The 115,343-nt window shown below is 71.8% G+C and carries 101 protein-coding genes (2 of these 101 only partly in view); 36 read left to right on the top strand and 65 right to left on the bottom strand.

Features of this window, described 5'->3' with window-relative positions; genetic code table 11:
• On the top strand, positions 1-2,015 hold the 3' portion of the coding sequence (locus tag ACN263_RS16110; protein ID WP_422735113.1) for a ricin-type beta-trefoil lectin domain protein. It extends 391 nt beyond the left edge of the window; the window shows 2,015 of its 2,406 coding nt (coding positions 392-2,406); the start codon falls outside the window, past its left edge; the stop codon is at positions 2,013-2,015.
• Between the two features lie 53 nt (positions 2,016-2,068).
• On the opposite strand, the gene ACN263_RS16115 is transcribed toward ACN263_RS16110, so the two are convergent.
• Positions 2,069-2,455, bottom strand: a complete 387-nt coding sequence (locus tag ACN263_RS16115; protein ID WP_422735114.1) for a DUF2267 domain-containing protein — start codon at positions 2,453-2,455, stop codon at positions 2,069-2,071.
• 181 nt (positions 2,456-2,636) lie between these two features.
• On the opposite strand from ACN263_RS16115, the gene ACN263_RS16120 reads away from it, so the two are divergent.
• The 4 genes from ACN263_RS16120 (at position 2,637) to ACN263_RS16135 (ending at position 4,725) form a co-directional block, all read left to right on the top strand.
• The gene (locus ACN263_RS16120) at positions 2,637-2,969 is read left to right on the top strand and encodes a nuclear transport factor 2 family protein (protein ID WP_422735115.1); all 333 of its coding nucleotides are present in this window, start codon (positions 2,637-2,639) and stop codon (positions 2,967-2,969) included.
• A gap of 33 nt (positions 2,970-3,002) precedes the next feature.
• Positions 3,003-3,839: an oxidoreductase gene (locus ACN263_RS16125; RefSeq protein ID WP_422735116.1), complete on the top strand. Its 837-nt coding sequence runs from the start codon at positions 3,003-3,005 to the stop codon at positions 3,837-3,839.
• 128 nt (positions 3,840-3,967) lie between these two features.
• The gene (locus tag ACN263_RS16130; RefSeq protein ID WP_422735117.1) at positions 3,968-4,300 is read left to right on the top strand and encodes an STAS domain-containing protein; all 333 of its coding nucleotides are present in this window, start codon (positions 3,968-3,970) and stop codon (positions 4,298-4,300) included.
• Positions 4,300-4,725, top strand: coding sequence for an ATP-binding protein (locus ACN263_RS16135; RefSeq protein ID WP_422735118.1), 426 nt, complete (start codon positions 4,300-4,302; stop codon positions 4,723-4,725). The genes ACN263_RS16130 and ACN263_RS16135 overlap by 1 nt, the downstream gene beginning before the upstream one ends.
• 12 nt (positions 4,726-4,737) lie before the next feature.
• On the opposite strand, the gene ACN263_RS16140 is transcribed toward ACN263_RS16135, so the two are convergent.
• Positions 4,738-6,282, bottom strand: coding sequence for a PP2C family protein-serine/threonine phosphatase (locus ACN263_RS16140; RefSeq protein ID WP_422735119.1), 1,545 nt, complete (start codon positions 6,280-6,282; stop codon positions 4,738-4,740).
• A gap of 29 nt (positions 6,283-6,311) precedes the next feature.
• The gene (locus ACN263_RS16145; protein ID WP_422735120.1) at positions 6,312-7,058 is read right to left on the bottom strand and encodes an alpha/beta fold hydrolase; all 747 of its coding nucleotides are present in this window, start codon (positions 7,056-7,058) and stop codon (positions 6,312-6,314) included.
• Positions 7,059-7,184: 126 nt separating this feature from the next.
• On the opposite strand from ACN263_RS16145, the gene ACN263_RS16150 reads away from it, so the two are divergent.
• Positions 7,185-7,616, top strand: coding sequence for a nuclear transport factor 2 family protein (locus ACN263_RS16150; RefSeq protein WP_422735121.1), 432 nt, complete (start codon positions 7,185-7,187; stop codon positions 7,614-7,616).
• A 7-nt stretch (positions 7,617-7,623) separates the two neighbouring features.
• Here the strand turns inward: ACN263_RS16150 and ACN263_RS16155 are convergent, their stop codons facing one another.
• The 3 genes from ACN263_RS16155 to ACN263_RS16165 form a co-directional block, all read right to left on the bottom strand.
• A complete protein-coding gene (locus ACN263_RS16155; RefSeq protein ID WP_422735122.1) occupies positions 7,624-8,094 on the bottom strand; it encodes a molybdenum cofactor biosysynthesis protein in 471 nt (156 codons plus the stop codon).
• 115 nt (positions 8,095-8,209) lie between these two features.
• Positions 8,210-10,294: a PQQ-dependent sugar dehydrogenase gene (locus ACN263_RS16160; RefSeq protein ID WP_422735123.1), complete on the bottom strand. Its 2,085-nt coding sequence runs from the start codon at positions 10,292-10,294 to the stop codon at positions 8,210-8,212.
• 37 nt (positions 10,295-10,331) lie between these two features.
• Positions 10,332-11,279: a LamG-like jellyroll fold domain-containing protein gene (locus ACN263_RS16165; RefSeq protein WP_422735124.1), complete on the bottom strand. Its 948-nt coding sequence runs from the start codon at positions 11,277-11,279 to the stop codon at positions 10,332-10,334.
• A 120-nt stretch (positions 11,280-11,399) separates the two neighbouring features.
• Between ACN263_RS16165 and ACN263_RS16170 the strand changes: the two genes are divergently transcribed.
• Positions 11,400-12,434: a LacI family DNA-binding transcriptional regulator gene (locus tag ACN263_RS16170; protein ID WP_422735125.1), complete on the top strand. Its 1,035-nt coding sequence runs from the start codon at positions 11,400-11,402 to the stop codon at positions 12,432-12,434.
• Positions 12,435-12,442: 8 nt separating this feature from the next.
• Here ACN263_RS16170 and urtE read toward each other — a convergent pair whose 3' ends face one another.
• The 6 genes from urtE to ACN263_RS16200 all read right to left on the bottom strand — a co-directional run bounded on the left by urtE (position 12,443) and on the right by ACN263_RS16200 (position 18,791).
• On the bottom strand, positions 12,443-13,138 hold the full coding sequence (gene urtE, locus ACN263_RS16175; RefSeq protein WP_422735126.1) for an urea ABC transporter ATP-binding subunit UrtE: 696 nt from the start codon (positions 13,136-13,138) through the stop codon (positions 12,443-12,445).
• Complete coding sequence (gene urtD / locus ACN263_RS16180; RefSeq protein WP_422735127.1) at positions 13,135-13,911, bottom strand: urea ABC transporter ATP-binding protein UrtD; 777 nt, start codon at positions 13,909-13,911, stop codon at positions 13,135-13,137. Before urtD ends, urtE begins: the two co-directional genes overlap by 4 nt.
• Positions 13,908-15,095, bottom strand: a complete 1,188-nt coding sequence (gene urtC, locus ACN263_RS16185; RefSeq protein WP_422735128.1) for an urea ABC transporter permease subunit UrtC — start codon at positions 15,093-15,095, stop codon at positions 13,908-13,910. Before urtC ends, urtD begins: the two co-directional genes overlap by 4 nt.
• Positions 15,092-16,078: an urea ABC transporter permease subunit UrtB gene (gene urtB, locus ACN263_RS16190; protein ID WP_422735129.1), complete on the bottom strand. Its 987-nt coding sequence runs from the start codon at positions 16,076-16,078 to the stop codon at positions 15,092-15,094. The genes urtC and urtB overlap by 4 nt, the downstream gene beginning before the upstream one ends.
• Positions 16,057-17,301, bottom strand: a complete 1,245-nt coding sequence (gene urtA, locus ACN263_RS16195) for an urea ABC transporter substrate-binding protein (RefSeq protein ID WP_422735130.1) — start codon at positions 17,299-17,301, stop codon at positions 16,057-16,059. The genes urtB and urtA overlap by 22 nt, the downstream gene beginning before the upstream one ends.
• Before the next feature lie 407 nt (positions 17,302-17,708).
• On the bottom strand, positions 17,709-18,791 hold the full coding sequence (locus ACN263_RS16200) for a substrate-binding domain-containing protein (protein ID WP_422735131.1): 1,083 nt from the start codon (positions 18,789-18,791) through the stop codon (positions 17,709-17,711).
• 96 nt (positions 18,792-18,887) lie between these two features.
• On the opposite strand from ACN263_RS16200, the gene ACN263_RS16205 reads away from it, so the two are divergent.
• The gene (locus ACN263_RS16205; RefSeq protein WP_422735132.1) at positions 18,888-19,352 is read left to right on the top strand and encodes a MarR family winged helix-turn-helix transcriptional regulator; all 465 of its coding nucleotides are present in this window, start codon (positions 18,888-18,890) and stop codon (positions 19,350-19,352) included.
• A 6-nt stretch (positions 19,353-19,358) separates the two neighbouring features.
• Here ACN263_RS16205 and ACN263_RS16210 read toward each other — a convergent pair whose 3' ends face one another.
• The 7 genes from ACN263_RS16210 to ACN263_RS16240 form a co-directional block, all read right to left on the bottom strand.
• Complete coding sequence (locus tag ACN263_RS16210; RefSeq protein WP_422735133.1) at positions 19,359-19,733, bottom strand: cupin domain-containing protein; 375 nt, start codon at positions 19,731-19,733, stop codon at positions 19,359-19,361.
• Positions 19,734-19,835: 102 nt separating this feature from the next.
• Entirely contained in the window at positions 19,836-20,564 is a 729-nt protein-coding gene (locus tag ACN263_RS16215; RefSeq protein ID WP_422735134.1) for an urease accessory protein UreD, read from the bottom strand.
• The gene (ureG, locus tag ACN263_RS16220) at positions 20,564-21,322 is read right to left on the bottom strand and encodes an urease accessory protein UreG (RefSeq protein WP_422735135.1); all 759 of its coding nucleotides are present in this window, start codon (positions 21,320-21,322) and stop codon (positions 20,564-20,566) included. The genes ACN263_RS16215 and ureG overlap by 1 nt, the downstream gene beginning before the upstream one ends.
• Entirely contained in the window at positions 21,312-22,097 is a 786-nt protein-coding gene (locus ACN263_RS16225) for an urease accessory protein UreF (protein ID WP_422735136.1), read from the bottom strand. The genes ureG and ACN263_RS16225 overlap by 11 nt, the downstream gene beginning before the upstream one ends.
• Positions 22,097-23,800 carry an urease subunit alpha gene (locus tag ACN263_RS16230; RefSeq protein ID WP_422735137.1) on the bottom strand — a complete coding sequence of 568 codons (1,704 nt, stop codon included), beginning with the start codon at positions 23,798-23,800 and terminating at the stop codon, positions 22,097-22,099. Before ACN263_RS16230 ends, ACN263_RS16225 begins: the two co-directional genes overlap by 1 nt.
• A complete protein-coding gene (locus tag ACN263_RS16235; protein ID WP_422735138.1) occupies positions 23,797-24,177 on the bottom strand; it encodes an urease subunit beta in 381 nt (126 codons plus the stop codon). The genes ACN263_RS16230 and ACN263_RS16235 overlap by 4 nt, the downstream gene beginning before the upstream one ends.
• Positions 24,174-24,476, bottom strand: a complete 303-nt coding sequence (locus ACN263_RS16240) for an urease subunit gamma (RefSeq protein ID WP_222957358.1) — start codon at positions 24,474-24,476, stop codon at positions 24,174-24,176. Before ACN263_RS16240 ends, ACN263_RS16235 begins: the two co-directional genes overlap by 4 nt.
• Positions 24,477-24,891: 415 nt before the next feature.
• Here ACN263_RS16240 and ACN263_RS16245 point away from each other — a divergent pair, with 415 nt between their 5' ends.
• Entirely contained in the window at positions 24,892-25,704 is an 813-nt protein-coding gene (locus tag ACN263_RS16245; protein WP_422735139.1) for a hypothetical protein, read from the top strand.
• 111 nt (positions 25,705-25,815) lie between these two features.
• On the opposite strand, the gene ACN263_RS16250 is transcribed toward ACN263_RS16245, so the two are convergent.
• Together ACN263_RS16250 and ACN263_RS16255 are read right to left on the bottom strand one after the other, a co-directional pair.
• The gene (locus ACN263_RS16250) at positions 25,816-27,213 is read right to left on the bottom strand and encodes a hypothetical protein (RefSeq protein WP_422735140.1); all 1,398 of its coding nucleotides are present in this window, start codon (positions 27,211-27,213) and stop codon (positions 25,816-25,818) included.
• Between the two features lie 185 nt (positions 27,214-27,398).
• Positions 27,399-28,586: an LLM class flavin-dependent oxidoreductase gene (locus ACN263_RS16255; RefSeq protein ID WP_422735141.1), complete on the bottom strand. Its 1,188-nt coding sequence runs from the start codon at positions 28,584-28,586 to the stop codon at positions 27,399-27,401.
• A gap of 156 nt (positions 28,587-28,742) precedes the next feature.
• On the opposite strand from ACN263_RS16255, the gene ACN263_RS16260 reads away from it, so the two are divergent.
• The 5 genes from ACN263_RS16260 (at position 28,743) to ACN263_RS16280 (ending at position 33,375) form a co-directional block, all read left to right on the top strand.
• Positions 28,743-29,720 (top strand): aliphatic sulfonate ABC transporter substrate-binding protein, encoded by a 978-nt coding sequence (locus ACN263_RS16260; protein ID WP_422735142.1) that lies wholly within the window; start codon positions 28,743-28,745, stop codon positions 29,718-29,720.
• 92 nt (positions 29,721-29,812) lie between these two features.
• On the top strand, positions 29,813-30,550 hold the full coding sequence (locus tag ACN263_RS16265) for an ABC transporter permease (RefSeq protein ID WP_422735143.1): 738 nt from the start codon (positions 29,813-29,815) through the stop codon (positions 30,548-30,550).
• On the top strand, positions 30,523-31,254 hold the full coding sequence (locus ACN263_RS16270; protein WP_422735144.1) for an ABC transporter ATP-binding protein: 732 nt from the start codon (positions 30,523-30,525) through the stop codon (positions 31,252-31,254). The genes ACN263_RS16265 and ACN263_RS16270 overlap by 28 nt, the downstream gene beginning before the upstream one ends.
• Before the next feature lie 88 nt (positions 31,255-31,342).
• Complete coding sequence (locus ACN263_RS16275; protein WP_422735145.1) at positions 31,343-32,749, top strand: selenium-binding family protein; 1,407 nt, start codon at positions 31,343-31,345, stop codon at positions 32,747-32,749.
• Entirely contained in the window at positions 32,746-33,375 is a 630-nt protein-coding gene (locus ACN263_RS16280) for a hypothetical protein (RefSeq protein WP_422735146.1), read from the top strand. The genes ACN263_RS16275 and ACN263_RS16280 overlap by 4 nt, the downstream gene beginning before the upstream one ends.
• 97 nt (positions 33,376-33,472) lie before the next feature.
• Here ACN263_RS16280 and ACN263_RS16285 read toward each other — a convergent pair whose 3' ends face one another.
• A complete protein-coding gene (locus ACN263_RS16285; protein ID WP_422735148.1) occupies positions 33,473-34,324 on the bottom strand; it encodes an alpha/beta fold hydrolase in 852 nt (283 codons plus the stop codon).
• Between the two features lie 167 nt (positions 34,325-34,491).
• On the opposite strand from ACN263_RS16285, the gene ACN263_RS16290 reads away from it, so the two are divergent.
• Positions 34,492-35,358 carry a metallophosphoesterase family protein gene (locus tag ACN263_RS16290; protein ID WP_422735149.1) on the top strand — a complete coding sequence of 289 codons (867 nt, stop codon included), beginning with the start codon at positions 34,492-34,494 and terminating at the stop codon, positions 35,356-35,358.
• On the opposite strand, the gene ACN263_RS16295 is transcribed toward ACN263_RS16290, so the two are convergent.
• A complete protein-coding gene (locus tag ACN263_RS16295) occupies positions 35,348-36,592 on the bottom strand; it encodes a helix-turn-helix domain-containing protein (RefSeq protein ID WP_422735150.1) in 1,245 nt (414 codons plus the stop codon). The genes ACN263_RS16290 and ACN263_RS16295 overlap by 11 nt on opposite strands.
• On the bottom strand, positions 36,579-36,740 hold the full coding sequence (locus ACN263_RS16300; protein WP_422735151.1) for a hypothetical protein: 162 nt from the start codon (positions 36,738-36,740) through the stop codon (positions 36,579-36,581). The genes ACN263_RS16295 and ACN263_RS16300 overlap by 14 nt, the downstream gene beginning before the upstream one ends.
• 194 nt (positions 36,741-36,934) lie before the next feature.
• Between ACN263_RS16300 and ACN263_RS16305 the strand changes: the two genes are divergently transcribed.
• Both ACN263_RS16305 and ACN263_RS16310 read left to right on the top strand, forming a co-directional pair.
• The gene (locus ACN263_RS16305) at positions 36,935-37,684 is read left to right on the top strand and encodes a helix-turn-helix domain-containing protein (RefSeq protein WP_422735152.1); all 750 of its coding nucleotides are present in this window, start codon (positions 36,935-36,937) and stop codon (positions 37,682-37,684) included.
• Positions 37,685-37,696: 12 nt separating this feature from the next.
• Positions 37,697-38,173: an NUDIX hydrolase gene (locus ACN263_RS16310; protein ID WP_422735153.1), complete on the top strand. Its 477-nt coding sequence runs from the start codon at positions 37,697-37,699 to the stop codon at positions 38,171-38,173.
• Here ACN263_RS16310 and ACN263_RS16315 read toward each other — a convergent pair.
• Both ACN263_RS16315 and ACN263_RS16320 read right to left on the bottom strand, forming a co-directional pair.
• Positions 38,161-38,718 (bottom strand): HD domain-containing protein, encoded by a 558-nt coding sequence (locus ACN263_RS16315; protein WP_422735154.1) that lies wholly within the window; start codon positions 38,716-38,718, stop codon positions 38,161-38,163. The genes ACN263_RS16310 and ACN263_RS16315 overlap by 13 nt on opposite strands.
• A 222-nt stretch (positions 38,719-38,940) precedes the next feature.
• Positions 38,941-40,026 carry a GTP pyrophosphokinase gene (locus ACN263_RS16320; protein WP_422735155.1) on the bottom strand — a complete coding sequence of 362 codons (1,086 nt, stop codon included), beginning with the start codon at positions 40,024-40,026 and terminating at the stop codon, positions 38,941-38,943.
• Positions 40,027-40,461: 435 nt separating this feature from the next.
• Between ACN263_RS16320 and ACN263_RS16325 the strand changes: the two genes are divergently transcribed.
• On the top strand, positions 40,462-40,965 hold the full coding sequence (locus ACN263_RS16325) for a hypothetical protein (RefSeq protein WP_422735156.1): 504 nt from the start codon (positions 40,462-40,464) through the stop codon (positions 40,963-40,965).
• A gap of 251 nt (positions 40,966-41,216) precedes the next feature.
• On the opposite strand, the gene ACN263_RS16330 is transcribed toward ACN263_RS16325, so the two are convergent.
• From ACN263_RS16330 to ACN263_RS16345, 4 genes are all read right to left on the bottom strand, one after another.
• Entirely contained in the window at positions 41,217-43,595 is a 2,379-nt protein-coding gene (locus ACN263_RS16330) for a discoidin domain-containing protein (protein WP_422735157.1), read from the bottom strand.
• 170 nt (positions 43,596-43,765) lie between these two features.
• Entirely contained in the window at positions 43,766-45,619 is a 1,854-nt protein-coding gene (locus ACN263_RS16335; protein WP_422735158.1) for an adenylyl cyclase, read from the bottom strand.
• 203 nt (positions 45,620-45,822) lie between these two features.
• The gene (locus ACN263_RS16340; protein ID WP_422735159.1) at positions 45,823-46,497 is read right to left on the bottom strand and encodes a maleylpyruvate isomerase N-terminal domain-containing protein; all 675 of its coding nucleotides are present in this window, start codon (positions 46,495-46,497) and stop codon (positions 45,823-45,825) included.
• Between the two features lie 73 nt (positions 46,498-46,570).
• Positions 46,571-47,368: an alpha/beta fold hydrolase gene (locus tag ACN263_RS16345; protein ID WP_422735160.1), complete on the bottom strand. Its 798-nt coding sequence runs from the start codon at positions 47,366-47,368 to the stop codon at positions 46,571-46,573.
• 110 nt (positions 47,369-47,478) lie between these two features.
• Between ACN263_RS16345 and ACN263_RS16350 the strand changes: the two genes are divergently transcribed.
• Positions 47,479-50,511, top strand: coding sequence for a BTAD domain-containing putative transcriptional regulator (locus ACN263_RS16350; protein ID WP_422740727.1), 3,033 nt, complete (start codon positions 47,479-47,481; stop codon positions 50,509-50,511).
• 11 nt (positions 50,512-50,522) lie between these two features.
• On the opposite strand, the gene ACN263_RS16355 is transcribed toward ACN263_RS16350, so the two are convergent.
• From ACN263_RS16355 to ACN263_RS16405, 11 genes are all read right to left on the bottom strand, one after another.
• Entirely contained in the window at positions 50,523-51,134 is a 612-nt protein-coding gene (locus tag ACN263_RS16355) for a dihydrofolate reductase family protein (protein WP_422735161.1), read from the bottom strand.
• A gap of 16 nt (positions 51,135-51,150) precedes the next feature.
• On the bottom strand, positions 51,151-53,019 hold the full coding sequence (locus ACN263_RS16360; RefSeq protein ID WP_422735162.1) for a S9 family peptidase: 1,869 nt from the start codon (positions 53,017-53,019) through the stop codon (positions 51,151-51,153).
• Entirely contained in the window at positions 53,020-54,798 is a 1,779-nt protein-coding gene (locus tag ACN263_RS16365; protein ID WP_422735163.1) for an N-acetylglutaminylglutamine amidotransferase, read from the bottom strand.
• A 98-nt stretch (positions 54,799-54,896) separates the two neighbouring features.
• Complete coding sequence (locus tag ACN263_RS16370) at positions 54,897-57,566, bottom strand: glutamate--cysteine ligase (protein WP_422735164.1); 2,670 nt, start codon at positions 57,564-57,566, stop codon at positions 54,897-54,899.
• A 117-nt stretch (positions 57,567-57,683) separates the two neighbouring features.
• Positions 57,684-58,730, bottom strand: coding sequence for a phosphotransferase (locus ACN263_RS16375; RefSeq protein ID WP_422735165.1), 1,047 nt, complete (start codon positions 58,728-58,730; stop codon positions 57,684-57,686).
• Positions 58,731-58,927: 197 nt separating this feature from the next.
• Positions 58,928-60,313, bottom strand: a complete 1,386-nt coding sequence (locus tag ACN263_RS16380; RefSeq protein ID WP_422735167.1) for a cellulase family glycosylhydrolase — start codon at positions 60,311-60,313, stop codon at positions 58,928-58,930.
• A 96-nt stretch (positions 60,314-60,409) separates the two neighbouring features.
• Positions 60,410-61,261, bottom strand: a complete 852-nt coding sequence (locus ACN263_RS16385; protein WP_422735168.1) for a hypothetical protein — start codon at positions 61,259-61,261, stop codon at positions 60,410-60,412.
• A 65-nt stretch (positions 61,262-61,326) separates the two neighbouring features.
• On the bottom strand, positions 61,327-62,583 hold the full coding sequence (locus tag ACN263_RS16390) for a DUF2201 family putative metallopeptidase (RefSeq protein ID WP_422735169.1): 1,257 nt from the start codon (positions 62,581-62,583) through the stop codon (positions 61,327-61,329).
• A complete protein-coding gene (locus ACN263_RS16395) occupies positions 62,580-63,797 on the bottom strand; it encodes an AAA family ATPase (protein ID WP_422735170.1) in 1,218 nt (405 codons plus the stop codon). Before ACN263_RS16395 ends, ACN263_RS16390 begins: the two co-directional genes overlap by 4 nt.
• A 71-nt stretch (positions 63,798-63,868) precedes the next feature.
• Complete coding sequence (locus ACN263_RS16400) at positions 63,869-65,236, bottom strand: hypothetical protein (protein ID WP_422735171.1); 1,368 nt, start codon at positions 65,234-65,236, stop codon at positions 63,869-63,871.
• Between the two features lie 226 nt (positions 65,237-65,462).
• Entirely contained in the window at positions 65,463-66,065 is a 603-nt protein-coding gene (locus ACN263_RS16405) for a dihydrofolate reductase family protein (RefSeq protein WP_422735172.1), read from the bottom strand.
• Positions 66,066-66,265: 200 nt separating this feature from the next.
• On the opposite strand from ACN263_RS16405, the gene ACN263_RS16410 reads away from it, so the two are divergent.
• Positions 66,266-67,243, top strand: a complete 978-nt coding sequence (locus tag ACN263_RS16410; protein ID WP_422735173.1) for an aldo/keto reductase — start codon at positions 66,266-66,268, stop codon at positions 67,241-67,243.
• Between the two features lie 18 nt (positions 67,244-67,261).
• On the opposite strand, the gene ACN263_RS16415 is transcribed toward ACN263_RS16410, so the two are convergent.
• Positions 67,262-68,008 (bottom strand): YqjF family protein, encoded by a 747-nt coding sequence (locus tag ACN263_RS16415; protein ID WP_422735174.1) that lies wholly within the window; start codon positions 68,006-68,008, stop codon positions 67,262-67,264.
• 170 nt (positions 68,009-68,178) lie between these two features.
• On the opposite strand from ACN263_RS16415, the gene ACN263_RS16420 reads away from it, so the two are divergent.
• The 3 genes from ACN263_RS16420 (at position 68,179) to ACN263_RS16430 (ending at position 70,703) form a co-directional block, all read left to right on the top strand.
• Positions 68,179-69,102, top strand: coding sequence for an RNA polymerase sigma factor (locus ACN263_RS16420; RefSeq protein WP_422735175.1), 924 nt, complete (start codon positions 68,179-68,181; stop codon positions 69,100-69,102).
• Between the two features lie 113 nt (positions 69,103-69,215).
• Positions 69,216-70,100 (top strand): alpha/beta fold hydrolase, encoded by an 885-nt coding sequence (locus tag ACN263_RS16425; RefSeq protein ID WP_422735176.1) that lies wholly within the window; start codon positions 69,216-69,218, stop codon positions 70,098-70,100.
• A gap of 150 nt (positions 70,101-70,250) precedes the next feature.
• Positions 70,251-70,703 (top strand): DUF5709 domain-containing protein, encoded by a 453-nt coding sequence (locus ACN263_RS16430; RefSeq protein WP_422735178.1) that lies wholly within the window; start codon positions 70,251-70,253, stop codon positions 70,701-70,703.
• Between the two features lie 57 nt (positions 70,704-70,760).
• On the opposite strand, the gene ACN263_RS16435 is transcribed toward ACN263_RS16430, so the two are convergent.
• The gene (locus ACN263_RS16435; protein WP_422735179.1) at positions 70,761-72,341 is read right to left on the bottom strand and encodes a DHA2 family efflux MFS transporter permease subunit; all 1,581 of its coding nucleotides are present in this window, start codon (positions 72,339-72,341) and stop codon (positions 70,761-70,763) included.
• A 297-nt stretch (positions 72,342-72,638) separates the two neighbouring features.
• Between ACN263_RS16435 and ACN263_RS16440 the strand changes: the two genes are divergently transcribed.
• Both ACN263_RS16440 and ACN263_RS16445 read left to right on the top strand, forming a co-directional pair.
• Positions 72,639-74,063 (top strand): aldehyde dehydrogenase family protein, encoded by a 1,425-nt coding sequence (locus tag ACN263_RS16440; protein WP_422735180.1) that lies wholly within the window; start codon positions 72,639-72,641, stop codon positions 74,061-74,063.
• A gap of 115 nt (positions 74,064-74,178) precedes the next feature.
• Entirely contained in the window at positions 74,179-75,012 is an 834-nt protein-coding gene (locus tag ACN263_RS16445; RefSeq protein ID WP_422735181.1) for a helix-turn-helix transcriptional regulator, read from the top strand.
• Here the strand turns inward: ACN263_RS16445 and ACN263_RS16450 are convergent.
• Positions 74,990-75,817, bottom strand: a complete 828-nt coding sequence (locus tag ACN263_RS16450; protein WP_422735182.1) for an AraC family transcriptional regulator — start codon at positions 75,815-75,817, stop codon at positions 74,990-74,992. The two genes, ACN263_RS16445 and ACN263_RS16450, sit on opposite strands and share 23 nt — an antisense overlap.
• Before the next feature lie 50 nt (positions 75,818-75,867).
• Between ACN263_RS16450 and ACN263_RS16455 the strand changes: the two genes are divergently transcribed.
• Complete coding sequence (locus ACN263_RS16455; protein WP_422735183.1) at positions 75,868-76,290, top strand: DUF2000 family protein; 423 nt, start codon at positions 75,868-75,870, stop codon at positions 76,288-76,290.
• Between the two features lie 47 nt (positions 76,291-76,337).
• On the opposite strand, the gene ACN263_RS16460 is transcribed toward ACN263_RS16455, so the two are convergent.
• A complete protein-coding gene (locus ACN263_RS16460; RefSeq protein WP_422735184.1) occupies positions 76,338-78,872 on the bottom strand; it encodes an FtsX-like permease family protein in 2,535 nt (844 codons plus the stop codon).
• Positions 78,869-79,627, bottom strand: coding sequence for an ABC transporter ATP-binding protein (locus tag ACN263_RS16465; protein ID WP_422735185.1), 759 nt, complete (start codon positions 79,625-79,627; stop codon positions 78,869-78,871). The genes ACN263_RS16460 and ACN263_RS16465 overlap by 4 nt, the downstream gene beginning before the upstream one ends.
• Positions 79,628-79,773: 146 nt before the next feature.
• On the opposite strand from ACN263_RS16465, the gene ACN263_RS16470 reads away from it, so the two are divergent.
• The 4 genes from ACN263_RS16470 to sthA all read left to right on the top strand — a co-directional run bounded on the left by ACN263_RS16470 (position 79,774) and on the right by sthA (position 84,892).
• Positions 79,774-80,976 (top strand): sensor histidine kinase, encoded by a 1,203-nt coding sequence (locus tag ACN263_RS16470; RefSeq protein ID WP_422735186.1) that lies wholly within the window; start codon positions 79,774-79,776, stop codon positions 80,974-80,976.
• Positions 80,973-81,611: a response regulator gene (locus ACN263_RS16475; protein WP_422735187.1), complete on the top strand. Its 639-nt coding sequence runs from the start codon at positions 80,973-80,975 to the stop codon at positions 81,609-81,611. The genes ACN263_RS16470 and ACN263_RS16475 overlap by 4 nt, the downstream gene beginning before the upstream one ends.
• A 798-nt stretch (positions 81,612-82,409) precedes the next feature.
• The gene (locus ACN263_RS16480) at positions 82,410-83,435 is read left to right on the top strand and encodes a fibronectin type III domain-containing protein (RefSeq protein ID WP_422735188.1); all 1,026 of its coding nucleotides are present in this window, start codon (positions 82,410-82,412) and stop codon (positions 83,433-83,435) included.
• 53 nt (positions 83,436-83,488) lie between these two features.
• The gene (gene sthA, locus ACN263_RS16485) at positions 83,489-84,892 is read left to right on the top strand and encodes a Si-specific NAD(P)(+) transhydrogenase (RefSeq protein ID WP_422735189.1); all 1,404 of its coding nucleotides are present in this window, start codon (positions 83,489-83,491) and stop codon (positions 84,890-84,892) included.
• A gap of 115 nt (positions 84,893-85,007) precedes the next feature.
• Here the strand turns inward: sthA and ACN263_RS16490 are convergent, their stop codons facing one another.
• Together ACN263_RS16490 and ACN263_RS16495 are read right to left on the bottom strand one after the other, a co-directional pair.
• Positions 85,008-86,396, bottom strand: coding sequence for an endo-1,4-beta-xylanase (locus ACN263_RS16490; RefSeq protein WP_422735190.1), 1,389 nt, complete (start codon positions 86,394-86,396; stop codon positions 85,008-85,010).
• Between the two features lie 40 nt (positions 86,397-86,436).
• Positions 86,437-87,804: a PHB depolymerase family esterase gene (locus ACN263_RS16495; RefSeq protein WP_422735191.1), complete on the bottom strand. Its 1,368-nt coding sequence runs from the start codon at positions 87,802-87,804 to the stop codon at positions 86,437-86,439.
• 308 nt (positions 87,805-88,112) lie between these two features.
• Here ACN263_RS16495 and manD point away from each other — a divergent pair, with 308 nt between their 5' ends.
• Positions 88,113-89,321, top strand: a complete 1,209-nt coding sequence (gene manD, locus ACN263_RS16500) for a D-mannonate dehydratase ManD (RefSeq protein ID WP_422735192.1) — start codon at positions 88,113-88,115, stop codon at positions 89,319-89,321.
• Between the two features lie 10 nt (positions 89,322-89,331).
• Here manD and ACN263_RS16505 read toward each other — a convergent pair whose 3' ends face one another.
• The 6 genes from ACN263_RS16505 to ACN263_RS16530 form a co-directional block, all read right to left on the bottom strand.
• The gene (locus ACN263_RS16505) at positions 89,332-91,470 is read right to left on the bottom strand and encodes an alpha-glucuronidase (RefSeq protein ID WP_422735193.1); all 2,139 of its coding nucleotides are present in this window, start codon (positions 91,468-91,470) and stop codon (positions 89,332-89,334) included.
• Positions 91,467-92,156, bottom strand: a complete 690-nt coding sequence (locus ACN263_RS16510) for a hypothetical protein (protein WP_422735194.1) — start codon at positions 92,154-92,156, stop codon at positions 91,467-91,469. Before ACN263_RS16510 ends, ACN263_RS16505 begins: the two co-directional genes overlap by 4 nt.
• A 96-nt stretch (positions 92,157-92,252) precedes the next feature.
• Positions 92,253-93,893, bottom strand: coding sequence for an extracellular solute-binding protein (locus ACN263_RS16515; RefSeq protein ID WP_422735195.1), 1,641 nt, complete (start codon positions 93,891-93,893; stop codon positions 92,253-92,255).
• 47 nt (positions 93,894-93,940) lie between these two features.
• Positions 93,941-94,879 (bottom strand): carbohydrate ABC transporter permease, encoded by a 939-nt coding sequence (locus ACN263_RS16520; protein WP_422735196.1) that lies wholly within the window; start codon positions 94,877-94,879, stop codon positions 93,941-93,943.
• Positions 94,876-95,868, bottom strand: a complete 993-nt coding sequence (locus tag ACN263_RS16525; protein WP_422735197.1) for an ABC transporter permease — start codon at positions 95,866-95,868, stop codon at positions 94,876-94,878. The genes ACN263_RS16520 and ACN263_RS16525 overlap by 4 nt, the downstream gene beginning before the upstream one ends.
• 9 nt (positions 95,869-95,877) lie before the next feature.
• The gene (locus ACN263_RS16530; RefSeq protein WP_422735198.1) at positions 95,878-98,259 is read right to left on the bottom strand and encodes a glycoside hydrolase family 3 N-terminal domain-containing protein; all 2,382 of its coding nucleotides are present in this window, start codon (positions 98,257-98,259) and stop codon (positions 95,878-95,880) included.
• A 246-nt stretch (positions 98,260-98,505) separates the two neighbouring features.
• On the opposite strand from ACN263_RS16530, the gene ACN263_RS16535 reads away from it, so the two are divergent.
• The 4 genes from ACN263_RS16535 to ACN263_RS16550 all read left to right on the top strand — a co-directional run bounded on the left by ACN263_RS16535 (position 98,506) and on the right by ACN263_RS16550 (position 102,925).
• Positions 98,506-99,546 carry a LacI family DNA-binding transcriptional regulator gene (locus tag ACN263_RS16535; protein ID WP_422735199.1) on the top strand — a complete coding sequence of 347 codons (1,041 nt, stop codon included), beginning with the start codon at positions 98,506-98,508 and terminating at the stop codon, positions 99,544-99,546.
• A 15-nt stretch (positions 99,547-99,561) separates the two neighbouring features.
• Positions 99,562-100,551 carry an acetylxylan esterase gene (locus ACN263_RS16540; protein ID WP_422735200.1) on the top strand — a complete coding sequence of 330 codons (990 nt, stop codon included), beginning with the start codon at positions 99,562-99,564 and terminating at the stop codon, positions 100,549-100,551.
• Between the two features lie 131 nt (positions 100,552-100,682).
• Positions 100,683-101,870, top strand: a complete 1,188-nt coding sequence (locus tag ACN263_RS16545) for a cellulose binding domain-containing protein (protein WP_422735201.1) — start codon at positions 100,683-100,685, stop codon at positions 101,868-101,870.
• A gap of 224 nt (positions 101,871-102,094) precedes the next feature.
• Positions 102,095-102,925: a hypothetical protein gene (locus tag ACN263_RS16550; RefSeq protein WP_422735203.1), complete on the top strand. Its 831-nt coding sequence runs from the start codon at positions 102,095-102,097 to the stop codon at positions 102,923-102,925.
• A 168-nt stretch (positions 102,926-103,093) separates the two neighbouring features.
• Here ACN263_RS16550 and ACN263_RS16555 read toward each other — a convergent pair whose 3' ends face one another.
• Positions 103,094-103,837 carry an SDR family NAD(P)-dependent oxidoreductase gene (locus tag ACN263_RS16555; RefSeq protein ID WP_422735204.1) on the bottom strand — a complete coding sequence of 248 codons (744 nt, stop codon included), beginning with the start codon at positions 103,835-103,837 and terminating at the stop codon, positions 103,094-103,096.
• A 136-nt stretch (positions 103,838-103,973) separates the two neighbouring features.
• Here ACN263_RS16555 and ACN263_RS16560 point away from each other — a divergent pair, with 136 nt between their 5' ends.
• Positions 103,974-104,756 carry a hypothetical protein gene (locus tag ACN263_RS16560; protein WP_422735205.1) on the top strand — a complete coding sequence of 261 codons (783 nt, stop codon included), beginning with the start codon at positions 103,974-103,976 and terminating at the stop codon, positions 104,754-104,756.
• Here ACN263_RS16560 and ACN263_RS16565 read toward each other — a convergent pair.
• From ACN263_RS16565 to ACN263_RS16610, 10 genes are all read right to left on the bottom strand, one after another.
• Entirely contained in the window at positions 104,725-105,570 is an 846-nt protein-coding gene (locus ACN263_RS16565; protein ID WP_422735207.1) for a MarR family winged helix-turn-helix transcriptional regulator, read from the bottom strand. The two genes, ACN263_RS16560 and ACN263_RS16565, sit on opposite strands and share 32 nt — an antisense overlap.
• 301 nt (positions 105,571-105,871) lie before the next feature.
• A complete protein-coding gene (locus tag ACN263_RS16570; protein WP_422735208.1) occupies positions 105,872-106,336 on the bottom strand; it encodes a MaoC family dehydratase in 465 nt (154 codons plus the stop codon).
• Between the two features lie 79 nt (positions 106,337-106,415).
• Positions 106,416-109,202, bottom strand: coding sequence for an AAA family ATPase (locus tag ACN263_RS16575; protein WP_422735210.1), 2,787 nt, complete (start codon positions 109,200-109,202; stop codon positions 106,416-106,418).
• Between the two features lie 51 nt (positions 109,203-109,253).
• Positions 109,254-109,865, bottom strand: coding sequence for a TetR/AcrR family transcriptional regulator (locus ACN263_RS16580; protein WP_422735211.1), 612 nt, complete (start codon positions 109,863-109,865; stop codon positions 109,254-109,256).
• Positions 109,866-110,084: 219 nt separating this feature from the next.
• On the bottom strand, positions 110,085-111,371 hold the full coding sequence (locus ACN263_RS16585; RefSeq protein WP_422735212.1) for an ABC transporter substrate-binding protein: 1,287 nt from the start codon (positions 111,369-111,371) through the stop codon (positions 110,085-110,087).
• A gap of 80 nt (positions 111,372-111,451) precedes the next feature.
• The gene (locus ACN263_RS16590) at positions 111,452-112,564 is read right to left on the bottom strand and encodes a branched-chain amino acid ABC transporter permease (RefSeq protein ID WP_422735213.1); all 1,113 of its coding nucleotides are present in this window, start codon (positions 112,562-112,564) and stop codon (positions 111,452-111,454) included.
• Positions 112,561-113,439: a branched-chain amino acid ABC transporter permease gene (locus tag ACN263_RS16595; RefSeq protein ID WP_422735214.1), complete on the bottom strand. Its 879-nt coding sequence runs from the start codon at positions 113,437-113,439 to the stop codon at positions 112,561-112,563. The genes ACN263_RS16590 and ACN263_RS16595 overlap by 4 nt, the downstream gene beginning before the upstream one ends.
• 32 nt (positions 113,440-113,471) lie before the next feature.
• Positions 113,472-114,179: an ABC transporter ATP-binding protein gene (locus ACN263_RS16600; RefSeq protein ID WP_422740728.1), complete on the bottom strand. Its 708-nt coding sequence runs from the start codon at positions 114,177-114,179 to the stop codon at positions 113,472-113,474.
• 71 nt (positions 114,180-114,250) lie between these two features.
• Positions 114,251-115,033 carry an ABC transporter ATP-binding protein gene (locus ACN263_RS16605; RefSeq protein WP_422735215.1) on the bottom strand — a complete coding sequence of 261 codons (783 nt, stop codon included), beginning with the start codon at positions 115,031-115,033 and terminating at the stop codon, positions 114,251-114,253.
• A 135-nt stretch (positions 115,034-115,168) separates the two neighbouring features.
• Positions 115,169-115,343: the final stretch of an alpha/beta hydrolase family protein gene (locus ACN263_RS16610; RefSeq protein WP_422735216.1), read on the bottom strand. The gene runs 725 nt beyond the window's last position; the window shows 175 of its 900 coding nt (coding positions 726-900); the start codon falls outside the window, past its right edge; the stop codon is at positions 115,169-115,171.

The following is a 115,343-nucleotide window of genomic DNA, read 5'->3' on the forward strand; positions in this document are numbered from 1 at the left end:
CCCCGCCCAAGGAGGGCACGGTCACCCTCGCCGCCGGCCTGCACCCGCTGCGCATCGACCACTTCGAGCGCGGTGGCGACCAGCAGATCACCCTCGAGTGGCGTACGCCCGGCTCGTCGTCCTTCGTGGTCGTACCGAACTCGGCGTTGAGCACCGACGCCGGTGTCGTACGGGTCACCGCGCCGGGGCGCAAGGAGTGCGAGGGCGTCAGCGACACGCCCGGCGACGGCCTGCCGCTGACCGGCGTGCACCCCGGTTACACGCTCACGAACCTGCGACCCGGCAGCTTCCAACCGAAGGTCACCGGGATGGACTGGCTGCCCGACGGGCGGCTCGTCATCTGCACCTGGGGTGGCAGCGACCAGTCCGGCACGTCCCAGGACGGCGAGGTGTACGTCATGGGCGGCACCGGCGGCACGACCGGCCCGGGCTCGGTGACCACCAAGAAGATCGCCGGCGGCCTCAAGGAGCCGATGGGGCTCAAGGTCGTCGACGGCGTGGTCTACGTGTCGGAGAAGCAGCGGTTGACCCGGCTCGTGGACACCAACGGCGACGAGGTGGCCGACCGTCTCGACACCGTCGCCACCTGGCCGTACGGCGGCAAGTTCCACGAGTTCGCGTTCGGCCTGCTCTACCGGGACGGGTTCTTCTACCTGAACCTGTCGGTGTCGATCGACTACGGTGGCGCGACCACCGTGCCGCAGCCGGCCGCCAACCGGGGCACCACCATCAAGGTCAACAAGGACACCGGCGCGGTCAGCTACGTCGCGGGCGGCCTGCGCACCCCGCACGGCATCGGCTGGGGCCCGGAGGGCGGCATCTTCGTCACCGACAACCAGGGCGGCTGGCTGCCCTCGTCCAAGCTGGTGCACATCAAGCAGGGCCGGTTCTTCAACCACTACACGACCCCGGTCGGCCCGTTCGACAGGGCCCTGGTCACCCCGCCGGTGCTGTGGATGCCGCAGAACGAGATCGCCAACTCCCCCAGCACGCCGCTCTACCTGACCAGCGGCCGCTACGCCGGCCAGTTCGTCATCGGCGACGTGACGTACGGCGGCCTGCAACGGGCCAGTGTGGAGAAGGTCAACGGCGAGTACCAGGGCGCGTTGTTCCGGCTCACCCAGGGCCTGGAGGCGGGCGTCTCCGAGGTCAACCTCGGCCCGGACGGCGCGATCTACGTTGGTGGGCTCGGCGCGGGCGGCAACTGGGGCCAGACCGGCAAGCTGACGTACGGGTTGCAGAAGCTCACCCCGAACAGCGCCAGCACCTTCGAGATGCTCGCGATGCGCGCCACCACGACCGGCTTCGAGGTGGAGTACACCCAGCCCGTCTCGGCGACGACCGCCGCCAACCTCGCGTCCCACTACAAGCTCAAGCAATGGCGGTACCAGCCGACGTCGGCCTACGGCGGGCCGAAGGTCGACGAGGAGACGTTGACCGTCACCTCGGCCACCCTGTCGGCGGACGGGAAGACGGTCAGCCTCGTGGTGGCGGGTCGTAAGGCCGGTCGGGTGGTGCACCTGCGCTCGCCGCGCCCGTTCACCTCCACCAGCGGCCAGTCACTGTGGAGCACCGAGGCGTGGTACACGCTCAACTCCATCCCGGGCAGCCCGCCACCGTCCGTCGGCGGCACCATCACCGGCGTCGGCGGCAAGTGCCTGGACGTCGACAACTCCGGTTTCGCCGACGGCACGAAGATCCAGCTCTGGACCTGCAACGGCACCGCCGCCCAGTCCTGGACCCGGGTCGGCGACACGTACCGGGTGCTGGGCAAGTGCCTCGACGTGGACAACGCCGGTACCGCGAACGGCACGAAGATCCAGCTCTGGACCTGCAACGGCACCGGCGCGCAGATCTGGCAGCCGCAGAGCGACGGGTCGATCCGCAACCCGCAGTCCGGCAAGATCATGGAGGCCGCCGGCGGTAACACCGGCGACGGCACCCAGATCCAGCTCGGCACGTACGCGGGCGGCGCCCACCAGAAGTGGGTGGTCAGTAGCGGGGTAACCGGCTGACCTCGGACGAGGGGGCGTGGCCTGACCGGCGGGTCGGGCCACGCCCCGGGTGGTCAGGGGCCGTGCGGCAGCGGCTGCGCCAGCGCCCGCAGGTCCGCCGGGAGCTGGGACAGGGCATCGGAGAACTCCCGGTGTCCGACCACCCGGTGCATCGTCTCCAGGACCGCTCGTACGCCCCGCTCGGCCCCGGCCCGGTCCGTGCCGGCGCGGTCGGCGACGCGGCGCAGGAACTCGTCGTACCCGAATGTCTCGGGCGGTTCGGCGGCCTTGACCAGCAGCGGGCTCAGCTCGTCGGCCACGTGCGGGGCCAGCGCGGTGGCCTCTCCCCCGCTGAGGCGCTCGGTGAGCGTCCGCAGCACGGCCTCGGTCAGCGGGCGTGCCTCGGCCGGCGCGATGCCCGCCCGTGCCGCCACCTTGTCGACGAACGCCAGTTCGGCCATGGACCCGCCCCTTCCGTCGCCGGGACGCGTGGCTACCCGGGGCGGGCGGCGGCAAACCCGCGGGCGCCGGAACGGCGGTTCTGCCGGTTGCGCCGCGCCCCACCCGCCGTGTCTCGTACCGTGAGGTCGGACCGGGACCACGGGGGCCGCCCGACGGCGGCCCGTGCCGCAGGAGGAGCAGATGGCGGTCGACCTGCCCGACGTGATCGACAGGTACTTCCGGGCCGTCGGCGACGGGGACGTGGATGCCTTCGTCGCCTGCTTCGCGGACACGGCGAGCGTGGCCGACGAGGACCGGCTGTACGACGGTCGGCCCTCCATCCGCTCCTGGCGGGAGCGGACGATGGCGGAGTACTCGTACACCGCCGAACCGGTCGGGGTCACGCCCCAGGCCGGCGACTCGTACCTGGTCCGCACGCGGGTGTCGGGCGACTTCCCCGGCAGTCCGGTCGAGCTGCGCTACCGGTTCACCCTGCGCGACGGCCTGATCGGCGCCCTGGACATCCGCCCGTAGCGACCGCGCCACCTGACAGGAGGAGGTACCGTCGTGCCGCGAGTCTGGCTCGTCACCGGCTGCTCGCGAGGGCTCGGCCGGGCGCTCGCCGAGGCCGTACTGGCCGACGGCGATCAGCTCGTCGCCACCGCCCGCAACCCCGCGCAGCTCGCCGACCTCACCGACCGGTACGGCGACCAGGTCCGGGCGATCGCGCTCGACGTCACCGATCCGGCCGCCGCCCGGGCGGCCGTAGCTGCGGCGGTGGACGCGTTCGGCGCCCTGGACGTCCTGGTCAACAATGCCGGGTACGCCGACGTCGGTGCGATCGAGGACATGTCCGAGGACGCCTTCCGGGCGCAGATCGACGCCAACTTCTTCGGCGTGGTCCACCTGACCCGCGCCGCCCTGCCGGTGTTGCGGGAGCAGGGGCGCGGGCACATCGTCCAGATCTCCAGCGTCGGCGACCGGGTCGCCAGCACCGGCCTGGGCGCGTACCAGTCCGCCAAGTGGGCGGTCGCCGGCTTCTCGGCGGTACTCGCCACCGAGGTCTCCTCGTTCGGGATCCGGATCACCACGGTCGAACCCGGCGCGCTGCGCACCGACTGGGCGGGCGCCTCGATGAGCATGTTGCCGACCACCGAGCCGTACCGGCCGGTGATCGAGCCGGTCGTCGAGCGGATGCGCCGCACCAGCGGAACCCAGCCGGGCGATCCCGCCCGGGCGGCGCGGGCGATCATCGAGATCACCCTCGTCGACGACCCACCCGCACGGTTGCTCCTGGGCGCCGACGCCGTGGCGGCCGCCGCGACGGTCGCCCACACGCTCGCCGCGTCGGACGCGCGGTGGCGCGAGCTGAGCGAGTCCGTCGCGTTCGACGCGGGTTCCTGACCCGTCGCCGCCGCACAGGGGCCGCGTCTTCTTGATCAACCGCCGAACGGAGGACGTGGCCTACCGGCCATCGGATGACATGATGTCCCGACAACGGCTGACGCGACGAGGAAGGGTGCTGCTGTCCGATGGCGCACTTCGAGGCCCGCACGTCCACGGAACCCGGGCGGATCGTGGTCACGTTGACCGGTGAGTGCGACCTGGCGGCCCAGCCTGAGCTGACGACCGTGCTGTCCGCGGCGGTACGCGCCGCCGCGGTGGTGGTGGTCGACGTCGGCGGGCTCCGGTTCCTCGACTCCACGGGCCTGCACGGCCTGGTGACCGCCCATCAGGCGGCGCGCGCGAGCGGCCGGCACCTGTACGCGGTGAACGCCTCCGGTCCGGTCGCGGCCGTCCTCGACATCACCGGCGTGGGCAGCCTGCTGCGTCCGCCCGCCGACGACCCGCGGCTGGCGGGCTGATGGCGGCCGACCGACGCGAGACCCACGCCGTGGCCGAGGAGCCTCCGTCCGCCCCGGGCACCGACACCATGGCGTACGAGGCAGCGGCCGACCTGCGTACGCTGCGCGCGTTCGTCTGCGACGGCGCCACGGCGCGGGGCCTGTCGGCCGAGCGGGCCGAGCTGCTGGTGCTCGCGGTCAGCGAGCTGGCGACCAACACGTTGCAGCACACCACCGGGGGCGGCCGGGTCCGGCTGTGGGCCGAGGGTGACCAGGTGTTCTGCGACGTCGTCGACCAGGGCCCGGGGCGGGCGCTCGGCCGGGACATGCCCGCCGCGAACGCGGTACGCGGTCGTGGGCTGGCCATCGTCGAGCAGGTCTGCGACGAGGTACGGGTGCTCACCACCGGTGCGGGCACGGTGGTCCGGATCCGGCTCTCGCGGTGAGCGGGCTGCGGCTCAGGGCAGCACGCGCACGGCCAGGGTGCACGTGTCGTCGTCCGGGCTGGGCTGGTGCAGCAGATTCCGCAGCCGGGTGAGGGTTTGCTCCCCCGGCGTCGCGCTGAGCGCGGACAGCGTGGCGCGTACCTGTCCTGACCGGTCCTGCTCGGGTTCCCGACGTTCCACCAGGCCGTCGGTGTAGAACAGCACCAGGTCGTCGGGGCGCAGTCGCGGGGTGAGCACCGGGTACGTCGAGTCGGCGACGGCGCCCAGCAGCAGACCCGGAGGGCATTCGAGCGGTTCGGTCCGGCCGGCGCGGGACAGCAGCGGCGCGAGGTGCCCGGCGCGGCCCCAGCAGAGCGTCCGGGTCGCCGGGTCGTACAGGGCGACCACGGCGGTGGCGGTGATCGAGAGCTGGCCGCAGAGCCGGTTGAGGTGCCCGAGCAGCACCGACGGGTCCCCGATGCCGATCGACAGCCAGGACACCAGGGCGAAGCGCAGGTGCGCCATCCCGCTCGCCGCGTCCAGGCCGTGACCGGCGACGTCGCCGACGGCGAGCACGACGGTGCCGTCGGGCAGGGCCTGCGCGTGGTACCAGTCACCGCCGACCTGCGCGGTGCTCTCGGCGGGCAGGTAGTTGACCACCGCCTCGATGCCGGGCAGGGCGAACTTCTCCCGGGGCACCGGCTGGATGAGGTTCTGCAACTGCCCGGCGAGCCGGTGCTCGGCCAGCGCGGTCAGCTCCCGCGTCCGCAACTGGTCGCTGAGCCGTTCGATGGCGGTACGCGAGTCGACCCGGGCGGTCACGTCCTGCACCACGGCGTGGATCTTCAGCGGTACGCCGTTCGCGTCCCGGGAGATGTCGGAGAGGATCCGCAGGTGCCGCAGCCCGGCGGTCGTCTGAAACCGGACCGTCACGTCGGAGGACTCCCCGCTGTCCAGCGTCTGCCACGCCGCCTCGCGCAGCAGGTAGTCGTCGGGGAGCAGGGCGGCGGCCTGCTCGGCGCGGGACATCGGCCCGAGGGCGGGATCCCGCTCGAAGATGCGGTACATCCCCGGTGACCACTGGCTCACCCCACTGGCCAGGTCGTACTCGGCCCAGCCGAGGCTGCCCAGGCGCTCGGTGCGGTCCAGGCGGCGACGGTCCTCGTCGAGCCGCTGCCAGGACACCAGCAGACCACCGAGGACGCGGTGCACCTCGACGTCGAACAGCGAGTCGGCGACGACGCCGGTCCGTCGCTCCACGTACCGGAAGTCGGCCAGGCGGCCGGATGCCCCGGTGCCGAAGACCTGGTCGTAGAGCTGCCAGAGCGGCCCACCGACCATGCTGGGGTACAACTCGCTGAGGCAGGCGCCCACCCGGTCGATGCCCCGACCGTAGATGTCCTGGCTCTGCCCACTGGTCGCCGCGATCCGCCAGTCGGCGACCGCCCGCTGGTCGTCGGGCACCGGCACCAGCCAGGTGCACCCGGCCGGGACCACCGCGAGGATCTCCCGGACGACCGCTTCGACCGGTCGCGTCACGTCGACGGCGTGCGTGCCCGGACGGTCCTGGTCCGCCATGGCACGAAGCCTAGTAGCAGCGCCTGCGGCTAGCCCATGGTGGCGCGGGCGGCGGTGTCGATGAGGTCGGCGACCGGGCCGGGTTGCGAGACCGCCACGGCGTGCGACGCGTCGACCTCGACCACGGTGGACCCGGCCCGCTGGGCCATGAACCGTTGCAGCTCCGGCGGGATGCCCTGGTCCTGGGTGCTGATCAGGGTCCACGACGGGATGCTCTTCCAGGCCGTTCTGGTCACGGACCCGGTCTGGGCCCGCTCGGATGCCGGTCGCTGGGTGACCGCCATCAGTTCGGCGAGGTCGGGGTCGACGTCGGCGGCGAACACGGCCGGGAACCTGTCCTGCTTGATGTACTGATCCATCGCCGTCCCACCGTCGGGTAGCGGGAAGGGCACCATCTTGACCGCGCTGACGAGTTGACTGCCGGGATACTTCATGACCAGGTCGACCACGCTCTCGCCGACGTCCGGGCTGATGCTGGCGACGTACACCAGGGCCTTGACGTTCGCGGCACCGTCCGCGGCCTCGGTCATCACCGCTCCGCCGTACGAGTGCGCGACCATGACGACCGGACCGTCGACGCTGTCCACGACGGAGCGGGCGTAGGCGGCGTCCTCCTGCACCCCGCGCAGCGGGTTGGCGACCGCGATGGCCGGATAGCCCCGACGCTTGAGGTGGGCGATCACCCCGTTCCAGCTCGACGAGTCGGCGAAAGCCCCGTGCACGAGCACCACGGTGGGCAGCCCGGCCTGCTGGCCGGAGGGATCAGGAGCATTCATTCGGCACTACCTCCCGTGACATGAGGCCAGTATTCGGGATGAAAAGGTCTACTGCCGGCGATTCCGAGACGGACGCGCGTGCCGCCACGCCGATGCGCCCTCGTCCGGGTGGCGGGGACTGCCACAATGCGGTCAGTCCGGACGGGTGACGCCGGCGCGGAAGACCAGGAGGACGGCACCATGCCGGACAGCGCACGCGAGGCGGAACTGCTCGACGCCGAACGCACCCTGCAGGCCGCCCAGCGGGCCGGTGACGTCGCGGCCCTGGACCAGTTGCTGATCGACCAACTGATCGCGATCGGCCCGGACGACCGCCGGTACACCAAGGCGGAGGACCTCGCCACGCACCGGGATCGGACCTCGGTCGTCGAGGACCTCGTCGAGGAGGAGTTGAACCTGCTCGTCCTCGGGTCGACCGGCGTGACGTTCTGTCTGGCCCGGGTGGCCGGGACCTTCGACGGTGCCCCGTTCGCCGCGCGCCTGCGCTACACCCGCACCTGGGTACACGACGACCCGCACGGTTGGCGCGTCCTCGCCGCGCACATCAGCCCGGCCTGAACGCCGGTCAGCTCACCGTGGCGTCGACCGGGCCGACGCGCAGCACGCCGTCGTGCAGGGGCGTGCACCGGACGCCGCCCGTGGCCCGCAGCGCCTTCCAGGCGCCCGGGCCCACCGTGACGTCCATCCAGGCGCACGGGCGGGCCGCCCGGTTCACCCGCAGGCCAACCGGACCGTCGCCGGAGTCGAGGACCAGCACCCGGCCGATCAGCTCGTCCACGGCCAGGCCGGTGGTGAGGATGTTGCGCCGGACCTGCGCCAGGCCGATGCCCGCCGGCAGCGATTCCTGGGCGATCACCGTGATGCTGGCGTCGCGGTGCGCCGGCTTGCCGAAGTAGCGGTCGCCGACGATGCCGAGGCCGGCCCGGATCTCGACGGTGTCGACCAACTCGCCCGGTGGGGCGGGCGCCGGACCGTCACTGGGGCGACCCAGGAAGCGGTGCACGGGCGAGGCCAGCAACTCGACGATCTGCGCCATGGCACGGATTCTACGAACCGGACCGCGCCCGGCGGGCCGGCTCGGCCGGCCCAGCCGTGGGGGACGGTTCGGCCGGCCCAGCCGTGGGGGACGGCGACCACCGTCCCCACGAGCCTCAGGCCGGCGTACCCGTGACGGTGAGGTGGCGCAGTCGGCCCACGTTGTCGAACGAGCCGAAGCCGACCCGACCCGAGCCGAAGGTGGTGTCCTTCGCGGTCAGCAGCGGGTCCCGGTGTCCGTCGACGTAGACGGCGATCTCGCCGGTCGCCGGCAGGTGCACGACGCGCACCCGGTGCCAGGCGGCGTCGGTGATCGCCGGGTTCGCGCCCCGGGAGCGGCCGTTCCACTGGTGGTCGATGCGCTCGCGGTCGGCGTTGTTCACCTTGAAGATGCCGTTGTGCGGATAGATCGTGTTGTCGGTGGAGAGGTGGGCGTAGTAGAACTCGGTGTCCGAGCGCCAGCCGAACACGATGATCACGTCCCGGTTGCTGACGTCGACCGGGGTGTCGAGGCGTACCCGGGCGTCGACCTGCACCGACGACCAGGCCGGGCCGGCGGTCAGCATCGCGTACTCGAAGGGCCGACGCGGGCCCGGCCGGCTCTCGCCGGCCTCGGCGAGGATGATCTCGTCACGGGTGAACTGCCACTTCGCGGGCGTCACCGGCGCCCAGTTCGCGGCGCCGGCGGTGTGCCGCAGGGTGGTGCGGCCGACGTCGCCGCCGGCGAACTCCCGGGTGCCGGTCACCTTCCAGATCGTGCCGTTGGCCTTGGCGACCAGGTACAGCTCGCCGGCCGCGTCGGTGCCGAAGCGCAGGTCGACCCGGTTGGGGTCGCCGGGCGCACCCGGCCCGGAGAGGTCCCGCATCCGCACCGGGGAGCCGGCGGCGTCGAAGAGCGCGAGCTGGTGGATCGGGGCGAGACCGTGGCCCCGGCGCATCTCGCTCGCCTCGGTGTAGAGCACCCGGCCGTCGACCAGATCACCGAAGACGTACTTGCCGCGCAGCGCCGGGACCGCGCGCCCGCGGTAGACGAAACCGCCGGCCACCGCGACGCCGACGTCCGCGGTGCAGTTCCAGTCCGCGGCCGGATCATGGTCGTACGCGGCGACCGGGTAGGTGTAGCCGAAGCGCTCGTCGTCGGCCGGCAGGGGGAACAGCCGGTCGCACGGGTTGGTGGCCGCCTTGTCGAACACGAACGAGCCCTCGCGCTCGCTCCAGCCGAAGTTGTCGCCCGCGCGGACCTCGTAGATCGCCTCGACGGCGTGTTCACCGATGTGCCCGAGGTACATCCGGCCGGTCGCCCGGTCCCAACTGAACCGGTGCGGGTCGCGGAAGCCCACGGCGTAGATCTCGCCGAGCGCCCCGTCCCGGTCGACGAACGGGTTGTCGACGGGGATGCCGTACCGGCCGTTGGCGGAGGTGGTGCCCCGGGGGTCGATGCGCAGCAGCTTGCCGTGCGGCAGGCCCAGGTTCTGCGGGTCGGTGTTGCGCACGCCCAGGCCACCGTCGCCGACGGCGAGGTAGAGCAGGCCGTAGTCACGGTCGTGGCGCTTCGCCGTGGGATTGAAGTTGATCTCCTGGATGCCGTGCACCTGTCCACCGAAGCCGATGCGCAGCACCTCACGTCGAGTGCCGGCGAAGGTGTCGGCGGCCGGGTCGGCGGCCGTCCACTCGGTGATGACGCCGTGGTAGATCGTGCCGGCCTGGGCGTAGTCGGGTGGGGTGGTCGCCGCCGACGCCAGCTCGGTGTGGATGGTGTAGAACCGGCCGTTGACGCCGAACTCGGGGTGGAAGGCGACGTAGCCGAAGCCCTGGCCGAGCCCCCGACCGGAGAAGAACTGCGGCGCGAACGTCGCGGCCATGTCCAGGTAGACGTGCGGCACGCCGTTCTCGACCAGGTAGAGGTTGCCGTTCAGGTCGGGTACCGCGCGCCGGCCGGAGCCGTCCGGCAGCTCCATGATGGTGTTGATCCGGGCGGTCCGCATGAGCCGCTGGTCGGTCGGCGCGGGGGTCGGGTACGACTGCGGGAAGGTCGCGTACCGGTCGAGAACCAGCCCGAGGCGGGACTGGCTCGGCATCGCGGGGATCGGGTCGTAGACCGCGCCGTCGGCCCGGGCGGGCGCGGCGACGAGTGTGGACAGCACCAGGACGAGGGCGGTGAGGGCGGCCCGCAGAGTGGGTCGGTGGTGGAGGGTGCGCACGCGTGTCTCCTTCTCGGTGGGACGGTGCCGAGGGTGGTCAGCGGGCCAGGTGCCGGTACTGCCGGCGCACGTCGGACGCGGAGACGACGCTGTCGAGGAACAGCAGGCCGTCCATCCGGCAGTCGCAGGGGTTACGTTCCAGCGTGTTCTGCGGGAAGCTCCCGCCGATCTTGATGCCCCGGGGATCGGAGGCGGTGGTCAGGTGCGGGCCGGGCCCCGCCACCAGCCACGGGTCGTCGGCACGCGTGTAGAAGCCCTCGACGGGTTCGCCGTTGCGGTAGAGGGCCAGCGCGCCGGTGCCGAAGTCGAAGGTGGCGGCGAGGTGCACCCACTCCCCCGCCGGCAGCAGCTCGCGCCAGTCCTGCCGGGCCGCGAACGTCTGCGAGTTTCCCCCGTCGAGGCGGCGGCCGAGCGCGACGAGGCGCAGTTCGCCGTCGACGTCGATCAGCTCCAGCAGGGCCCGGACGCCGTGCCCGTCGGAGTCGCCGGTGAGCAGGCCGGCGAGGCCGATCGCGTTGTACCGGTCGGTCGGATCGGCGGTGGTGGAGTTGAGCGCCGGGAGGTCCATGTCCAGCTTGAACCAGCCCATGATGGTGGTGCCACCGGTGGCGCTGAACGCGCGCAGCGTCCGTACCCCGCTGGCCGACCAGGTGCCGGCCTTCCAGTCGTCGTTGCCGGCGACGGTCGGGGCGACCTGCCGGGTCTGCACGGCGTTGCCGCTGCCCCGGTACGCGTGGTCGGGCACCCGCATCGGCGCGCCGCCGTTGACCAGCTCGATCTCGGTGCCGGAGCGGCCCTGGTCACGTTCGAGCGCCGGGTCACCCGGCACCGGATGGTCGAAGTCGTACGCGGCGACCAGGTGCGCCCGCAGCGCCGGGTGCACGTCGTGCGCGATGCCCCGGTCCGCCTGCGCGGGCGGTACGCCGAGGCCGGTCAGCACGCCGACCACCAGGAGCGAGACGGCGACGATTCGGGCTCTGGACATCGTTCACCTCGTTTCGCGGCACGCGCCGGTGACGGCTACGTAAGCGCTTACGTACCCTAGGCTTCGACGATCGTCACTGGCAATAGATCGGGTCCCATGGATGCCCCCAGGGAGGTGCGCATGCCCAGAGCCGGCCAGCGGCCGCGCCTCGTGGAGGTGGCCGAACGCGCAGGCGTCTCACTGGCCACCGCCTCCCGGGCCCTGGCCGGCCGCGACGGGGTCAGCACCGAGGTGGCCGACCGGATCCGGCTGATCGCCCAGGAACTGGGCTACGTCGCCAACCCGTACGCCCGCACCTTGGCCGGGGGCGCCCGGTCCACCGTCGGACTCGTCGTCCACCAGGTCGACGACCCGTACTTCGCCGAGATCGCCGCCGGGGTGATCCAGCTCGCCGCCGAAGAGGGGCTGCTGGTACAGATCTGCCAGTCCGGCCGGGACCCGGCCTACGAGCTGCGGCAACTGCGCCACCTGATCGCCCAGCGGGTCGGCGTCATCCTGATCAGCGGCTCGGGGTTCGACGACCCGAAGGTGGAGGCCGAGGCCCGCGCCGAGCTGGCCGCCTTCCAGGAGCACGGTGGCCGGGTCGCCGCCATCGGCCGGCACGCGCTCGGCGTCGACGCCGTCCTGCCGGACAACGAGGCCGGTGGCCGCGCGCTCGCCGCGCACCTGCTGGACCTCGGTCACCGGCACATCGCGGTCGCCGCCGGCAGCGCCGGCCTCACCACGGTCGCCGACCGGCTCGCCGGCGTGCGGTCCGCGCTGCGCGAGCGCGGACTGCCCCCCGCCGACCTGGCGGTCGTGCACGGTGATTTCACCCGGGATGGCGGGCGGGCCGCCACCGAACGGATCCTCAACGAACACCCGCGGACCACGGCGATCGTCGCGCTGAACGACGCCATGGCGATGGGCGTGCTGTCCACGCTGCGCTCGCGCCGGGTGCCGGTACCGGCGCGGATCTCCGTGGTCGGCTTCGACGACGTCTCCGTCGCCGCCGACCTCGCGCCCAGCCTCACCACCATCCGGCTGCCGCTGACCGAGATGGGCCGCACCGCGCTCGTGCTGGCCCTCAGGCCCCGCGCGGCGCGACCCCGCCGCCGCGCCACCGGCCACCTGCTGGTGGTGCGCGACTCGACCGGTCCCGCGCCGACGACCTGACCGGTGGCTCAGACCGCCAGGGCCGCCCGGACCTCCCGCTCCGCCGTGACTCCCCCGTCGCCGTGCGACGTGACCCGGCCGGATTCCAGGACGTGGTAACGGTTCGCCACCCGCAGCGCGAATCCGAGGTGCTGTTCGACGAGCAGCACGCTGAAGCCGGACTGCCGGGTCAGCTCGACGATCCGCTCCTGGATCTCGGCGACCACCGACGGCTGGATGCCCTCGGTCGGCTCATCCAGCATGAGCAGCCGCGGCCGGGTGATCAACGCGCGCGCGAGGGCGAGTTGCTGGCGCTGCCCACCGGAGAGCAACCCGGCCCGCCGCCGCAGCAGCGGGCGCAGCGCTGGGAACAGGTCCAGCACCTCCGCGGTGGCCACCGCGCCGTCGCGCCGCCCGTCGGCGACCAGGCGCAGGTTCTCCGCCGCCGTGAGGTGCGGGAAGCACTGCTGGCCCTGCGGCACGTACGCCATCCCGCGCGCCACGCGCTCGTGCGGCGCGAGCCGGGTGACGTCCTCGCCGTCCAACTCGACCGTGCCGGCGCTCGGGCGCAACAGGCCCGCCGCGACCCGCAGCAGGGTGCTCTTGCCGGCGCCGTTGTGCCCGAGCACCGCGGCCACCCCGTCGGGCGGGACGGCGAGGTCCACCCCGTGCAGCACCCGGGACCGCCCGTAACCGGCGTGCACCCCACGCAGGGTCAGCATCATGCCTCCAGAGAACTGGGGACCGACCCGGCGTCGACCGGGTGGCCAAGGTAGACCTCCTGTACGCGCGGGTCAGCCTGGACCTGCGCCACGGTGCCCTCGCTGAGCACCTTCCCCGCGTGCAGCACGGTGACGCTGCGCGCGAAGCGGCGCAGGAAGTCCATGTCGTGCTCGATCACCACGACCGTGCGGTCGCGGCTCACCGTCTCCAACAGGGCGCCCGTGGCGTCGCGTTCCTCGTGGCTCATCCCGGCGACCGGCTCGTCGAGCAGCAGCAGTCGCGCGTCCTGCACCAGCAGCATGCCGATCTCCAACCACTGCTTCTGCCCGTGCGCGAGCGTGCCGGCGAGCTGGTCGGCCCGGTCGGTCAACCCGATGGTCTCCAGCGCGGCGGCCACCTCGTCGGGGATGCCCCGCCGACGCCGGGCCAGGGTGGCCCAGCTTCGCCGGGCGCCCGCCGCGATGTCGAGGTTCTGCACCACCGACAGCTCTTCGAAGATCGTCGACGTCTGGAACGTCCGCCCGACGCCGAGGCGGCTGATCCGGTGCACCGGTCGACCCAGCAGCTCCTGGTCACCGAAGCAGACCGAACCGGTGGCCCGCACCAGGCCGGTGATCGCGTCCACCAGGGTGGTCTTGCCCGCGCCGTTCGGCCCGATCAGGAACCGGATGTCCCCGGCGGGCACCTCCAGCGAGACGCCGTCGACCGCGGTGAACCCGTCGAAGCTGACCCGCACGTCCCGGACGGACAGCCCGTCCAGTCGGTCGCCGCTCATGGAGCCGCCACCTCCGCCCGCTCGGCGCGTCGTCGGGCCAGCGCCGACCACCAGCGCCGCTGCGACGCGGGGTCCGCGTCGCGGCGGCGGGCCAGCGCCCACAGCGACGCCAGGCCGCCGGGAAGGAACGCCACCACCACCACGAAGAGCAACCCCTGGAGGTACGTCCAGGTGCCCGGGAACCGTTCGGAGAGGGCGGTACGCGCCCAGGCCACCGCGACCGCGCCGAGCACCGGCCCGAGCAGTGTGGCCCGACCACCCACCGCGACCCCGATGACGAACTCGATCGACGGGACGATGCCGATGAGGGCGGGCGAGATGATGCCCACCGCCGGCACGAACAGCGCACCGGCCAGGCCCGCCATCCCGGCCGCCACCACGTACGCGACGAGCTTGACCGACGCCGGGTCGTAGCCGAGGAAGCGGACCCGCTCCTCGCTGTCGCGCACCGCCACCAGCAGCTCGCCGTAGCGGCTGTGGATGAGTTGGCGGGCCAGGGCGAGCAGCGCCAGCAGCACACCGGCGATGATGAAGTAGACCATCCGCTGGTTGACCGGGTCGTCGAGGTCGTACCCGAAGAAGCCCTGGATGTCGGTGAGCCCGTTGGTGCCGCCCGTGGTCCCCTGCTGGCCGACCAGCAGGATCACCATGGCGGCGGCGAGGGCCTGGCTGAGGATGGCGAAGTACGCGCCCCGCACGCGGCGGCGGAACACCAGCGAGCCGAGCCCGAAGGCGACGGCCATCGGCAGCAGCACGGTGGCCGGCAGCGCGAACCACGGGCTGGCGAACGGCCGCCACCACAGGGGCAGTTCGTCGAGCTGCCCGTACAGCTGCATGAAGTCGGGCATCCCACCGGGACCCGCGTCGGCGAGCTTGAGATGCATGGCCATCGCGTAGCCGCCGAGGCCGAAGAAGACGCCCTGACCGAGGGTGAGCATGCCGCCGCGCCCCCAGGCGATGCCGATGCCGACCGCCACCATGGCGACGCAGAGGTACTTGGCGAGCAGGGCCAGCCGGAAGTCCGACAACGCCAGCGGTGCGACGGCGAACAGCAGCGCCGCGCCGAACGCGAAGCCGGCCGCCGCGCGCAGCCGCGAACGGCCGCCGGGCCGCTTCGGTGGCGGGGCGTCGGCCGGGGCCGGTGGTACGGCGGTGCTGGGCGGCGCGGGTGTCACGGCGGTCATGCGAGGCTCCTGGTCCGCAGGGTGAACAGGCCCTGTGGCCGCCACTGGAGGAACGCGACGATCGCCACGAACACGATCACCTTGGCGACGCTGAGGGTGGTGAGGTACTCCCCGGTGGCCTGGAGCACGCCGAGGGCGAAGGCGACGATCACGCTGCCCTTGAGCTGGCCGATCCCGCCGACCACGACGACCAGGAAGGCGTCGATGATCAGGTTGGTGCCCATGGTCGGGCCGATCGGGCCGAGCAGGGTGAGCGCCACCCCGGCGAGCCCGGCCAGGCCGGAGCCGATGAAGAACGTCGTCCGGTCGACCCGGGCGGTGGGGATGCCGGACACCGCGGCGAGGTCGCGGTTCTGCACCACCGCGCGGACCCGCCGCCCCAGCGGGGTGAGCCGCAGCGCCAGGGTGAGCGCGGCGACGGCGGCCAGCGCCAGGGCCAGGATGAACAGCCGGTTGTTGGCGACGGTCAGCCCGCCGGGCAACGCCACGTTGCCGGTGAGCAGGTCCGGCGCGCGGGTCTGCACGTTCGGGCTGCCGAAGACGTCCCGGGCGAGCTGCTGCAGCATCAGGGACACGCCCCAGGTGACCAGCAGGGTGTCCAGCGGGCGGGCGTAGAGCCGGCGGATCAGCAGGACCTCCAGCAGCACACCCATCGTGCCGGCGACCACGAACGCCACCGGCAACGCCACCAGCAGGGACACACCGGCCCCGGTGATGCTCTGTTGCAGCACGTACGTGGTGTAGGCGCCGGCCATGATGAACTCGCCGTGGGCCATGTTGATGACGTTCATCTGGCCGAAGGTCAGCGCCAGCCCGAGCGCGATGAGCAGCAGCACCGCGCCGATGCTGATGCCGGTGAAGAGTTGACCGAAGAGGACTGTCACGGTGGGTACTCCGTACTGCTGGTCGGGAGGCCCGGGCGGGGCGGGCGTCGTCGCGCCGCCCGCCCGGGCCGGCGTCGTCAGCTCAGGCCGCTCGCCCACGGGTAGGTCTTCAGGTACGGGTCCGGCGCGACCGGCTTGCCGGAGTTCCACACCTCGGTGATCAGACCGTCCGCGCCGATCTTCCCGATCCGGGCGGTCTTGGCGATGTGCTGGGTCTTGCCGTCGACGGTGACCAGGCCCTCCGGCGCGTCGAAGGTGATCCCGTCGGAGGCGGACCGGACCTTCTCGACGTCGAACGCGCCGGCCTTCTCGACCATCGCCTTCCACAGGTAGACGCTGACGTAGGCGGCCTCCATCGGGTCGCTCGTCGGCTTGTCCGCGCCGTACTTCGCCTTGTACGCGGCCACGAACTTGCTGTTCGCCGCGCCGGGCGTGGTCTGGTAGTAGTTCCAGGCGGTGAGCTGACCCTCCAGGTACTGGGTGCCGATGCCCTTGACCTCCTCCTCGGCGATGGACACCGACACCACCGGCATGGCGGCGGCGGTCAGTCCGGCCGACTTGTATTCCTTGAAGAAGGCCACGTTGCTGTCACCGTTGAGGGTGTTGAAGACGGCCTTCGCGCCGGAGGACTTGACCTTGTTGACGATCGTGCCGAATTCGGTGGAACCGAGCGGCGCGTAATCCTCGCCGACCACGGTCATACCGTTCGCCGCCGCGTACGCCTTGATGATTTTGTTGGCCGTCCGGGGGAACACGTAGTCGCTGCCGACCAGGTAGACCGACTTCGTTCCCTGGGCCTTGAGGTAGTCGAGCCCCGGGACGATCTGCTGGTTGGTCGTCGCACCCGTGTAGAAGATGTAGGGCGACTGCTCCAGACCCTCGTACTGCACCGGATAGAACAGCAGCGCCTTGTTCTTCTCGAACACCGGCTTGACCGCCTTGCGGCTGGCCGACGTCCAGCAGCCGAAGACGGCGGCGACCCGGTCCTCGGAGATGAGCTTCTCGGCCTTCTCGGCGAAGGTGGGCCAGTCCGAGGCGCCGTCCTCCCCGACCGGTTGGATCTTCTTACCGAGGACGCCGCCGGCCGCGTTGATCTCCTCGACGGCGAGCATGATCGAGTCGCGGACGGTGACCTCGCTGATCGCCATGGTGCCGGAGAGCGAGTTGAGCAGGCCCACCTTGACGGTGTCGCCGGAGACGTCGGCGGTGACGCCGGCCGCGCCGCCCTCGTCACTGGTCTTGCTGCCGCACGCGGTCATGGCGGCCGCGGCGACCAGGGTCATGGCACCCGCCAGGATGCGGCGGCCCCAAAGAAGTGACATCTAATCTCCCTGCGGTGCACTCAGGTTGCGAAAGGACGGTCGGTGCGGTCCGGTGGAGCTGACGTTGGCGATGTCGGGTGTCGACGGGTGGACGCCGACTGCCGTCATCGCATCGGGTACGGGCACGCAAAGCGTCGACCGGCATGATTGCGTGAGTGTTTCCCAGTCCTTAATTGACTGTTTCCCCGGCACCTGGAGAGCGGGCACACCACAATGGCCGACATCGTCTTCGCACGACGATGCCGGCAGTGATTAATGCGCTGAAGAAATGGTCACCACAATGGTCGGCGGACAGATTTCCGCCGACGGGGGACACAATCGTGGCATCCGGCCCCGAGCCAGATACTTCACGCAGGAAGTATCTTAGGACCGGGCCCGGTGGACCTGTCAAGGGTCCGGACGGCCGGTCAGAGCTGGGCGAGCACGCTGAAGTCGAGACCGTCCGCCTCGGCGAGGTAGATCCGCTGGCGGACGTGCCGCCGACGCAGCCGCAGCCGACCGCGCGGCCCGTGGTACGCCACCGTGTCGGCGGCCGTCTCGATCGCCCGTACGTCGAGGGTGCGGGCCTGCGCGATCAGGGCGGCGAGCAGCATGACACCCTCGTAGCAGGACTCCCCCAGACTGCCCAGCGGCGGCGCCTCCACCCCGAACCGGCGGGCGAACTCACCGTGGAAGTCGAGATTCTCCTGGGTCACCAGGCCGGCGAAGAAGCCCGCGGTGCTGTACAGCCGCCGCGTCGCGCCCGCACCGCTGGCCAGCAGCATGTTCTCGTCCATCAGGGTGCTCAACCGCAGGCAACGCTGGTCCATCCCGGCCCGGGCGAACGCCCGGTTGAAGCGCACCGCGTCCGCGCCGACGAGCAGCATCACCACCGCGTCGGCCTCGCTGCGCTCGATCTGGCGCAGCACGTCGTCGAAGTCGTGCGTCTCCAACGGCAGGAACGCCTGCCCCACCACCCGGCCGCCGCCGCGCACCGCGTACCGCTGGGTCGCCCGCGCGGTGCGCCGGGGCCACACGTAGTCGTTGCCGACCACGAACCAGCGCCGGACACCCAGCTCACCCGCGAGCAGCCGGATCGCCGGCCACAACTGGGCGTCCGGCGTCTCACTGGTCAGGTAGACCCCCTCGGTACGCTCACCGCCCTCGTACAGGGCGGTGTAGACGTACGGCACGCGATGGGCGACCCGGGGCGCGAGCGCCTGCCGCACCGAGGAGATGTGCCAACCGGTCACGCCCTGCACCGCGCCCACCGACACCAGCGCCTCGACCTCGGCGGCCACCTCGGCCGGCGGGGCGCCCCCGTCGACCGGCACCAGCCGCACCTCGCGGCCCAACACCCCGCCCTCGGCGTTGATCTCCTCGACCGCGAGCTGGGCGCAGAGTTCGCAGGTCGGGCCGAACATTCCCGCCGGCCCGCGCATCGGGTACACCAGCGCGATGCTGACCACGGCCCGATCGACGGTGAGCCACGGCGGTGCCGGCGCGGACATGAGCACATGATTGCCCGGACAACGACGCAAAACCAGACCTCACCACGGACCGGGACGACTCGCTACGATGACAGGGCCACCGGCCCAGGGAGTTTCATGTCAGACGTGCCCGGGGCGCCAGCCGACCTGCTGCGCTCGCTCACCCGCGCCGAACGGCTGCTCTCGCGCCGGATGGCCGCCGTACTGGCCGACGACGAGCTGACCACCGAGGCGTGGCGGGTGCTCTGCCTGCTCGCCGACGGTCAGGGTCACCCGATGAGCGAGGTGTCGGCCGAGGCGTCGCTGCCGCCGGGCACCCTCACCAAGCTGGTCGACCAGCTCGTCGACCGTAACCTGGTGTTCCGGCGGATCGACGTGCTGGACCGTCGACGGATCCGGGCACACCTGACGACCCGGGGCCGCCGCGAGCACGCCCGCATCGACGAGCGGGTCCGGGCCAGCCTCGCCGAGGCGGGCGTACCGGCCGACACCGCCCTGCTCGACCACCTCGCCGAACTGATCGCCCGCCTCGACCCGGCCGCCCGCCGCGACCACGTCGCGGCGGCCGGCCCACGCCGCTGACCCGGCTCACTCCACCTTGGTGAGCAGCGGCTTGCCCTTCTCGACGACGTACGTGGCCAGCTCGACGGCCACCCCGTCGCCCACGTTGCGGGCCTGGTGGTGGACCCCGTACGGCACGGTCAGGGCGTCACCGACGTGGCACACCACCGGCGGCTGACCGTCGAGGGTGTACTCCAGCGACCCCTGGAGCACGCAGATGATCTCCTCGCCGGGGTGGAAGTGCTTGAACGGTGGCGAGTCCGGCGTGAACTCGACCCGACTCTGGATGACCTCCCGGCCCTCGATGCTGAGGTCGTGCCGCTGCAGGTCGACCCGCCACAGCCCGGGAGCGCCCTCCACGGCTGTCGGACTGATGCCCTCGGGTCGGTCCTTGCCACTCATCACGGCCTCCTGTGAGCCATCCGGCGACCGGCGATCGCACGTTTTCCGAGGATAGGAGCCAAGCGAGCGCCGGGGCGCAGATTCCGCACAACGGTCCACGGCTCAGGCGACGACCTCTTCGCACAGGTGGGCGCGCAGCGTGTGCGCGTCGGGCGCGGTGGCGCTGAACAGCGTCGCCGGAGCACCGGCCAGGGGCAGCCGCGCGAGCGTGCCCTCGACCATCGCCGGCTCGGCGGGGCGCGACGGGTCCACCACCAGCAGCGACCCGGTGGCCGGCGCGCCGCCGAGCACCGCCGGGCCGGCCCAGCCGGGCGCACCCGGGCCGACCGCCAGCGACTGGCGCAGCAGCGGCCGGCCGTCGTAGTCGACCCGGGTGTGTACGACGGCGGCCCCGGGCGTCTCGCCGTACCGGCCGCATATCACCTCGTCCCGCCAGGTCAGCCGCGCCCCCGCGGCCAGCTCGACCCGGGACTCGGCGAGGTGCGCGCAGCCGGCCGCCGCGACCAGTTGCTCGGGCAGCCAGTGCAGGACGCCACCGTCGTGCACCACGGCGCGTACGGCCATCCGCGACACCGCGCCGGGCCGCCCGGGCAGGGCGACCGAGGCGGCGACGCTGTGCACCCGCACCGCCGCACCCGGCGCCACGTCGACCTCCAGGCGCAGGTCGTCACCGGCGAGCGGGCCGGCCGCCCCGCCCACCACGTACACGGTCGCCATCCGGCCGTTCCCGGGCGTCTGGCGCAGCAGCAGCGGCGTCTCGCCGCGCAACTCGGCGAGGACCGTGCCGCCCCGGCCGTCGGCCCGGGCCACCACCCGGGCGACCGCGCGCATCAGGCCGAGCCAGCCGGTGCGGCGATCGGGTGCAGCGCGGCGTGGTGGGCCAGCTCGTGGCGGATCCAGTCGGCGACCCGGCCCGCCGTCGGGTCCCCGACGATCGACAGGAACACGGTCGGCAGGTCGCCGCGCCGGGCCCGCGCGTCCCGGTCCATCACGGCCAGGTCCGCGCCCACCATGGGCGCCAGATCGGTCTTGTTGATCACGAGCAGGTCGGCGGAGGTGACCCCGGGGCCGCCCTTGCGGGGCACCTTGTCCCCACCGGCCACGTCGACCACGAAGATCTGCCGGTCCACCAGTCCCCGGCTGAACGTGGCGGTCAGGTTGTCACCGCCGCTCTCGACCAGGACCAGGTCCAACGGGCCGACCGTCTCGGCAAGCTCGTCCACGGCGTCGAGGTTGGCCCCGATGTCGTCGCGGATGGCGGTGTGCGGGCAGCAGCCGGTCTCCACGGCACGGATCCGGGTGGGGTCCAGCACGCCGGCCCGCTTGAGGAAGTCGGCGTCCTCGGTGGTGTAGATGTCGTTGGTGACCACGCCGAGTCGCAGCTCCCCGGCGAACGCCCGGCACAGCGCCGCCACCAGGGCGGTCTTGCCGGACCCGACCGGCCCGCCGATGCCGACGCGCAGCGCCCGGCCGGCCCGCGCCAGTGGCGGATGCGGGTCCACCCCCGGCTCGGGGTGGGTGTGCGGAACGGTCTCGTCGTGCGGTTCGGCAGTGGGCACAGCGGTCGGCGAAACGGTGTCAGGACGCAAAGAGACGCACCTCCCAGGTGGCATGAGCTTCGGCGTAGATGTCGGCAAGGGGCGCGGCGGCCGCGGGCAGCCGCTCGGGTGGATCGTCGGCGGCCCGGGCCGCGTCGGCGGCGGTGCCGTCGCACAGCTCGGCGAGACCGACCAGCAGGGCCTGCACCTGGTACGGGTCGAGGCCGAGCAGGCGTACGCCGGCACTGGCCGCGCCGGTCACCGTCCCGTAGGCGGCGACCGTGGCGGTCTCGGCGCGGCTCAGGCCGGCGGCGGCGCAGAGCAGGCCGAGCACCAACGGCTGGTGTGTTCCCTGCGGTGTCGCGGGCAGGTCGTCGAACGGCGCGTCCGGCCAGATGGCCCGGCCGGCGCGCAGCAGGGCCCGGCCCTGTCGGCGGGACACCCCCCGCAGCGCCGGCGACGCGGTCCGCGCGTCCAGTTCCGCGTCGAGCCGCGCCAGCACGCACCGGCGCACCGCGGAGTCGGTCGGCACCTCCCCGCGTACCCCCGGATCTGTCGGCGTGGTCGCCCGCCGCGCCGGATGGCCGAGGCCGACCGGGCGCCCGACGGGCGCGGCGGCCGGCGTCACCGTCCGGTGCGCCGCCGCCGCGAACGCCGCGCCCACCAGACCGGCGGTGGCCAGCCGGCCGACGAGGAACGCCTCCAACGAGGCCAGGTCGGTGACCCGGCCGGCGGCGACGGCGGCCTCCAGGCCGCCGGAGTGCGCGTGCGCGCCGGCCGGGAAGCGACCGTCGGCGAGCAGCAGGAGCAGGCTCGACGTCGGCATCAGAACAGGAAGTACCGCTGGGCCATCGGCAGGCGGGGCACCGGGTCCGGTTCCACCACCTCCCCGTCGATCCGCACCGTGAAGGTGTCCGGGTCCACCTCGATCCGGGGCATCGCGTTGTTCTCCGGCAGGTCGGCCTTGCCCCGCGAGCGCACGTCGGCGACCGGCACCACCCGTCGCCGCACGTCCAGGCGCAGCCCGGCGTCGAGGGCGGCCGGCGCGACGAACGCCAGGCTGGTGGCCGCCGCCGCGACGCCGTACGCCCCGAACATCGGCCGCGGCAGCATCGGCTGCGGTGTCGGGATGGAGGCGTTGGCGTCCCCCATCTGGGCGTACGCGATCATCCCGCCCTTGAGCACCAGGTGCGGTCGTACGCCGAAGAACGCCGGGTCCCACAGCACCAGGTCGGCGAGCTTGCCCGGCTCGACCGAGCCGATCTCGCCGTCCAGCCCGTTCGCCATCGCCGCGCAGATGGTGTACTTCGCCACGTACCGCCGGGCCCGGCGGTTGTCGGCCGCGCCGTCGCCGGGCAGCGCGCCCACCCGCTCCTTCATGACGTGCGCGCTCTGCCAGGTGCGCAGGATGACCTCGCCCACCCGGCCCATGGCCTGCGCGTCGGAGCCGATGATGGAGATCGCGCCGAGGTCGTGCAGCAGGTCCTCGGCGGCCATGGTGGACGGACGGATGCGGCTCTCGGCGAAGGCCAGGTCCTCCGGCACGGACGGGTTGAGATGGTGGCAGACCATCAGCATGTCCAGGTGCTCGGCGAGGGTGTTGGCCGTGTACGGCCGGGTCGGGTTCGTCGACGACGGCAGCACGTTCGGCTCGCTGGCCACCGTGATGATGTCCGGCGCGTGCCCGCCGCCCGCACCCTCGGTGTGGTACGAGTGGATGGCCCGGCCGCCGATCGCCCGCAGCGTGTCGGCCACGAAACCGGCCTCGTTGAGGGTGTCGGTGTGGATCGACACCTGTACGCCGGAGGCGTCCGCGACCCGCAGGCAGGCGTCGATGGCCGCCGGGGTGGTGCCCCAGTCCTCGTGCAGCTTGAACCCGCCCGCCCCGGCCCGCAACTGCTCCCACAGCGCCTCTTCCGAGACGGTGTTGCCCTTGCCGAGCAGCAGGACGTTGACCGGCAGCGTGTCCAGCGCCTCGTGCATGCGGGCCAGGTGCCAGGCGTTCGGGGTGACGGTGGTGGCCCGGGTGCCCTCGGCGGGGCCGGTGCCGCCGCCGACGAGCGTGGTGACACCGCTGGCGAGCGCCTCGGTGACGATCTCCGGGCAGATGAAGTGCACGTGGGTGTCGACGGCGCCTGCGGTGAGGATCCGACCGTTGCCGGCGATCACCTCGGTGGCCGGTCCGATGACCAGGTCGGGGTGGACACCGGGCATGGTGTCCGGGTTACCGGCCCGGCCCAGCGCCACGATCCGCCCGTCCCGCAGGCCCACGTCGGCCTTGACGACGCCCCAGTGGTCGAGCACCACCGCGCCGGTGATGACGGTGTCGAGGGCGCCTTCGGCGCGGGTGGCCCGGGACTGGCCCATCGACTCGCGGATGACCTTCCCACCGCCGAAGACCGCCTCGTCGCCGCCCACGCAGTGGTCGGTCTCCACCTCGATCAGCAGGCTGGTGTCGGCCAGCCGGATGCGGTCGCCGGTGGTGGGCCCGTACAGGTCGATGTAGCGGTCCCGCCGCACGGCGCTCACCGCGCCGGCCCGTCGGTCGTCGGCGCGTCGGTCGTCGGCGCGTCGGTCGTCGGCGCGGTCGGTGACGCGGCGTCCAGCGGCCCGGCACACTCGCCGCGCAGGCCCGGTACGACGCGCGCGCCGCCGAGCGGCACCAGGTCGACGCTGCGGCTCACGCCCGGTTCGAACCGGACCGAGGTACCCGCCGGGACGGCGAGACGCTGCCCCCAGGCGACGTCCCGGTCGAAGGCCAGGGCCGGGTTGGCTTCGGCGAAGTGGTAGTGCGAGCCGACCTGCACCGGACGGTCGGCGGTGTTGACCACGACCAGCGTGGTCACCGGCCGGCCCACGTTGATCTCCACCGGGCTGTCCGCCGGCAGGATCTCCCCGGGGATCACGGGATCGGGTGGTGCACCGTCACGAGCTTGGTGCCATCCGGGAACGTCGCCTCCACCTGCACCTCCCTCAGCAGCTCGGGGATGCCGTCCTGGACGTCGTCGCGGCCGAGCACGGTCCGGCCGGCCGACATGAGGTCGACCACCGACCGCCCGTCCCGGGCCCCTTCGAGCAGGAAGGCGGTGATGATCGCGACGGCTTCGGGATAGTTGAGTCGCAGGCCGCGCTCGCGGCGGCGGCGGGCGACATCGGCCGCGACGTGGACGAGCAGGCGGTCCTGCTCGTGCGGGCTGAGGAACACGGGATTCTCCGGTGGGGATCGGCGTGGCCGGCTCGCCGTCGGCTCCGCGCGGAGCCACCCCGGGCAGCACCACCCGGACGAACGAGCTGGGATCACACGACCGCCGTGACGACCGTCGACGAGGTGGCCCGGGACTCCACCATCCCGGCCCGCACGACGGGCACCCGGCGGTGTCGGTCGGATGCGGACCGCACCGCCCACCGCTTGAGCAGACCGTAGAGGATCGTTCCCGGCGGGGGCAACAGGGTGCCCGGGATGAGAGATCACGCCGGGCCGGCGTCGGGTCGGATAGCCGACTCGCCCACGGGCCGCCGCACGGTTCGCGGCGGGCGCGCGCACGAGCGCGTCGATGGGATCATGCGGGTGGATCCCTCCGTCCCGCGCCGTCGCGCGATATCCATAATGGAGGTACGTGGTGGGTGAGTCCCCGGCGACCGGTGGCGACGACGACCGCCGACTGCGGACCCTCTTCGTGATCGGTGTGGCGGCCAACGTCATCGGTGTGGTGACCGCGGTGGAGAGCTGGCTCAAACGGGACGTGCTGTTGTTCGCCCTCACTCTGACGGCGGTCCTGCTGCTCGGTGGATTCTGGCTGTGGCGTCGGCAGACCCGCGTCGCGATCGCCCTGCTGGCGCTGGGCTGCCTGCTGCTCGGCGGTGTCCTGGCGACCCAACTCCACCACCCGTCGACGCCGGCACCCACCGCCGGCGCACCGTCGACGTCGCCGTCCACCGCCGGGGCGCCGACGGGCACGCCATCGGCCGCCGCGCCCTCGCCGACCACCGACCCCGCCGCGCCGCCCGCGAGTCAGGCCGCCCCTGGTTCGAACCCGGACGCGCCCCGCACCCTCGTCGACCGGACCGTGGTGCTGCCCCGCGAGGCCGCCGTCGACGTCGACCGGCCGGGCCAGCAGGTCGTCCCGAAGCACTCCGACGGGGCCACGGACGGGCTGGACCTCTACCACGACTGGGGCGATATCCGTTCGGACAACGTCCAGGTCGCCAACGCCCCCAACGTGTACCCGTACTCCGGCGGCAATCCCGCTCAGGCGTACGCGGACTGCGTCGCGTCGGCCACCGGCACGGCACGGGACTCGTTCACGCCCGGCGCGAACTGGTGCTTCCGCACCTCCGAGGGCCGCCTCGGGTTCGCCACCATCACCAACGACAGCCGCACGGACAAGGCGTTCGTGGTCCACGTCATCGTCTGGGACGCCACGGGCGCGTAGCCGGCGGTGACCCTCGGTCACCACGGTGGGGGCGGGTGCGATCGTAAGCGGTATACCGCAGAGTCATATTCATACCGCTGAGGTATGCCACTCAGCAGCACATCGGCTCGGTTAACGCCGATGGGTGAAGGCACGCCCGGCGACGGCGAACAGCGACAGGCTGATCGTCGCGACGAACACACGCATCGTCGGGTCGAAGGTCAGCGCCGAACCGAGGTCACGGGAGACGTGCGTGCCGATGAAGGTCGGCACCGCGCTCCACACCGTGACGGCGAGCAACAGCAGGGCGGCGCTGGCGAGGACGGCGGCGAGCAGGCACTGGCGCACGTAACGCCCGGACTGCTTGCCGCGTGCCCACAGCCGGGCGATCGCCGATGTCGGCGGTCGACGCCAGCTGCCGTGCCGCACCCAGCGGTCCTCGTTCTCGTCGAGGGTATGACGGTTGACGATCGCCTGTATCAGCAGGTACGTACGCAGCAGCAGGTGGAGCTTCGACGGAGCGTGGAACGCGAGCCCGCGTTGTAATTCCCGCGTCTCCGCCCGGATTCTGCCGGTCCACGCGCGCAACTGCCGATCGGTGACGTCGACACCGGTCCGGTTCACGCGAGGCCACGCGAACTCGAACCTGGTCGCGGCGCGGTCGAGGGCCTGCACGGCGCGGCGTCGGGACGATGGCGCGGCATCCGCCTCGACGCACTCGCCGAACTCCAGGAGCGCGGCGACCAGCGCCAGGTGCGGACGCGTCCAGAGATCCCGTCTGATGCGCCACTCGGACGCGAGCGGCCACAAAGCGACGACGACCAGGCCGGCACCCGCGAACGCGAGCCCCACCAGGACGTCGTACCAACGGGTCAGGTGAATCGCGGGAGTGGCCGACACCGCGACGCTCACCACGGCGACGGCGGCACCCCCGCTCGCCGTCACTCGGGACGGAATGGCGAAGCGCACCACGACAAGCGCCGCCACGACCCCGAGGAGGAGGCTCGTGGCGGTGGCCGCCAGCCGGTGGGTTGGTGACCCGCCGACGATGCCGAACGCCGCGACGGCGGCCACACCCACGCCGACCAGGAGCGGTGGGAGCTGCGGCGTGCGTAACGGTTGCAGCGCGCGGTCCAGCCAGTCCAGCGTGCGTATGGCGTCCCGTACGGTGGGCACTACCGATACGGGGTCATCCTCGACGTGGCCCCAGAACGTGTCGTAGCCCGCGGGAAGACCTCTCTGCCGAAGCTCTTCGCGCTCGTTCTTGCGGTTGGCCAGCGCGGTCGCGTTGATCTTTTCACCGTGAATGATCCACCAGGGCAGCGGGTCAGCGCCATCGGCGTCCTCGCCCTCGTCCACCGGGCCGCTGTCGGGGCGCGGGCTGTCGGGCTCTTCGTCGACGAACGGCACGTCGTCGATGAACACGTCGTCGTCAACGAACAACACGTCGTCGTCCAACAACGGGTCGTTGTTCAGCCGGACGTCGTCGCCCAGCAGGACCACGTCCAGCGGGACGTCGTCGTCGAACACGTCCCTCGGTGGCGCGCCGAACCGGGAGCGTGGAGGCGGCAGCGGCCGGCCGCCAGGTCGGGGCGGGTCGGCTGCCCGTTCGTCGTCCACGAGATCACCACCAGGTCGCGGATGTGCCTCCGTGGTAGCACGCCAGGACAAGTCGCAGGGCACCCGCCCGGGCATCCGCTACAACGGGCGGTCGCTCACCGGGCCGCGACCGGCTGCGGTGCCGGGCGAAGGGTCGACGTCCCGGCGAACGGGACGTCGACCTGGTCCGCCGCCGCGAGCTGCGCGTCGGGGTGTCGCCACAGGCCGCGCTCGCGCAGGATCGGCAGGACGCCCTCGCCGAACCAGTACGCCTCCTCCAGGTGCGGATAGCCGGAGAGGATGAACTCGTCGATGCCCAGCGCGTGGTACTCGGCGATCCGGTCGGCGATCTCGCGGTGGCTGCCCACGAGGGCGGTGCCGGCCCCACCGCGTACCAGGCCGACGCCGGCCCACAGGTTGGGCGAGACCTCCAGGCTGTCGCGGGAGCCGCCGTGCAGGTCGAGCATTCGGCGTTGCCCCTCCGACTCGCTGCGGCGCAGACCCTCCTGCACCGCCCGGATGTCGGCCTCGGCGATGCCGTCGAGCAGGCGGCGTGCCTGTGCCCACGCCTCGTCGGCGGTGTCCCGGGCGATGACGTGCAGCCGGATGCCGAAGCGCAGCTCCCGACCGGCGTCGGCGGCGAGGGCCCGGACCCGGTTGAGCTTCTCGGCGACCTGGGCCGGCGGCTCACCCCAGGTGAGGTAGACGTCGCTGTGCCGTACGGCCACCGGCAGGGCTGCGGCCGACGAGCCACCGAAGTAGACCGGCGGCGTGGGATCGGGCAGCCGGTGCAGTCGCGCCTGCTCGACGCGTACGTGCGTGCCGGCGTGGTCGACGGTCTCGCCCCGCCACAGCGCCCGTACGACGTGCAGGAACTCGTCGCACCGGGCGTACCGGGCGTCCTTGTCCAGGAAGTCGCCGTACGCGCGCTGCTCGCTGGACTCGCCGCCGGTGACCACGTTGAGCAGCAGCCGACCCCGGGACAGCCGCTGGAAGGTGGAGGCCATCTGGGCGGCCAGGGTGGGTGAGGTCAGGCCGGGGCGGAACGCCACCAGGAACTTGAGGCGTTCGGTGACCTCGCTGAGCATCGCGGTGGTGAGCCAGGCGTCCTCGCACCACGCGCCGGTCGGGGTGAGCGCGCCGACGAAGCCGAGCTGCTCGGCGGTGCGGGCGATCTGCCCCAGGTAGGCCACGCTCGGCGGGCGGGCGCCCCCGGCCGCGCCGGTGGGTACACCGTGTCCACCGCCGACGACGTCCCGGCTGTCGCCGTTGGTGGGCAGGAACCAGTGGAAGGTGAGGGTCATCGCGGCTCTTTCCGTGTGTGCGCGGGGCGCTCCTGAGGGGTGGGACGAACCCACCGACAGCCTACCCATAAAACCTATCGGGTTAGTAGGCTACCGCCCACGCCATTCCCCGCCGGTCGACGCGGCCCGGCCCACCCGCTCAGCCAAGGAGCCGTCATGCGTACCCCCTCACCCGCTCATCCCCCGCGTCGCCGCCTGCTCACCGCGGCGTTCACCGCCCTCGTGCTGCTCGCCGCGGGCGGCGTGAGCGCCTGCGGCGGTTCCGCCGACGCCGGCGACGACCGGGGCAAGCTGCGGATCGGCTACCAGCGCTTCGGCGGGCTCAGCCTGGTCAAGGCACGCGGCGCGGCCCCGGACGTCGAGTGGTCGCTGTTCGAGAGCGGGCCGGCGCTCACCGAGGCGCTCAAGGCCGGGTCGATCGACATCGGACAGGTGGGCGAGGCCCCGCCGGTCTTCGCCGCCGCCGGCAAGATCCCGTTCTCCATCATCGGCACCTCCGAGCCGATCCCGCAGGGCGAGGCCGTACTCGTCAAGGCGGACAGCGGCTACCGCAGCTTCGCCGACCTCAAGGGCAGGACGGTCGCCCTCAACAAGGGCTCCAACGTGCACTGGCTGCTGGTCCGACTGCTGGAGGCCAACAAGATGACGCTGCGCGACATCAACGTCAAGTACCTCAAGCCGGCCGAGGGACGCCCCGCCTTCGACAGCGGCCAGGTCGACGCCTGGGTGATCTGGGACCCGTACTTCGCCCTGGCCGAGCAGCCCGGCGTACGGGTGCTCGCCGACGCGACCGGCCTGGCCAGCAACCGTGAGTACGTGCTGGCCGCACCGGACGCGGTCACCAGACGCACGGACGACGTCCGGGCGTTCCTCGCGACGTACCGCGAGGTGACCGACTGGGGTATCGCCAACCCGCAGGAGCGGGCCCGGACGCTCGCGCCGGAGTTGAAGATCCCGGAGGACGTCACCAGCCGCGCCCTGGACCGCAGCGCCAAGCCCCTCGCGCCGGTCAGCCCGGCCATCGGCGACGAACTCCAGGCGATCACCGACAGCTTCATCGCGCTGGACCTGATCCCGGGCCCGGTCGACATCAGGAGCCGGGTGGACGACCGTTTCAGCGCGGTGTTCCAGTGAGTCGTACCCCGCTGCTCGAAACGCCGCCGCGGGTCGCGGCGGAACCGACGCCCGCAGCCCGCCGCCCACGGCGGACGCTGCGGTGGCGAAGGATGGTCAGCCCGGTCGCGTTGGTGCTGGGCTGGGAACTGGCGGCCCGGACCGGCCTGCTGGCGCCGGAGAAGCTGCCGGCGCCCAGCGACGTCCTCGCGACCGGTTGGCGGCTGTCCCGCGACGGCACGCTCGCCGTGCACCTGGTGGACTCGCTCACCCGGGCCGGCGCGGGGCTGCTCATCGGTGGCGTGCTGGCGCTGGTCCTGGGCGCGGTGGCCGGGTTGTTGCGCCTCGGCGACGACCTGGTCGACCCGCCGGTGCAGATGGCCCGCATGCTGCCGCACCTGGGCCTGGTGCCGCTGCTGATCATCTGGGTCGGCATCGGCGAGTCACTGAAGATCAGCCTGGTGGCGCTGGGCGCGTTCTTCCCGGTCTACTTCAACACCTATGCCGGCATCCGGGACATCGACGAACGGCTGGTGGAGGCGGCCCGGGCCTGCGGGCTCGGGCCGGCCGCCCGGCTGCGTCACGTGGTGCTGCCCGGGGCGCTGCCGTCGCTGTTTCTCGGCCTGCGCCTCGCGATCGGCGCGGCCTGGCTCAGTCTCGTCGTCGGCGAGCAGGTCAATGCCCAGACCGGCATCGGCTTCCTGATGATGGAGGCGCGGGAGTTCAGCCAGACCGACGTGGTGGTGCTCGGCCTGCTCGTCTACGCGCTGCTCGGGCTGATATCCGACCTTGCCCTACGCGTGGCGGAGAGGAGGATGTTGACATGGCGACGCGGACTGCGAGCCACCTGATCGGCGCGACCCCGGTGCTGACCGCCCACGCGATCCGCCGGTCCTTCGGGCCGACGGTCGTGCTGGCCGGCGTCGACCTGAGCATCGCCCGGGGCGAGGTCGTGGCCCTGCTCGGCGGCAGCGGTTCGGGCAAGAGCACCCTCCTGCGCATCCTCGCCGGCCTGGACGGCGAGGCGACCGGCGAGACCGTCGTGCACGGCACCGCCGCCGTGGTCTTCCAGGAGCACCGGCTGCTGCCCTGGAAGCGGGTGGCCGCCAACGTCGGGCTCGGCCTGTCCGGACCGGACACCGCCGGCCGGATCGAGCGGGCGTTGACCGAGGTCGGGTTGGCCGAGCGGCACCGGGCCTGGCCGGCCGAGCTGTCCGGCGGGCAGGCGCAGCGGGTGGCCGTCGCGCGGGCGTTGGTGCGCGAACCGGACCTGCTGCTGCTCGACGAGCCGTTCGGCGCGCTGGACGCGCTCACCCGGTTGCGGATGCAGGTGCTGCTGCGTCGGCTGCACGCCGAGCACGGCTTCGCCGCCCTGCTCGTCACCCACGACGTGGAGGAGGCGCTGCTGCTCGCCGACCGGATCCTGCTGCTCGACGACTGCCGCATCGCCGCGGACCTGCCCGTCGACCTGGGCCCCACCGGTACGCCGGACGACCCGGGTTTCGGCGCGCTGCGCCGGCACCTGCTCGACCGCCTCGGCGTCCCCACCACCTGAGGAAGCGTCCCCACCACCTGAGGAAGCGTTCCCACCACCTGAGGAAGCGTCCCCACCACCTGATGCCACCTGACGAAGCGGAGATGCGATGACCCGCTGGACGCCCGACCCCACCTTCTACCCGTCACCCCGCGAGGCGGCGACCGCGCCGGCGGAGAAGCTCGCCTACGTGGCGGCCTTCGACCGTACGGCCACCCGCCCGGACGCCATCGTGGTGCTCGACACCGACCCGGACTCCCCCGACTACGGCCGGGTCGTCGGCTGGACCGACCTGCCGCACCTCGGCGACGAGTTGCACCACTTCGGCTGGAACGCGTGCAGCAGCGCGCTCTGCCCGACCGCTCCGCACCCGCACGTCGAGCGGCGCTACCTGATCGTGCCGGGCCTGCGTTCCTCGCGCATCCACGTCGTCGACACCCAGCCCGATCCACGCCAGCCGCAGGTCGTCAAGGTGATCGGCCCGGAGGAGCTGGCGAAGCGGGCCGGCTACTCCCGGCCGCACACCGTGCACTGTGGCCCGGACGGCATCTACCTGTCCGCGCTGGGCGGCGCGGACGGCGAGGAGGGTCCGGGTGGCGTCGCGATCCTCGACCACACCACCTTCGAGGTCCGTGGGGCGTGGGAGGCCGACCGGGGGCCGCAGTTCCTCGCGTACGACGTGTGGTGGCACCTCAACCAGGACGTGCTGGTCACCAGCGAGTGGGGCACCCCGTCGATGATCGAGGACGGCATCATCGGGGAGCTGCTGCTGGGTCGCCGCTACGGTCACGCCATCCACTTCTGGGATCTCGCCAAGCGCCGGCACGTGCAGCGGGTCGACCTGGGCGATCAGTACCAGATGCCGCTGGAGCTGCGCCCGGCGCACGATCCGACCAAGTCGTACGGGTTCGTCGGGGTGGTGATCAGCGTCGAGGACCTGTCCGCCTCGGTCTGGCTGTGGCATCGCGACGGGGACGCCTGGGCGGTCACCAAGGTGCTCGACATCCCGGCCGAACCGGCCGACCCGGAGAAGCTGCCCGACCTGCTCAAGCCGTTCGGGGCGGTGCCCCCACTGGTGACCGACATCGACCTGTCCGTCGACGACCGCTTCCTGTACGTGTCGTGCTGGGGCACCGGGGAGCTGCGCCAGTACGACGTGAGCGACCCGCTGCACCCGGTGCAGACCGGCTCGGTGCACCTGGGCGGGATCGTCCGCCGTACGGCCCACCCGTCCGCGCCCGACGAGGCCCTGGCCGGCGGTCCGCAGATGGTGGAGGTGAGCCGGGACGGCCGGCGGGTCTACGTCAGCAACTCCCTCTACGGCGCGTGGGACGACCAGTTCTACCCCGACGGGGTGGGCGCGTGGCTGGCCAAGCTCGACGTGGACGTCGAGGCCGGCGGGCTCACCCCCGACGAGCGGTTCTTCCCGCACGGGGACGAGTTCCGGGGGCTGCGCGTGCACCAGACGCGCCTCCAGGGCGGGGACGCGTCCTCCGACTCGTACTGCTTCCCGTGACCGTCGGAACCCTGGCGACGCTCGCCGCGCTCGGCGCGTTCCACGGTCTGAACCCGGCGATGGGCTGGCTGTTCGCGGTCGCCCGGGGCCTTCAGGAACGCAGTCGTTCGGCGCTGCTGAAGGCTCTGCCGCCGATCGCGGCGGGGCACCTGGCCTCGGTGGGGATCGTCGCCGCGCTGGTCACGGCGACCCGTTCGGTGACGGCGAGCACGGTCCTGGCGGTGGTCGGCGGGGTGCTGCTGGTCGGCTTCGGACTGTGGCGGCTGCTCTCCGAGCGGCACTTCCGCTGGGCGGGCATGCGACTGTCGGCGGCACAGCTCGCCGGCTGGTCGTTCCTCATGTCGTCGGCGCACGGCGCGGGGCTGATGCTGCTGCCGGTGCTGGTGGCCGAACCGGTCTCCGGGGGCCATTCGGGGCACCTGGCGGCGGCACCGGTGGGCGCGCTGCCCGGGTTGGCGGCCGCCGGGGTGCACACCGTGGCGATGTTCGGCACCGCCCTGGCCGTCGCGGTGCTGGTCTACGAGGTGCTCGGGGTGGGGGTGCTGCGCCGGGCCTGGTTCAACGTCGACCGACTGTGGGCCGGCGTGCTGGTCGCGGCGGGGCTGGTGACGCTGATCCGGGCGTGACCGCGCGGACGCCGACACCCGGCCCCGGTGCGAAACGCTGGGGCCGGGTGCCGGAGCGCCGTCATGGCGCTGGCGTCCGATCGGCTACCGGTGCGGGTCAGGCGCGCGCCTTGGCCGGCTGCTTCATGAAGTCCATGATCGCCTTGTTGACCTCGTCGGCGTGCGTCCACGGGATACCGTGCGGCGCGCCCTTGAGCGTGACGAGTGTGCCGGTCGGCATCATCGGGCCGAGCCGCTGACCGGTCACCGGGTACGGCAGCACCCGGTCCTGGTCACCCTGCACGATCAACACCGGAATGTCGATCTTCGGCAGGTCCGGCCGGAAGTCCTCCTGCCAGGCGTCCACACTGTCGTGGGTGGCCTTGGCGGAGGCCATCGCACCGATCTGCCAGTGCGCCCGGTACGCCTCTTCGCTGACCCGCTTGCCCATGTTCTGGTCCGGGTTGAAGAAGGCGTCGCAGAACGACGTCAGGTAGGCGAACCGGTCCTTGATGATGGCGTCCTGGAAGCCCTTGAACATGCTCCGCTCGACGCCCTCGGGGTTGTCGTCGGCCTTGGCCAGCATCGGCTCGAGCGGGCTGAGCAGCACCGCCCGGCTGACCCGCTGGGACCCGTAGTTGCCCAGGTAGCGTACGACCTCACCGGTGCCCATCGAGTGGCCCACGAGCGTGACGTCACTGAGGTCCAGTTCGGTCATCAACACGTCCAGGTCGGCCGCGAACGTGTTGTAGTCGTACCCGAACGCCGGCTGCGCCGAGTTACCGTAACCGCGCCGATCGTAGGTGATCGTCCGGTATCCGGCATTCAGCAGCGCCCTGGTCTCCTTCTCCCAGGTCGCGCCGTTGAACGGGAAGCCGTGGATCAGCACCACCGGCTTACCGGACCCGTGGTCCTCGTAGTACAGGTCGATGGGCGCGGAGTTTTCCGTTCCCACGGTGATGAAAGGCATGTTTCGTCTCCTGCTCCGGTTTCGGGCTCTCGGACGCCCCGCGCTTTCCCGCCGGGCCTGCGGATATGCCGGCCGGCGGGCACGTCCCGTGGTAGCCACGGCAAGCGGAGCAGGACACGACCGAATCGGAGTATGCCGATCGGCCTGCCGACGCCTAGCCTCGATCCGTGAGCGTTTCGCCCCGGCTGCGGGCCGTCAGCGACCTGCACATCAGTTACGCGGAGAACCGCGCCTTCGTCCAGGAGCTGCACCCGGACCACCCCGGCGACTGGTTGCTGGTGGCCGGTGACGTGGCCGAGAAGTTCGCCGACATCGAGTGGGCGCTCACGCTGCTGAGCAGCCGCTTCGCCACCGTCGTGTGGGCGCCCGGCAACCACGAGCTGTGGACGCCACCGGGCGACCCGGAGCACCTGCGCGGCGAGACCCGCTACCGCGAGCTGGTGGCGATGTGCCGCCGGCTGGGCGTCGTCACCCCCGAGGACCCGTACCCGGTATGGGACGGCGAGGGCGGCCCCGCCACCATCGCCCCGCTCTTCGTGCTCTACGACTACACGTTCCGGGTGCCCCAGGCCCGTACCAAAGAGGAGTCGCTGGCCCTGGCCCACGCGGCCGGCGTGGTCTGCACGGACGAGGCGCTGCTGCACCCCGACCCGTACCCGAGCCGCGAGGCCTGGTGCGACGCCCGCGTCACCGAGACCGAACGCCGCCTCACCGAACGCGACCCGGACCTGCCAACCGTGCTGGTCAACCACTACCCCCTCGTACGCGAACCCACCGACATCCTCTGGTTCCCGGAATTCGCCCAGTGGTGCGGCACCCTGCGCACCCGCGACTGGCACCTGCGCTTCGGCGCGTCCACGATGGTCTACGGGCACCTGCACATCCCCCGCACGACCTTCTACGACGGCGTCCGCTTCGAGGAGGTCTCCCTCGGCTACCCCCGCGAGTGGAAACGCCGCAACCCGGTCCCGAACCCGGTCCGCACCATCAACCCCGCCGACGACGTACGCCACCGCGAGTCCGTCACCGGGTAAGCCCGACCAGCGTCGCCAGCCGCGCCACGCCGGCCGCCGCCGGCTTGGCACGGGCAACATCGGCGATGAGGGTACGCGCCAGAGCCCGCCCCCGAACCTCACCCGGCGCGACACTGTCCGCGTCGACCAACGCACGCGCCGCCCCGCGCACGTCACCGGCGTGCAGGTAGATCCGCGCGGCGTCGAGCAGGTAGGCGCCGCGATACTCGGCCGGCAATCGCCGCCACACCTCCCGCCGCACGACGCTCACATGCCGTGTCAGTGCGCCGTCGGTGTCACCCCGCTGCGCGGCGAGGAGCACGCGCGCCATGTCCACGGTGACCGGCCCGAAGCTGGTGCCGTGCGGTTCGTCGTACCCCCGCAGGTTCGCGGCGACGCCCGCTGCCCGGTCGATCAGCTCGGTGGCGCGGCGGTGCTCGCCGCAGCCGGCGGCAGCGAGGGCTGCCTGAACCAGCAACGTCCCGCCCACCGCCCACGCTCGACGGTCACCCCGGCGCGCGTGTTCGCCCCGGCCCTGGTGATCAAGAGGTTGGCGTCGACTTTGATCTCCAAAAGTGCCGCAGACCTCTTGATCACCTTCGTCGGCTGACGGGGGAAGGACACGGTGTGCAGCGGTGAGGGTCGCCGACAGGGCCAGCCGTTCCCGGACCGACGCGCGTAGCGCCTGGGCGACCGCGATTGCCGCTGTCGCCGTGAGGTGCGCATCGTCGGCGGCGGCACCCATGGCGCGGTCGGCGGCCAGCCAGGCGAGGTCGGCCTCACCGAGCTTGACCAGCAACAGCGCCGCGATCCGGTACGCCTGCACCAGCACCTCCGGCGACCGGGCGCCTTGGGCGGCGTCGAGCAGACCCGGCACCACGCGCAGCAGCTCCGCGTAGTGCGCGTGCTGGTACGTCAACCAGGCGTGCCCGACCTGCCGCCTCAGCTCGCGCATGTGTGGCCGGCTCGGCGGGGTGTCGTAGCGGGCGAGGGCGGCCCGGATGTCGTCCACTCCGGCCGGGGTGCTGCTCGGAGGGCTGGGCGGCTGGCCGAGTAGCACCTCCGGGTCGACCCGCAGGACGCGGGAGAGTTCCTGGATGACCGAGTACCGGTCCAGGGGGCGAACGCCGCGTTCGATTTTGTCCACCCAGCTCTTCGACCTGCGCAGGCGGTCGGCAAGCATCTGCTGGGTCATCGACCGTCGCACCCGCCAGCCGGCGACCCGGCGTCCGATGGGGAGGTCATCGCTGCTCACGTCGCCACCGCCGGTCCGGGACCGCACGGGTCGTGTCGTTCACGGGTACGCGTTCCGCCTCGGCCTGAGCAAGGATGCGCTGCTTGGCAGCCTCCCGCTCGGCCGCCTCAGCCTGTTCACCCTTGCTCGCCGTCTCGTCGCCGCGCATAGCCACCTCCATCGGGCCATCGGCGCGACGTTTTCGATGGCTCGTCGCGTCCTATCTGGATGGCATGTGTTGTGGATTCAGGCTCTGCGAATTCGTGATGACGACTTCACCGCGAGTAATGGACGATTAGGGACGTCCTTGCTAGGGTGAGTCGTCCCCAATGCCGTCCCCAGGCCCAGTGAGCAGGAGACGCGATGCCGAACGATCGTCTTCGCAACGGGATGCTCAAGAAGGGCCTGACGGCATCGGCGTTGGCCGAGAGAGTCGGCGTCGATCCCAAGACTGTCGAGCGATGGGTGACCCAGGCTCGCATCCCGTATCCGCGCTATCGCCACTCCATCGCCGAACTGCTGGACGAGAGCGAGTCGTACCTCTGGCCGGATGCGCTACCGACCCAGCGAGCCGTGCAGATCAGCCAGTCAGAGCTGGTCCACATCTACCCGCGCCGCGGAGCCGTCCCCACTGACCTCTGGCAGCGACTCCTGGAGCAGGCCACCCGGCAGGTCGGCGTCCTGGTCTACGGAGGACTGTTCCTGCCCGAGTTCAACCACCGGTGGATCGGGACCCTCCGCGAGAAGGCGATGGCCGGAGCGCAGGTAGAGCTGCTGTTCGGCGACCCGGAGGGTGTGCACATCGCCGAGCGCGGCGACGCCGAGGGCATCGGCCCGGCGATGTCCAACAAAATCCTGAACGCGTTGGCCTTCTACAAGGAGCTTCGGGATCTGGACAACGTGGGGATCTACTTCCACGACACCATCCTCTACAACTCCATCTACCGCTTCGATGACGAGATGCTGGTCAACACTCATCTCTACGGCACACCGGCCGCGTACTCGCCGGTGCTGCACCTGCGGCGTCTTGGCGGTGGAGACCTCTTCGACAGCTATGTAGCGAGCTTCAACCGAGTGCTCGGGCAGAAGCGGGCTGTGTGGCCTGAACACTGACAGGGGGAAGGCATGGCGCGGATCGAGCACTTCGACAACCCGAACGCTCCGAAGCCGAACAAGATCGTGGTAGCAGTGACCGTCTTTGTTGAGGACGGGGAGAACCGGAACCGGGTGCTGCTCATCCAGCGGACCGACAACGGCCTCTGGGCACTGCCGGGCGGTGCTCAGGACTTCGGCGAGTCCATTGCCGAGACGGCCATGCGGGAGACGCGCGAGGAGACCGGCATCGAGGTCGAGGTGACCGAGATAGTCGGGATCTACTCCGATCCCAGACACCTAGTGGAGTACAGCGACGGCGAGGTACGGCAGCAGTTCTCAATCTGCTTCCGCGCCCAGTACCTCTCCGGTGACCCGATGACCAGCGACGAGTCCTCGTCCGTGGTGTGGGTGGCCCGTGACCAACTGGACGGGCTTCCGATGCACCCTTCGATGCGGCTCAGGGTCGACCACGGGTTCGAGCGACGCTCTGTCCCCTACATCGGCTGAGCTGACAGACGACATTGGGTCCTGCGTACGGCGTCTCGGAGAGTCGGCTCAGCTCTTAGCCAGAACCGCGTCACGACATCGTCCGGCCCGTAGCGCTGCCGGATCTCCGCAAGCCTCTCATCGACGGTGAGATCTTGGCCGTCCGGGCCGGTCGTCATGTCCGCGTACCAGAGGGCGTCTGAGACAGCGCTCTCTTCACGCGGGAACTCGCTGGCCAGAGCCTGTCGCAAACCGCGCTCGTCTGCTTCGTAGACGGCGCAGGAGTGGTGGGCGACCAGAGCAGCGACGCGGTCTTCAAAGCCATGACGTTGAAGCCATCGTGCGCCGTCGAGCGCGTGGAAGCCCGTATCAACGATGCCAGGAGCGTAGCCGACGTCGTGAAGCCAAGCAGCCGTAACTACCAGATCCTGATCCTCGGGGAGGGTTAGGCGCTCCAACTGGCGTGCCTTCGCCGCTACAGCGCGGACGTGCCTCCACCTACCCGGTAACGCGACCGCCAGCTCTCGTTCCGCTACCTCCGCCGCCTGGTAAGCCCTAATCCGCACGTCACGAGCGTACGGTCGTTGATGTCCCCAGACCACACGCCGGCGGCCCTGCGCGCACCCCGAAGTGCGGCTGCGCAGCAGGCTGACATTCATCTCAGTCGATTGAACCGCCGCAAGCGCGGAGGCGCGCTGCACGCCAGGATGTTTGCCAGCTCCATCGCCGAACATCTACATGGCATGCCGGGCTGTCGCACTATTCCTAACACCTGCCGCGCCGCCTACTCAAACTCTCTCGACCTCCGCCGCAAGGGCCCTAGCCCGGGCCTTCTCATATGACAATGTCGAAGTTATCTGAGTCAGAAGCTTCCGGCCGTCCTCTTCAGGACGTAGCGCAGCCTCTAGCATAAGGTAGAAAAGAAGGCATCCGCCCATCGGAACAGTCTCCCTCTGCTGAGACGCCTTGTACTGAGCCAAGAAAGCGACGAAGAGAGCTTCGCGATCGCGCAAGGAATTCTCGATGTTGCCGATGCTCTCAAACCCGAATTCTTGCAGGAGCACAGCCAACCTAGAGGAGTATTTCCGACTCGGCTTACTCGCAATTTTAGCCCCCCTGTATATCTCGGCAACGAGCCTGACGTCGAAACTTCGTATGAGATCCGATTCGGATATAAAAGCGGAGATCGAATCGCGGTTGACGGGAACATCGCCTGGTTCGTCACGCACGGCAACACCTACCGACGCTTGATAGATCTGGAGATCACCCCGGATTTGCTGAAACTCGGTGTCGGCGAGTTCCAAGAGTCCCGCGAGGCGCGAGAAGCGCCGTCGAACGTTAGACGGCAACTCTTCCTTAGATTTATAACCAAGATCGTGCTCAATCTCGGCCCAGGCGTGCTGCAAGATAGTTCGAATCTGGATTTCGAATTTGAAGTTCTGATACTTATTGAAATCGCGGAGAGAGCATTGCTCCCGTCGCACTCGAACAACATAATGAGCCGACAAGTAGCCGAAACGATCGGGATCCAACAAGGCACGCTTGTCGACCGAGTTGTCTCGATCAACATCGAATTCCTGTTCGATCAATGACGCCACGACGTCAACTTCGTCAGGAAAGAAAGTAATGACACGAACGCCCAGAACGTCCGTCATGTCCCCTAGGGAATAGTCACTCTTTACCTTGTTGACGATCTTTTGCTCAGCATGCAAGCGACTTTTGGTCCTTTTCTCAATCGAGTGCAAGTGAAGGCCTGCATCGTCAGCCAGTTCCAAGATCCATTCACACACCTTCGGACCCAGCGACCCGGCGAGTTCGGCCACCTGCCGCCACTCATCGTCGTCAACCACGGCACTGCCTACGTTCTCGCCCATGCCTAGATCTTTACAAGCAGGGCCAGAGCTTTCAAGATCCTGCGGCTGCGTGCCGAGCACTTCCCAGCCCTCCTGCGTCCGGCGTTGCGCCTCACGATCGAAGCAAGATCAGCGTAGGCTGACCGGTCGACCACCCCTCAACCCTCGGAGGCATGCATGCCCCACGATCCCTGGATCGATTTCTCAACGACATCGCTCCCTCGGGAAGTGCAAGCCATCCGGCACGCCATCGCACTCGCACTGAAGGCAGAGGACCCACAGCGTCCGGGTCAGACCATTGGACAAGCAAGAGCCGGGGTCTACGCTTTCTACGACTTCGACGGCGAGCCGCTCTACGTCGGCCAAACCGCTGAAGGGTTCGGTATGAGGATTGGCCGGCACCTTACAGGACAGCGATCAGACGCAGTCGCGAGACACGTTCTAGACCCTTTTGAGGTGCACACGGTTTCTATGTGGTCATTGCCCGAAATTGGCGCACTACCCTTCAGGGAACGAAAGGCTGCGCTAGATCCATACGGCTTCACCGTATACCATAAGTTGCTCACTCAAAGTTCTTTAGGTGCAATCCTAAACGAAGGCGATATTTACCCTGGACCGCTTCAGGAACTTCCTGAGCCCGTTGTGAGGGTTATCGTACCCAGCGATATATTTCCTGACCGCAGTCACCCTGATGTAAGAATCGCCCGGCAGGCGCGCACCCTCTCGCTGCTCGCTAATAGCATCACCGAGCGAAGGGTCTCCCCTGGCTTACGCAGGACACTTGCGACGCAAATCGCTCGCTTGAATGCTTTGACTCAACGCAGGCTCGAAGCGCTTGAACGAGATCCGCAGGCAGTCGGCGAAATGGACGTCCCCATTCCCGAAGATTCCCTTGCCGAACCTGACTACTTCTCAGAGTTTGATGATTCCGATGATTCCGACGACCAGACAGACAATTAATTGATTGGTCCTAGAGGGAATCTAGCTCCGAGAGCGCGGGAAACGAGTCCGAGATCCGACGCAGGCTCCTCGGAATGCCGCAAGGAATACCTCAGCGAGGGTTTCAACGGAGCGCTGATTCTATGGGCACCGCAGCAGGCCAGTTCAGCGAAAGCAGCCAAATCCGCAGCTTAAAGGCACTCAAGCGAGATGAACCTTATCGCGATGGGTGGCGGCCGCCGGTCGGCGTCCGGCGGCCGCCCCACGTCCGGTCAGCTCGCGTACACCTCAAGCGCCGCCAGCTGCCCGGCCGGCCACCCGGTGTTACCGGTAACCGTGACCCGCACGTAACGAGCCTGCGCCGCACCAAACGTCAACGACACCGAGTTGCCCGTCGAGGGGTCAAAGGTCCGCCCCGCCGAACCAACCAACGTCCCGAAGCTAGAACCGTCCGTGCTGCCCGTGACGGCGACCGTCTGCGTCCGAGCACCCCACGCCGACGACGGCGGCAGCTTCAACACCACCCGGCCGACCGTGCGCGCCGACCCCAGGTCGACCTGCACCCACTGGGGGAAGGCGTTGTTGGCGCTCTCCCAGTAGCTGTTCGCGTCGCCGTCGACCACGTTGCCCGAGCCGTAGCTCTGGACGTGGCTGCTCTCCGACGTGGACCGGCCGCGGGCGAGGTCGGAGTTAGCGGCGGCGTCGGTGGTCACGGTGACGGCGTTCGACGCGCCCGAGGTGTTGCCGCCCGCGTCGCGGGCGACAACGGTGAAGGTGTACGAGGTGGACGCGCTCAACCCGCTCACGGTCGCGGTGGTGCCCGTGACGGTGGCGACGACAGTGCCGCCCTGCCGTACCTGGTAGCCCGTCACGCCCTTGTCGTCGGTCGACGCCGTCCAGGCCAGGGACACGCTGCTCGACGTCTTGGCGGTCACCGCAAGACCACTCGGGGCGGTCGGCGGGTTGTCCGTGGTGCCGCTGGCGCCGTACACCTCGACCTTGGCGAGCTGGCCCGCCGGCCAGCCGGTGTTGCCGACGATGCTCAGCCGGATGTGGCGGGCCGTGGTGGTCGTAAGCGTGCGGCTGACGGTGTTGCCGGTCGCCGGGTCGAAGGCAAACGCCGAGGCCCCGGCGATCGTCGAGAAGGAACTGCCGTCGACGCTGCCCTGCACGGTGATGGTCTGGGTACGCGCCTCCCAGCCGGCGGGGAGCCGCACCACGAGCCGGCTGACCTGCTGGCTGGCGCCCAGGTCGACCTGCCACCAGTGCGGGAACGAGCCGCCGCCGCTCTCCCAGTAGCTGCCGGCGTCGGCGTCCACCGCGTTCGAGGCTACGAACGGGCCGTTCTGGCTGCTGGCCGAGGCGGACCGGCCGGCCGCGAGGTCGCCGCTGGTCGGGGGTGGGGTGCCGACCATGGGCGGGGTGGGGCGGGTCGCGGTGAGGGCGAGCTGTCCCTTGAGCATCCGGCCGCCGTCGGCGGTGATCCGCAGGTAGTAGTCGGCCGAGCAGGCGACGCCGTCCTCGTCCAGGGCGCGGATGTTCGCGCCGGCCGGGGTGGTCGCCTGCGTCTCGGAGGTCTTGGCGATCTGGTTGCCCTCGTTGTACTCGTCGAACATCGACACGTAGAGGCCCTGGGAGCCAAGTCTGACCATGTTGTAGATGTGCCGCCAGTAGAAGTCGCCGTGGCGGCGGTGCCCGCCGGCCAGGTCGCCGGGCATCACGCAGGGCAGATAGTCGATGCCGCGCGCCGCGCAGTCGGCCATGTCGCCGATGTTGACGTTGTTGTAGTACGAGTCGAGACCTTCGAGGGTGTCGGTCCGGTAGACCATCCACGGCGAGATGGCGTGGAACGCGTGGTAGACGTCGAGGAAGCCGGAGCGGGAGTCGTTGATCCCTTGCCGCCACCAGGTGGGCACGCCGCCGATGACGTAGCAGCCCTGCGCCTTGAACCAGTTGATGACCTCCAGGCAGGGCCCGGGGGTGAAGGGCCGGCTCGGCTCGCTGAAGCCGAAGCCCCAGATACAGACGACCGGCTTGCCGTTCTGCCGGGCGTACGCGCTGGACGCGGTGTGCGTCGACATCTTGTTCAGCCAGTCGGTCTTGATGTCCGCCTGCATGGTGAGCCAGTCGGTGACGTCGTACATGATGTAGAACTTGCGGTTGTAGCGCTCGGCCGCCGAGCGGACCTTGAGCGTCATGGCGTCGCGGGTCGGTCCCTCGTCGCCGGTCGGGTTGAAGCGTTGCAGGGCGGCGGTGTCGCAGCCGTACTCCTGCATCCAGCGGAAGTGGGTGTCCACGGTCTGCTGGTCGTAGGAGGAGAAGAGGGTGGCCGGTGACCCGTTGCCGAGGTTCGGGTAGGCGGTGGGGTAGCTGCGCGTGTACTCGCGCATGTCCGGCCAGGACACGATGGTGGTGTTGCTGGGCGAGGGCGGCTGGAACCGGTCGCGGCTCCAGTGCCACCAGCCGCCGATGGGTGCCGAGTCGCCGGGGGCGCTGAACCAGCCCTGGTAGCCGACGGTCACCTTGCCGACGACATCACCTACTGGGCTGGCGGCCTGGGCGGGGCTGGCGAGGAGTTTCGTGGTGGAGGCGGCGGCGAGGGCGGAGCCCGCCAACACGGACGTGACGAACCTGCGGCGGGTTACCGCCATGGGGACCACTCCTTCGGGACGGAAGGCATTGACGGCCATCGTGGCAGCAGTCGATGGGTTCCCGCAAGAGTGCGACTGATCGATGAAAATGTTAGTCAGCACGACGGAAAGACGCGAGGGGCCGGCACCGTACGACGGTGCCGGCCCCTCCTTTGGTACGCCCCGAAGCGTTACGACGCCGGGTACTGCGCGAGGTAGACCGGCACGCCCACCTTCGTCATGTCGGCCGCGTCGCCGACACCGTTGACGACGTGGTCGATCGTGCCGGCGCTCAGGTTGACGGTCATGATGTGGTGCAGCCGCACACCCGGCCGGTTGGGCGCCTCGAAGCCGTTCTCGGTGTGGATCGACGGGTTGTTCTGGTTGAACACGTACACCCCGCCGCCGTAGAGGTCGTGGTGGCGTACCCGGTCGCCGACCTTGTAGCCGGCGTACCCCTCGACCGGGCCGTTCATCCAGTCGGCCTGCGTCGGCGGGTCGTACGGCAGCTCGTTCTGGTAGAGGACCGTGGTGCCGTGCTCGCCGTTCCACACCGTGTTGTACCGCTGGAAGTGCTCGACGAACAGGCCGGTGGCGGTCACGTGGTCGCCGTTGATGACCGCGCCGTACCGTCCGGTGTTGGTGCGCCAGCGGTCGGTGTCGCCGTTGACGCCCTCGGTGAAGCCCTCGACGCCGTGGTCGCCGCGCCAGACCCAGGTGTGGTCGATGAGCACGTTGTCGCTGTTGACCTCCAGCGCGGTGTTCGTCCGGCCGATGTGCGGGCCGCCGACCCGGAAGTACACGTCGGACAGCGTCGTGGGGTTGGCCGGACTGCTGGCGTCGTGGCCGTGCTGCCGGCCCACCCGCAGCAGGACCGGCGACTCGACCGTACCGGCGTCGATCGTGACGCCCGCGACGATGACGCCGGGGACGTTGGCGACGTCCAGCGGGACGGCGCCGTTCACGGCGGTGAGGGTGGCGTGGCCGATGCCGAGCACCACCGTGTTGGCCCGCCGGATCTCGATGCTCCGGGCGATGTCGTAGACGCCGGGGGTGAGCAGCAGGTGCTTGCCGCGGGCGAGCTGCGCGTTGATCACGCGGACCGGGTCGGACGGCTTCGCGATGAAGAAGTCGTCGATCCCGATGGTCCGTCCGGGGGTCATGCCGTTCGCCCAGGAGACGCCCCGGGTGTCGCGCTGCGCCGCCGGCACCCGCACGTTGTAGCGGCCCTTGGCGTCCACGAACAGGTACGGCTTCTCCCGGCTCACCGGGGTCGTGTCGAGGGTGGTGTACGGCGGGTCGGGGAAGGTGGCGTCGTCCGGCGCGCCCTCCACGCCCGCGAACACCTGGTTCCACACCGCGTTCGACCACCCGGCGACCTCGCTGTTACGGGTCAGCCACTGCTGCTGGGAGCCGTTGGTGGTGGCCGGCAGCCGCGAGTCGGCGATGAAGCCGCCGCTGGCGTACTGCGGGCCGGCCGTGCAGTAGTCCATCAGGGACAGGCCGCCGCCGGTGATGTTGAGCCTGCGCATGGAGACCGCCTGGGACACCGCCCAGAAGTTCGCCGTCGAGCGGCAACCGTCCTGGCCGGCGGCGTTGACGGTGAGCGACAGGTTCGACAGGGTGCGCCAGAAGTTGACAAGCGCGAGGCAGTTGCCGGTGCCGCCGTCGGCGAGGCACCGGTTGTAGACCTCGATCTTGCCGTTGACGGCGACGTCGGTGGGGGACGCGCCGAGGCCGGCGACCTCGGTGTAGTAGCCGACCTTGGCCTGCAACGGCTGCTCGGCGGTGCCGTACGCGCCGGGCGTGAAGAGGTACGCGTGCCGCTCGGTGCCCATCTCGTTGTCGACCTGGCGGGCGTGCGCGGCGTCGAGGGTCTGCTGAATCTGGGTAACCGGCATGGACGGGTCGAAGATGGTCACGTTCGGCCCGAAGTCGGGTGCGCGGTGCGTCGGGCGACCGGCGCTGGCCGCGGTGCCGCTGATGGCGACGGCGGTGGTCACCAGCAGGGCAAGGGTGAAGGTACGTCGGGACGGGCTCGTCATGTGGTTCGTCCTATCCACTGGGCGGACCATGGGCGCACTCGGCGGTGAGAGCGCTCTCTGACCCCGTTTCTACCCTCTGGACGCCCGGTACGCCATCGCCCCCCGGCCCTCCCCCCGCGATCTTGCACTTTGTGTCGACGATTCGTGCCCTTGGATGGGCTATGTCGCGACAGAAAGTGCAAGATCGCGGGGTCGGGGGCGGGTCAACCCAGGGTCAGGGGGCGCAGGCCCAGACTCTTGAGGGCTTGGGCCTCGTCGGGGGTGACGGGGGCGCGGCCCGTTGCCCTGCGCAGGAGGGTGGTCGGGTCGGGGGCGACGGCGAGCGCTGTCGGCCACTGTGGGCCGAAGAGCAGGCGCAGCAGGTGTTCGGTGGCGGCCGGGGTGAGCCACGGCTCGCGGGGCACCGCGTCGGCGACGTCGAGGCCGTGCAGGGCCACCTCGACCAGGCGGGTGGTCAGGAAGTCGGACAGCAGCATGGCGTCGCCGTGCCGGGTCCGGACCACCCGGTCGACAGGCTCGTCGCGGCACACCTCGACGACGGTCCGCCCGGTGTCCGCGAGATCCCGCACGAGGGTGGCCGCGTCCGGGTCGGCCGCGCGGCGCTGCGCCGTGCGTACCCGCTCGTCGTTCGTGTCGTCGCTGAACCGCCCGTCCGCGCGGTAGTACTCCGCCGCCGTGGTCCCGGCCCGCTCGGGAGCGGGCGCCGCCACCATGTCCGGCACCCGCGAGAGTACGACGATGACGTGCCCCACCACGTCACGCACCCGCCACGGATCACAGCGCGAAGGCTGCTCCCACCCCGCCGGCGGCATCCCCGCCAGGGCCCCGGTGAACGCGTCGATCTCGCCGGTCAGGACGGACAGCACATCATCAGCCACACCCCCATCCTGCCCCGCCCCAAACCTCCCCGCGATCTTGCACTTTGTGTCGACGTTGTGCGGCATTCGCGCGCTATGCCGCGACAGAAAGTGCAAGATCGCGGGGAGAGGGGGGCACCGGGTCGTCGAGGAACTCGTCGATCATGGGGGCCAGCCAGTCGGCGCGGTGCGGGATCGTGGTGTGGGTGGTGCCGGGCAGGATGGCCAGGCGACAGGCGGGCAGGCCGGTCAGGTCGCCGGGCACCGCGCCGCCGAGCAGCCGGAACATCCGTACCGCGTGCTCGGGCTGGACGATGTCCGAGTCGGCGAGCACGATCATGGTGGGTACGGGCAGGGCGGCGATCTGCTCGGGCGTCCAGCGGGGCAGGTCCGCGTCCAGCACCTTCATCTTGTTCACCAGGTTGGCCCAGCCCGCCGGGTCCGGCGCGGTCCGCAGGTACTCGTCGTGGAACTCCGAGCCGTGCAGGTGCTCCGGTTGCAGGTCCTGGATGCCGTCGAGCAGCCCGGGGTGCAGGCCGGCGTCGTCGAAGCTCACCGAGGCGAGCACCAGCCGCCCCACCCGGTCGGCGTGGTGGGTGCCCAGGCGCAGCGCCACCGCCGCGCCCATGCTCCACCCGTACACGTCGGCCTGGGCGACACCGAGGCGGTCGAGCAGTTCGGCTATGTCGGCGGCGAAGTGCTCGACGGTGAACGGACGGTCGACGTCCGGGGTGTGGCCATGCGCCTGCAACTCGACCGCGATCACCCGCCGGGACCGGGCGAGCAGCGGCAGGATCGTGCCGAACGAGGTGCCGATGCCGGAGAGCGCGCCGTGGATGAGCACCAGCGGCGGGCCCTCGCCGTTGCCGTGAATCTCGTGGTAGATGTCCATGACGTCACGGTGCGCCCGCGCGCTTATGGTCCGCTTCAGGTCGACTTACCGGCGCGTTCGGAACTGTTCCGAAGACCGTGGACGTCGATACACGCCATAGGATGACCGCCGTGCAGTTCGGGGTGCTCGGGCCGCTCGCCGTCACCACGGACGTCGGCGAGCCGGTGGTGGTGCCCGGCGCCAAGGTCCGTGCCCTCCTGGCCGACCTGCTGACCAACCGCAACCAGGTCGTCTCCGCCGACCGGCTCATCGACGACCTGTGGGGTGACGACTCCCCCGCCAATCCCACCGGCGCTCTCCAGGTGCGGGTGTCGCAGCTCCGCAAGGCGCTCAACGACGCCGAGCCGGGCGCCCGTGATCTGGTCGAGTCCCGCGCTCCCGGCTACCTGCTGCGGGCCGATGCGGTCGACGCCGACCGGTTCGCCGAGTTGGCCCGGCACGCCGACGTCGGCCGGCTGACCGAAGCCCTCGCGCTGTGGCGGGGCGAGGCGTACGCCGACGTGGCCGACGCCGAGTTCGTCCGCGCCGAGGCGACCCGCCTCGCCGAACAACGGCTCGCCGTACACGAGCGGCTGGCCGAGGCGCGGGTGGCCCGGGGCGAGCACGACCTGGCCGCCGCCGACCTGGCCGAACTGGTGGCCCGGCACCCCCTGCACGAGGGGCTGCGGGCGGTGCAGCTGCGCGCGCTGTACGCGGCCGGCCGCCAGTCCGAGGCGCTGGACAGCTACACCGACCTGCGGGACCGGCTCGCCGACGAACTGGGCCTCGACCCGGGCCCCGAACTGGTCGCCCTGCACCGCCGGATTCTCGAACAGGACGCCGGCCTGAGCGCGCCACCGAAGGCCGCGATCATCCGCAACAGCCTGCCGGCGCAGCTCAACGAGCTGGTCGGCCGGGCCGAGGCGTTGACCGAGCTGCGGGCCCTGCTGCCCGCGCAGCGGCTGGTCACGCTGGTCGGACCGGGTGGGGTCGGCAAGACCCGGCTGGCCACCGAGGCCGCCCGTACGCAGTCCCCACCGGACGGCGTCCTGCTGGTCGAGCTGGCGCCGCTGCCGGCCGGCGACCCGGGCGTCGCCGAGCAGGTGCTCGGCGCGCTGGACGTGCGCGAGGCCGCCGGCGCCAGCCTCTCCCCCACCGATCGGCTCGTCACGGCGCTGCGGCAGCGGCACCTGCTGCTGGTGCTGGACAACTGCGAACACGTCGTCGAGCCGGTCGCCGCACTGGTCGCCCGGTTGCTGCGCGACGCGCCCGGGGTGAACGTGCTCGCCACCAGCCGGGAACCCCTCGGGCTGACCGGGGAGCTGCTCTGGGACGTACCCCCGTTGTCGGTGCCGTCGGACGGTGACCCGGACGCGGTCCGGCGCTCGGCGGCGGCCCGGTTGTTCGCCGCCCGCGCCGCCGCCCAGCAGCGCGGGTTCCGCCTCGACGAACGCACCGCGCCGGCCGTGGCCCAGCTCTGCCGTCGCCTGGACGGCCTGCCGCTGGCGTTGGAGCTGGCCGCCACCCGGGTCCGCGCGCTCGGCGTGCACGGCGTGGTGGAACGGCTCGACGACCGGTTCCGGCTTCTCAGCACGCAGCAACGCGACGTGCCGCCGCGCCAGCGGACGCTGACCGCGGTGATCGGCTGGAGCTGGGACCTGCTCGACGAGGCCGACCGGCGGGTGCTCGCCCGGCTCGCGGTGTTCCGCGACGGCTGCACGCCGGAGGCCGCCGAGCAGATCTGCCGGACCGACCTGGACGCCCTCGCCCGGCTGGTGGACCGGTCGCTTGTGGTGTTGGACGACTCGCCGGAGGGTCCGCGTTACCGGCTGCTCGAATCGGTGGCCGCGTTCTGCCTGGACCGGCTGGCCGACGCCGACGAGGTCCGGGCGCGACACGCCGCCTACTACACCGCGCTGGCCGAGCGCGCCGACCCGGAGTTGCGCGGGCCCGACCAGCGGCGGTGGCTGGCGGTGCTGGACGCCGAGACGGCGAACCTGCGCGCGGCGCTGGCCCACGGGGGCGGGTTGCGGCTGGCGGTCGCGCTGAGCTGGTACTGGTATCTGCGCGGACGGCTCACCGAGGCGGGCCGAGCCCTGGCCGTTGGCGGCGACCCGGAACAGCAGCGGACCGCCGCCCCCTGGCGGGTCGGTTTCGCGCTGCTGCGCGGTGCCGCGGTCGCGGCGGCGGACGTCCGGGCGGCGGTCGCCGCGGAGCCGGCCGGCCGGGGCGCGTGGTTCGCCGCGAACGCGCTGATCGACAACAGTGACCTGACCCTGGCGGCGGAGTTGCTGCCCAGCACCGCGGCCGACACCTGGACCGAGGCGGCGGTGCTCGCCTCCCGGGCGAAGATCGCGCACGTCGCGGGCGACCAGGCGACCCTGGAACGGGCGGCGACCCGCAGCGCGGCGCTCTTCGCCGACCTCGGCGACCGGTGGGGTCGGCTCCAGGCCACCGAGTGGGTGGGCGGACTGGCCGAGCTGCGCGGCGACCACGAACGCGCCGCCGCGCTGCACGCCGAAGGGCTGCGCTGGGCCGAGGAGTTGCGGCTATGGCCGCAGGTCGGCACCGAACTGTCCTGGCTGGCCTGGCTGGCGGTGCAGACCCGGGACTATCCGCAGGCCCGGGAGCTGGCCGAACGCGCGTACCACCTGGCGGTGGAGCAGGACGCCCCGGGCGCGCTCATCTTCGCCGAGCTGAGCCTCGGACTGGCCGCCCGCCGCGACGGCAAGCTCGACCTGGCCGTCACCCACCTCGGCAACCTCGCCGAGCGGGGTCGCGCCGAGGCGCAGCCGGCGTTGTACCTGCCGCCGGTGCTGGTCGAGCTGGGGCACGCCGTCGAACAGGGTGGCGACCCGGACGCGGCGCTGGCCCTGCACGTCGAGGCGTTCGAGACCGCCGAGGCGATGGCCGCGCCCCGGGACGCGATCTTCGCGCTGGAGGGGATGGCCTCGGCGGTACGCGTGCCGGAGGTCGCGGCCCGGCTGCTCGGCGCGGCGGCCGCCGCCCGGCTGGAATCGGAAGCGCCGTGCGCGCCCGCCGAACGCGACGAGGTCGACCGGGTGACCCAGCGGGTCCGGGCCGAACTCGGGTCGGAGCGCTTCGACGCGCTCGTCAACGAGGGCGCGAAGCTGAGCCCGGGCGAGGCCCGGGCTCAGCTCTGAGGCGACGTCGATCAGGCGGCGGTCTTCGGCCGGTACGTCGCGACGATCACGCCGCTCTTGTGCACCCGGGTGTCGACCAGGTCGAACGATGCCGTGAAGCCCTCCAGCGGCGTCGTCACGCTCGACGCGCCCTGCAGGACGGGGTGGATCCAGAAGCGCACCTCGTCCACCAGGCCCGCGTCGACCAGTTGGGCGGTGACCGAGCCGAAGCCGTACTGGATGATGTTCTTGCCGTCCTGGGCCTTGAGCGCCCGGACCGCCTCCACCAGGTCGCCCTGGAGCACCTCCGTGTTGTTCCAGGTGGGGTCGGTGAGGGTGGTCGAGGCGACGTACTTCTTGACGTTGTTGAAGTAGGCCGCGCCGGTGGTCGGGTCGCTCTCGTCCTGCTGCGGCCAGGCGACGGACATGCCGTCGTAGGTGGCCCGGCCCATCAGCATCGCGTCCGCGGCGTCGGTCAGTTCGCCGGCGAGGCCGATGGCCTCCTGGTCGAAGTAGGGCGCGGTCCACATCGGGTTCTCGATGACGCCGTCGAGGGTGATGTAGGTCGAGTTGACGAGCTTGCGCATCGGTATCTCCTGGGTGTCGATCGTGTGCTCCGGTGACACCCAGAAGACTGCCGGCACCCGCTTACGATTCGCTTCAGGTGCCCTTGCGGGCGTCCGAAAGCAGCTCCACCAGCGGCACCGCCGGGGTGGCCGCCGCGAGGTGTCGGGTCAGCCAGGAGGTGGTGGCGGTCCGCGCCGCCTCGGCGTTGTCCCGGGCCAGGAAATCGTGCCCCTCACCGGCGAGCACCAGGTGAGCGTGCGGCACCTCCCGGGCGGCGAGCGCCTGCGCCACCTGCGCCGACTCCCCGGCCGGCACGTTGGTGTCGTTCGCGCCGTGGATCAGCAGCACCGGCACGTCGAGCTGGTCGATGCGGGTCATCGGCGACAGGTCACGCAGCAGCTCCGCGTCGCGCACCGGGTCGCCGTACTTGCTGACGGCGGCGGCGGCGATCCACGGCTCGGTGCCGGCGTAGAAGGTGCGGAAGTCGGAGATGCCGCACTCGGCCACCCCGGCGGCGAACAGGCCGGGGAAGTTCACCAGCACCGCGAGCACCAGGTAGCCGCCGTAGGAGCGGCCCAGACAGCCGAGCTGGCCGGGGCGCGCGACACCGCTGTCGATGAGGTGGTCGGCGCAGGCCGCCACGTCGGCGATGGCCCCGTACCGGCCGGCCAGGTTGTCGGCGGCGACGAAAGAGCGGCCGAAGCCGGACGAGCCGCGCACGTTCGGCGCGAACACCGCGACGCCCTGCGCCACGAGGGCCTGGAACAGTGGGTTGTAGCCGGGCCGCTCCTGCGCCTCGGGGCCACCGTGCAGGCTGATCGCCGTCGGCCAGGGGCCCGGGCCGGCCGGGCGGTAGAGCCACCCGGACAGCGGCAGCCCGTCGCGGGCGCGCAGGTCCACTAGCTGCGGCGCGACACCCGCGCCGGTGCGCGCGGCGTCGGTGTCCGGCCGCAGCGGGCGCGGGATACCGGTCGCCGGGTCGACCAGCCAGACCTCCCGGGGCTGCACCGGCCCCTGCGCGGTGACGCAGAGCAGGTCGCCGCCGTCGGCGAAGACGGCGTCGTCGAGCACCTCCCCGGGAGCGGTGACGGCCCGTGCGACGCCGGTGGCGAGGTCGTACAGGCTCAGCTCGCTGCGCCCGCCGTAGGTGTTCCACAGCAGCGCGGCCCGCTCCCGCTGGGCGTCGAGCGCGACGTACTCCAGCTCCGCGTCCGGCCGGGCCGCGACGCGCGTCGGGGCCGGTGTCGGTTCCGCGAGGTCGACGCGCACCAGCGCCGCCAGCTCCGAGAACGCGTCGGTACGCGCCAGCACGCTCGTCCCGCCCGGACCGAACCAGCCCTGGTCGGTGCTGCCCCGACCGGTGTCCGGCAGCAGGCGTACCCGGTCGCCGGTGGACACGTCGAGCAGTTCCAGCCAGCGGGCGTTGCGGGGACCCCGGCGCAGCAGGGCGGCGCGGGCTTCGTCGGTGACGTCCAGGAGGGTGAGCAGGTCGTCCTCGGCGAGCACCCGCCGCTGCCCGGTGCCGGCGTCGACCAGCACGGCCGCGTTTCGCTCGGCGGTCTCGGTGACCGCCATCAGCGCGCCGCCGGGCAGCCACCGGGACAGGCTCGCGCTGTGCCGGCCGAAGCCGGCGACTTGGCGGCGTTCCGTGCCGTCCGGGCGCAGCACCCACAGTTCGGTGCGGGGCGCACCGCCGGGCGCGACGACGCAGGCCAGCCACTTCCCGTCCGGTGACCAGCTCACCGACAGGACCGGCTCGTCGCCGCCGGGCAGCGCGACGGCCTCGGCGGCGTCCACGTCACGCACCCAGACGGTCGGGGTGCCGGACCGGTCGGACACGTACGCCACCCGCCGGCCGTCCGGCGACGGCGCGGGCGCGAAGTCCTCGCCGGGCGGCAGGATCACGGTCGGCCGGCGCCGCGCGGGACGGTTCCGGCGCGGCACCTCGGTCCGTACGCTCATCTAAACCCCGATCCGCTGCAACCAGAGCTCCAGCAGCCCGAGCTGCCAGAGCGCGTTGGCGCCCAACGTGGTCCGCCGGGCGTTCGGCGTGTCCAGCAACTCCTCCAGGTAGTCCTTGCGGAACAGGCCGCGCTCGCGCGCCGGGCGCGCGGTCAGCGCGTCCCGGACGTCGTCCAGCAGCGGGCCGGAGAGGTGCCGGATGGCGGGCACCGGGAAGTAGCCCTTGGGCCGGTCGATCACCTCGTCCGGGACGATGCCCCGGCTCGCGGCCTTGAGCACGCCCTTGCCGCCGTGGGCCAGCTTGAGCGCCGGTGGGCAGGCTGCGGCCAGCTCGACCACCTCGTGGTCGAGGAACGGCACCCGGGCCTCCAACCCCCACGCCATCGTCATGTTGTCGACCCGCTTGACCGGGTCGTCGACGAGCATCACCAGGCTGTCCTGGCGCAGCGCCGCGTCGAGCGCGGTGTCCGCGCCCGGCGCGGCGAAGTGGGCGGTGACGAACTCCAGGCTCGCGTCGTGGTCGAGCATCCACTCGGGCGCGAGGTGGCCGGCGAGGGCGTCGTGCCGACGATCGAAGAACACCCGGGCGTACGCCTCGACGGCGTCCGCGCGGGAGACGTTGGCCATCGGCGGGTACCAGTCGTAGCCGGCGAAGATCTCGTCCGCGCCCTGGCCGGACTGGACCACGGTGATCCGCTTTGAGACCTCCTCGGAGAGCAGGTGGAACGCCACGCAGTCGTGGCTGACCATCGGCTCGCTCATCGCGGCGACGGCGTCGTGCACGGCCGGTACGAAGCGGGCGGCGTCGATGCGGATCTGCTGGTGGTCGGTGGCGAAGTGGCGGGCGATCAGGTCGGAGTAGTGGAACTCGTCGCCGGTCTCCCCCGCCGCCGCCTCGAAGCCGATGCTGAAGGTGGCCAGCCCGGTCTGGCCCTGTTCGGCGAGCAGGGCGACGATCAGGCTGGAGTCGAGGCCACCGGAGAGCAGCACGCCGACCGGCACGTCGGCGACCATCCGACGTCGTACGGCGGTGCGCAGCGCCGCCATGATCCGGTCCTGCCACTCCTCGGCGGACATGGCCGGCGCGGCGGCGCGGTTGAACTCGGGCCGCCAGTAGACGGTGTCGGTGCGGCGGCCGTCGGCGGTGATCACCCGTACGGTCGCGGGCGGCAGTTTGCGGACGCCGGCCAGGATGGTGCGCGGCGGCGGCACCACCGAGTGGAAGCTCATGTAGTGGTGCAGCGCCACCGGGTCCAGGTCGGTGTCCACGTCACCGGCGGCGAGCAGCGCCGGCAGCGTGGAGGCGAAGCGGATCCGGCCCGGCGTCTCGGCCAGGTAGAGGGGTTTGATGCCGAGCCGGTCGCGGGCCAGCACGAGGGTGTTCGTGGCCAGCTCGACGAGGGCGAACGCGAACATCCCGAACAGCCGCTCGACGCACGCCGTTCCCCACCGGTGGTACGCCTTGAGGATCACCTCCGTGTCCGAGGTGGACCGGAACGAGTAGCCGGCGGCGGTCAGCTCGTCGCGCAGCTCCCGGTAGTTGTAGATGCAGCCGTTGAAGACCAGGGCGAGGCCCAGCTCGGCGTCGACCATCGGCTGGGCGCCGGTGTCGGACAGGTCGATGATCCGCAGCCGGCGGTGCACCAGCGCCGCCGGACCGTGCTGCCACCGCCCCTCACCGTCCGGACCGCGTGAGGACAGGACGGGGAGCATCCGCTCCAGGGCCGCCAGGTCCGGTGGCGCCCCGTCGAGGCGGAACTCGCCTCCGATACCGCACATGGCACACACCTCTCATCGGCTCGGTCCGCTCGGGCCGCTGACCGGTCCAGGCTTGGTGGACCGGGTTGCGTCCCGATGACATCCGCATCAAGCGTGGGTTACACCGAGGGCTCCCCGGCTCCGCCGAGCAGCCAGGTGTCCTTCGACCCACCTCCCCGCGACGAGTTGACGATCATGCTGCCGGCCGGCGCGACCCGGGTCAGGGCCACCGGCGCCACCTCCGCAGTCTCGCCGAGGAACACGAACGCGCGCAGGTCAACGTGGCGAGGCGCGAGCGCCGTACCGTCGAAGACCGGGTGGGTGGTGAGCGTGACCATCTCCTGGGCGATCCACCGGTGCGGGGCGGCGAGGATCTGCTCCCGGACGGCGTCCAACTCCTCCGCCTCGGCGCGCGGGCCGATCACCACGCGGTCGCCGCCGTACCCGTCGACCGGCTTGAGCACCAGTTCGTCGAGCCGGCCCAGCACCTCGGCGCGCTGCTCGGGCAGCCCGCACAGGTACGTCGGCACGTCGCCGAGCAGCGCCTTCTCCCCGAGGTAGTACTCGATGAGCCGGGGCACGTACGCGTACAGCGCCTTGTCGTCGCCGACGCCGTTGCCCAGCGCGTTGGCCAGCGTGAGCCGCCCGGCGTGCACCGCCGCGAGCAGCGGCCAGCCCAGCGGCACGCCGTCCGCGCCCGGTGCGTGCAGCAGCGCCTCCTCGTCCATCCGCAGGTAGATCACGTCCACCGGGCTGCGGTGCCCCTCGGAGACCATGTGCACGCGGCCGTCCTGGACCAGCAGGTCACCGCTCTCGGTCAGCGGCACACCCATCTCGTCGGCGAGCAGCCGGTGCTCGAACCAGGCCGGGTCGCCGGGGCCACTGCTGAGCACCACCACGGCGGGCTCGTCGGCGGCGGCCGGCGCGGCGGCGACCAACGCCCGGTGCAGCATCGCCGGTGTCTCGTCGGCGGGCAGCAGGTCGGCGGGGACCGGCAGCTCGGGGAGCACCGCCCGGGTGAGCCGCCGGTTCTGCACGGCGTAGCCGATGCCCGAGGGCACCCGCAGGTTGTCCTCCAGCACGTACCAGCCGCCGTCGGGGTCGCGGACGAGATCGGTTCCGGACACCTGGGCGCGGGTGCCATGCCGGCCCATCAGCGCGCCGGTCGGGCGCAGCCCCGGCGAGGACTCCACCACCCAGGCCGGTACGACCCCGTCGGCCACCACGGCCCGGTCGGCGTATACGTCGCGCAGGAACGCGTCGAGCGCGCGGGCGCGCTGCACGAGGCCGGTACGCAGGGTCCGCCAGTCGTCGGCGGGTACCACCCGGGGCACCAGGTCGACCGGGAAGAGGCGGGTGCTGGCCTCGCCGGCCACGCTGAAGGTCACGCCCCGGGCCCGCTGCTCCTCGTCCCGGTCGTGCTCGCGCTGGCGCAGGCCGACCGCACCGAGGGAGCGCAGGGCGGCGAGCAACGGGCGGTACCCGGGCGTCGGCCCGGCCGGACCGAAGACCTCGTCGCCCGCGTCGGCGTACGTGGGCAGCGCGGGCGGTGGCGGCGCGCCGGGCAGCGGGGCACGTACCCGGCCCCGGGTCTCGTCGAGCAGCAGGTCGACCACGTCGGCCAGCCGGCCCCGCCGCTCGTACGCCCGCCGCTGCCGGGCGGCGGAGCTGCCCCGGTCGAGGGCGTACCGGGTCAGCTCGCTGACCTGTTGCCAGTCCCCGGTCGCCTCGAGTTGCGGGCGCAGGTCGCTCACCAGGCGGCGGACCGCCTCGGCGGCGGATACGGGCCGGGCCGAGCGGGGCAGGTCGAGCAGGTCGCCTTCGAGGCCGGAGCGGGCGGCCCGCCACACGGCGGCGCGCAGCACCGGCGGCCGGACGGCGGTGCGCTCGACGCCGGCCCGCAGGGCGGCTACCTCGCGTCGCACGAGCGCCCGGAACAGGCCGGTGAGCAAGACGATCGTCTCGACGTCGGCGTTGGCGTCGGTGATCCGCAGTTCGACGGTGGGCACGTGCGCGGACGGCCGGACGTCGAAGTAGATCATCGCGGGGTCGGTGATCGTCTCGGAGGCGATCAGCTCGGCGACCAGGGCCTCGTGGTCGGCCGCGCTGGTCACCTCGCCCGGGTCACCGGCGGTGGGCCAGCGCTGCCAGACCAGCGACCGGACGCTGGCGTAGCCGCTGTCCTGGCCCATCCAGTACGGCGAGCTGGTGGAGAGGGCGAGCAGCACCGGCAGCCACGGCTGGACGCGGCGGGTGACGGCGACCGCCAGGTCCCGGTCGGAGACGCCGACGTGCACCTGCGCGCCGCAGATCAACTGCTCCCGGGCGAGCAACTGGTACTCGTCGACCATCCGCCGGTAGCGGGACGTGGGGGTGACGCTCGGGTCGCCGTCGGCGCGCAGCGGCACCGTACCGGCCGCCACGATGCCCAGCCCGGCGCGGTCGGCGACCTGGACGGCCGCCTGCCGCAGCCGGGTCAGCTCGGCGCGGATCTCGTCCAGGGTGCGGCAGACGGCGGTGTTGGTCTCCACCACGCTGCGGTGCAGTTCGGCGGTGTACGACGTGGCCGGCAGCCGGTCGAGCAGTTCCCCGGCCCGGGGCACCAGCTCCCGGGTGTGCAGGTCGACGACGTGGAACTCCTCCTCGACACCGATGGTGGCGAGGTCCGCCGGGTCGTCGTCGTACGCCGGCGGGGCCGGTGCGGGACGGGCCGTGGGCACGGCCCGGCGGTTGCCGGACCGGCCCACCGGCCCGTCGAACGTCGCCGCGTTCGTGGTGTTGTCGGCCATGGTCACCCCGGTTCGCGTGTCGGTGCTCTCGGCTGTCCGACGAGCGTTCCCAGGCTTGGTACCGAGGGTGTTTCCAGCGCGTTAAGGTGACGCACCGGCTACCGGCCGGAGGATCGACTACGCGCGTAGCCGCTGATCCTCTTCGGACAACGAGCCGTAGGCCTCGGGTCCGCGCGCATCTGCGGTCTCCTGGCTCAGCTGGCTCAAGGCCGACGGTCCCCACCCGGTCGGGTCGTCGCCGGGCGGCACCATCGCCAGGGCCTGCCAGAGCAGGAGGATGGTCAACCAGCCCGCCTCGGCCGAGGTCAGCGGACGCTCGGACTGGTAGCTGCTGAGGAATTCTGCGCGAACGTCGGCCGGCACCGGCCCCCAGTTGCGGTAACGGGTGCCGAGCAGGACCGCTGCGCGGGCCAGCTCGACGATTCGGTGATCATGCTGGGCCTCCTCGAAGTCGAGGATCGCGGCGACCTCGTTGCGGGCCCACAGGATGTTGGCCGAGCGGATATCGAAATGGACGAGTTGGCGGGGAAGGCGGTCGGACGGCGCGCTGGTGACCAGCCCGCGCAGCTTGTCACGGGCGGCCATCGGCAGGTGGTCGGCGCGGGAGTCGAGCCAGTCGGTGACCCGGGCCGTCAACGGCGTGAACGGGACGGCGGGGTCGAGAAGTCGATCAGCGTCCGGGTATGCGGCCAGCGCGTCCTGCAATTGGGCGAGCACGACTCCGGCCGCCCGCACCTGGTTGAGATCAGCGGTGTCGAGGAGGTCGCCCGCAATCTCGCGCTGCAGGCCCATTGACACACCGTTGGCCTCGACCTGAAGGCCGCCTTCTCCTGCGGGAATCGGTGGCGAGACCGGCAGCCCTCGGTCGTGGAGCCAGCTCGTGAGACGCGCCGTCTCCATCAAACGCGGAAAACGCTCGCGCACTACCGACCATTTCGCGAGCAGTCGGCCGGACGGCGTGCCGACCCAGGCTATCGCGTTGCCCCCGCTCATGACGATTCGCTCGCAGGAGTCGACACGGACGCCCCAGTGCTCCTTCAGCATCGCGACGACCCAGCGGCCGGCCGACTCCGCATCGCCGAAGCCGAACCGTTCGTCGAGCGCGTGGAGTGTGTCGTGCGACTCCCACAGCATCTCCAACATCGGCGCCTGCGATTCGACCATCGGTCGTATCCCATCACAGGCCGGCGGACGCCGCTCGGTCGGGACCGGCGAGCCTTACACCACGGTCGGGGGTCGGGTCTGGTCGAGCGCGATATACCGCCCTGGGTGATCAACACGGGATCGGCGATGTCGGGGTGTCCGGGCCAGCGGGACACCCCGACATCGGCGATCTGGAGTTGATCAAGCGCGCTACTGGGTCACCTCATGTTGGCGACCACGAACGGCGCGTGGCCGTGCAGGTAGTTGTTCCATCCGCCGGTCACCGGCGCGCCCGGGCTGAGCAGGTTGGTGGTGTCGGTGCCGACGTCGAGTTTCCAGGCGGTCCAGGAGATGCCGTTCGCCCTCATCCAGTCGATCCAGGACTGCGCCTCGGGCAGGCAGGCCCGACCGTCGAGGCCACCGTCGGCGTTGCTGGCGCCCCACTCGGTGACGAACAGCGCCAGGCCGGCCCGGATCGCCGCGTCACCCTTGGCGCGCAGCGACGCGCCGTGGGTGCAGGAGTAGAAGTGCAGGGTGTACATGAGGTTGGTGCCGGAGAGCGGGCTGGCCGCCGCGGCATCCACGTCCTGCGACCACGTCGGCGTTCCGAGCACCACGATGTTGTCCGGGTCGGCGGCGCGGATCGCGGAGACCACCGCCTGGTGGTACGGCTTGATGACGCCGGTCCAGGTGAACTGCAACGGCTCGTTCCACGTCTCCCAGATCACGTTGGGCAGGTGACCGTAGCGGCGGGCCAGGTCACCGAAGAACGCCACCGCCTGGGACTGGTTGTTCTGCGCCTCGTGGGCGTGCCAGTCGACGATCACGTACACCCCGGCGCTGACCGCGTTGTTGATGATGGTCTCCACCTGCGCCCGCGCCCTGCCCGGATCGCTGAGGTACGCCCCGGCCGGCTCGACGCCCATCGCCGCGCGGATCACCTGGAGGTTCCAGTTGTCCCGCATCCACCGCAGCGCGGACAGGTTCTCGGCGTACGGGGCGGTCTCCCAGTTCAGCCACATGCTGCTGACGCCGCGCAGTTGCACCCGGGCGCCGGTACGGTCGCACATCGTCGTGCCGCAGACCCGCAGTTGCCCGTACCGCTCGACCGGCGTGCCGGTGGTCGGCGGCGGGGTGGTGGGTGGCGGGGTGGTGGGCGGTGGCGTGGTCGGGGGTGGCGTGGTGGGCGGCGGCGTGGTCGGGGGCGTGCCACCGGAGCAGGACACGCCGGCGCCGTTGACGGTGCAGTTCACCGGGGTGCCGGAGCCGTTGACGAGGAAGCCGAACGACGTGGACGCGCCGGCCGCGAGGGCGCCGTTCCACGTCGTGTTGCTGAAGGTGTAGTGGCTGCCGGCGGTCACCTGCTGGGCGTTCCACGACTGGCTGATGCTCGTGCCGGACGGCAGGTCGAACTCGACCCGCCAACCGCTGATCGGCGCGGAGGTGTCGTTGGTGACCGTGACCTGGCCCTGATAGCCACTGCCCCAGCTGTTGGTCACGGAGAACGCGGCGGTCGCCGCGCTGGCCGGCGTGGCGATCGTCGCCACCGCTCCGGCCAGGAGGCCGGCGACGGCCAGCGACGTGACAAGTCTCAGTGTGCGCATGCGGAACCCGCTTCGGATCGACGGTGGTGGTCTGCGGCGGGGCGGCGCCTTCGCGCACAGTATCGATGGATGACGATTCCATGCAAGCCGGACGGGTCAGCGCCGCCAGCCCCAGCGACGCGAACCGGTCGTACCCTTCTCCCGGGCCAGCATCTCGGTCGCGATCCGCAACTTCTGGGCCGGCTCGGCGGCGGCCGGGCCCAGCGTCTCGACGAATCGGTTGCCCATACTCAGCACGATGGCCGCCCGGTCCAGGTCACCGATCAGGACCAGGCACTGGGCGTACACCCCGTAGGTGTTGGCCATCTCCCAGAACGACAGCGGACGCGTCATGTCCAGCAGCCCCTGCCGCAGCTCACAGGCGCGCGACGCGGCCAACGCCGCCTCCTGGGCGCCCTGGGCCGACGACGGCCGGGTGAGGTGCCGGTGCAGCAGCGCCACCGCCTGGTTGTGGTAGGCGGTCCCCATCGCCTCCCGGGTCCGCGGCCCGGCGGACGGCGGTTCCCCGGCGCAGGTCAGGCCCACCGTCACGGCACGCTCCAACAGGTCCCGCCGGGTGGCGGGCTGACCGGCGGCGAACGAGACCTCGGCCAGGTCCACCAGCGCGGTGATCAGTTCGGCCAGGGCCTCGTCCCGGGGCGTGGCGAGCACGCTCGCGAACTCGGCCGCCACGGCGTCGTACACCCGCTCGAAGACGACGACCGCCTCGCCGCCGGGCGCCATCGCGTCGGCGGCCCTGCCCCGCGCGGACATCAGCATGCTGTGCCGCCACAGCGCCCGGGCCAACTGCTGCTGGTCCTCCCGCGCCGCCCGGCCGGGCTCCCGCACGGCCTCCCGGTACGCCGCGATCACCCGGACCCACAGCCGGTCGGCCTCCGCCCACGTCCGCTGTCGCGTCGAGCGCTCCCGCGCCTGCTCGAACAACCGTCGCCGCTCGTCCGGTCCCATACCGCCCACCGCCCTTCGTGCCAGCCCCCAGCCCACACCGACAAAAGCAGTGAGCACTGTCGATTCTAAGTCGGACCGATGGTCACCACCCGCGCCCACGCCGGCGGTCGGGTCGGCACCCGGTCCACCTCCTCGCTCCACGACGCTCGGTGTCGGGGAAACAGCCCGACCACCGTCCGCGCCGACGGGCGCGTGGACGGCCAGGGCGTCTGCCCGTCGGTCAACACCACGACGACGTCCGGTCGAGGCCGCACCCGCAGCGCTCGGGCGAACCCGGCACGCAGGTCCGTCCCTCCACCACCGATCAGCGGGATCTCCTCCGCGCGGCACAGCGGGTGCACGACCCGGGCCGCCGCGTCGCACGACAACACGCTCACCAGGTCCCGTCGACCGCAGACGGCCCGGGAGATCGCCGCCACCTCGAGCAGCACGCTGCCCAACTCGGCGTCGCTGACCGACCCGGACGTGTCCACGATGACGCACACCGACGGGGGACGGCGGCGCAGGCTCGGCAGAACCACACCGGGTAGGCCGACCGACCGTCGGGACGGCCGCCCGTAGGTGTGGTCCGACCCGACCCCGGAGGCCACCGCCGCCGAGCGGACTGCCGCCCCCAGCAGGTCCCGCCACGGCTGCGGAGGGTGGAAAGCCTGCTCCGCCCACCGCCGCCACCCCCGCGGAACGGAACCGGGATGCCCGGTGATGCCCTCCGCCACCCGGTGCCGCACCAGGTCACGCTCCTGCTCGCTGAGACCGTGCGCGCCGTCGGGCCCCAGGTCCCACCCCCTCGCCAGTCCGTCCGCGCCGCTGCCACAGTCCAGCCAGACCAGGTCCTGGGTGCGCGGCCCCAACCCGAACTGGCGCAGGTAGTCCTCCATCAGCTCGCCGGGGGCGAGCCCGAGCGACGCCGGGTGGACGGCGCCCGCGGGCATCGTCAGACCGTCACCGAACACGTCGTCGTTGATCTCGCAGTCCGCGGCGATGTTCATCCGCAACCGCTCCCCACAACCGCTCAGCCCTCGCGCGCGGGCCACCCGGTCGCTCCTGCCGTGGTGGTCACGCAGCAGGTGCGACACCTCGTGCACCCACACCCCGGCAAGCTCCTCCAGCGGCGTACGGGCGACGAAGGCGGGCGAGACGTAGCAGCGCCAGTACCTGTCGACGGCCATCGTCGGCACCTGCCGTGACGCCACCGGCCGCAGGGCGAACAGCGCGGTGGCCAGGTAGGGGCGCACGCGGGCGGCGTGCAGTCGGGCGGCGTACAGCTTGTCGACGTCCAGCGGCACCGGGTCGCCCGCCGTCGTCGTACCTCCGCCGGTCATCGCGCGCCCGTCGCACCGGCCGCGATGCGCGCCGCCACCTGGTCGGCGCGGCGCGAGAGCGACACCGCCCCCGAGAGGCGTTCGATGGTGGCGGGCACCTCCCAGTCCTGGCGGCGCAGGGTGGCCAGGGTGGTCGCGGGAACCACCACCAGGTCGGGCGCGCCGGTCTCCACCGCGCGGGCCAGCAGCGCCCACGCGGCGTCCCACCGCGAGCGTTCGGGGCGGTTGCGGACCGCCGCGACCACGGCGTCCAACGTGGCCTGCCGCAGGTCACCGCGCTCGGGCAGCACCGCAGCCGCCGGGTCGGCCAGCAACTCCTCCGGGTCGGGCAGGTCCATCCGGTCCATGCTGGCCAGCAGTTCCAGACCGGGGCCGTCCCCGACCGTGCCCCGCACCAGCATCGACAGCACCTCGCGCGAGACGCCCGCGGCGGTCGCGAAGGCGGTCAACCGCAGCGCCATCTCCCAACTACGGGGCGACGGCCACGGCCCGCCGCGCGCCACCTCGGTGCTGGGCAGCCGGTGCACGAGATCCGGCCGCACGGAGAGCAGGCCGCACACCGCGCGCCGGGCGAAGGCGACGGCCTCCGGCAGTAGGGCCGGGTCGAGGCGGGGCAGCGTCGCGAGCGGCCAGGTCCCGCCGAGTCCACGGACGACGACCTCGTGGTCATGGGTCCACTGCAGGTGTACGAAGCGGTTCGCCAACGGTGGGCTCAACTCCCAGCCGTCGGCCGCCGACGAGCGTGGATTGGCGGCGGCGACGATGCGGACGCCGGCTGGCAGCCGCAGCGCGCCGACGCGCCGCTCCAGCACGAGGCGCAGCAGGGCGGCCTGGACGGCGGGCGGCGCGGTGGACAACTCGTCGAGGAACAGCAGGCCCCGGCTGGCCCGGACCAGGCGTACCGCCCAGTCCGGTGGGGCCATCGGAACGCCCTGGGTGGCCGGGTCGTCGCCCACGATGGGCAGTCCCGAGAAGTCGGACGGCTCGTGGACGCTGGCCACGACAGTGGTCAGCGGCAGGTCCAGGGTGGTCGCCAGGTTGGCCAGGGCGGCCGTCTTGCCGATGCCGGGCTCCCCCCAGAGCAGTACGGGCAGGTCGGCGGCCACGGCCAGGGTCAGGGCCGCCAGCTGGTTGTCCGGACGGGGCTCGGTGGTGGTCGCGTTGAGCAGGGCGACCAGGTCGTCGGCGACGTCGAGCTGAGCAGATACGGGCATGAGTCATCACCTTGTGTGGGTTGTCGGCGGGTGGGAGAAGCCGCCATTTCGGAAGGGGCGGAAGGCGCGGGTCAGCGCGCGGTGGCGTGCCGGGAACGCCGGCGTCGCTCGCCGTGACGCCGGGGTCCCTCGATGGTCGGGCCCGGCCCGGCCCCGATGAGGCCGGCCCGGAACAGGCCATGGGTTATCCGCCGCTGCGCGGCGGTCTCGAGTTCGTCGCGCAGCGGGCCGTCCGGCAGGAGCGCGGCGGGCCCGAGCAGCGCCTCGACGGTGTCCAGCGCTCCGGCGGCGTCGCCGTGGTCCAGCCGTGCCCGCACGTCGGGTAGACACTCCGGATCTCGGTGCGCCTCGTCGATCGCCCGCAGGCAGGGCAGCGGAGTCCCGGTGAGCGCGCTCAGCAACTCCTCCCGGCGGATCTCCGCCGGATCGTGGTCCAGCGCGACGAGCACCCCGTCGACCAGGTCGATGCGATGGTGGGCGCCCCGGCAGGAGACCAGGCGCGGTAGCACGGGCCGGGCCGGCACGGTCGCACCGACGACCACCCGATGCTCCGGTACGAGCGCCGACGCCACCAGGGGATGGAGTTCGTCGGCCTCGATGAGCCCCGCACGCAGCAGCGCCAGGTCGGGCAGCACCCAGGTCGCCGCGTCGGGCAGCACCGGCGCTCGCCTGCCGTCCTCCGGCGCCACCAGGCGCGCGGTGGCGGGCGAACCGACCGCCTCCGCGCTGACGTGCAGGACGATCCGCCGTCGGACGCCGAGCCGCACCACGACGGGCCCGCTGGACCGACCCTCGGCGCGAAGCAGGAGCGCCGCCTCGGCCGTCCACCGGTCGATCGCGTACCCGGCCGGCCGCGCCGCCGCCGTACCGAAAACGTCGGCCACGCCCTCGGGTGGCACGTCGGCGGGGCACCGCTGCGCGCCGGATCGCGCCCCCAGCTCAGCGGCTCGACGCACGTCCCACAGGTGGCGGTGCAGGTCGAGCCGGAATCGCTGGTCGGGGTGCGGACCGGAGTCGGCCGCGTCCCACAACCCGAGGCTGATCCGCTGCCCGGCGTCGGCCCAGCCGGGCGCGGTCCGGGCCACCAACTGCACCGCCCCGGCACCGGGCGACCCCGGGTCGTACCGGGCCAGCGCCACGGTCGTGTCCGGACGCAGCAGACCGTCGGGGGCGATCCTCGGCAGGTGCCACCGCAGCAGGTCGGGCGCCAGGTGTCGGAGGTCGGCCCGGAGCCGGGCCGCCAGGTCGCGGCCGTGGCGGTTGGCGACCGTACGCAGGTTCACGTCGAGACCGATGCGCGCGGCGGCGCACGCCCCGGCACAGTCACCGACCAGGCGACGAGCGGTGGCACGTTCGATCATGGAGGGCGGCACGGCGAAATCGCGCACGCGACGCCAGAGGGAGAGTCGAGAATCCGCATCCGCGGCCCGGGAGCGCATCAGCACTCACCGTTCGCGGATCGGACCTCCAATCTGTGGCGAGAGGAAGTGATCATCACGCCGGAGCATACCGCCGGGACGTCGGCTCCGCCATGGCGGCAGCGCCACTCTGAGTTCCCGAACCTCGCCGCGCGGTTCCTGCGCGACGTGCCGGGTGGTCCGGGGACACCACGGTGCCGGGCCAGTCGAGGGGCCGGCCGTGCGGGCCGGCCCCCGGGCCGGGCGGTCAGCCCGCCGGGCGTACGCGGTAGGCCAGGTGGGTGACGCCGTCGCCCTCGACGACGCGGAAAGGACCGTCGAGTTGCATCGGCGCAATGGTCAGGCCGGCGAAGAGCGGTATGCCGGCGCCGAGCACGACCGGAACGAGGTCGACGTGCACCTCGTCGAGCAGGCCGGCCTCGACGACCTGGGCCGCAATGGTGCCACCGTTGACGCCGACCTCCTTGTCACCGGCGAGCGCCTTCGCGCGGTCGATGGCGCTGACGATGCCGTCGGTGACGAAGACGAAGGACTCGCTCTCACGCTCCCAGCCCTCCGGCACGCTGTGTGTGACGACCACGACGGGCACGTCCATCGGGTGCCGGCCGCCCCACCCGCTGGTCATGTCGAACAGCCGCCGGCCGACGACCAGCGCGCCGGTACGTTCGTTGAGCTCCCGCAGATGACGGGCGCTCGCGGCGGACGTCCGGAACGTCATCTCGGGGTTGGCCGTCGGCGTCTCGACGTCGCCGCTGCCGTACCACTGGAAGAGGTGCTCGAAGCCGCCGTGTGAGGCGTCCGCGATGTAGCCGTCCAACGACATCGTCGCCCCGGTCGTCACCCTCGTCATCGGTCCACTCCTTGGTTCGTGCGGTGTCAGCCTGCCGGTGGGTCCGGTCGTGCCCGGCCCTCAATCTTTGGTCGAAGCAGGCGCTGCGTCCTCGACATGGCCGCCGAACTTTTCTGGGCGGGTCGGATCGCCGCCGGTCACCCCTGGCCGAGTTGCACGGCGGTCGGCGGTCGGCGGTCGGCGGCCGTAGCGTGGGGGTCATGCGAACCACCACGCTGGGCAGTGCGGGGCCCGAGGTCGGCGTCATCGGTCTCGGGTGCATGGGCATGAGCCACGGATACGACATCACCGGCCCTCGCGACGACGACACCTCGATCGCGGTGATCCGGCAGGCGCTGGACCTGGGCGCCACGCTGATCGACACGTCCGATGTGTACGGGCCGTACACCAACGAGGAGCTGGTCGGGCGGGCGCTGGCCGGCGGCCACCGGGAGCGGGCCGTCCTGGCGACAAAGGTCGGGCTCGTCGCGGCGTCCGCGACGGGCGGCCCCGGCAACTCACCGAAGCTCGGCAACAACGGCCGGCCGGAGCACATCCGCGCGGCGATCGACGACAGCCTGCGCCGCCTCGGCACCGACCACGTCGACCTCTACCAACTGCACCGCGTCGACCCCGACGTGCCCATCGAGGAGTCCTGGGGCGCGATGGCGGAGGTCGTCGCGGCGGGCAAGACGCGTCAGATCGGCCTGTCCGAGGTGACGGTGGCCCAGATCGTGCGGGCTCAGGCGGTGCATCCGGTGGCGTCGGTGCAGTCCGAGCTGTCGCTGTGGACCCGGGACCCGCTGACCGAGGTGCTGCCGTACTGCGCCGCGCAGGGCATCGCGTTCCTGCCGTTCTCACCGCTGGGCCGCGGCTTCCTCACCGGACGGTTCGCGTCGTTCGACGACCTGCCGGCCGACGACTTCCGCCGTGGCCTGCCGCGCTTCCAGCAGGACGCGCTGCGCGCCAACCTCGCCATCGTCGGCCGGGTCCGGGAGATCGCCGACCGGGCCGGGGTCAGCCCCGCGCAGGTCGCGCTCGCGTGGGTGGTCGCCCAGGGCGACCGGGTGATCCCGATCCCCGGCACCAAGACGCCGAAATACCTGGTGGACAACTGCGCGGCCGGCGACGTGCGGCTCGGCGCGGAGGAACTCGCCGACCTCGACGCCCTGCCCGCTCCGGAGGGCGGTCGCTACTGAGCGACCGGCGGCCCGGTGTCATCCGCCGGGCCGCCGGAGCGCCACCGGCGGGCCGAACCGCACCCCGACGCCGGGCGCGTAGAGCACGCTGACCGGCGGTCCCACCGGTGCCGGCAGGCCGGCGGCGGCGACCAACCCGTCGTCCAGGCGCAGCAGTTCTGCCCGGTGCAACGGCCAGCGGGGATGCCAGTTCGGCAGGTGCAGGGTGCGACCGTACGCCCGGGTGTGCAGCCCCCAGCGGGCGGTGAGGAAGTGTTCGACGGGCGTGGGGTCGACGATCCGCTCCCCCACCCGCACCTCCATCCGGCTCGTCGTACCCGCCGGGCCGGGCCAGCGTCGCCGGCACCGGTAGGTGAGTCGGTCACCGTCGCGGTCCAGCCGCATCGACGACCAGAGGTACGGCAGGCGTAGCGTCGCCCGCGCGACGAGCACCGGCACCAGGCGGGAGGCGTCGAGCGACCGGAACACGACGGCCCGCCGTCCGGTGTGGTCGACCGAGTAGAGCCGGACGTTCGTCTCGGCGAAGGTGCCGAAGTACGGCACCCCCGGCCCGCGACCGAACCCCAACCCGACCATCCGGAAGCCGATCAGCCCGACGAAGCACACGCCGTCCAGCGTGTCCGGACGAGTGCCGGCGGGCAGCAGCGGCGCGACCAGTTCCGGAGCGACGGTCCAGTGCAGGAAGGTGAGATCCTCCCAGCGCTGCCGCAGGACCGTCCGGACGAACGCTCGTCGGGGCGCGCCGTCGACCGGTTCGATATCCACGCCTCTCATCCTGACTCAGCCGCCCGGCCCCACCGCACGGCCCGCCGACGGGGCGGGTAGCTGCGACGGATCGGCCCTGCGCTGCGCACCGCCCGCCGTGGCGGCGCGCCGGCCCGCCGTACGCTTGATCAGCGGACGATCAGAACGGGCGTTTCGGGGAGGAACTGGGCATGACGCTGGGTGACGTCGAACTGGTGACGCTCGCGCAGTCGGGCGACGCGGGGGCGCTCGGCGTGCTGTTGACCCGTCACGAGGCCGGCATGCGGGCGGTCGCGGTGAGCCTGCTCGGCTACGGACCGGACGCCGAGGACGCCGTGCAGGACGCCCTGGTGACGGCGCTGCGGCGGGTCGGCGAGATCCGCGACCCGGCCGCCGTCGGCCCGTGGCTGCGCGCGATCGTCCGTAACAACGCCCGGATGACCCTGCGCGCGCCACGGCCGACACCGGTCGCCGACCCGCAGTGGTTCGCCCACCCCGGCACCGATCCCACCCCCGAGGAGGCTCTGGACGCCGGCGCGCTGCGCGACTGGGTGTGGCACGCCATCGGGGAGCTCTCCGAACCCGACCGCCTGGTCACCCTGCTGCGCTACTTCAGCGACGCCTCCTCGTACGAGCAGATCGCGGCCGTGTGCGGGGTCCCGGTCGGCACCGTCCGCAGCCGCCTCAGCCACGCCCGGCGGGCCCTCGCCGGCGGCCTGCGCACGGCCGCGACCGCCGCGCACGCGGACGTGCGCGCGGCCGGCGACGCCCGGTGGCGCGAAGGCGCCGACGTGATCGCCACGGCGATGCGGGGCGACTTCGACCAGGTGGTGCACGACACCTGGTGGCCGGACGCCCAGATGGTCGTTGCGGGCGGACCTCGCGGTGACCGCGACCTCGCGATCCGCGGCATGACGGGCGATCTGCAAGCCGGGGTACGACAGCGCCTGCGCAACGTCGTGACCAGCGGCGACGTGCTGATCTGGGAGACCGACCTGATCAGCCCGCCGGACGACCCGGAGCACTGCCCGCCCGCGGCCCTGTGGGTGCAGATGCTGCGCGAGGGGCGGGTGCGTCAGCTCACCCTGTTCCACCCGGTCCCGGCGCGACTCTGAAAAAACCTTCCCGCCGAGCGAACTTTCCCGGCGACCCACGCATCTGGTCCGTGTCCAGCCACCAGTTGCCGTCGCGGCACCCGCCGCACGGGTCACGGATCGGGAGACAGCTCATGGGTTCCACCCAGCACGACGTCGGCGCGCTCGCGCCCGGCGCCCACTCGTTCACCGTCGACGGAGTGCGGCAGGTCTACCACGTCGCCGGCACCGGCCCGGTGTGCGTGGCGCACTCGGGCGGGCCCGGCATCGAATGGTCCTACCTGCGGGCGCCGAGCCTCGAGGAACACTTCACGATGGTGTACGTCGAGCCGGTCGGCACCGGTGCGTCGGGACGACTCGACACTGCCGACGACTACCGGATGGCGACGTATGTCCACTTCCTGGACGCGGTCGTCACGCACCTCGGCGAACCCCGGGTGTACCTGCTCGGGCACTCGTACGGCGGTTTCGTCATCCAGCGGTACGCCCTGGAGCACCCGGACCGGGTTGCCGGGCTGGCCCTGTACGACACCTCACCGCGCACCGGCGCCGACTTCTGGGCCGACGCGATGGCCAACCTCGCCACCTACCCACAGCGGCACCCGGACCGGCCGGAGGCGGCGGAGATCCCGGCCGCTCTCCAGCAGGCTCTCTCCGCCACCGACGACGAGACGCTGAGCGCGGGCCTGGGCGCCGCGCTGCCGGTCTACTTCGGGGACTTCTGGGCCCGGCAGGCCGAGTTCGCCCCGTTGCAGGCGGGTCTGCGGGCCTGGGCGACGCCGGCCGGCGCGCAGGATCCGGAGCCCTTCGACGTACGCGACCGGCTCGGTGAGATCACCGTGCCGGCCGTGGTGATCGTCGGGGCGCACGACTTCATCTGCGGCCCGCGTTACGCCGAGGAACTGCACGCGGGACTGAAGGACTCGCGGCTGGCACTTCTCGACAAAAGCGGGCACTTCGGGCACATCGAGCAGCCGGCGGAGTTCACCGAGGCCGTGGTGGAGCTGCTGAAGCGGTGACGTCCGCGCCGACACCAACGCGGCCACCAGCTTCGCCGCGTCGCAGGCCCCCGACGCCGGTTCGTCACAGCGGGCAGGCCTCGGGGGCCGCCGGTGTTGCACGGTCATAGGCTTGGCACTTCGCTGCGCCGTGACGAAGGAGAGACCGCCGTGAGCCAGACGGATTCCGTCGACGAGTGGAACGTGGTCGAGGACGACGGGGTGCTGGACGCCTCCGACACCCTCGACGACGACCGGGTCGGCGACCCCCTCGACACCGGCATCGTCGCCGCCGACCACTGGACGGCGGCGAACCGGTTCGGCACCACCCCCGCCGAGGAGCGGGCGGGTGAGTCGTTGGAGCAGCACCTCGCCCAGGAGGAGCCGGACGTCGACCCGTACGCCGAAGGTGGCGACGACGAGGACGAGCTGACCCGCCGGGGGTACGAGACCGAGCCGCGCGCGGGTCGTCTCGTCGAGTACGACGAGGGCGTCCGCGAGGACGACGAGGCCGACTCGGTGGCCTGGGACGCGGGGATCGACGCGGGTGGCGCCAGCGCCGAGGAGGCCGCGGTCCACGTGATCGAGGACCCCAACGGGCCGGGCGACGGTCCGCTGAGCTGACCGGCACACCGCCGCGCTCGACCCCGTGACGGGTGTCGAGCGCGGCGGGCGCGTCGGTCAGTGGATGACGACCGGCGTCTTCGGCGCGTCGGTCTGCTCGTCGCCGAGCGGCTGCGCGGGCGTACGCCGGCGCGGCAGCAGGGCGGCCGGAATGAAGGTGGCCAGCACGAGCGCGAACCCCACCCAGAACGTGTGGGCGAACGACTTCGCGGCGAAGTCGAGACCGCGCTCGATGATCGACGGGTCGACCTGCTGGAGCAGCTCCGGCCGCTGCTGGGAGGCGATCGCCAGCCCGGCCTCGGTGACCGGCTTGCCGGTCTCCGGGTCCACCAGGCCCGGGATCGGCCGGGAGCCGTTGAGCTCGTTGGTCAGGATCACCGACATCACGGCGGCACCGACCGAGCCGCCGATCTGCTGCAGGATGTTGACCAGCGTGGAGCCGCGGGCGACCTCCTGCGCCTGCAATGTCCGCAGCGCCGAGGTCATGATGGGCATCATCGTGCCACCCATGCCCAGGCCCATCACGAACAGCGACCCACCGAGCAGCCAGTACGACGTCTGCGGGTCGACCTGGGTGAAGCCGAAGAACCCGACGACGATCAGGGCCAGCGCGAACGGGACGGTGCGGCCGATGGGCACCCGGTCGGCGAGCGTTCCGGCGATCGGCATGGTGATCATCGCGCCGATGCCCTGCGGGGCCATCAGCAGGCCGGCGGCGAGCGTGGACTCACCCCGCACCTGGAGGAAGTAGCTCGGGAAGAGCAGGCCGGCGCCCATGAACGCGATGATGAACACGAACAGCGTGGCCGCCGCGATGGTGAGGTTGCGGTTGCGGAACAGCCGCAGGTCGAGCAGCGGGTGCCGGGGCGTGAAGGAGTAGAGCACGAACGCAACCACCAACGCGCCGCCGACGAGCATCGGGGCCCAGACCTTGGTCGCGCCGAAGGTGCCCGCCTCGGGCAGCGACGAGACGCCGTAGAGGAAGAGCGCGAGACCCGGGGAGAGCATCAGCATGCCGAGGAAGTCGAAGGACTCCGACGGTTCGGGCGCGTCCTTCGGAAGGGCGAACTGCGCGTAGATCAGGGCGATGACACCGATCGGCAGGTTGATCAGGAAGATCCAGTGCCAGCTCGCCGTATCGATCAGCCAGCCACCGAGGATCGGGCCACCGATCGGGCCGAGGAGCATCGGGATGCCGAGGACGGCCATCAGCCGGCCGATCCGGTGCGGCCCGGCCGCCCGCGTCATGATCGTCATGCCGAGCGGCATGAGCATGCCACCGCCGAGGCCCTGGAGGACGCGGTAGCCGATGAGCTGACCGATCGAGTCGGCGGTGGCGCAGAGCCCGGACCCGATCGTGAACAGGGCCAACGCCACCATGTAGAGGCGCTTCGTGCCGAACCGGTCGGCCGCCCACCCGCTGAGCGGGATCACCGTGGCCAGGGCCAGCGTGTAGCCCGTCATCGTCCAGGCCACGCGGGCGTAGGACGCGTCGAACTCGGTCTGGAACGTGGGCAGCGCGACGCTGACCACCGTCACGTCGAGGATCGACATGATCGCGCCAAGGACGACGACACCCGCCACCTTGAGCACCGCGGCGTCGAGCTTGTCCGATGTCGCGACGGATTGCTGTGTCACTAACTCTCCTGAAGTCGGTTGGTCCGGCGGATGGTGGGCGGTGGCGGCGGACGCCGCGCCGACCAGGCGTGGGACGCGACGTGCCGAGGCAGACTATCCGGGGACTGTGACAGGTTGCCGCCCGTTTTCGTCACCAGCGCGTGGCGGCGTCCGATCAGCCGTCCGATTGGACCCGGTCGGCGGGGTGTCGGGTCGACGGCGGACCGACCGCCGGGTCCTCGACGCTCAGCCAGGGAGAGCCGGACCGGGGATGAACCGCACCTGGTTGGGCCTGTCCGGCGGTGCCACGGTCGGGGCATGACCACTTACCCGCACACCGTCACCGGCCACTGGATCGGTGACGAGACCGTCGCCGGCTCGGCCGGCACGCTTGCCGTCGTCAACCCCGCCACCGGGGACGTCGTCGCCGAGACCCCGGCCGGTACCACCGCCGACGTCGACCGCGCCGTCGCCGCCGCGCGCGCCGCCTTCCCCGCCTGGTCGACCACGACGCCGGGGCACCGGGCGGAGATCCTGCGCCGCCTCGGCGCGGGGCTCGCCGCCCGTTCGGAGGAGATCGCGTCGGCGATCACCGCCGAGATGGGCTCTCCGATCACGATGTCGCGTACGGCACAGGTCGGCTTCCCGGCCGCGGTGATCGACTCCTTCGCCGGCCTGGCGGACGGCTTCGCCTGGACCGAGGAGATCGGCAACTCGCTGGTCGTCAGGGAGCCGATCGGCGTCGTCGGTGCGATCACGCCGTGGAACTTCCCGCTCCAGCAGATCGTCTCCAAGCTGGCGCCGGCGCTGCTGGCCGGCAACACGATGGTGTTCAAGCCGTCGGAGAACGCCCCGCTGACGGCGCGGATCCTGGCCGAGGTCGCCGCCGAGGCGGGCGTACCGGCCGGTGTGTTCAACGTCGTGTACGGCACCGGCGCGGTCGTCGGCGAAGCGATCTCCGCCCACCCGGACATCGACATGATCTCGTTCACCGGCTCCACCCGGGCCGGGCAGCGGATCGCCGCAGTGGCGTCGGCGACGGTCAAGCGGGTGGCGCTGGAGTTGGGCGGCAAGGGCGCGAACATCATCCTGGACGACGCCGACCTGCCGAAGGCTGTCACCACCGGCCTGGCGATGGCGTTCTCCAACGGCGGGCAGGTCTGCGGCGCGTGGCCCCGGATGCTGGTGCCCGCCGCCCGCCAGGACGAGGTCGTCGCGCTGGCCGTGGAGGCGGCGCGGCAGTACACCGTCGGCGACCCGACCGACGAGGCCACCCGGGTCGGTCCGATGGCGTCGGAGGCGCACCGGCGCAAGGTGGTCGGATACATCGAGCGGGGCATCGCCGACGGGGCACGGCTCGTGTTCGGCGGCCCGGACCGGCCCGCCGAGCTGACGGACGGTGCCTACGTCCAGCCGACGATCTTCGCCGACGTGGACCCGACGTCCGCTATCGCCCAGGAGGAGATCTTCGGGCCGGTGCTCACGATCATCCCGTACGCCGACGAGGAGGAGGCCGTGTCCATCGCCAACGGCACGTCGTACGGGCTGACCAGCGGTGTCTTCGGTGCGCCGGAACACGCGCTGGCGGTCGCGCGGCGGCTGCGCGTGGGACAGGTCGACGTGAACGCCGGCCGGTGGAACCCGCTCGCCCCGTTCGGCGGCTACAAGCAGTCCGGCAACGGCCGCGAGTTCGGCCGGATGGGCCTGGAGGAGTTCCTGGAGACCAAGTCCATCCAGCGTTGACGGGATGCTCCGGCCGGACCGCGAAGGCCCTGGTCCGGCCGGAACACCGTCCCCCGGTCCGCGTGTTACCGCCAGGTGCCGGCCCGCGTCGGCAACCCACCGATCGGAGATCATCGTGAACCGCGCCCAGATCGCCAGCTTCCTGCGGACCCGCCGCGAGGCGCTCCAGCCCGAGGACGTCGGGCTGCCCCGGGGACCGCGCCGACGCACCGGTGGGCTGCGCCGCGAGGAAGTCGCCGCGTTGAGCGGTATGTCCACCGACTACTACAGCCGGCTGGAGCAGCAGCGCGGGTCGCACCCGTCGGAGCAGATGCTCGCCGCCCTGGCCCGCGGCCTCCGGCTCTCCCGGGCCGAACGGGACCACCTGTTCCAACTCGCCGGGTACGCCATACCCCACCGCGCCGTCCGGGCCGACCACGTCAACCCGGGGATGATGCGGATCCTCGACCGACTGCACGACACCCCGGCCCAGGTGGTGAACCACCTCGGCGAGACCCTGGCGCAGACCCCGCCGGCCGTCGCGCTGCTCGGCGACGAGACTCGGCACACCGGGCTGGCCCGCAGCGCGCACCACCGCTGGTTCACCGACCCGAGGGCGCGGGCGTTGCACCCGGTCGAGGACCACGAGACGCAGAGCCGGCTCCTGGTCGGGCACCTGCACGCGGCGTACACCCGGGACGGCCGGGGTTCGCGGGCGGCGACGCTCGTCGACGACCTGCTGGAACGGAGTACGGAGTTCACCCGGCTCTGGCAGGAGCACCCGGTGCCGGCCGGTTACTGCCCGCCGAAGCGGTTCCTGCACCCCGAGGTGGGGCCGGTCGAGCTGCACTGCCAGACGCTTGTCGACCCGGACGAGTCGCAGACGCTGCTGGTGTTCACCGCTGTGCCCGGCTCGGAGAGCGACGACAAGCTGCGGCTGCTCACCGTCATCGGCGCTCAGCTCGGCTGAGCCTCGACGCCGCCGGATAGCGGGACGGGGTGACGCCGAGGAAGCGCCGGAAGTGCCGGGTCAGGTGGGCCTGGTCGAAGAACCCGGCGGCGGTGGCCGCCTCCGCGGGGCGCTGACCCGCGAGGAGCAGGCGACGCGCCAGCTCGACCCGGCGGCCGGTCAGGTACGAGTGCGGCGGCAGCCCGTGAGCGCGGGTGAAGGCCCGCACGAGGTGGGTCGGGTGGGCGTGCAGCAGCTCGGCGGCCTCGCGCAGGGTGACCCCGTCGACGGTCCGCGCGTCCAGCAGGTCGCGGAGCCGGTCGGCGAGGCCGGACCCGGCGGGTACCGCGCTGGCCGACGTCCGCTCGTGGAGTCGGACGCGCAGCCGGTCCAGGATGAGCGCGAGGCGGCTCTCGGCCTCGAACTCCTCGCCCGGGGCGGCGAGCACGTGGTGCAGGTGGTGGATCCGGTCCCGCAGCAGCGGATCGGCGAGGTCCGGCTCGTCCACCGCCCGGCCGACCAGGTCGGGGGCCAGGGCCGAGGTGTCCAGGTACAGGACGCGTTTGCGGAAGCCGCTCGCCGTGGCGGAACGGCCGTCGTGCGGCACGTACGGCGGCAGCAGGGTGACCGACGTGCGCAGCGCGCCGTGCCGGTGCCGGTCGAGGTCGAAGCGGACCGCGCCGTCGTCGACGATCAGCAGCGTCCACACGTCGTGGACGTGCCGTGGGTACGCGTGGTCCACGAAATGGGCGTGGAAGACCTCGGCGACCCCGGCGACGGCGGGTCGCCACGCGCTGACCTGCGAATCGATCGGCCGGGCGGCCATGCTAAGAACGTACAAGACCGGGGGGCGCACGCGCCGGCAGGCTGAGCGGCATGAGCGAACCGATCCGCTTTCCCACCAAGATCGCCGTGCTGCTCCGCGACGACCTCGTCGGCTGGCAACGCCTCAACGTCACCGCCTTCCTGGTCAGCGGCATCGCGCACGCCGAACCGGAGCTGCTCGGCGACGAGTACCGCGACGCGGACGGCACGGCGTACCTGTCGATGTTCCGCCAGCCGGTGCTGGTCTTCGCCGGCGGCCGCGCGACCCTGAGCGACGCGCACTCCCGCGCTCTCGCGCGCGGACTGCGGCTCGCGGTCTTCACGTCCGAGCTGTTCGCCACCGGCAACGACCGGGACAACCGGGCCGCCGTGCAGGCGGTCGGCCGGGACAAGCTCGACCTGGTGGGGTTGGCCCTGCACGCCGGGCGCAACGTGGTCGACAAGGTCCTCAAGGGAGCGACCATGCACCCGTGACGCGCCGGGGCGGGCCGGCGTCGAACCCTGGCCCGCCCCACCGGGTCTCAGCCCTCGACGCCCAGCGCCGCCACCGGACTGACCCGCGCGGCCCGCCGCGCCGGCAGCACGCCGGCCAGCGCGGTCAGCCCGACCAGCGCCGCGAAGAGCCCGACCAGCGGCAGCACCGGCAGCGTCAACGGCGCGTCGAGCCCCAACGCCCGCACCGCCAACCAGGCGTACGGGACGCCGAGCAGCAGCCCGAAGGTCGCCCCGATCACCCCGTAGAGGCCGGACTCCACGGTCAACATCGTGCGCAGGCCGGCCCGGGACAGACCGACGGCGCGCAGCAGCCCGGACTCGCGTACCCGCTCCACGACCGAGAGCGCGGTCGTCGACCCCACCCCGACCACGGCGATCAGCACGGTGAGACCGACCAGCCCGGCGGTGATCCAGACCAGCGCGCTCAGCACCGCGTCGTTCCGGTCCCGCTCGTCGGCGAGCACGCTGATGTGCAGCCCGGCGGCGGTCCCGATCGCCTGCCGCAGCGCCCGCACCCCGGCGGTGCGGCCGTCCTCGCCCGTCCGGGCCGCGTCCGCCAGCAGACCGGTGTACGCGGTCGGTCCTCCGATCCGGTCCAGGTCGGCCCGGTTGGCGAGGATGCCCGCGTACAGGGGGCCACGGCCGGGCAGAACCGCCGCCACCCGCACCTCGACGGTCGACGTGTCGCGGCCGAGGGTGACCGTGTCGCCGGCCCGCAGCCCGGTGACGCGGGCGACCTGGTCGCCGAGCACGACCCGGCCGGGTCCCCGGTCGGCGAGGCTGCCCTGCGCCACGGGCAGGTCGGCGAGGGTCGGCAACGCCGACAGGTCCAGGTCGGTCGTGGAGAACCCGACCTCGGCGTCGCCCAGGCGCTTTCCGTCGCGCGACAGCGCGACGTCGTGGACCATCCGGTACGGCACCGCCCGGGCCAGCGCGGCGCTGGTCGTACGCGCCCGGGCCAGGACGGCGACCGGCAGGGACGCGCCCTCGCTGGAGGCCACCTCGAAGTCGGCCGGCGCGGAGAGGGCCAGGTCGCGGTCGGCGACCACCCGCATGGACGCGCCACCGATGATCACCCCGGAGATCAGCGTCACCCCGAGCGCCACCACCACGGAGACGGCGGCGGCCCGACGCGGGGTGCCGCCGATCCCGCTGACCGCCAACCGCCCGAGGGCGCCGAGCTGACGCAGCGGCCAGCCCGCCACGGCCAGCACCGGCCGCACCAGCAGCGGCCCGAGGGCCACCAGGGCGAAGAACGCCAGCGCGCCCGAGGCGACCAGCAGGAGCAGCCCGGCCATCGGGTCGTAGGATTCCGCGTCCGGTGTCGGCATCCGGCGTACCGCCGCGACCCCGGCCAGCAGCGCACCGAGGACCAGCAGGACCCCGAAGACCAGGCGCGCCGGTCCGATGCCCCGCCGTCCGGCGGTGACGCTCGCCGCCCGCAACGCCTCCAGCGGCGACACCCGGGCGGCGGAGAACGCCGGGGCGAGGACCGCCGCCACGGTCAGGACGACCGCCCCGACCACCACCGCGACCGCCGCCGTCAGCGGCAGCCCCGGCGACGACACCACCGTGCCCAAGGCGCGCAGCAGCGGCGGGAGCGCCTGCCCGACGGCCAGGGCGGCGGCCACCCCGACGACACCGGCGACCAACCCGGTCAGGGCCCCCTCGGCGGTGAGCGCGCCCACCAACGCGCCCCGGCCCGCGCCGACCGCCCTCAGCAGCGCGAGGTGCTGCATCCGCTGGGCGAAGACGATGCGGAAGGTGGAGGTGACCACCAGAGCGGCGGCGGCCACCGCGATCCCGACGAACATGCCGACCAGCGCGAACAGCCGCCCGACCTGCTCGGCCGCCGCGTCGGCCTCGGTGTCGCGGACCTCGGCCCCCGAGCGGACCGGCACCCCGGCGGGAACCGTCGTGGTCAGGCGCTGACGAACCGTCTGCGTCGCGCCCGGGGCGGCCCGCAGGTCGATCCGCTCCACGCTGCTCAGGTGAGCCCACCCGGCCACCACGTCGTCCGGCGCGTACGCGTTGGCGCCGTCGTCGGCGGGGGTGTCGACCACCCCGGTGACGGTGAGCGGCGTCTCGGTGCCGAGTTCGCCGCCTCTCCCGGTGGTCACGGTGCCGACCGTCAGCCCCATCCGTTCGACGGTCCGGGGGCTGACCGCGATCTCGCCGGGCCGGTCGGGGTAGCTGCCCTGGACCAGCCGGACCGTGGCCAGCGGGCCGGTACCCGGGTCCGCCTGAAGGTTGACGTATCCCCCGCCGACCGAGACACCGATGGTCACCCGACCCACCGCCTCGACCACGCCGGGCACGGCCCGGACGGCGTGCAACGCGGTCAGGGCGGGCGGCGGCTGTTCGGGGTCACCGATCACCAGGTCGGTGGCGGCCGGTGTGTCGCTGAGGGTGTCCCGGGCGGTCCGTTCGGTGATGTCCTGCGCCAGCACCACGCCGAAGACGACGAAGGACGCGACGAGGACGGCCAGGCCGGTGAGGATCAGCCGGCCCGGCCGTCGAGCCGCGGCGATCACCTGGGTACGCAGCACGGTCGCCCTCATGCCGCGACCGCCAGGGCGCGCAGCGCGTCGGTGACCGAGCCCTGGTCCGGCTCGTGGACCTCGCCGGCGATCCGGCCGTCGGCGAGCAGCACCACCCGGTCGGCGTACGCGGCGGCGATCGGATCGTGGGTGACCATGACGACCGTCTGGCCCAGGTCCCGTACCGAGTCGCGCAGGATGGCGAGCACCTCCGCCCCGGAGCGGGAGTCGAGGTTGCCGGTCGGCTCGTCGGCGAAGACGACCTCGGGACGCGACACCAGGGCACGGGCCAGCGCCACCCGCTGCTGCTGGCCGCCGGAGAGCTCGCTGGGTCGATGCCCGAGCCGCTGGCCGAGGCCCAGCACGTCGACGAGGTGCGCGAACAGGTCGCGGTCGGCGTCCCGGCCGGCGAGGTCCAGCGGCAGGGTGATGTTCTGCGCGGCGGTGAGCTGCGGCAGCAGGTTGAACGACTGGAACACGAACCCGATCCGGTCGCGGCGTGCCCGGGTCAGCGTCCGGTCGGACTGACCGGTCAGTTCCGTACCGCCGAGCAGGACCCGACCGGACGTGGGCGTGTCCAGCCCGGCCAGGCAGTGCATCAGCGTCGACTTACCGGAGCCGGACGAGCCCATGATCGCGGTGAACTCGGCCCGACCGAAGGCGACCGAGACCCCGTCGAGGGCACGGACGGCGGTGTCGCCGCCGCCGTACACCTTCACGAGGTCGACGGCCGCGACGGCCGCCTGCCCGATCTGCGGTGGGGCGTGGGTTGTCATGGTTCCTCCAGTGGCTGCGGTGTGACCGGGGAAGCCTCGCCCGCGCCGGGCGGCGACCGCATCGGCCCACGGTCGGGGAACGCGGGTGGTGGGTCTGTCTTTCGGCCGATCCGTCCCGGCCACCCGCGTGGCTACGCTGGGTCACGATGAACGCGCCGATCTTCTCGACCTGGTGGGTACGCCTGGGTCAGCTCGCCGGACTGACGGCGCTGGCCCTGCTGTGTGCCTTCGACTTCCGGTACGGCATCGCCAGCGGGATGGGCATGCTCGACGCGCTGCGGGCCCTGTTGCAGGTGGGGTTGGCGGCGGCGACGGCGGTCATCTGGCTGCCCGTGCACCGGCAGGGCTCCCGGGCGTTGCCGGTCGCGGCGCTCGCGCTCGGTGTCGTCTCACTCAGCGTCACCGCGTTCTTCCTGTTGCTGAGCACGCGTGGGAGTTACCTGCTGGGCGGCACCTGGGGACTGGCCGAGTCCGCCGGGATGGTCGCGGTGGTGTTCGTGGTGACCCGGTGGGGTGCTGACCGGCTCGCCCCCTGGGCGGCGGTGGTCGCCGCGCTCGCCGCCGCCGCACTGCCGCTGCGCAGCGGCGTCGAACCCGTCTTGGTGATCTTCGGGCTGCTCCAGGCGCTCGGCGCGGTCGGCGCGGCCGCCGTCGGGATCTACCTGCGCGTCGTCGCCACCGGCCGGGAGCGGGCCATCGCGCTGGTACGCGCCGAGCAACGCGCCGAGTTCGCCCGCGACCTGCACGACTTCATCGCCCATCACGTCACCGGCATCGTGGTGCAGGCGCAGGGCGCCCGGTTCGTCGCCGAACAGGATCCGCAACGGGTGATCGTCGCCCTGGAGCAGATCGAACGGGCCGGCGCCGAGACGATGGCCTCGATGCGACGGATGGTCGGCGTACTCCGCAATCCGGATGCCCCGCCGGACGCCCCGCTGGCCCCGCTGGCCGGGGTGGCCGACCTCGCGCCGCTGCTGGAGGGACACAACGGCACGACCGACGCGCCGGCCCGGCTCTCGGTCGACGGCCCGCTCGACGGGCTGCCGGTCGAGGTCTCCACCTCGGCGTACCGGGTGGTGATGGAGGGACTGACCAACGCTCGCCAACACGCGCCGGACGCCCGGTCGGTGGCGGTGTCGGTGCGGCGTACGCCGGACTGGCTGCTGGTCCGGGTCGCCGACGACGGCGCGACCCCGCGCACCGCGCCCACCCGAGGGCACGGCTTCGGCCTGGTCGGCCTCACCGAGCGGGTACGCGCCCTCGGCGGCACGGTCACCGCCGGACCGGGCGTCTCCGGCGGCTGGGTGCTCGACGCCGCGTTCCCCCTGCGCCCGGCGGTGCCCCGGTGATCCGGGTGCTGATCGCCGACGACCAGGCCATGGTCCGGACCGGTTTCGGCATGATCATCGGGGCGCAGCCGGACATGGCGGTGGTCGGTGAGGCCGCCGACGGGATCGCGGCCGTCGAGATGGCCCGTCGGTTGCGCCCGGACGTGGTGCTGCTGGACATCCGGATGCCCCGCCTCGACGGCCTGGAGGCACTCCGGCTGCTCGCCGGGCCGGGCGTCGCCGACCCGGTGCGGGTGGTCGTGGTGACGACCTTCGACCTCGACGAGTACGTGCACACCGCGCTGTCCCACGGCGCCTGTGGCTTCCTGCTCAAGGACTCCGGCCCGGCGCTGCTCGTCGAGGCGGTCCGCGCCGCCGTCTCCGGCGACGCGCTGATCAGCCCGTCCATCACCGTACGGCTGCTGGAGCACCTCAGCTCGCCCACCGCGCCGAGGGACGACGCGGGCCTGTCCCCACGGGAACTGGACGTGGTGAAGCTCGTCGCCCGGGGCCTGACCAACGCCGAGATCGCCGGCCAGCTCTTCATCGCCGTCGGCACGGTCAAGACCCACCTGGCCAGCGTGCAGGCGAAGCTCCCGGCCCGGAACCGGGTGGAGATCGCCGCCTGGGCCTGGGAACGCCGCCTGGTCAGCTAGCGGCCACCGCCACCGGCTGCCCCGCTCCGATCGCGCCACGCACCGATGACACTTGCCGGTCGCTGCACAGCGACCCGGCGGCGAGCTGGTGCCACCTCCCGGGAGGAGAGGCGGGTGCCTTGTGGGGAGCCTTTGGAGCTGATGTCGCAAACGATTCGGACCGGGCCGATCAGCCCCAGGGCGGTGGGACCGCCGAGACACCCACCCGCCGGCACCGGAGCGCCGGCGCCAGGCCGCCGGCACCGGACCGCTGGCACCAGACCACCGGCACCGGACTGCCGGCACCGAAGGGCTGGCCCGATCTGGCGGTGTCCCGCCGCTCTGATGCCGCGACGTCGGCGACCCGGTGCGGAGCAACGTCCACGATCGACTCGGGTTCAGGAAAGTGGGGGCGTTCCGACCACGCCAACAGCCCGGTTTGCGGGAACCTGCGGGTCGGGCCGCCCCAGCGCGGCGGGCCCGCGCAGGTGGGGCTACCCGGGTCAGATACGTCCGATCGGGAGTCGGCTCCGGGCCGGAGACTTGTCGGTTTGCCTACCGTCCTTCCGACCCTTCGTCATCCCGACCCCCGCGCCGCGATCGTCGAACCACCGGCGATGCCGCAAACGATTCAGCTCCAAAGGATCCGCACAACACCCTGCCCGCCCAATCCCACCGGCATCCGCCCGCCTCAGGCGGCCGGCAGGACGGGTGCCGGGACGGGTGGCGGGACGGGGCAACCTCAGATCGTCCGCTGTCCTAAAATCGACGGCAGTGAATCGCCGGCCCGCTGCGGACAACGGAGGCGAGGGATTCATCGTGCACCCAATCCGACCATGGCCCCGCTCGCGGGCCGTCGCCCTGGCCGTCGCCGCGCTGGTGGCCGCCACCGCCGCGCTGGGCCCCGGTGGTCCGGCGTACGCCGCGGACGACACCGAGCGCCCCACCGCCCCTGGCCCGATCACGGTCACCGACATCGACACCACCTGGGTCGAGCTGACCTGGGCCGCGTCGACCGACAACGTGGGAGTGGTCGGCTACGCAGTCTCGGCGTTGTTCGAGGACACCGGCCGGGCGTACTCGACCGACACCACCAGCATCCGCATCACCGGCCTGCTCCCGTCCCGCACCTACACCCTGAGCGTCGCGGGGCTGGACGCGGCGGGCAACCGGTCGGTGTCGAACCCGACGCTGCGGCTGACCATGCCACCGGGTGACACCCAGCCGCCGAGCGCGCCCGGCCAGCCGGTCGCGTACGACGTCGCCGCGACCCTGGTGTGGCTGCGGTGGACCCCGTCGACCGACAACGTCGTGCTCGACCGGTACGAGGTGTACCGGGTCGACGCCGGCGGCGCGCTGACCCGGGTCAGCGAGGTCTACCAGCACCCGCCAGGGCGTACCAGCACCCAGGTCAGCGGGTTGACGCCGAACACGACGTACACCTTCGTGGTGCGCGCCCGCGACGAGGCGGGCAACTGGTCGGCGCTGTCCCCGCCGGTCACCGTGACCACCCTGCCGCCCCCGCCGAGCTGCGCGGTCCGCACCGTCGTCCGACAGTGGCCGGACGGCTTCGTGGCGTACCTCGCGGTCGAGAACACCGGCACGACGGCGGTGAACGGTTGGACGATGACCTGGCGGTTCTGGGCCAGCCAGGAGGTGCGGGCGCTGTGGGGCGCGCAGGTCGTGGACCGGCCGAACAACAGCTACCTGCGGGTCCGCAACACCAGCCACAACGCGGTGATCAGACCCGGCGGCACGGTGTCGCTGGGCATCGTCGCCACCGGCACCCAACTGCCGGAGGAGGTCACGCTCAACGGCGGCGTCTGCGTGGCGGCAGACGAGTAACGCTCGCGTCCGGGGTCTGGTGTCGACGGCGACATCTTGCGACGCTAACGATCGTGTATGACTACGACCTGTTGGTGCTGGGCTCCGGACCCAGCGGTCAGAAGGCCGCGATCGCCGCCGCCAAGCTCGGCCGGCGGGTTGCCATCGTGGACCGCCGCGACATGCTCGGTGGGGTGTGCATCAACACCGGCACCGTCCCGTCCAAGACGCTGCGCGAGGCCGTGCTCTACCTGACCGGCCTGAGCCAGCGCGACCTGTACGGCAGCAGCTACCGGGTCAAGGAGGAGATCACGGTCAGCGACCTGGCCGCCCGGACCCAGCACGTCATCACCCGGCAGACCGACGTCATCCGCAACCAGCTCGCCCGCAACCGGATCGCGATGATCACCGGTACCGGCCGCTTCGCGGACGCGCACTCCATCTGGGTCGACGCGGGCTCCGGGCGGGAGTCGAAGGTGACCTTCGACAAGGCCGTCATCGCGGCCGGCACCCGCCCGGCCCGCCCGGACAGCGTCGACTTCGACGAGCGGACCATCGTGGACTCCGACGGCGTCATCAACCTCCAGGCCGTACCCCGCAGCATGGTCGTGGTCGGCGCCGGTGTGATCGGCATGGAGTACGCGTCGATGTTCGCGGCCCTGGGCACCAAGGTGACAGTCGTCGAACGCCGCGAGCGGATGCTCGAGTTCTGCGACGAGGAGATCGTCGAGTCGTTGAAGTACCACCTGCGCGACCTGTCGGTGGCGTTCCGCTTCGGCGAGGAGGTGGCCGCCGTGGAGAAGCACCAGACGGCGGCGTTGTGCATCCTCAAGAGCGGCAAGAAGATCGTCGCGGACACCGTCATGTACTCGGCGGGCCGGCAGGGTCAGACCGACGACCTGGCGTTGGAGGCGGCCGGGCTGACCGCGGACCGACGCGGCCGGATCAGCGTCGACGCCCACTACCGGACGTCCGTCGAGCACATCTACGCGGTGGGTGACGTGATCGGCTTCCCGGCGTTGGCGTCCACCTCGATGGAGCAGGGTCGACTGGCCGCCCAGCACGCCTGCGGCGAACCGATCCGGGAGATGCACGGCCTGCAACCCATCGGCATCTACACCATCCCGGAGATCAGTTTCGTCGGCCAGACCGAGGCCGAGCTGACCGAGGCGTCGACGCCGTTCGAGGTGGGCATCGCCCGCTACCGCGAGTTGGCCCGTGGCCAGATCGTCGGCGACTCGTACGGGATGTTGAAGTTGCTGGTCTCCCCCGAGGACGGCCGGCTGCTCGGCGTGCACGTGTTCGGCACCGCCGCCACCGAGATCGTCCACATCGGGCAGTCCGTGATGGGCTGCGGCGGCACCATCGACTACCTCATCGACGCGGTGTTCAACTACCCCACCCTGGCCGAGGCCTACAAGGTCGCCGCCCTGGACGCCTCCAACAAGATCCGCAACATCACCCGCATCGACGGCTGACCCACCCACCCCACCCCCGCTTGAGCCCCGGTGATCAAGAGGTTCGCGTCACGACACGCCGGGGCGGGTGACGCGAACCTCTTGATCACGAAAGTGGGACTGGGTGGGGTGGGGTTCAGGCGGGGGCGCAGGTGGGGGTCAGGGTGCCGGCGGTGCCGGTGCCCTGGAAGCCGAACTCGGTGGACTGTCCGGCAGCGACCTGGCCGTTGTAGGAGACGTTCCTGAAGTTCGTCGTGCCGCTGTTACCGCTGCGGTCGGCGCTCCAGGCGTTGGTGACGGTCGCGCCGGACGGCAGGTCGATCGTCACGGTCCACCCGTTGAGGGCCGAGGAGCCGGCGGTCACCCGGACGTTCGCCACGAAGCCACCGTTCCACTGGTTCACCGTCACGGAGGCGGAGCAGTCGCCCTGTCCCGGTGGCGGGGTCGTGGGCGGCGGGTCGCTGGGCGGCGGGGTCGTCGGCGGCGGGGTGGTGGTGGGCGGCGGGGTTGTCGGGTTGGTGCCGCTGTTCAGCGCGGCGAGCACGGCGTCGTACGCGGGCTTCTTCTGCCCGCTGTTGTTGAACAGCAGCGGCGACTGGTAGGACCGCCACGAGTCGCTGTCCCGGATGCCCCACACGGTGATGCCGTTGCAGCGGGCCACCGCGAGGCAGTCCTCGACCACGCTGCGGTACGTGTTAGCCGGGGCGCCCTCGATGTCCAGCTCGGTGATCTGCACGTCCACGCCCAGCGCCGCGAAGCTCGACAGCGTGGTGCGGTAGTTGCTGACGTACGGGGAGTCGCTGTTGAAGTGCGACTGGAAGCCGACGCAGTCGATCGGCACGCCACGGGACTTGAAGTCGCGGACCATGTTGTAGACGCCCTGCGTCTTGGCCCACGTCCAGTTGTCGATGTTGTAGTCGTTGTAGCAGAGCTTCGCGCCCGGGTCCGCGGCCCGGGCCGCCCGGAACGCGGCCTCGATCCAGTCGTTGCCGGTGCGCTGGAGGTTCGAGTCGCGCCGACCGCCGGAGTTGCCGTCGGCGAACGCCTCGTTCACCACGTCCCAGGAGTAGATCTGCCCCCGGAAGTGCGTGGCGACCTGCGTCACGTGGTTCAGGATCGCCTGCCGCAGGGCGGTGCCGCTCATGCCCTGCATCCAACTCGGCTGCTGGGCGTGCCAGGCCAGCGTGTGCCCGCGTACCTGCATGCCACGGCTGCGGGCGTGGTTGACGATTTGCTCGGCCGAGCCGTAGCTGAACCGGTTCTGCTGCGGCTCGGTGGCGTCGATCTTCATCTCGTTCTCGGCCGTCACCATGTTGAACTCACGGTTCAGGATCGTGGTGTACGCGCTGTCCGAGAGCTTGAAACCGGCCACCGCCGTACCGAAATAGCGGCCCTTCTCGGCGGCGGACGCGCCGAGCGTGGTCCCGGCGGCGGCGGGCGCCGTCAGGACCAGCGCCATGCCGGCGGCGAGCGTGCCCGCCCCGGCCAGCGCGACGGCGGCTCTGGACGCCGCCCTCCATCTCATGTTTCGCATTCGGGTGACTCCATCTGGGTGTGCGCAGGGGTCAGGAGACCGAGCAGGTGGCCCCGTTGAGGGCGAAGGCCGTGGGCTTGCCGGCGTCACCGGTGTGGGTGGCCTGGAAGCCGATGTCGACCGAGGTGTTCGGGGCGATGGTGCCGTTGTAGGAGACGTTGCGGGCGGTCACCGCGCCGCTGGTCGGCGAGTAGCTGGCGTTCCAGCCGCCGGTGATGGTCTGACCGCCGGGCAGCGTGAAGGTCAGGGCCCAGCCGTTTATCGCGCTGCTGCCCGTGTTGGTGACCGAGATGGCCGCGGTGAGTCCGTTGTTCCAGGCGTTGACCGTGTACGTCACCCGGCAGGCGCCCGCGCCGGGCGGCGGCGTGGTCGGGGGCGGCGTCGTGGGCGGCGGCGTGGTCGGAGGCGGCGTGGTCGGCGGCGGGGTCGTCGGCGGAGGCGTCGTCGGCGGCGGGGTGGTCGGCGGGGTGGTCGGCGGGGCGGTGCCGTCGAGGCCGAAGAAGCGGATCACCTGGGCGGCGTCGACGGGGATGTTGTGCGTGACGCCCTGCATGCTGATCGCCTCGACCGGAGCCATCGGGCCGCTGCTGCCGTACCGGGTGCGGGTGTAACCCGACTGCGGAGAGTCGGTGTACGTCGGGGTCTGGCTCAGACCGTGCACGTTGGTCCACTGCTTGACCTGCTCACCGAAGTTCGGGTAGCGCAGGGTGTCGTCGCTCGTGCCGTGCCAGATCTGCATCCGCGGCCGCCGGCCGTTGTAGCCGGGGTACGCCCCGCGGACCAGGTCCCCCCACTGCTGGGCGGTCTTGATGAGCTGCCCGTTCGCGCACTGGCTGTTCCACTCCGAGCTGCCCCCGGTGGCGAAACAGGCGAACGGCACCCCGGCGAAGGACGCGCCGGCCGCGAACACGTCGGGGTAGTCGCCGAGCATGACGTTGGTCATCATCGCGCCCGACGAGGTGCCGGTGGCGAAGACGCGGTCCGGGTCGGCGGAGTACCGCTGCTTGACGTAGTCGATCATCGACATGAGCCCGGCCGGGTCGCTTCCGCCACCCCGGCGCAGCGCCTGCGGCGAGGCCACGTCCCAGCACTTGCTGCTGCGGGTCACCGACGGGTAGATGACGATGAAGCCGTACCGGTCGGCGAGTTGGGCGTACTGCGTGCCGGAGTAGAAGGCGGGGCCCGATCCGGTGCAGTAGTGCAGGGCGAGCAGGATGCCCGGTCGGGACGACACCCGGTCCGGGACGTACAGGTGCATCTGGAGGTTTGTGGGGTTGCTGCCGAAGCCGGTCACCTGGGTGAGCGTCGCGGCCGACGCGGGCGTGGCGAACGCCAGCGCGGCGGCGGCGACCGTCGCGACCGCCGTGAGGACGCCGAGCAGCCTTGTCTTCAGTGTCATGGTTCGCGATTCCTCGGGAGAATGGCGCATGGAAGGGGGTTAGTCGAGGACTGCCCTTCGCCCGACCGTGACCGCGGCTCGCGTGACCGATGTCAGCTTCAATCGAGCCAACTCGATTGTCAAGGTTCTCGGAAACCTTTCGGCGCAAGGGTTTGCGCGGTCACCTGCACGCTCATCCCGGCCGGCGGGACCGTTCGACAGCGACCGATGGCGGGATATTATCGGCACGTTCCCGATAAGCAGACCGTCTCGGCGCGGACCCCCTGCGAGCGTCCTCACCCGACTCGCGCGGGCTTGAAGGAGATCGAGTGAAGATCGTCGACGCCCGGGTCATCGTGACCTGTCCGGGCCGCAACTTCGTCACCCTCAAGATCGTCACCGACGAGGGGGTCACCGGCGTCGGGGACGCCACCCTCAACGGCCGGGAGCTGGCCGTCGCGTCGTACCTGCGCGACCATGTGGCGCCGCTGCTGATCGGCCGGGACCCGGCCCGGATCGAGGACACCTGGCAGTACCTGTGCCAGGGGGCGTACTGGCGGCGCGGGCCGGTCACCATGAGCGCGATCGCCGCGGTGGACACCGCCCTGTGGGACATCAAGGGCAAGGTGGCGGGCCTGCCGGTCTACCAACTGCTCGGCGGCCGGTCCCGCGAGGGCGTCACGGTGTACGGCCACGCCAACGGCGAGACCGTCGAGGAGGTGCTGGTCGAGGTCGCCCGGTATGTCGACCTCGGCTACCGGGCCGTGCGGGTGCAGTGCGGTGTGCCGGGCCTGCCCAAGACGTACGGGGTCAGCGCCGACAAGCTCTTCTACGAGCCGGCCGACGCGGCGTTGCCCAGCGAGGCCACCTGGTCGACGCAGCGGTACCTGGCACACGTGCCGGGCGTGTTCGCGCGGGTGCGCGACGAGTTCGGCCCCACCCTGCGGCTGCTGCACGACGTGCATCACCGGCTCACCCCGATCGAGGCGGCCCGGCTCGGCCGCAGCCTGGAGCCGTACGCGCTGACCTGGATGGAGGATCCGGTCCCGGCCGACCTTCAGGAGGGCTTCCGGCTGATCCGGCAGCACACCACCACGCCGATCGCCGTGGGCGAGGTGTTCAACAGCGTCTTCGACGCCGCCCAGCTCATCCGCGAGCAGCTCATCGACTACATCCGGGCCACCGTGGTGCACGCCGGCGGGATCACCCACCTGCGCCGCATCTTCGACCTCGCGGCGCTGCACCACGTCCGCAGCGGCTCGCACGGGGCCACCGACCTGTCGCCGGTCTGCATGGCCGCCGCGCTGCAGCTCGACGTCTCGATCCCCAACTTCGGCCTGCAGGAGTACATGCGGCACACCGCGGAGACCGACGAGGTGTTCCCGCACGGGTACCACTTCGCCGACGGCTACCTGCACCCCGCCGAGACGCCCGGGTTGGGCGTCGACATCGACGAGGAGGCGGCGGCCCGCTACCCCTACGCGCCCGCCTACCTGCCGGTGAACCGGCTGGAGGACGGCACCGTGCACCCCTGGTGAGCCACCCCGGTCAGTAGATCCGCCGCCCCCGCGCGTCGGGCACCCCGGACTTGCGGAAGAAGTACGTGTTGATCTGATCCCGCCACTCGGTGGCGCTGCGCACCTGCTCGTCGAGGCGCTCGGCCACCCGCTCGTACACGGCCGGGTCGATCATCCCGTTCAGGGTCTGCCACCGGCGTCGCATCACCGCCACCTCCTCGACGCCCGCGAAGTGGGTGTCGTAGATGTGCTGGATGACCGTCGACCCGCTGTGCAGGACGTGGTCGTACGGCACATGGTGGAAGAACAGCAGCAACTCGTCCGGGCAGGTCTGCGGCGACTCGTACACGTCGGCCCAGTACGGCGGGTACTGGCCGGCGAAGCCGGTGCCCGAGGCGCGACTGCGGTCCACGCCCACGCCGTCGCGGTCGGCGAAGTGGTAGGTGCCCCACCGCGAGTACTCGTACCCGTCGACGTCCGGGCCGTAGTGGTCGCCGGGGTGGACCATGAAGCCGACACCCAGCGGGGCGGTGTACCGCTCGTAGGTGCGCCAGGAGTCGTCCATGATCTCGTGCAGCGTCCGCCGGACCAGCTCCGGGTCGGCTGTCGCCGACGGTGGGAACGTCAACGTCATCCACTCGTCGAGGATCGTCGTCGGGTCGAGCCGCGGATTCCAGGCGAGCCGGCCGACCGTGTAGAGGTTGGCCTGCGCCAGTGGATGTCCGGTCCAGAAGGGATCGTCACCGGTGTTGGCGACGGCGACCAGGCCGCCACCCATGCCCGCCTCACCGGTGACCACGTCGGCGATGGTGCGCCCACCGGGCCCCCACGGCGCGAAGCTCAGCACCTCGCCCCAGCACGGGCCGAGGTGGCAGACGTGCCGCTGCTGACCGGTGTACTCCTGGGTGACCTGCACCTCCACGGCGACCCGGGTGGCCGGCATGGCGGCGAGAACCGGCGACACCGGCTCGCGCGTCTGGAAGTCCACCGGGCCGAACTTCACCTGCAGGACCACGTTGGTACGGAACCGACCGTCGAGCGGGGTGAAGTGGTCGTACGCGGCCCGGGCGCGGTCGGTGGACCGGTCCCGCCAGTCCTGGTGGTGGTTGTAGACGAACGCCCGCCAGTGCACCACTCCCCCGTACGGGGCGAGCGCCTCGGCGAGCAGGTTCGCCCCGTCGGCGTGGTCACGCCCGTAGCTGAACGGGCCGGGCTGCCCCTCCGAGTCGGCCTTCACCAGGTAGCCGCCGAAGTCACCGATGCGCGTGTAGACGCGCCGGGTGGTGGCCGCCCACCAGGCGCGGACCTCCTCGTCGAACGGGTCGGCGGTGGGCAGTCCGCCGAGGACCATCGGCGCGGCGAAGGTGACCGCCAGGTGCACCCGGATGCCGTACGGACGCAGCACGTCCGCGATCTGGGCCACGTCACCGAGCCGGTCGGTGAGCAGCAGCGCCTCGGCCCGGCCCACGTTGACGTTGTTCACCGAGATGGCGTTGATGCCGCTGGCGGCCAGCAGCCGCCCGTACTCCCGGATCCGGGCCAGGTCCCCGCGCGGACGGCCACCAGCCCAGAAGATCGAGCCGCCCGCGTACCCCCGTTCTACCTGGCCCATCACCGGGTGCACGGCCACGTTGTCCCAGTGGTTGAGCATGCGTCGGCGCAGCGCGGGCCGGTGCAGCTCGGGTGGACGGGCCGGGTCGAACGCCGCCGCGCAGAGCCGTACGACGTGGAACAGCCCGTACAGGAGGCCGGCGGGCGCGTCGGCCAGTACCACCGTCGTCTCGCCGCTGCGGGCCAGCAGGAAACCCTCGTCGCCGAGCGGCTCACCGTCGCCGACGTCGGCGAGCGCCGCCTCCCCCGCCGCGCGGGCCGCCTCGACCGCTGAACTGGGCAGCTCACCCGCCCCGCGCAGGGTGAGCACCAGGTCGACGTCGACGTCCCAGGAGGGTGAATGCCACACCCGCCCGCCGTAGCGCGTGCAGGCGCGGGTCACCTCGTCGAGCACGGTGTCGACGAGCAGCCCGTCACCGTGCACGAGGACGCGCCGCGCGCCGAGGGCCCGGAACGCCTCCGGCGGCAGCCAGGCGGGGTGTACGCGTGGATCCTCGACGTCGGGCGGCTCCGCCACGAACACCGGCTCCTCCAGGTCCATCGAGTCGTACGCGCTCACGCGGTGAACTCCTTCCGGATCAGGTGGACCATCGGGTCGGCGACGCGCAGGACCCCCAGGGCGACGACCGAGGCGAGCAGCGCCAGCACCGCCTCGGAGAAGACCGCGGTGATCCCGGCCGCCGCCGCGAGCAGCAGGGCGTTGCCGACGGTGACGCCGGGGGTCCGGACGAGGAAGTGCACGGCCAGGCGCAGGACGTCCCGGGTGCGGAACTCGAACAATGAGGTGATCACCAGCGCGTTGAGCGCGCAGAGGATCACCCCGACCGCGACCAGCACCAGCGGCACCACCCACCAGCTCGGCAGACCGACCGCGTCGCGGTAGGCGAGGTTCAGCGCGAGCACCGTCAGCCACAGCAGCGCCGGCGCCCAGACCCGCAGTGCGCCCCCGACGTTGCTCCGGTAACCCCGCCAGAACAGCGCGGCGGGTCGCAGGTCGGTCAGGTCGGGCCGCTGGTGGCGCAGGGCGTACAGGGCGGAGGAGATCGCCGGCCCGACCGGCGTGAGCAGCAGCGCGACCAGCAGCAGGTTGCTGGGGTCACGGTCGAGCAGCAGCAGCGCGAGCAGGGCGGGCAGGGTGGTGAGCAGGAGCAGCACCTCGACCACGAGCAGGATGTAGACGCGCGACGCGAACCGGGACAGGGGTCCGTCGCCGAGTTGCCGCCCAACGTGCGTCGTGTCGTTCACCGTCGTCCTCCTCCCGGGTCGGTGCGGCGACCCGCGCCGGTCGCGCGGGCCGCCGTGGTCGGCCGGTCCGGGCGCGTCACCGGACCGGCCGACACCTCAGCGGTGGTCCTTCTGGTAACGCTCGTACGCCTTGTTGACCATGTCCAGGTAGGCGTCCATGTTCTTGCCCTTCAGCTCGGCCACGTAGGCGTCCCACTGGGCGAAGTCCCGCTGGCCCAACGCGAACTGCAGGGTCGCCTGGTAGACGGCGTCCTTCAGCGGCGTCTCCCAGAGGGACGCCTGCTCCCGCTCCTCGTCGCTCAGCGGGTGCGGCGGGGGCACCGCGACCGGGGTACGGGCGTTCATGACCTTCTGGAACTCCTGCTCCTCCGGCGAGAAGAAGCCCTGCACCAGCTCCGGCTTGCCGCCGTAGGCGAAGACCCCGTTGTAGAAGCCGAAGTCCTTCTGCAGGTGCTTGGTGGCCTTCGGGTTGAGCCCGATGACGTTGACGTCGGGCGCCAGCTTGGGCATGCCGGCGGAGTCCCGCACGAAGGTCGTCCCCTCGACGCCCCACTTGGCGAACTCCTGGCCGGCGTCCGAATACCAGAGCCAGTCGATGAACTGCATCATCGCCACGAAGTTCTTGCTGTCGCGGGCCTTCGAGGAGATCATCACGCCGTTCTCCATCCGGCTGGCCGGGTTGATCTCACCGGCCGGCCCGATCGGCAGCGGGATCTTGGTGATCTTGGCCTTGGGGTTGGTCTTGGCCAGGTCCGGGCGGTAGTCGTTCACCACGGCCTGCGCGTTGGCGCTGATCACGAAGGACTTGCTGTTGGCGAGCTTCTGCCGGGCCTGGTCGTCGGTCTGGGTGAAGCTCTCCGGGTCGAGCAGCTTCTCCGTCACCAGCTTGTTGAGGTACTGGAGCATCTGCTTGTACTTGTCGCTCGCGCCGGTGTAGACGAACTTCTTGGTGTCGGCGTCCCAGCTCGTGTGCTGGAAGTTCCAGCCCGCGCCCTGCAGGCCGTACGACACGGCCAGGAGGTTGAGCAGGTTACCGGCCGGGTTGGGCTTGCTCCACCGGTCCGAGAACGGGTAGACGTCCGGGTACTTGGCCTTCATCGCCTTGAGCACCGTGTACAGCTCGTCCCAGGTCTTCGGCGGGCTCAGCTTCAGCTCGTCGAGGATGTCGGTGCGGATCGCCAGCGAGTAGTCGTGCCAGGGCTTCTCGTGCAGGCCGGGCAGCAGGTAGAACTTGCCGTCCTCCTGACGCCGCGTGTCGATCTCGGGCTTCAGGTTCCACTTCGAGATCTTGTCCTGCAGGTTCGGCATGAGGTCCAGGTAGTCGCTGACCGGCAGGATCGCACCCGACGAGACGTACGCGTCCTCCTGCGCCGGATACGTCTTCGGGATGATCATCGGCGCGTCACCGGCGCCGATCAGCAGGCTGCGCTTCTGCTCGTAGTCGCTCAGCGGCACGGCGACCGGGGTGAGGCTGACGTTGGTCCGCGACTTCAGCTCCGACCAGAAGAGCCAGTCCTCGCGCAGCGGGTAGTTCGGGTGGTTGTTGTACAGGATCGAGAAGGAGACCGGCTCGCTCGCCTTGAACTGTTTGCCGATGCCGTAGTCGGCCATCGCACCGGCTTTGTTCTCCGACAGGTCCTTGGCGTCGGACGGATCATCACTGCAGGCGGCGATGCTGGTCGCCGTGAGCAGCACGGCTACCGCTGTCGCGACGCGGCGCCACGATCGGTGGAGCATGGCGGTCCTTTCGGGTTCGGTGGAGGGAAAAGGGGTGGACGGGCTGGCTAGCCCTTCACGGCGCCGAGCATCACGCCGCGGACGAAGTACCGCTGGACGAACGGGTACACCAGGAGGATCGGCAGGGTGGTGAGCACGATCGTCACGGACTTGAGCGTCGCCTCGGCCTGCACCTCGTCGGCCTCGGCGATCGCGCCGACGTTCTCCGCTCCGGTGGCCCCGGCGATCAGGTTGCGCAGGTAGACGGTCACCGGCCACAACTCCTGCCGGTCCATGTAGAGGAAGGCGGCGAACCAGGAGTTCCAGAAGGCGACGGCGTAGAACAGCACCATGGTGGCGACGATCGCCTTCGACAGGGGCAGCACGATGCGCAGCAGGATGCCGTACGTGTTGAGCCCGTCGACGGCGGCGGCCTCCTCCAGGTCGGTGGGTAGCGACTCGAAGAACGCCTTCATCACCAGCAGGTTGAACACGTTGATCGCGTTGGGCACCGCGATGGCCCAGACGGTGTTCTTCATGCCCAGGCTGGTGACGAGCACGTAGTTGGGGATCAGGCCGCCGGTGAAGAACATGGTGAAGACCGCGATGCCGATCAGCGCGGTACGACCCCGCAGGTGTTTCTTGGACAGGACGTAGGCGTAGCAGGTGGTCAGCACGATCGAGATGGTCGTGGCGACGACCGTGTAGAAGACGGTGTTGCGGTAGTTCGTCCAGAACAGCGAGTCGTGCAGCACGAGCCGGTAGGTGTCCAGGTTGAACCCGCGCGGCACGAGGTTGACCTGGCCGGCGATGATGTACCCCTCGTCGCTGAGCGAGCGGGCCACCACGTTGACGAACGGGTAGAGGGTCGCCACCACCACGATGGTGAGCACGACCGCGTTGGCGGCCTGGAACATGCGGTAGCCCCGGGTGGGCCGGATACCGCGGGGCCGGACGCGGGCGGGCAGGTCGCCGGCGGGGGCGGTGTCGGTGGCGTCGACGGTCACCACAGGCTCGTCCCCACCGTGCGTCGGGCGATCAGGTTCGCCGTCAGGACAAGCGTCAGCCCGATGACCGCCTCGAACAGCCCGATGGCGGCGGCGTAGCTGAAGTTGCTGGACCCGAAGCCCATCCGGAACAGGTACGTCGAGAGCACGTCGGCGGTCGGGTAGGTGAGCGGGTTGTAGAGCAGCAGGATCTTCTCGAACCCGACCGCCATGAAGGTGCCGATGTTGAGGATCAGCAACGTGACCATGGTGGGTCGGATGCCCGGGAGCGTGACGTGCCAGGTCTGCCGCCACCGGTTGGCGCCGTCGATACGGGCCGCCTCGTACAGGTCGTCGTCGACGGTGGTGAGCGCGGCGAGGTAGAGGATGGTGCCCCAGCCGACCGTCTGCCAGACCTCGGACGACACGTAGATCGTCCGGAACCACTCGGCGCGTTGCAGGAACGGCACCGCGTCGCCGCCGGCGGCCTGCACGATCTGGTTGACGGTCCCGTCGACGGAGGTCAACTGCATGACCATCGCCGCGACGATCACGATCGACAGGAAGTGCGGCAGGTAGGACACGGACTGCACGAACCGCCGCAGCCGCCGGGCACGTACCTCGTTGAGCAGCAGCGCGAGGATGATCGGCAACGGGAAGCAGAACACCAGGGTCAGCGTGCCGAGCACCAGGGTGTTGGTGAAGACGTCCCAGAACGTCGGGTCGGTGAGGAACATCCGGAAGTACCGCAGCCCGACCCAGTACTCACCGAAGATGCTCCCGCCCGGCTTGAACCGGCGGAACGCGATGATGTTCCCGATCATCGGGAGGTACCGGAAGACCAGGAAGAACAGCAATGGAACGACGGCCAGTGAGTAGAGCTGCCAGTCCCGGCGCAGCGCCTGTCGCCAGGTGCGCCGCCGACGGGGCGCGCGCGGGGCGGGGACGGTGGCCTCCCGCGCGGCGTCGGGTGGCGCCGGCGGCGAGGGCCGTAACGTCTCGGATGTCATCCTCGCCTCCTATGCGGAGTGCGGAACGGCCACCAGCGGCTCGATCCGCACCGACGTGAGTAGGTCCCGCTGGTGCCCGACCTCGCGCTCGGCCCCGGTGAGCCACAGCGCCACGGCGTCCACGATTCCTGCGCTCGAGCGCCCGAACCGCAGCTCGACCGCGCCGGGCTCGACCACCCGCCGGCCGGACCGACCGGGAAACGACGTGACGTCGGCCGGTACGCCGAAGGTGACGTGCGCCCGCGCTCCGGGCTCCAGCGGCACCCGGGCGAAGCCGACCAGCCGGTGCACCGGCCGGGTGGTCTGCGCCACCGGGTCGTGCAGGTAGAGCTGCACCACCTCCGTGCCGGCCCGGTCACCGGTGTTCTGGACGGTGATCCGCACCTGGACGGCACCGTCGACCGGCCAGTGGGACGCCTCGTCCCCGGCCGCGCCCACGACTGTCGCGCCGGACCACTCGAAGGTGGTGTAGCTCAGGCCGTGGCCGAACGGGTACGCCGGGGTCGGGTCGATCGAGGACACCTTGTTGCGTCGCCCGAGTGGCGGTGACAGGTAGGTGCCCGGCAGCCCGCCGGCGTCGCGGGGCACGCTGACCGGCAGCCGTCCGGACGGGTTCACCGCGCCGGTGAGCACCTCCGCGAGCGCCTGCCCGCCGAGTTGGCCGGGGAAGAACGCCTGCACCACGGCCGCCGCCGGGTCGAACTCCGGGCCGAGCGCGTACGGGCGGCCGGTCAGCAGCACCAGCACCACCGGGGTGCCGGTGGCCAGGACGGCCCGGACCAGGTCGGCCTGCACGCCGGGCAGCCGCAGGTCGGCGGCGTCGCAGCCCTCGCCGGAGGTGCCCCGGCCGAACATCCCCGCCCGGTCCCCGACGGCGAGCACGCACACGTCCGCGTTGGCCGCCGCGGCGACCGCGGCCGGGATGCCGGACGCGTCGTCGCCGGTGACGGCGCAGCCCGGCTCGTGGACCAGGAGCGGGACACGGCGGGCCAGTTCGTCGCGCAGCGTGGGGATCTCCACCCCCAGGCCGTGCTCGGGGTGGTTCACGCCGACGTGGTTGGGGAAGGTGTAGCAGCCGAGCATGGCCATCGGATCATCGGCGAGCGGACCCACCAGGGCGACCCGGTTCGCGACGGGCAGCGGCAGCACGCCGGCGTTGCGCAGCAGCACGACGGACTCCCGGGCCAGGCGTACGGCGACGTCCCGGCCGGCCTCGTCGTCGAGGCGCAGCGCCGCGACGTCGTCGGGCAGGGCCCGCCAGCCCTCGTCGAGCAGTCCGAGTTCGATCTTCTGGATCAGCACCCGGCGCGCCGCCCGGTCGACAAGCGCCACGTCAACCGCACCGGCGTGCACCGCCTGCACGAGGGCGTCGCCGAAGGCGTCCACGGTGGGCAGTTCCACGTCGATGCCGGCGCGCAGGGCGAGACGGGCGGCGTCCACGGCGTCCCCGGCGACGCCGTGCAGGGTCTCGAGGAACCGTACGGCGAAGTAGTCGGCGACCACGACGCCGGTGAAGCCCCACTCGTCGCGCAGCAGCCCGGTCAGCAACTGCTCGTCGGCGGCGGCGGGCATGCCGTCGATCTCGGCGTAGGAGTTCATCACCGACCGCGCCCCGCCGAGTCGCAGGGCCATCTCGAACGGCGGCAGGATGTGGTCGGCCAGCTCGCGGCGGCCCATGGACACCGGGGCGAGATTGCGTCCGCCCCGGGAGGCGGAGTAGCCGGCGAAGTGCTTGAGGGTCGCCACGATGCCGGCGCTCTCCAGACCCCGCACGTACGCCGCGCCGGTCGTACCCACCAGGTACGGGTCCTCCCCGATCGTCTCCTCGGTACGCCCCCAGCGGTAGTCGCGGGTGACGTCGAGGACGGGCGCGAGGCCCTGGTGCACGCCCGCGGCGCGCATCGACGCGCCGATCCGCCCGGCCATCTCCTCGACCAGCTCGGGGTCGAACGAGGCGCCCCAGCCCAGCGGGGTCGGGTAGACGGTGGCCTTGAAGGCCGCGAACCCGGTCAGGCACTCCTCGTGCACCTGCGCGGGGATGCCGAACCGGCTGGCGGCCACGATCTGCTCCTGCGAGGCGGCCAACGAGCGTGCGCCGAGCACCGGGTCGACCGGCGCGGTGCCGAACGGGCGGGTGAGCTGACCCAGCCCGTACCGGATGATCGTGTCCCACGACGGGGTGTTGGCGACCATGTCGGACTGGTGCGGCGCGACGCCCTCACCGGACGCCTCGGCACCGACCCACACCCCGAAGAGCTGGGCGACCTTCTCCTCGACGGACATCAGCGCGAGCAGCGCCTCGGCCCGCTCGGCCGGCGACCGCCCGGTGTCGCGCCACGGTGCGGCGTCGCGGGACGCCGGTTCAGCGTCGGCGGGCTGCTGACTTCTCATGCCGAGACCCCTTAGCTCGGCCACGAACCGCCCGTCGTGGGACCGGTTCGTGGCGCGCGGTTCCACAATCCGAAACTTTCCGGAAACCAGAGCAACCTTTTCGGCAACCTAAGTCCGCCGCCAGGGTGTGTCAAGAGTTTCGATGCGTCGTGGGACGCCTACCAGGCCGCCTAGCTGCATCGACGGGAATCGTCGACTGATCGTGTTAGTGTCGTCCGAAACTTTCGGATGCTGCACGAGGCTGCGATGACAGAGCACCACCCGCTCGGCCCACCCGGCTCCACCACCACCATCGCGACGATCGCCCATGACGTCGGCGTGTCGGTCGCGACGGTCTCCAAAGTCCTCAATGGACGTGAGGACGTCTCCCCCGGCACCAGAGCGCGCGTCGAGGAGAGCCTCGACCGGCACCAGTACCAGCGGCGCAACCGGCGCTCCTCGTCCGCCACCCGCCGGATCGACCTCGTCTTCCACGAGTTCGACACCGGTTGGGCGATGGAGGTCCTGCGCGGCGTCGAGGCGGTGACGAGCGTCGTCGGCGTCAGTCTCGCCGTGTCCCAGCTCGGCGGCGCGCACCGTCCGGCGGCGCGCTGGCTCGACACCCTGCTCGGTCAGCGTCCGCTGGGCGTGCTGCTCGTCCTCTGCCACCTCACCGACGCACAACAGCAGCTCCTGCGGCGTCAGGGCGTACCGTTCGTCGTGATCGACACCGACAGCGCGACCTCGGCCTCCGTGCCCACCGTCGGCTCGAACAACTTCAACGGCGGCCTGCTCGCCGCCCGACACCTCATCGAGCTGGGGCACCAGCGGATCGCCGTCATCTCCGGCCCACCCGACATGCTGTGCAGCCGGGCCCGGGCCGCCGGATTCCAGTCCGCGCACGAAGAGGCCGGCCTGACCCTCGACCCCGATCTGGTCCGCTACGGCAGCTTCTCCGCCGGGGCCGGGCACACCCACGGACTCCAGCTCCTGCAACGACCGGACCGACCCACGGCGATCTTCGCCGGTTCGGACATCCAGGCGATGGGGGTGCTCCGGGCCGCACGTCGGTGCGGCCTGCGCGTCCCCGAGGATCTTTCGGTGATCGGCTACGACAACCTGCCGCTCGCCACCTGGACGGACCCGGCCCTGACGACGATCAACCAGCCGTTGCGCGACATGGCCGGCATCGCCACCCAGATGCTGCTCAACCTGTCCGCCGGCACGGTACCGGCGACCAGCCGGATCGACCTGGTGACCGAACTGGTCGTCCGGGAGAGCACCGCGCCCCCCGCCCCGCCGCGCTGACCCCTGCGAGGAACCGTGTCCGACGCCGCTGTCCGCCTCGACGAGCTCGAGCGATACTCCCCCACCGTCACCGAACCGGAGGACTTCGACCGGTTCTGGGGCGACACGCTCGCCTCGGCCGCCGCCCGGCCGGTGCTCGTCGACGTCCGTCCCGAGCCGACCGGCCTGCGCGTGCTCGACACCTGGGACGTCACGTTCGCGGGCTTCGACGGCGACGAGGTGCGGGCCTGGTTCACCCGCCCGGCGGGCGTACCCGAACCGCTGCCCGCCGTGGTGGAGTTCGCCGGGTACGGACGCGGCCGGGGCCTCCCGCACGAGCGGCTGGTCTGGCCGGCGGCCGGGTACGCGCACCTGTTGATGGACAACCGGGGCCAGTCCGGCCTGTACGCGGCCGGCGACACCGCCGACCCGCACGGAGCGCCCGGCGGTCCCTGGCCGGCGACCTGGGGCATCCTCGACCCGTACGACTACCACTACCGCCGGCTGATCACGGACGCCGTCCGGGCCGTCGAGGCGGTCCGCGCCCTGCCCGGCGTCGACGCGAACCGGGTCACGGTGCTCGGCAACAGCCAGGGCGGGGGCGTGGCCCTGGCCGTCGCCGGCCTGGTCGACGACCTCGCGGCGGTGCTGGTCACCGCGCCGTTCCTCTGCGACGTGCAGCACGCCATCGCGCTCAGCGACGCCTCGCCGTACGGTGAGATCGCCCGGTACCTGGCGGTGCACCGGGAGGCCGAGGACGCGGTCCGGCGCACGCTGTCCTACGTCGACGGGGTGACCTTCGCCCGGCGGGCCACCGCGCCGGCGCACTTCGGCATCGGCCTGCGCGACACCGTCTGCCCGCCGAGCACCGGCTTCGCCGCCTACAACCAGTACGGCGCCGCGTCCGGCCGGCCCGACGCGCCCCGACGGGAGATGCACGTGTACCCGTTCAACGGTCACGAGAGCGGCGAGGCCCTGCACGTCCGGCGGCAACTGCGCTGGCTCGCCGCGACACTCGCGGGCTGAGCCCGGCCATGGTCGGCGATCGATGCATTGCCGGTGTTAGCGATAACAAGCTATGGTGCGTCCGGGCGGGGTGAAGGGCACATCCCGACGTCCGGGTTCCTGGTCGTCGAACCACCACCCGAGGAAGCCCCATGAGCACTGTGACCCTTGGTAAACCCGTACCCCCGACACCCGACAGGCCCGCGACGAGCCCGAGGCCCCGCCGGGCCCGGCTGTGGTGGGCGGCGCTGGCCGCCGTCGCGGCCATGGCCGCCGCCGTGCCGGTGGCGACCGCGCCCGCCAGCGCCGAATCCAACGGCGGCGTACGCGTCATGCCCCTCGGCGACTCGATCACCGACGGCTTCAACGTCGCGGGCGGCTACCGGATCGAACTCTGGCAACGGTTCACGTCCGGCGGCTACCGGATCGACTTCGTCGGCTCGATGTTCAACGGCCCGTCCAGCCTCGGTGACCACGACCACGAGGGTCACTCCGGATGGACCATCGCGCAGATCGACGCCAACATCGTGAACTGGCTGCGCGCCACCAACCCGCGCACCATGCTGCTGCACATCGGCACGAACGACATGTACGGCGACACCTCCGGAGCGCCGGGCCGGCTGGCCACCCTGGTCGACCGGATCACCAACACCGCACCGAACGCGGACGTGTTCGTGGCCACGATCATCCCGAAGTCCGGCGCGGACAACGTGGTACGGGGCTACAACGCGGCGATCCCGGGGATCGTGCAGACCCGGGCCGCGGCCGGCAAGCGCGTCCACCTGGTCGACATGTACCGCGCGCTGACGCTCAGCGACTTGGCCGACGGCGTGCACCCCAACGCCACCGGCTACCGCAAGATGGCCGTCGCCTGGTACGACGCCCTGCGCGCGGTGCCCGGCAGCATCGGCGGGGACACGCCACCGACCACCACGCCGCCGCCCACCACGCCCCCGCCGACGACCCCGCCGCCCACCACCCCGCCGCCGACCACGCCGCCCCCGACGACTCCGCCGCCCGCGGCGGGCTGCCGGGTGACGTACACGGTCAACGCCTGGAACAACGGACTCACCGCAGCCGTCTCGGTCACCAACACGAGCAGCACCGCGATAAACGGCTGGGCCCTAGGGTTCACGCTGCCGAGCGGACAGACCATCACCGGCGGCTGGAACGCCAGCTACTCCCCGACCAGCGGCGCGATCACCGCCCGCAACGTCTCCTACAACGGCACCATCGCCCCGAACACCTCGGTCGACATCGGCTTCCAGGCCACCCACACCGGCAACGCCGGCAAACCGACCGCCTTCACGCTCAACGGCACCGCCTGCTCGATCGCCTGACCCACGCCCCGGACACCGAACGCGGGGGCGGCGAGAGTTTCTTCTCGCCGCCCCTGCAGCTCTCGGCTCATCACCGGACCTGCCGCTCACAGCGCGCGGGAGACGACCGGACCTGCCGATGTCAGCCTGTTCGACCAGCGACCGCCAGGGCCGGCATTCTGGAAGCTCGAGTCGGTCGCGTCCGCGAGCGTCAACCCTGGGATCCACCTGTATAACCTGTGCGGATGCCATCAGCGAAGCAGCTTCTGCTGCTCCTCGGGGCCGCCCTGGTCGCCGTCGTGGGCGCGTTGTTCGGGTCCCCCTGGGCGACCGGGGCCGGCGGCGTCGTCGTGCTGGGCGTTCTCGCCGTCCACCCTTCGGTGACCGGTCCCGCCGTGCCCCGCTCGACACGTCTGCTGCTGCAGGGTGGACTGCTCCTCCTCGCCCTCGCGGGTGTCGTGGAGATGTGGGGATGGGCGGCCTCGTCACTCGGCGACGCCCCACCGAGCGCGAGCGAGCTGATCGCGCTGGTGACCGACCCGGCACGGCAGCGGACGCAGTTCCTGCGACAGCTCACCGTGGCAGGCTGCCTGATCCTGGCCTGCGCCTGCCTCGGCGTCGCTATCGGGCAATTGCCGCGGGAGAGGCTGAGCCGGCTCGGCCGGGCCGCGCCGGCCGTGTGCGTACTCACGCTGGTCACCCTGGTATTCGTCGCCCTTCTCCCGGCGGGGCTGACCGCCGTGCTCGGCTCGTTCACCAATGTGGCCGTGGCGGTGTTGCTCGTGCTCGGGGGGTATGCCTGGGTCGTAAGCCGCTCGGTCCGGCGTCATGGCACCGCCCCGATCGCCGCGGTGGGTGCCACGCTGCTGGCCACGGCGGCCTGGCTCGCGGTGGACGATGCCTGGCGGAGCCGGCCGGAGCCGCGCGGCAGCGACGCCTTCTACCAGACGGGCGTCAGTGTGTCCGTGGCCGTCGAGACCGGACCCGATGTGGAGACCGCCGTCGCCGTCGCGGCGCTGCTGCTTGGAGCCGCCCTGACCGTGCTGGCCTGCGCGAGGCTCAGCGAGACGCGCTGAGCCTGACCCCTTCTGCGGTGACCTTCATGGCAAGCTCGCACACCTGCCGAGTTGAGGATGCTCCGGCTTGCGACTTGAGCGGCTGGGAACAGCTGCGGCCCGTCCCGGGAAGGGTCGGGCCGCAGCTGTGCGTGAGGGTGAGGGCGAGCAGAAGGGGTGAATCGGTGGTCAGATGGTGAAGCCGCCGTCGACGTTGACCGTCGCCCCGGTGATGTAACGCCCGTCCGGGCTGGCGAGGAACGCCACCGCAGCGGCCACGTCCGCTGGCGCGGCGTAGTGGCCGAGGGCGGTGAACCCGTTGATCGCATCAGCGTTGGGGCCGTCGGCCGGGTTCAGTTCGGTGTCCGTGGCCCCTGGATTTACGAGGTTCACGGTGATCGCCCTGCCGCCGAGCTCGCGTCCGAGGGCCTTGGTCAGGCCGATCAGCGCGGTCTTGCTCATCGCATACAGCGAGAAGCCCGGGAAAACTGCCCGCTCGGCCATGTTGCTGCCGATGTTGATGATCCGGCCACCGGCCGCCATGTGCTGTACTGCGGCTTGCGAGGCGACGAACGGTGCCCTGATGTTGACCGCGACGGTCTGTTCGAACTCTTCGAGGCTCAGTTGCTCGAGCGGTCCGAGTAGGAACGCGCCAGCGTTGTTGACCAGGATGTCCAACCGACCCAGCTCACCGGCGACCCGGTCGACCACGTCGACGACCGCCGCCGGTTTGGCACTGTCGGCCTGCATCGCGATCGCCCGCCGCCCCAAGGCCTTGATCTGGTCCACCACGTCGTCGGCGCGCTGCTGGTTCCGCTGAAACGTCAGCGCCACATCGGCACCTTCTTGGGCCAGGCGCAATGCCACGGCAGCGCCGATGCCACGACTGCCGCCGGTAACCAGAGCTGTCTTGCCGTCAAGTGCGTTGTTCATGGCGCAAAGCCTGGTCGATAAAAGCCCGGCGGTCTGGCGGCGATCGGACGTTGCGTTCGCTGGTACTCGCGGCCTCACGCGGCCGCCCACCCGACGGGAACCCGCCCTGTGCGACGTGCGCGCTATCCTGCCGTGCGTGGTCGAGGGTTTCGTGTACGTCAGCGACGACCGGCCCGGCCCTCTGACAGGTGCGAGGGCTGGCGAACGGGTCAAGACGCCCTCCTGGGATCCGCCATGGATCGTGCTCGCTCACCATCTTGACGCCGTTATCGTGCCGCGATGGCCGGGTCGGCTTTTTCGCGTCAGAAGCGTTCCGCCCAGCAGCGACGAGGAACGAATAGCCCTGGCGCGGGCTGCCGCGGGAGTGAAGGCCGATGCGAGCTACACCCGCGTGTTCGCCGTAGACGTCGTGGCCGAACTGCGTCCCGGGATCCTGTTCGGCCCGAACGGCGACGCGGTAGCCGAGGTTCTGGAGTGCGCCCGCCTGCTCACCGAGCCCGTCGCGTACGAGCTGACAGCGGCACGGCATCCGAGCGCCGATCAGGCGTACAGCCGCGCGTGGCAACGCTGGTTGAGCGAGCAGCCCAATGGCGCGCAGTACCGCAGCAGCGATCACAGCAATGTACTGGCGACGCCCGGAGCCGGTCCGGTCAGTTCGCCGATCAGGTGCGGCTTCACCGTCTTGTGGACGCGCGTGGTCGACAGCGCCCGGCAGCGTGCCGGCTCAGCGGCGTTCACGATCGATGCCGAGGACGAAGAGGACGAAGAGGTGCTTCTGGACCCGTGGACGACGGCGGCCTCCGCGTTGCTGGATGCGGCCATGGCTCTCGGTGCGCCCGACCTGGTCGATCCTGCGGACGCGGCCGTACTCACCGCGGCGCGGGGGGTCATTGCCCGTTGCCCGAGGAGTACCCGCTAGTCGGCAAGCAGGTCGACGCGATCGGCTCGAGGGCGGCGATCAGCTCGTCGAGCTCGTCGGCGGTGAGCACGTCGTACGCCGGCGCCGCCAGCTCGTCGGTGCGGGCCTCGATCCGCTCCTTGGTCTCCCGGCCGGCGTCGGTGAACCCGCCGGCGGCGTCCACGAGGCCGCGGCGGCGCAACCCGTCGATGACACCAGCCAGCTGCGCCTTCGGCAGGTGGTGGATCCGGCCGAACTCCTCCGCCCTCATGCCGAGGGAGAGAGCGAGCAGGACGTGGGCCTCGGTGCCGCCGATGCCGTGAGCGAGGAGGGCGGCGTTGTGACCGTCCCCGCGGTGCTCCCGCAACAGCGTCGCCGCGTGCCAAAGCCTGGCCACCGGTTTCTCGGGCACGTCGAGCGCCCGCAGCCCGGCGTACAGCGCGCGGCCCTCGGTCGGCGCGCTGACCGCTGCCCGGGTGGCCAGGTCGGCGACCCGCACCAGACCGGGGGAGTCGGCGAGCTGCCCGATCAGCTGCCGCAGCGCTGCGGCGCTGCCCCGCTCGCGCACCGCGATCGCCTCCTGCGGGGTGATCTTCCCCCAGACCCACGGGATGTGGCGCGACACCTCACCGTCGGCGAAGTTGTAGAAGACCGCGTGCACCACCTCGGCCGGTGCCATCCCCAGCGGCGCGGCCCGGCCCGCGAAGTACCCGTCCCAGTAATTGCGCATACCCACGGCCAGGAACGCTTCGTTCGGCACCTCGGAGAAGGTGACGGTGGCGATCGGCTCGACGAACTCGAACATGCGGTGGATCTTGGACAGCGGGTGCGGCATCGTTCGGCATCTCCTGTGGTTGTGACCGCCCCTCGTGGGCGACCGCTCACCTTGGCTACGAACAACGCGGCCCGGATACGACAGCTTCGCACGACATCGATTCAGCCAAGATCAGCCAGACCGGGGCGCTGACCATCCGTGGTGGCGGGACGCCGGGTCGATGTGCTGGTGGGCGTGATGCCGCAGAGGCATCAAGATGACTCTGCGGCATCACGCTCACGAACGCATCCCCCCTCACCGAGGTGACCGAGGGTCACGGCCGGTCGCGCTGTTCGCCGCGACCGACGACCATCGGCCGACCTCAGCGGCTCGCCGCGCGGTAGAGGCGGCTCACCGTCTCGGCGACGCAGACCGGCTTGTCGCCGCCGTCGCTGTGCACCGTCACCGCCGTGACCAGCTGCACCCCACCGCTGACCGGCGACACCTCGGCGATGACCGCGCTGGCCCGTACGGCGGCGCCGACCCGCAGCGGCGCGGGGAAGCGCACCCGGTTCAGTCCGTAGTTGACCCCCATGGCGACGCCCTCGACGCGGTAGAGCTGGGCGGCCAGCGCCGGCACCAGCGACAGGGTCAGGAAGCCATGCGCGATGGGGGCGCCGAAGGGTCCGGCCGCCGCGCGTTCCGGGTCGACGTGGATCCACTGGTGGTCGTCGGTCGCGTCGGCGAACAGGTTCACGCGATCCTGCTCGATCGGCTGCCAGGGGCCGGGGCCGAGGGTCTCGCCGACCGCGGCGGTCAGCTCGTCGACGGAGGTGAAGACGCGCATGCGGGTGTCCTTAGTGCTGGAGGGTGCCTGACGCACAAACTAGCGGTGATAGTTAACGCCGTCCAGAGCGGAACGCCGCTCAGCGGTCCACGGCCACTCCGGCGTGCTGTTCGGTGGCGAACGCGCGGGCCAGCTCGGTGCGGGAACGGATGCCGAGCCGGTGGAAGACGTTGCGCAGGTGATGGTCGACCGTCCGGGTGGACAGGAACATCCGGGCGGCGATCTCCCGGTTGGTCGCGCCCTCGGCGACCAGGCGGGCGATCCGGAGCTGCTGACCGGTCAGCAGCCGGGCCGCCGGCAGATCCGGCGGCCCGACCGACTCCCCGGCGGCACGCAGCTCGGCCGTGGCCACCTCAGCCCAGCGACCGGTCCCGAGCAGGGTGAACGCCTCCCGGGCACGGTGCAGGTGCGCCCGCGCGTCCCGTGGTCGCCGGCTGCGCCGCAACTCCTGGCCGAAGAGCAGCTCGGTGCGGGCCCGTTCGAACGCGCCGGCCTCCAGCGGGTGCAACCGCAGCGCCGTCTGGAACTCCCGCTCCGCCTCGACGCCGCCCCGGGGCGCCAGCAGCGCGTGGCACCGGGCCGACAGCGCGCGACGCAGCGGGCTCGCGGTGCTGCTCGCCCACCTGTCGAAGGCCGCCAGGGCGGCGGTCGCCGCCGGGCGGTGCGGCAGGTGCGCGGCGGCCTCCACCAGGTACGGCGTGGCCATCACCTGGACCAGCACCTGACCCCGACCGGTGCCGAGCCGGGCCAGGGACGCGAGGCGGGCCGCCGCCTCGGCGTGCCGACCGTCGACGAGGTCCAGCACGGCCAGCGCCCAGCCGGCGAGGGCGTGCGGTCGGCTGCCCGGTGCCGGCGTCGTACCGATCTCCCGGATCCGCCGCAGGCTGCTCTCCCGGTCGGCGCGGATGGCGGCCAGCACGGCGAGCATCCCCAGGTGGACGTCGGCGCAGTTGGACTGTCCGGTGGCCAGCGCCACCCGCAGTCCCTCGCGGGACGTCTCGGCCGCCGCCTCGTGCCGGCCGAGCCAGTACTCGGCGACCGCCCGCAACTCCAACGCGCGGGACAGCATGGACAGCTCGCCGCGCTCACGCGCCAACCCGACGGCACGCTCGGCGAGGCGGTGCGCGGCGCCGTCCACGGCCACCACCAGCCCGGCCGCCGCCGCGCAGGCGAGCGCGGTCGGGGTCAGTTCCGGCCCGGTGAGGCGGCCACCGAGCACGACGGCCCGCCGCAGCTCGGGGCCGGCCCGTTCGTGGTCGCCCCGCAGGGTGGCCGCCACCCCGGTGACGAGGCAGCCGGCCAGCTCCACGGCCGGCGGGTCGTCCCGGCCCCGGAGCGCGGCGGCGTGCCGGCCGACCTCCGCGTACCGGTACTGGTCGCCAGCGAAGCAGACGGCCTCACCGGCGCGTGCCAGCCCCTGGATGGCCCGGGCGCGGTCGACGGCGGCCACCGTCCGCGCGGCGGACAGCAGGGTGGCCGCCGCGCCAGTGGCGTCCTGGCAGCGCAGGTCGATCTCGCCGCGCAACAGCCCGGCCTGACCCTCGACGACCGGGTCCGCGCAGGTCGCGCGGAGGCGGTCGAGCAGGAGGCGGGCCTGGCCGGGTTCCCCGCCGGCCCAGGCGTAGCGGGCGGCGGCGAGCAGGCGGGCGGCGGCGTCGCCCGGGCGGTCGCTGAGCGCGGCGGCCCGGCACAGCGCCGCCGACGCCACGGCCCAGCCGTTGCGGCCACCGGCCGCCGCCCGCTCCAACTCGGCGGCGAGGACCGGGTCGGCGCCCGCGGTCGCGTCGGCGAGGTGCATCGCCCGGCGTAACCGCTGGCCGAGCGGATCGAGGACGCCCGCGAGCAGCCGGTGCGCGGCCCGCCGCTGCGTGAGCGGAGCGCCGGCGGCGACCATGGCGCGGGCCAGGGGCTGCGCGAAGGTGACGCCGCCCGACTCGACCCGGACAAGCCCGGCGGCCTCGGCCGGGGCGAGCGCATCGAGGGTCGCGCCGGTGGCTTCGGCCGCGCGGACCAGGGTGGCCGCGTCGTCCGACTCGTCGAGCGCGGCGAGCAGCAGCATCCGGCGGGTGTCCGGCGGCAGCCGGTCGAGGCGGGCCCGGTAGGAGCGCCCCAGCGCGCCGTCGGCCGGCGGTGCGACGGGAAGCGGCTCCTCCCCGCGCCACTGCGCCGGGGTGAGCACGTCGGCGAGGTCGACGAGGGCCTGCGGGTTGCCGCCGCCCACGGTGGCGAGCGCGGCGGCGACCGGGGCGGCGGGCCGCTCGGACAGTCGGTCGGTGAGGACAGCGATGCTGTCCCGCTCGTTCAGCGGTGCCAGCCGGTGGGTCACGAGACCGCCGACGGTGGCGGTGGCGTCCCCGGTGAGCAGGACAACGACCGGCAGCTGCCGCAGCCGGCGGGCCACGACCGCGAGCACCTGCGTGGTCTGCGGGTCACCCCGGTCCACGTCGTCCATGGTGGCGAGCAGCGGACGTTCCCGGGCGGTCGCTGCGAGCAGCCCGAGGACGGCCACCGACAGGGCCAGCCGGCGCTCAGGCGGGCAGCCCTCCCCGTCCATGACCCGGTACAGCAGGCGACGGCGCTCCTCGGGCAGGGCGGTCGCGCGGTCGCGCACCGGGTCGAGCAGGCGTTGCAGGCCGGCGTACGGCAGCATCGCCTCTTCCGGCAGCCCGGTCGCGGCCAGCACGGCGCAGTCCTTCGCGTACCGGTGGGCGTAGGAGATCAGCGCGGTCCGGCCCGAACCCGGCTCGCCGTGCAGCAGTAGCGCGCCGCCACCGTCGGTGATGCCGTCCAGCAGGCTACGGACAGCCGCGCACTGGTCGTCCCGGCCGCGCAGCACAGTTATTTGCACTTGTGATGCAGTAACCATGCGTCACAGTGTCACCCATCCAGAAGCGGATGGAAAGAGGACAGGCTGGGATCAGTCGGCCGCGACCTCGGCCAACAGCGCGCCCACCGTCCGGGTCATCACCGCGCGGGCGGCGTCCACGCCCAGCCCGAGGCCGTAGCGCAGCATGGACCAGGCCGGCCACATGCTCGCCGCCACCACCGCGTTGAGCAACTGGCTGCGCTCGCGCCCGGCGCGCGCCAACTCGGCCGCGAAGAGATGCTCGACCTCGTCACGTACCCGGTCGATGTGCTTGCGGCGGTTGCGGCGCAACTGCTCGGAGACCGGCTCGCGCATCTGCGCGGCCCGCGCCGACGGCGCGATGAGCTGGAGCAGCCGCGCCCGCTGCCGGCAGTACGCGTCGACCCGCTTGGCCAGTGGCAACGTGGTCGAGATCGGCCGGTAGGCGGCGTCCTGCTGGCGCAGCACCTCCGCGCCACTGGCCTCGAAGAGGGTTTCCATGTCCTTGAAGTTGGTCCAGAGCGTCCGCAGCGAGATGCCGGCCCGTTCGGCGATGCGTTCACCGGTGGGCCGCAGGTCACCCTCGGCGATGAGCGCCAGGTGCGCCTCGACGATGGCCGCCCGGGTGCGCTCGGCGCGGGCCGTCCGTCCGTCGACCCGCGCCGGCGTCTCGACCCTGTTCATTCGCCCCCGCCCCTTCACCGACACGGTGTCGTCCGGCTCTGCGACGAGTCTAGACAGGCGGTGATCGAAACGGTTCGGGTACGCGTGGGCGGCGTCATCCGGGCCGGCCGGATTGCATTCACGGTGCAAATAGTATGAGAGTCGGAAGGTCTTGGTCAACGCGTCGTCGTACGGCCCGGACGGGGTGACCGTCGGGCCGTACGACGACGTGGCGCACGCTCAGGAGGCGGTCGGCACCCCGTTGGCGGGCGGCGCGACCGGCGCGGCGGTGTACTCCCGCACCGGACCGTCCCGCTCGTCGGTCTCGTACGTCGGCCCGAAGTAGCTCTGCACTCCCCCGCTCACCCGGCTCAACCGCTGCCCGCCGTAGCCGGAGTGGTCGTCGGCGGCGAAGCGCAGCGGCGCGAGGCCGGGGCCCTGGAAGCCCCCCTTCTCGACCGCGTCGACGACCTTCTCACGGGTGACGTCCTTGCCGGCGGCCAGCAGCACCTGCACGAACAGGTAGCCGACCGACATGCCGTACACGGTGTTGCCGTCGAACGGCGCGTCCCCGTTGTGCGACTTGTTGATCTTCATGAAGAGCTGGATCCACGGGTTGGCGGTGTCGTTCTGCATCGGCAGGTAGTTGGTACCGACCATGCCCTCCAGAAGCGGCGCGGCGGCGCCGAGCTGCTTGGCCAGGGTCGGCTGGTCGGCCCCGACGTTGGACACCAGCCACTGCGGCTTGAAGCCCAGTCGCGCGGCGGTACCGATGGACAGCGCGGTGAAGCCGGGCACGGTCGCCAGCACGACGACCTGACAGCCGGCCGCCTTGAACGCGCCGATCTGCGGCGCGACGTTGGTGTTGCTGGTGACGTACGTCTGCTTGACCGCTACCGCCCCGGCGCCGAGGACCTTCTCCACGCCGGCCAGGCTGTCCCGGCCGAAGTCGTCGTCCTGACCGAGGAAGCAGACCTTCTGGCCGGCCAGGGTCGACTTCGCGTAGTTGGCGAGGATCTTGCCCTCGACGGTGTAGTCCGGGTTGAAGCCGAACGTGCCGGGATAGGTGTCGGGCTGGTCCCAGCTCCGGCTGCCGGAGGCGACGAAGAGGTCCGGCACCCGGTTGCTCTTGAGGAAGTCGAGCACGCCGCTGTGCGTCGGCGTGCCGAGGCCGTTGAGGATGGCGAAGACCTTGTCCTGCAACACGAGCTGGCGGACCACCTGCTGGGTGTTCGCCGGGTTGTAGCCGTCGTCCATCACCTTGTAGGTGATCTTCCGGCCGTGCACGCCACCGTTGGCGTTGACGTAGTCGAAGTACGCCTTCGTCGCTGGTGCGATCTTGGAGTAGCCGGCCGAGGCCGGCCCGGTGAGCGGCATGTGGGTGCCGACGACGATCTCGGTGTCGGTCACACCCGGCACCGACCTCCCGCCGGAGGTGGGGCCGTCGTCGCCGCCACAGCCGGCGGCGGCGATGAGCAGGGCGATGGTGCTGGCGATCGCGAGACCGCGTCGCGCCGAAGGGTGCATGGGAGACACCGACCTTTCTCGGTCCGGTTGGGTGGGAGCGGTGTGGTGGGGCGCCCGGCGGAAGCCGGGCCGGGAAACAGTCAGGAACGTCGCGCCGGCCAGCGGGCCAGCAACGTCCGGCCGAGCCGGGCCAGCAGGCCCTGCACACCGCCGGGCGCGGCGATCATCACGACGATCAACGTGACGCCGAAGATCGCCAGCGGGAGGTTGCCCTCCAGCCGCTGCGCCACCGCCGGCGAGAGGGTGAGCAGCTCGGTCACGGAATGGGTGAGGTCGGGCAGGGCGACCAGCAGCACCGCCCCCCAGAGCGCGCCGGCGAGCCGGCCGAGACCGCCGATCACCACGGCCATCAGCAGGAAGAGCGACAGGGTCAGCGAGAACGCCCCGGGCGACACGCTCTGCGCCAGCACCGCGAGCAGGCCACCACCGAGCCCGGCGGTGGCGGCGCTGACCACGAACGCAAGAACCTGCGTACGGGCGACGTGGATGCCCGCGAGTCGGGCCGCCACCTCGTCGTCGCGGACGGCCCGGAAGGTCCGCCCGTACCGGCTGCGGACCAGGTTCGCCAGCAGCAGCAGCGCCAGCAGGGTGGCAGCGCCCGCGATCCAGAGCTGCCACCGCTCGTACGGGAAGTAGGCCCCGAGCGCCAGCGGCGGCGGCTCCACCGGCACCGACAGCCCCTGCTCGCCGTTCAGCACACCGTCGAAGGTGACGGCCAGCGCCGGCACGACGACGGCCACGGCGAGCGTCACCCCGGCCAGGTAGGGGCCGCGCAGCCGGGCCGCCGCCACCCCGACCACCGCGCCGACCACGACCGTGCCCGCCACCGCCGCGACCAGCGACAGCACCAACAGCCAACCGCCGGTCCAGCCCTGGTCGAGGAACGCGTTCTGGCACAGCGCCACCGTGTACGCCCCGGTCGCCATCAACGCCCCGTGCCCCAGCGAGAGCTGCCCGTTGAGTCCGGTGAGGACGGTCAGCCCGGCGGTGGCGCAGAGGTACGCGGCGATCGTGGCGAGCTGGAAGTTGCGGAACGGCTCGACGGCGTAGCTGACCGCAACGAGCAGCGCCCCCACGGCGAGCGCCACGGCCAGGTGCCGCAGCAGCGTGGAGCCCCGTCGCGGCTCGGGCGGGCGTTCGTCGGTGTCGGCCGGTCGCTGCTCCGGCGGCAGGACCGCCCGGGTGGCGCTCACACCCGCCTCGCCGCGACCGGGGCGAACAGCCCGCCGGGGCGCACCAGCAGCACCGCCAGCAGCAGCAGGAGCACGGCGAGGGGGGTGAGGTCGCTGCCGGCGTACCCGCTCACGTAGGAGAGCAGCAGCCCCACCGCGAGGCCGCCGACGACCGCCCCCGGTGGACTGTCCAACCCACCCACCACCGCCGCGGTGAACGCCGAGACGAACACCAGGTCCATGGCGTGCGGGTGCAGACCCAACTCGGTGGGGATGACCAGCATCGCGGCGAGCGCGCCCACGCCCGAGGCCAACGCCCAGCCGAGCGTCAACATGCCGCCGACGTTCACCCCGAGCAGGCGGGAGACCTCCGGCGCGAACGCCGCCGCCCGCATCCGCAACCCGATCGAGGTACGGGCGAACATCCAGCCCAGCCCGCTGACCACCACGGCGATCGTGGCGAAGACGAACAGATCGTACGGCGACAGCACGGCGATCCCCCCGACGGTGAACGCGGACCGGCTGAACGGGACGTCGGCGGGGCGGAACTCGTTGCCGTACACCATGCCCAGCACCGCCTGGATCAGCAGCACCAGGCCGAGCGCGACGATGACCGGGTTGAGCGGCGACGCGTGGTCGACGTGCCGCATCACCACCCGGTCCACCAGTGCGCCGAGCAGCAGTCCGGCGACGATCGCGACGACGAAACCCAGCCAGTACGAGCCCGTCGCGGCGGACACCGAGTACGCGACGTACGCGGCGGCGACGGCCATCGCGCCCTGGGCGAAGTTGACGACCCGGGCCGCCCGCCAGATGAGCACCAGCGCGAGCGCGAACGCGGCGTACACCGCGCCCCGGGACAGGCCGTCGACAGTGAGGAAGACGAAGCGGTCCAACTGTCCTCCCTCCGTGAAGACTTCGATGCTGGTCAGAAACCGAGGTACGCGTGACGCAGGTCGGCGTCGTCGCGCAGCGTCGCCGCCGGGGCGGCGATCACCACCTGGCCGAGGGACATCACCACGCCCTGGTCGGCGACGGCGAGGGCGCTGCGCACGTTCTGCTCGACCAGCAGCACGGTCAGGCCGGTCTGGTCACGCAACTGGCGCAGCAGGGCCATGATCCGGGCGACCACCCGGGGCGCCAGGCCCAGCGACGGCTCGTCCAGCAGCAGCAGGCGCGGCCGCCCGACCAGGGCCCGGCCGAGCGCGAGCATCTGCCGCTCGCCGCCGGAGAGCTGGTGGCCGTGGTGGCGACGACGCCGTGCGAGCGGCTCGAACAGCTCGTAGACCTCGTCGAGGGCGCGCCCGGCGTCCGCCCGGTCCCGCCGCCACAGCCCACCGAGCCGCAGGTTCTCGTCGACCGTCAGCTCGCCGATCACGCCCCGACCCTCCGGGACGTGCGCCATGCCGCGCCGCACGAGCTGCTCCACCGGCGTACCCCGGAGATCCTCCCCGGCGAGGACGACCTGGCCGGCCGCCGGCCGGATCATGCCGGAGAGGGCCCGCAGCAGCGTCGTCTTGCCGGCGCCGTTGGCGCCGACGACGGCGGCGATGGTGCCGGCCGGCACGGTGAGGTCGACGGCCCGCAACACCGGCGCGGCGCCGTAACCGGCCACCAGTCCCCGGACCACGAGCAGATCCGGCGCGCTCGCTGACCCGTCCTTCGTTCGCGACTGCGGGGCTCGCAAACCCGGCTCACTCCTCGCGCTCACGCTGTCTCCTCGACGAGGGCGCCCAGGTACGCGTCGGTGACCGCCGGGTCGTCGCGGACCTCGTCCGGGGTGCCGGTAGCGATCACCCGGCCGAAGTCGAGCACCACGATCTCGTCGCAGACGTCCATCACCAGGTCCATGTGGTGCTCGACGAGCAGCACCGCGCAGGGGTCGACCTCGCGCCGGGGCAGCTGCCGGATCAGGTCCGCCAGCTCGGCGATGTCGTCGGCGCCGAGGCCACCGGCGGGTTCGTCGAGCAGCAGCAGCCGGGGCCGCGCGGCGAGCGCGCGGGCCAGGGCGACCCGCTGGCGTACGGCGAAGGGCAGCGTGCCCGGCGCGGCCTCGGCGTGCGCGGCGATGCCCAGACCGTCGAGGACGTCCAGGGCGTGCCGGCGCAGCCGGCGCTCGTCGCGGTCGCTGCCGGCGAGCCCGAACAGCGCCGCGCCGAAACCTGCACGGGCGGTGTGGGACGCGCCGGTCATCACGTTCTCCACCACGCTGAGCCCCGCGAAGAGCCCGGTCCCCTGCAGGGTCCGGGCGATGCCGAGCCGGGTCAGCCGGTGGGGCTGGGGGCGCAGCGGCCGACCGTCGAGGGTGAGCGAACCCGTCTGCGGTGTGACGAAGCCGCAGACCACGTTGAACAGGGTGGTCTTGCCGGCGCCGTTGGGCCCGATCACGCCGACCACCCGGTTGGGTGGCACCCGGAGCGAGACGTCGTCGAGGGCGGTGAGGCCGCCGAAACGGACGCCGATGTCGTGCAGTTCGAGGCCGCGCTCCATGCACCCATCCCTCTGCCGTGGCGGGTGTTATTTACACTCGCAGTGTACGTTTCTCGGTGATCGCGTCAAGACCCCTCGATGCGCCCGAACGGCCGGGACGGCCGCCGTGGGGCGGCCGTCCCTTCACGAGCGCGCTCAGGCGCTCGGGCAGGTGTTGCGGTACTCCTGGATCTGCGACCCGCTCGGGCCCGGGCAGAGGAACTGCTCGTAGCGGGTGTCGTCGTCGACGAACCGCTTGAGCCAGGCCACCATCTGCCGCGCCGTCGGGGTGTTGACGGTCTGCGGGAAGAAGTGACTCGCTCCGTTCAGC

It is taken from the genome of Micromonospora sp. WMMD729, assembly GCF_049315225.1.
Lineage (GTDB): Bacteria > Actinomycetota > Actinomycetes > Mycobacteriales > Micromonosporaceae > Micromonospora.

Coding starts and splice junctions, on each gene's coding strand:
- ACN263_RS16165 (WP_422735124.1), bottom strand. CDS start 11,279: ATGTCCAGAGCCCGAATCGTCGCCGTCTCGCTCCTGGTGGTCGGCGTG.
- ACN263_RS16565 (WP_422735207.1), bottom strand. CDS start 105,570: ATGCCGCACCCGCTGTCCAAGATCCACCGCATGTTCGAGTTCGTCGAG.
- ACN263_RS16300 (WP_422735151.1), bottom strand. CDS start 36,740: ATGCGCGGCGACGAGACGGCGAGCAAGGGTGAACAGGCTGAGGCGGCC.
- ACN263_RS16135 (WP_422735118.1), top strand. CDS start 4,300: ATGGCGGCCGACCGACGCGAGACCCACGCCGTGGCCGAGGAGCCTCCG.
- ACN263_RS16310 (WP_422735153.1), top strand. CDS start 37,697: ATGGCGCGGATCGAGCACTTCGACAACCCGAACGCTCCGAAGCCGAAC.
- ACN263_RS16440 (WP_422735180.1), top strand. CDS start 72,639: ATGACCACTTACCCGCACACCGTCACCGGCCACTGGATCGGTGACGAG.
- ACN263_RS16515 (WP_422735195.1), bottom strand. CDS start 93,893: ATGCTCCACCGATCGTGGCGCCGCGTCGCGACAGCGGTAGCCGTGCTG.
- ACN263_RS16490 (WP_422735190.1), bottom strand. CDS start 86,396: ATGAGATGGAGGGCGGCGTCCAGAGCCGCCGTCGCGCTGGCCGGGGCG.
- ACN263_RS16265 (WP_422735143.1), top strand. CDS start 29,813: ATGGTCAGCCCGGTCGCGTTGGTGCTGGGCTGGGAACTGGCGGCCCGG.
- ACN263_RS16320 (WP_422735155.1), bottom strand. CDS start 40,026: ATGGGCGAGAACGTAGGCAGTGCCGTGGTTGACGACGATGAGTGGCGG.
- ACN263_RS16215 (WP_422735134.1), bottom strand. CDS start 20,564: ATGCGCGCGGTCGCCCGGGTGGTGGCCCGGGCCGACGGCCGGGGCGGC.
- ACN263_RS16335 (WP_422735158.1), bottom strand. CDS start 45,619: ATGACGAGCCCGTCCCGACGTACCTTCACCCTTGCCCTGCTGGTGACC.
- ACN263_RS16395 (WP_422735170.1), bottom strand. CDS start 63,797: ATGCCCGTATCTGCTCAGCTCGACGTCGCCGACGACCTGGTCGCCCTG.
- ACN263_RS16550 (WP_422735203.1), top strand. CDS start 102,095: ATGCCATCAGCGAAGCAGCTTCTGCTGCTCCTCGGGGCCGCCCTGGTC.
- ACN263_RS16155 (WP_422735122.1), bottom strand. CDS start 8,094: ATGGCGCAGATCGTCGAGTTGCTGGCCTCGCCCGTGCACCGCTTCCTG.
- ACN263_RS16380 (WP_422735167.1), bottom strand. CDS start 60,313: ATGCGCACACTGAGACTTGTCACGTCGCTGGCCGTCGCCGGCCTCCTG.
- ACN263_RS16530 (WP_422735198.1), bottom strand. CDS start 98,259: ATGAGAAGTCAGCAGCCCGCCGACGCTGAACCGGCGTCCCGCGACGCC.
- ACN263_RS16345 (WP_422735160.1), bottom strand. CDS start 47,368: ATGGACATCTACCACGAGATTCACGGCAACGGCGAGGGCCCGCCGCTG.
- ACN263_RS16150 (WP_422735121.1), top strand. CDS start 7,185: ATGCGGTCAGTCCGGACGGGTGACGCCGGCGCGGAAGACCAGGAGGAC.
- ACN263_RS16205 (WP_422735132.1), top strand. CDS start 18,888: ATGTCAGACGTGCCCGGGGCGCCAGCCGACCTGCTGCGCTCGCTCACC.
- urtC (WP_422735128.1), bottom strand. CDS start 15,095: ATGACCGCCGTGACACCCGCGCCGCCCAGCACCGCCGTACCACCGGCC.
- ACN263_RS16585 (WP_422735212.1), bottom strand. CDS start 111,371: ATGCACCCTTCGGCGCGACGCGGTCTCGCGATCGCCAGCACCATCGCC.
- ACN263_RS16305 (WP_422735152.1), top strand. CDS start 36,935: ATGCCGAACGATCGTCTTCGCAACGGGATGCTCAAGAAGGGCCTGACG.
- ACN263_RS16425 (WP_422735176.1), top strand. CDS start 69,216: ATGGGTTCCACCCAGCACGACGTCGGCGCGCTCGCGCCCGGCGCCCAC.
- ACN263_RS16225 (WP_422735136.1), bottom strand. CDS start 22,097: ATGCCGACGTCGAGCCTGCTCCTGCTGCTCGCCGACGGTCGCTTCCCG.
- ACN263_RS16270 (WP_422735144.1), top strand. CDS start 30,523: ATGGCGACGCGGACTGCGAGCCACCTGATCGGCGCGACCCCGGTGCTG.
- ACN263_RS16470 (WP_422735186.1), top strand. CDS start 79,774: ATGAACGCGCCGATCTTCTCGACCTGGTGGGTACGCCTGGGTCAGCTC.
- urtD (WP_422735127.1), bottom strand. CDS start 13,911: ATGAGCGGCGACCGACTGGACGGGCTGTCCGTCCGGGACGTGCGGGTC.
- ACN263_RS16145 (WP_422735120.1), bottom strand. CDS start 7,058: ATGAATGCTCCTGATCCCTCCGGCCAGCAGGCCGGGCTGCCCACCGTG.
- ACN263_RS16575 (WP_422735210.1), bottom strand. CDS start 109,202: ATGGTTACTGCATCACAAGTGCAAATAACTGTGCTGCGCGGCCGGGAC.
- ACN263_RS16140 (WP_422735119.1), bottom strand. CDS start 6,282: ATGGCGGACCAGGACCGTCCGGGCACGCACGCCGTCGACGTGACGCGA.
- ACN263_RS16455 (WP_422735183.1), top strand. CDS start 75,868: ATGAGCGAACCGATCCGCTTTCCCACCAAGATCGCCGTGCTGCTCCGC.
- ACN263_RS16375 (WP_422735165.1), bottom strand. CDS start 58,730: ATGGTCGAATCGCAGGCGCCGATGTTGGAGATGCTGTGGGAGTCGCAC.
- ACN263_RS16360 (WP_422735162.1), bottom strand. CDS start 53,019: ATGAGCGTACGGACCGAGGTGCCGCGCCGGAACCGTCCCGCGCGGCGC.
- ACN263_RS16285 (WP_422735148.1), bottom strand. CDS start 34,324: ATGCCTTTCATCACCGTGGGAACGGAAAACTCCGCGCCCATCGACCTG.
- ACN263_RS16260 (WP_422735142.1), top strand. CDS start 28,743: ATGCGTACCCCCTCACCCGCTCATCCCCCGCGTCGCCGCCTGCTCACC.
- ACN263_RS16370 (WP_422735164.1), bottom strand. CDS start 57,566: ATGGCCGACAACACCACGAACGCGGCGACGTTCGACGGGCCGGTGGGC.
- ACN263_RS16605 (WP_422735215.1), bottom strand. CDS start 115,033: ATGGAGCGCGGCCTCGAACTGCACGACATCGGCGTCCGTTTCGGCGGC.
- ACN263_RS16420 (WP_422735175.1), top strand. CDS start 68,179: ATGACGCTGGGTGACGTCGAACTGGTGACGCTCGCGCAGTCGGGCGAC.
- ACN263_RS16210 (WP_422735133.1), bottom strand. CDS start 19,733: ATGAGTGGCAAGGACCGACCCGAGGGCATCAGTCCGACAGCCGTGGAG.
- ACN263_RS16275 (WP_422735145.1), top strand. CDS start 31,343: ATGACCCGCTGGACGCCCGACCCCACCTTCTACCCGTCACCCCGCGAG.
- ACN263_RS16255 (WP_422735141.1), bottom strand. CDS start 28,586: ATGACCCTCACCTTCCACTGGTTCCTGCCCACCAACGGCGACAGCCGG.
- ACN263_RS16390 (WP_422735169.1), bottom strand. CDS start 62,583: ATGACCGGCGGAGGTACGACGACGGCGGGCGACCCGGTGCCGCTGGAC.
- ACN263_RS16495 (WP_422735191.1), bottom strand. CDS start 87,804: ATGACACTGAAGACAAGGCTGCTCGGCGTCCTCACGGCGGTCGCGACG.
- ACN263_RS16450 (WP_422735182.1), bottom strand. CDS start 75,817: ATGGCCGCCCGGCCGATCGATTCGCAGGTCAGCGCGTGGCGACCCGCC.
- ACN263_RS16535 (WP_422735199.1), top strand. CDS start 98,506: ATGACAGAGCACCACCCGCTCGGCCCACCCGGCTCCACCACCACCATC.
- ACN263_RS16400 (WP_422735171.1), bottom strand. CDS start 65,236: ATGCGCTCCCGGGCCGCGGATGCGGATTCTCGACTCTCCCTCTGGCGT.
- ACN263_RS16580 (WP_422735211.1), bottom strand. CDS start 109,865: ATGAACAGGGTCGAGACGCCGGCGCGGGTCGACGGACGGACGGCCCGC.
- ACN263_RS16385 (WP_422735168.1), bottom strand. CDS start 61,261: ATGGGACCGGACGAGCGGCGACGGTTGTTCGAGCAGGCGCGGGAGCGC.
- ACN263_RS16200 (WP_422735131.1), bottom strand. CDS start 18,791: ATGTCCGCGCCGGCACCGCCGTGGCTCACCGTCGATCGGGCCGTGGTC.
- ACN263_RS16570 (WP_422735208.1), bottom strand. CDS start 106,336: ATGCGCGTCTTCACCTCCGTCGACGAGCTGACCGCCGCGGTCGGCGAG.
- ACN263_RS16330 (WP_422735157.1), bottom strand. CDS start 43,595: ATGGCGGTAACCCGCCGCAGGTTCGTCACGTCCGTGTTGGCGGGCTCC.
- ACN263_RS16410 (WP_422735173.1), top strand. CDS start 66,266: ATGCGAACCACCACGCTGGGCAGTGCGGGGCCCGAGGTCGGCGTCATC.
- ACN263_RS16115 (WP_422735114.1), bottom strand. CDS start 2,455: ATGGCCGAACTGGCGTTCGTCGACAAGGTGGCGGCACGGGCGGGCATC.
- ACN263_RS16120 (WP_422735115.1), top strand. CDS start 2,637: ATGGCGGTCGACCTGCCCGACGTGATCGACAGGTACTTCCGGGCCGTC.
- ACN263_RS16525 (WP_422735197.1), bottom strand. CDS start 95,868: ATGACATCCGAGACGTTACGGCCCTCGCCGCCGGCGCCACCCGACGCC.
- urtA (WP_422735130.1), bottom strand. CDS start 17,301: ATGTCACTTCTTTGGGGCCGCCGCATCCTGGCGGGTGCCATGACCCTG.
- ACN263_RS16460 (WP_422735184.1), bottom strand. CDS start 78,872: ATGAGGGCGACCGTGCTGCGTACCCAGGTGATCGCCGCGGCTCGACGG.
- ACN263_RS16170 (WP_422735125.1), top strand. CDS start 11,400: ATGCCCAGAGCCGGCCAGCGGCCGCGCCTCGTGGAGGTGGCCGAACGC.
- ACN263_RS16365 (WP_422735163.1), bottom strand. CDS start 54,798: ATGTGCGGTATCGGAGGCGAGTTCCGCCTCGACGGGGCGCCACCGGAC.
- urtE (WP_422735126.1), bottom strand. CDS start 13,138: ATGATGCTGACCCTGCGTGGGGTGCACGCCGGTTACGGGCGGTCCCGG.
- ACN263_RS16130 (WP_422735117.1), top strand. CDS start 3,968: ATGGCGCACTTCGAGGCCCGCACGTCCACGGAACCCGGGCGGATCGTG.
- ACN263_RS16545 (WP_422735201.1), top strand. CDS start 100,683: ATGAGCACTGTGACCCTTGGTAAACCCGTACCCCCGACACCCGACAGG.
- ACN263_RS16555 (WP_422735204.1), bottom strand. CDS start 103,837: ATGAACAACGCACTTGACGGCAAGACAGCTCTGGTTACCGGCGGCAGT.
- ACN263_RS16465 (WP_422735185.1), bottom strand. CDS start 79,627: ATGACAACCCACGCCCCACCGCAGATCGGGCAGGCGGCCGTCGCGGCC.
- ACN263_RS16405 (WP_422735172.1), bottom strand. CDS start 66,065: ATGACGAGGGTGACGACCGGGGCGACGATGTCGTTGGACGGCTACATC.